At 54.0% G+C, this 114,549-nt stretch carries 108 protein-coding genes, 1 pseudogene and 1 riboswitch (1 of these 110 cut by a window edge); of the genes and pseudogenes, 63 read left to right on the top strand and 46 right to left on the bottom strand.

The features are described 5' to 3' along the window. The first annotated feature begins 158 nt into the window (after window positions 1–158). From HA50_RS28305 to HA50_RS28320, 4 genes are all read left to right on the top strand, one after another. Window positions 159–1,082: a substrate-binding domain-containing protein gene (locus tag HA50_RS28305; protein ID WP_084880460.1), complete on the top strand. Its 924-nt coding sequence runs from the start codon at window positions 159–161 to the stop codon at window positions 1,080–1,082. A gap of 53 nt (window positions 1,083–1,135) precedes the next feature. Then, complete coding sequence (locus HA50_RS28310) at window positions 1,136–2,314, top strand: Gfo/Idh/MocA family protein (RefSeq protein WP_084880462.1); 1,179 nt, start codon at window positions 1,136–1,138, stop codon at window positions 2,312–2,314. Between the two features lie 9 nt (window positions 2,315–2,323). Beyond that, window positions 2,324–3,265, top strand: coding sequence for a sugar phosphate isomerase/epimerase family protein (locus HA50_RS28315; RefSeq protein ID WP_084880465.1), 942 nt, complete (start codon window positions 2,324–2,326; stop codon window positions 3,263–3,265). 97 nt (window positions 3,266–3,362) lie between these two features. Beyond that, a complete protein-coding gene (locus HA50_RS28320) occupies window positions 3,363–3,701 on the top strand; it encodes an ArsR/SmtB family transcription factor (protein WP_084880468.1) in 339 nt (112 codons plus the stop codon). Here the strand turns inward: HA50_RS28320 and HA50_RS28325 are convergent. Continuing rightward, complete coding sequence (locus HA50_RS28325; RefSeq protein ID WP_139811087.1) at window positions 3,588–4,937, bottom strand: CynX/NimT family MFS transporter; 1,350 nt, start codon at window positions 4,935–4,937, stop codon at window positions 3,588–3,590. The genes HA50_RS28320 and HA50_RS28325 overlap by 114 nt on opposite strands. A 245-nt stretch (window positions 4,938–5,182) precedes the next feature. Between HA50_RS28325 and HA50_RS28330 the strand changes: the two genes are divergently transcribed. The 4 genes from HA50_RS28330 (at window position 5,183) to HA50_RS28345 (ending at window position 10,271) form a co-directional block, all read left to right on the top strand. Beyond that, on the top strand, window positions 5,183–6,181 hold the full coding sequence (locus HA50_RS28330; protein WP_084880470.1) for a type IV toxin-antitoxin system AbiEi family antitoxin: 999 nt from the start codon (window positions 5,183–5,185) through the stop codon (window positions 6,179–6,181). Next, the gene (locus tag HA50_RS28335) at window positions 6,135–6,950 is read left to right on the top strand and encodes a nucleotidyl transferase AbiEii/AbiGii toxin family protein (protein WP_084880473.1); all 816 of its coding nucleotides are present in this window, start codon (window positions 6,135–6,137) and stop codon (window positions 6,948–6,950) included. Before HA50_RS28330 ends, HA50_RS28335 begins: the two co-directional genes overlap by 47 nt. Before the next feature lie 292 nt (window positions 6,951–7,242). Next, entirely contained in the window at window positions 7,243–9,726 is a 2,484-nt protein-coding gene (locus HA50_RS28340; RefSeq protein ID WP_139811088.1) for a hypothetical protein, read from the top strand. 59 nt (window positions 9,727–9,785) lie between these two features. Continuing rightward, window positions 9,786–10,271, top strand: coding sequence for a sterol desaturase family protein (locus tag HA50_RS28345; RefSeq protein WP_084880478.1), 486 nt, complete (start codon window positions 9,786–9,788; stop codon window positions 10,269–10,271). Window positions 10,272–10,285: 14 nt separating this feature from the next. On the opposite strand, the gene crtB is transcribed toward HA50_RS28345, so the two are convergent. The 4 genes from crtB to HA50_RS28365 are packed head-to-tail and all read right to left on the bottom strand — an operon-like array spanning window position 10,286 to window position 14,761. Beyond that, on the bottom strand, window positions 10,286–11,215 hold the full coding sequence (gene crtB / locus HA50_RS28350) for a 15-cis-phytoene synthase CrtB (RefSeq protein WP_084880481.1): 930 nt from the start codon (window positions 11,213–11,215) through the stop codon (window positions 10,286–10,288). Beyond that, window positions 11,212–12,693: a phytoene desaturase gene (locus tag HA50_RS28355; RefSeq protein WP_084880484.1), complete on the bottom strand. Its 1,482-nt coding sequence runs from the start codon at window positions 12,691–12,693 to the stop codon at window positions 11,212–11,214. Before HA50_RS28355 ends, crtB begins: the two co-directional genes overlap by 4 nt. After that, window positions 12,690–13,859 (bottom strand): lycopene beta-cyclase CrtY, encoded by a 1,170-nt coding sequence (gene crtY, locus HA50_RS28360; protein WP_084880486.1) that lies wholly within the window; start codon window positions 13,857–13,859, stop codon window positions 12,690–12,692. The genes HA50_RS28355 and crtY overlap by 4 nt, the downstream gene beginning before the upstream one ends. Beyond that, window positions 13,856–14,761: a polyprenyl synthetase family protein gene (locus tag HA50_RS28365; RefSeq protein ID WP_084880489.1), complete on the bottom strand. Its 906-nt coding sequence runs from the start codon at window positions 14,759–14,761 to the stop codon at window positions 13,856–13,858. Before HA50_RS28365 ends, crtY begins: the two co-directional genes overlap by 4 nt. A gap of 227 nt (window positions 14,762–14,988) precedes the next feature. On the opposite strand from HA50_RS28365, the gene HA50_RS28370 reads away from it, so the two are divergent. From HA50_RS28370 to HA50_RS28380, 3 genes are all read left to right on the top strand, one after another. Further along, complete coding sequence (locus HA50_RS28370; protein WP_084880492.1) at window positions 14,989–15,930, top strand: 2-hydroxyacid dehydrogenase; 942 nt, start codon at window positions 14,989–14,991, stop codon at window positions 15,928–15,930. A 123-nt stretch (window positions 15,931–16,053) separates the two neighbouring features. Then, complete coding sequence (locus HA50_RS28375; RefSeq protein WP_084881207.1) at window positions 16,054–17,232, top strand: NAD(P)/FAD-dependent oxidoreductase; 1,179 nt, start codon at window positions 16,054–16,056, stop codon at window positions 17,230–17,232. A 111-nt stretch (window positions 17,233–17,343) separates the two neighbouring features. Next, a complete protein-coding gene (locus HA50_RS28380) occupies window positions 17,344–18,366 on the top strand; it encodes a Gfo/Idh/MocA family protein (RefSeq protein ID WP_084880495.1) in 1,023 nt (340 codons plus the stop codon). Between the two features lie 179 nt (window positions 18,367–18,545). Here the strand turns inward: HA50_RS28380 and HA50_RS28385 are convergent, their stop codons facing one another. From HA50_RS28385 to HA50_RS28415, 7 genes are read right to left on the bottom strand one after another with little or no spacing between them, the layout of a single operon-like run. After that, window positions 18,546–19,475: an oligopeptide/dipeptide ABC transporter ATP-binding protein gene (locus tag HA50_RS28385; protein ID WP_084880498.1), complete on the bottom strand. Its 930-nt coding sequence runs from the start codon at window positions 19,473–19,475 to the stop codon at window positions 18,546–18,548. After that, window positions 19,468–20,454 carry an ABC transporter ATP-binding protein gene (locus tag HA50_RS28390; protein ID WP_084880501.1) on the bottom strand — a complete coding sequence of 329 codons (987 nt, stop codon included), beginning with the start codon at window positions 20,452–20,454 and terminating at the stop codon, window positions 19,468–19,470. Before HA50_RS28390 ends, HA50_RS28385 begins: the two co-directional genes overlap by 8 nt. After that, entirely contained in the window at window positions 20,454–21,347 is an 894-nt protein-coding gene (ddpC, locus tag HA50_RS28395; protein ID WP_084880504.1) for a D,D-dipeptide ABC transporter permease, read from the bottom strand. Before ddpC ends, HA50_RS28390 begins: the two co-directional genes overlap by 1 nt. After that, window positions 21,344–22,366: an ABC transporter permease gene (locus HA50_RS28400; RefSeq protein WP_084880506.1), complete on the bottom strand. Its 1,023-nt coding sequence runs from the start codon at window positions 22,364–22,366 to the stop codon at window positions 21,344–21,346. Before HA50_RS28400 ends, ddpC begins: the two co-directional genes overlap by 4 nt. Before the next feature lie 46 nt (window positions 22,367–22,412). Then, entirely contained in the window at window positions 22,413–23,978 is a 1,566-nt protein-coding gene (locus tag HA50_RS28405; protein WP_084880509.1) for an ABC transporter substrate-binding protein, read from the bottom strand. 19 nt (window positions 23,979–23,997) lie between these two features. Next, complete coding sequence (gene ddpX, locus HA50_RS28410; RefSeq protein WP_084880512.1) at window positions 23,998–24,567, bottom strand: D-alanyl-D-alanine dipeptidase; 570 nt, start codon at window positions 24,565–24,567, stop codon at window positions 23,998–24,000. Between the two features lie 8 nt (window positions 24,568–24,575). Next, a complete protein-coding gene (locus tag HA50_RS28415) occupies window positions 24,576–25,442 on the bottom strand; it encodes a MurR/RpiR family transcriptional regulator (RefSeq protein ID WP_084880515.1) in 867 nt (288 codons plus the stop codon). A gap of 340 nt (window positions 25,443–25,782) precedes the next feature. Between HA50_RS28415 and HA50_RS28420 the strand changes: the two genes are divergently transcribed. The 4 genes from HA50_RS28420 (at window position 25,783) to HA50_RS28435 (ending at window position 29,366) form a co-directional block, all read left to right on the top strand. Next, window positions 25,783–26,001 (top strand): hypothetical protein, encoded by a 219-nt coding sequence (locus HA50_RS28420; RefSeq protein ID WP_409521751.1) that lies wholly within the window; start codon window positions 25,783–25,785, stop codon window positions 25,999–26,001. A gap of 253 nt (window positions 26,002–26,254) precedes the next feature. Further along, on the top strand, window positions 26,255–26,971 hold the full coding sequence (locus tag HA50_RS28425; protein WP_084880520.1) for a hypothetical protein: 717 nt from the start codon (window positions 26,255–26,257) through the stop codon (window positions 26,969–26,971). A 14-nt stretch (window positions 26,972–26,985) separates the two neighbouring features. Further along, window positions 26,986–28,185, top strand: a complete 1,200-nt coding sequence (locus HA50_RS28430; RefSeq protein WP_084881208.1) for a cysteine desulfurase family protein — start codon at window positions 26,986–26,988, stop codon at window positions 28,183–28,185. 2 nt (window positions 28,186–28,187) lie between these two features. After that, window positions 28,188–29,366 (top strand): MFS transporter, encoded by a 1,179-nt coding sequence (locus tag HA50_RS28435; RefSeq protein ID WP_084880522.1) that lies wholly within the window; start codon window positions 28,188–28,190, stop codon window positions 29,364–29,366. Here HA50_RS28435 and HA50_RS28440 read toward each other — a convergent pair. After that, window positions 29,349–30,206, bottom strand: a complete 858-nt coding sequence (locus HA50_RS28440; protein WP_084880525.1) for a helix-turn-helix transcriptional regulator — start codon at window positions 30,204–30,206, stop codon at window positions 29,349–29,351. The two genes, HA50_RS28435 and HA50_RS28440, sit on opposite strands and share 18 nt — an antisense overlap. A gap of 116 nt (window positions 30,207–30,322) precedes the next feature. On the opposite strand from HA50_RS28440, the gene HA50_RS28445 reads away from it, so the two are divergent. Together HA50_RS28445 and bamA are read left to right on the top strand one after the other, a co-directional pair. After that, window positions 30,323–31,729, top strand: a complete 1,407-nt coding sequence (locus HA50_RS28445; RefSeq protein WP_084880528.1) for an MFS transporter — start codon at window positions 30,323–30,325, stop codon at window positions 31,727–31,729. Window positions 31,730–31,960: 231 nt separating this feature from the next. After that, window positions 31,961–34,399 carry an outer membrane protein assembly factor BamA gene (gene bamA / locus HA50_RS28450; RefSeq protein ID WP_084880530.1) on the top strand — a complete coding sequence of 813 codons (2,439 nt, stop codon included), beginning with the start codon at window positions 31,961–31,963 and terminating at the stop codon, window positions 34,397–34,399. Window positions 34,400–34,715: 316 nt separating this feature from the next. Here the strand turns inward: bamA and HA50_RS28455 are convergent, their stop codons facing one another. The 5 genes from HA50_RS28455 to HA50_RS28475 are packed head-to-tail and all read right to left on the bottom strand — an operon-like array spanning window position 34,716 to window position 39,757. Continuing rightward, the gene (locus tag HA50_RS28455; protein WP_084880532.1) at window positions 34,716–35,810 is read right to left on the bottom strand and encodes an ABC transporter ATP-binding protein; all 1,095 of its coding nucleotides are present in this window, start codon (window positions 35,808–35,810) and stop codon (window positions 34,716–34,718) included. 2 nt (window positions 35,811–35,812) lie between these two features. After that, complete coding sequence (locus tag HA50_RS28460) at window positions 35,813–36,766, bottom strand: carbohydrate kinase family protein (RefSeq protein WP_084880534.1); 954 nt, start codon at window positions 36,764–36,766, stop codon at window positions 35,813–35,815. Further along, window positions 36,763–37,602, bottom strand: a complete 840-nt coding sequence (locus HA50_RS28465; protein WP_084880537.1) for a carbohydrate ABC transporter permease — start codon at window positions 37,600–37,602, stop codon at window positions 36,763–36,765. Before HA50_RS28465 ends, HA50_RS28460 begins: the two co-directional genes overlap by 4 nt. Further along, window positions 37,592–38,500: a carbohydrate ABC transporter permease gene (locus HA50_RS28470; protein ID WP_084880540.1), complete on the bottom strand. Its 909-nt coding sequence runs from the start codon at window positions 38,498–38,500 to the stop codon at window positions 37,592–37,594. The genes HA50_RS28465 and HA50_RS28470 overlap by 11 nt, the downstream gene beginning before the upstream one ends. Before the next feature lie 9 nt (window positions 38,501–38,509). After that, window positions 38,510–39,757, bottom strand: coding sequence for an extracellular solute-binding protein (locus HA50_RS28475; RefSeq protein ID WP_084880543.1), 1,248 nt, complete (start codon window positions 39,755–39,757; stop codon window positions 38,510–38,512). 254 nt (window positions 39,758–40,011) lie between these two features. On the opposite strand from HA50_RS28475, the gene HA50_RS28480 reads away from it, so the two are divergent. After that, on the top strand, window positions 40,012–41,181 hold the full coding sequence (locus tag HA50_RS28480; RefSeq protein WP_084880546.1) for an ROK family protein: 1,170 nt from the start codon (window positions 40,012–40,014) through the stop codon (window positions 41,179–41,181). A gap of 3 nt (window positions 41,182–41,184) precedes the next feature. On the opposite strand, the gene HA50_RS28485 is transcribed toward HA50_RS28480, so the two are convergent. Further along, complete coding sequence (locus tag HA50_RS28485; RefSeq protein WP_084880549.1) at window positions 41,185–41,904, bottom strand: dienelactone hydrolase family protein; 720 nt, start codon at window positions 41,902–41,904, stop codon at window positions 41,185–41,187. 271 nt (window positions 41,905–42,175) lie between these two features. Between HA50_RS28485 and HA50_RS28490 the strand changes: the two genes are divergently transcribed. Then, a complete protein-coding gene (locus HA50_RS28490; protein WP_013508023.1) occupies window positions 42,176–42,385 on the top strand; it encodes a YdgH/BhsA/McbA-like domain containing protein in 210 nt (69 codons plus the stop codon). Between the two features lie 84 nt (window positions 42,386–42,469). On the opposite strand, the gene HA50_RS28495 is transcribed toward HA50_RS28490, so the two are convergent. The 3 genes and pseudogenes from HA50_RS28495 to HA50_RS28505 all read right to left on the bottom strand — a co-directional run bounded on the left by HA50_RS28495 (window position 42,470) and on the right by HA50_RS28505 (window position 44,834). Further along, window positions 42,470–42,982, bottom strand: a complete 513-nt coding sequence (locus HA50_RS28495; protein ID WP_084880552.1) for a carbapenem self-resistance protein CarG family protein — start codon at window positions 42,980–42,982, stop codon at window positions 42,470–42,472. Continuing rightward, entirely contained in the window at window positions 42,972–43,865 is an 894-nt protein-coding gene (locus HA50_RS28500) for an SUMF1/EgtB/PvdO family nonheme iron enzyme (protein WP_084880554.1), read from the bottom strand. Before HA50_RS28500 ends, HA50_RS28495 begins: the two co-directional genes overlap by 11 nt. A gap of 200 nt (window positions 43,866–44,065) precedes the next feature. Further along, window positions 44,066–44,834: pseudogene (locus tag HA50_RS28505) on the bottom strand (malate:quinone oxidoreductase). Between the two features lie 293 nt (window positions 44,835–45,127). On the opposite strand from HA50_RS28505, the gene HA50_RS28510 reads away from it, so the two are divergent. The 3 genes from HA50_RS28510 (at window position 45,128) to HA50_RS28520 (ending at window position 46,595) form a co-directional block, all read left to right on the top strand. Then, the gene (locus tag HA50_RS28510) at window positions 45,128–45,556 is read left to right on the top strand and encodes a TOBE domain-containing protein (RefSeq protein ID WP_084880557.1); all 429 of its coding nucleotides are present in this window, start codon (window positions 45,128–45,130) and stop codon (window positions 45,554–45,556) included. A 292-nt stretch (window positions 45,557–45,848) separates the two neighbouring features. After that, window positions 45,849–46,037 (top strand): DUF2543 family protein, encoded by a 189-nt coding sequence (locus HA50_RS31945; RefSeq protein ID WP_084880560.1) that lies wholly within the window; start codon window positions 45,849–45,851, stop codon window positions 46,035–46,037. A gap of 18 nt (window positions 46,038–46,055) precedes the next feature. Beyond that, a complete protein-coding gene (locus HA50_RS28520; protein WP_084880563.1) occupies window positions 46,056–46,595 on the top strand; it encodes a DUF2058 domain-containing protein in 540 nt (179 codons plus the stop codon). 16 nt (window positions 46,596–46,611) lie between these two features. Here HA50_RS28520 and HA50_RS28525 read toward each other — a convergent pair whose 3' ends face one another. Continuing rightward, window positions 46,612–47,310: an RluA family pseudouridine synthase gene (locus HA50_RS28525; protein WP_084880566.1), complete on the bottom strand. Its 699-nt coding sequence runs from the start codon at window positions 47,308–47,310 to the stop codon at window positions 46,612–46,614. A gap of 245 nt (window positions 47,311–47,555) precedes the next feature. Here HA50_RS28525 and HA50_RS28530 point away from each other — a divergent pair, with 245 nt between their 5' ends. Next, window positions 47,556–48,023 (top strand): DUF1203 domain-containing protein, encoded by a 468-nt coding sequence (locus HA50_RS28530; protein WP_084880569.1) that lies wholly within the window; start codon window positions 47,556–47,558, stop codon window positions 48,021–48,023. Between the two features lie 41 nt (window positions 48,024–48,064). Here HA50_RS28530 and mqo read toward each other — a convergent pair whose 3' ends face one another. After that, a complete protein-coding gene (gene mqo, locus HA50_RS28535; RefSeq protein ID WP_084880571.1) occupies window positions 48,065–49,717 on the bottom strand; it encodes a malate dehydrogenase (quinone) in 1,653 nt (550 codons plus the stop codon). Between the two features lie 228 nt (window positions 49,718–49,945). Beyond that, entirely contained in the window at window positions 49,946–50,650 is a 705-nt protein-coding gene (locus tag HA50_RS28540) for a GNAT family N-acetyltransferase (protein WP_244193715.1), read from the bottom strand. A gap of 218 nt (window positions 50,651–50,868) precedes the next feature. Between HA50_RS28540 and HA50_RS28545 the strand changes: the two genes are divergently transcribed. After that, entirely contained in the window at window positions 50,869–51,327 is a 459-nt protein-coding gene (locus tag HA50_RS28545; protein ID WP_139811089.1) for an acyltransferase, read from the top strand. Between the two features lie 4 nt (window positions 51,328–51,331). Here HA50_RS28545 and HA50_RS28550 read toward each other — a convergent pair whose 3' ends face one another. From HA50_RS28550 to HA50_RS28560, 3 genes are read right to left on the bottom strand one after another with little or no spacing between them, the layout of a single operon-like run. Further along, window positions 51,332–53,113 carry an ABC transporter ATP-binding protein gene (locus tag HA50_RS28550; protein ID WP_084880577.1) on the bottom strand — a complete coding sequence of 594 codons (1,782 nt, stop codon included), beginning with the start codon at window positions 53,111–53,113 and terminating at the stop codon, window positions 51,332–51,334. After that, a complete protein-coding gene (locus HA50_RS28555; protein ID WP_084880580.1) occupies window positions 53,110–54,558 on the bottom strand; it encodes a M81 family metallopeptidase in 1,449 nt (482 codons plus the stop codon). The genes HA50_RS28550 and HA50_RS28555 overlap by 4 nt, the downstream gene beginning before the upstream one ends. A gap of 11 nt (window positions 54,559–54,569) precedes the next feature. After that, window positions 54,570–55,703 carry an ROK family transcriptional regulator gene (locus HA50_RS28560; RefSeq protein ID WP_084880583.1) on the bottom strand — a complete coding sequence of 378 codons (1,134 nt, stop codon included), beginning with the start codon at window positions 55,701–55,703 and terminating at the stop codon, window positions 54,570–54,572. Window positions 55,704–55,895: 192 nt separating this feature from the next. Between HA50_RS28560 and HA50_RS28565 the strand changes: the two genes are divergently transcribed. The 4 genes from HA50_RS28565 to HA50_RS28580 are packed head-to-tail and all read left to right on the top strand — an operon-like array spanning window position 55,896 to window position 60,213. Further along, a complete protein-coding gene (locus HA50_RS28565) occupies window positions 55,896–57,431 on the top strand; it encodes an ABC transporter substrate-binding protein (protein WP_084880586.1) in 1,536 nt (511 codons plus the stop codon). Between the two features lie 15 nt (window positions 57,432–57,446). Then, complete coding sequence (locus HA50_RS28570; RefSeq protein ID WP_084880589.1) at window positions 57,447–58,367, top strand: ABC transporter permease; 921 nt, start codon at window positions 57,447–57,449, stop codon at window positions 58,365–58,367. Further along, window positions 58,367–59,233 (top strand): ABC transporter permease, encoded by an 867-nt coding sequence (locus HA50_RS28575; RefSeq protein WP_084880592.1) that lies wholly within the window; start codon window positions 58,367–58,369, stop codon window positions 59,231–59,233. Before HA50_RS28570 ends, HA50_RS28575 begins: the two co-directional genes overlap by 1 nt. Continuing rightward, entirely contained in the window at window positions 59,230–60,213 is a 984-nt protein-coding gene (locus HA50_RS28580) for an ROK family protein (RefSeq protein WP_084880595.1), read from the top strand. The genes HA50_RS28575 and HA50_RS28580 overlap by 4 nt, the downstream gene beginning before the upstream one ends. Window positions 60,214–60,289: 76 nt before the next feature. Here HA50_RS28580 and HA50_RS28585 read toward each other — a convergent pair whose 3' ends face one another. Beyond that, window positions 60,290–60,553: a type II toxin-antitoxin system Phd/YefM family antitoxin gene (locus HA50_RS28585; RefSeq protein ID WP_084880598.1), complete on the bottom strand. Its 264-nt coding sequence runs from the start codon at window positions 60,551–60,553 to the stop codon at window positions 60,290–60,292. 69 nt (window positions 60,554–60,622) lie between these two features. Continuing rightward, entirely contained in the window at window positions 60,623–61,498 is an 876-nt protein-coding gene (locus HA50_RS28590; protein WP_084880603.1) for a LysR family transcriptional regulator, read from the bottom strand. A 123-nt stretch (window positions 61,499–61,621) separates the two neighbouring features. Between HA50_RS28590 and HA50_RS28595 the strand changes: the two genes are divergently transcribed. The 9 genes from HA50_RS28595 (at window position 61,622) to HA50_RS28635 (ending at window position 68,784) form a co-directional block, all read left to right on the top strand. Beyond that, window positions 61,622–62,347, top strand: a complete 726-nt coding sequence (locus HA50_RS28595; RefSeq protein WP_084880605.1) for a pirin family protein — start codon at window positions 61,622–61,624, stop codon at window positions 62,345–62,347. 317 nt (window positions 62,348–62,664) lie between these two features. Beyond that, window positions 62,665–62,784, top strand: a riboswitch (TPP riboswitch). A 127-nt stretch (window positions 62,785–62,911) separates the two neighbouring features. Further along, entirely contained in the window at window positions 62,912–63,856 is a 945-nt protein-coding gene (locus HA50_RS28600; protein WP_084880607.1) for an FAD-dependent oxidoreductase, read from the top strand. Further along, a complete protein-coding gene (gene thiS, locus HA50_RS28605; protein WP_084880610.1) occupies window positions 63,840–64,037 on the top strand; it encodes a sulfur carrier protein ThiS in 198 nt (65 codons plus the stop codon). The genes HA50_RS28600 and thiS overlap by 17 nt, the downstream gene beginning before the upstream one ends. Before the next feature lie 3 nt (window positions 64,038–64,040). Next, window positions 64,041–64,799: a thiazole synthase gene (locus HA50_RS28610; protein WP_084880613.1), complete on the top strand. Its 759-nt coding sequence runs from the start codon at window positions 64,041–64,043 to the stop codon at window positions 64,797–64,799. 11 nt (window positions 64,800–64,810) lie between these two features. After that, window positions 64,811–65,779 carry a HesA/MoeB/ThiF family protein gene (locus HA50_RS28615; RefSeq protein ID WP_084880616.1) on the top strand — a complete coding sequence of 323 codons (969 nt, stop codon included), beginning with the start codon at window positions 64,811–64,813 and terminating at the stop codon, window positions 65,777–65,779. Continuing rightward, the gene (locus HA50_RS28620) at window positions 65,776–66,495 is read left to right on the top strand and encodes an ABC transporter ATP-binding protein (protein ID WP_084880618.1); all 720 of its coding nucleotides are present in this window, start codon (window positions 65,776–65,778) and stop codon (window positions 66,493–66,495) included. The genes HA50_RS28615 and HA50_RS28620 overlap by 4 nt, the downstream gene beginning before the upstream one ends. Further along, on the top strand, window positions 66,476–67,213 hold the full coding sequence (locus tag HA50_RS28625) for an ABC transporter permease (protein WP_084880621.1): 738 nt from the start codon (window positions 66,476–66,478) through the stop codon (window positions 67,211–67,213). The genes HA50_RS28620 and HA50_RS28625 overlap by 20 nt, the downstream gene beginning before the upstream one ends. 9 nt (window positions 67,214–67,222) lie before the next feature. Next, complete coding sequence (locus HA50_RS28630) at window positions 67,223–68,158, top strand: ABC transporter substrate-binding protein (RefSeq protein ID WP_084880624.1); 936 nt, start codon at window positions 67,223–67,225, stop codon at window positions 68,156–68,158. Between the two features lie 173 nt (window positions 68,159–68,331). Continuing rightward, entirely contained in the window at window positions 68,332–68,784 is a 453-nt protein-coding gene (locus tag HA50_RS28635) for a hypothetical protein (protein WP_084880627.1), read from the top strand. 36 nt (window positions 68,785–68,820) lie between these two features. Here HA50_RS28635 and HA50_RS28640 read toward each other — a convergent pair whose 3' ends face one another. Beyond that, window positions 68,821–69,453, bottom strand: a complete 633-nt coding sequence (locus tag HA50_RS28640) for a LysE family translocator (RefSeq protein WP_084880630.1) — start codon at window positions 69,451–69,453, stop codon at window positions 68,821–68,823. Window positions 69,454–69,594: 141 nt separating this feature from the next. Between HA50_RS28640 and HA50_RS28645 the strand changes: the two genes are divergently transcribed. Next, on the top strand, window positions 69,595–71,451 hold the full coding sequence (locus tag HA50_RS28645; protein ID WP_084880632.1) for a sigma-54-dependent Fis family transcriptional regulator: 1,857 nt from the start codon (window positions 69,595–69,597) through the stop codon (window positions 71,449–71,451). Window positions 71,452–71,482: 31 nt separating this feature from the next. Here the strand turns inward: HA50_RS28645 and HA50_RS28650 are convergent, their stop codons facing one another. Beyond that, complete coding sequence (locus tag HA50_RS28650) at window positions 71,483–72,538, bottom strand: 2,3-butanediol dehydrogenase (RefSeq protein ID WP_084880635.1); 1,056 nt, start codon at window positions 72,536–72,538, stop codon at window positions 71,483–71,485. 252 nt (window positions 72,539–72,790) lie between these two features. Here HA50_RS28650 and HA50_RS28655 point away from each other — a divergent pair, with 252 nt between their 5' ends. Further along, window positions 72,791–73,150, top strand: a complete 360-nt coding sequence (locus HA50_RS28655) for an antiterminator Q family protein (RefSeq protein WP_167379276.1) — start codon at window positions 72,791–72,793, stop codon at window positions 73,148–73,150. 457 nt (window positions 73,151–73,607) lie between these two features. Here the strand turns inward: HA50_RS28655 and HA50_RS28665 are convergent, their stop codons facing one another. After that, a complete protein-coding gene (locus HA50_RS28665) occupies window positions 73,608–74,618 on the bottom strand; it encodes a hypothetical protein (protein ID WP_084880638.1) in 1,011 nt (336 codons plus the stop codon). 118 nt (window positions 74,619–74,736) lie between these two features. Beyond that, complete coding sequence (locus tag HA50_RS28670) at window positions 74,737–75,648, bottom strand: LysR family transcriptional regulator (RefSeq protein ID WP_084880641.1); 912 nt, start codon at window positions 75,646–75,648, stop codon at window positions 74,737–74,739. A gap of 134 nt (window positions 75,649–75,782) precedes the next feature. On the opposite strand from HA50_RS28670, the gene HA50_RS28675 reads away from it, so the two are divergent. Beyond that, window positions 75,783–76,784, top strand: coding sequence for a zinc-binding alcohol dehydrogenase family protein (locus HA50_RS28675; RefSeq protein WP_084880644.1), 1,002 nt, complete (start codon window positions 75,783–75,785; stop codon window positions 76,782–76,784). 86 nt (window positions 76,785–76,870) lie between these two features. After that, window positions 76,871–77,524, top strand: coding sequence for an oxygen-insensitive NAD(P)H nitroreductase (gene nfsB / locus HA50_RS28680; RefSeq protein ID WP_084880647.1), 654 nt, complete (start codon window positions 76,871–76,873; stop codon window positions 77,522–77,524). A 44-nt stretch (window positions 77,525–77,568) separates the two neighbouring features. Here nfsB and HA50_RS31330 read toward each other — a convergent pair whose 3' ends face one another. From HA50_RS31330 to HA50_RS28700, 3 genes are all read right to left on the bottom strand, one after another. Beyond that, a complete protein-coding gene (locus HA50_RS31330; RefSeq protein WP_139811090.1) occupies window positions 77,569–79,746 on the bottom strand; it encodes a hypothetical protein in 2,178 nt (725 codons plus the stop codon). 81 nt (window positions 79,747–79,827) lie between these two features. Continuing rightward, window positions 79,828–82,005, bottom strand: coding sequence for a pentapeptide repeat-containing protein (locus HA50_RS28695; protein ID WP_084880655.1), 2,178 nt, complete (start codon window positions 82,003–82,005; stop codon window positions 79,828–79,830). 42 nt (window positions 82,006–82,047) lie between these two features. Next, a complete protein-coding gene (locus tag HA50_RS28700) occupies window positions 82,048–84,219 on the bottom strand; it encodes a hypothetical protein (RefSeq protein WP_139811091.1) in 2,172 nt (723 codons plus the stop codon). Window positions 84,220–84,574: 355 nt separating this feature from the next. Here HA50_RS28700 and HA50_RS28705 point away from each other — a divergent pair, with 355 nt between their 5' ends. Then, window positions 84,575–85,345 carry an ABC transporter substrate-binding protein gene (locus HA50_RS28705; RefSeq protein ID WP_084881212.1) on the top strand — a complete coding sequence of 257 codons (771 nt, stop codon included), beginning with the start codon at window positions 84,575–84,577 and terminating at the stop codon, window positions 85,343–85,345. Window positions 85,346–85,382: 37 nt separating this feature from the next. Next, entirely contained in the window at window positions 85,383–86,456 is a 1,074-nt protein-coding gene (locus HA50_RS28710) for a DUF2817 domain-containing protein (protein WP_084880660.1), read from the top strand. Window positions 86,457–86,458: 2 nt separating this feature from the next. On the opposite strand, the gene HA50_RS28715 is transcribed toward HA50_RS28710, so the two are convergent. Then, the gene (locus HA50_RS28715; protein WP_084880663.1) at window positions 86,459–87,232 is read right to left on the bottom strand and encodes a HalD/BesD family halogenase; all 774 of its coding nucleotides are present in this window, start codon (window positions 87,230–87,232) and stop codon (window positions 86,459–86,461) included. Window positions 87,233–87,331: 99 nt separating this feature from the next. Between HA50_RS28715 and HA50_RS28720 the strand changes: the two genes are divergently transcribed. From HA50_RS28720 to HA50_RS28745, 6 genes are all read left to right on the top strand, one after another. Beyond that, window positions 87,332–88,240, top strand: a complete 909-nt coding sequence (locus tag HA50_RS28720) for a LysR substrate-binding domain-containing protein (RefSeq protein WP_084880666.1) — start codon at window positions 87,332–87,334, stop codon at window positions 88,238–88,240. 64 nt (window positions 88,241–88,304) lie between these two features. Next, window positions 88,305–89,180 (top strand): AraC family transcriptional regulator, encoded by an 876-nt coding sequence (locus tag HA50_RS28725; RefSeq protein ID WP_084880669.1) that lies wholly within the window; start codon window positions 88,305–88,307, stop codon window positions 89,178–89,180. A 33-nt stretch (window positions 89,181–89,213) separates the two neighbouring features. Continuing rightward, window positions 89,214–89,621, top strand: coding sequence for a DUF2000 family protein (locus tag HA50_RS28730; RefSeq protein ID WP_084880672.1), 408 nt, complete (start codon window positions 89,214–89,216; stop codon window positions 89,619–89,621). A gap of 610 nt (window positions 89,622–90,231) precedes the next feature. Continuing rightward, window positions 90,232–90,864 (top strand): hypothetical protein, encoded by a 633-nt coding sequence (locus tag HA50_RS28735; RefSeq protein ID WP_084880675.1) that lies wholly within the window; start codon window positions 90,232–90,234, stop codon window positions 90,862–90,864. A 116-nt stretch (window positions 90,865–90,980) separates the two neighbouring features. Then, window positions 90,981–91,649, top strand: a complete 669-nt coding sequence (locus tag HA50_RS28740) for a hypothetical protein (RefSeq protein WP_084880677.1) — start codon at window positions 90,981–90,983, stop codon at window positions 91,647–91,649. A 97-nt stretch (window positions 91,650–91,746) separates the two neighbouring features. Next, window positions 91,747–92,136, top strand: coding sequence for a hypothetical protein (locus HA50_RS28745; protein ID WP_084880680.1), 390 nt, complete (start codon window positions 91,747–91,749; stop codon window positions 92,134–92,136). A 55-nt stretch (window positions 92,137–92,191) separates the two neighbouring features. Here the strand turns inward: HA50_RS28745 and HA50_RS28750 are convergent, their stop codons facing one another. After that, window positions 92,192–93,547 (bottom strand): amidase, encoded by a 1,356-nt coding sequence (locus tag HA50_RS28750; protein ID WP_084880682.1) that lies wholly within the window; start codon window positions 93,545–93,547, stop codon window positions 92,192–92,194. Next, window positions 93,534–94,385 carry an MBL fold metallo-hydrolase gene (locus tag HA50_RS28755; RefSeq protein WP_084880685.1) on the bottom strand — a complete coding sequence of 284 codons (852 nt, stop codon included), beginning with the start codon at window positions 94,383–94,385 and terminating at the stop codon, window positions 93,534–93,536. Before HA50_RS28755 ends, HA50_RS28750 begins: the two co-directional genes overlap by 14 nt. Before the next feature lie 70 nt (window positions 94,386–94,455). On the opposite strand from HA50_RS28755, the gene HA50_RS28760 reads away from it, so the two are divergent. Beyond that, window positions 94,456–95,385 (top strand): LysR family transcriptional regulator, encoded by a 930-nt coding sequence (locus tag HA50_RS28760; RefSeq protein WP_084880688.1) that lies wholly within the window; start codon window positions 94,456–94,458, stop codon window positions 95,383–95,385. Between the two features lie 5 nt (window positions 95,386–95,390). On the opposite strand, the gene HA50_RS28765 is transcribed toward HA50_RS28760, so the two are convergent. Then, entirely contained in the window at window positions 95,391–96,092 is a 702-nt protein-coding gene (locus HA50_RS28765; RefSeq protein WP_084880690.1) for an SDR family NAD(P)-dependent oxidoreductase, read from the bottom strand. Between the two features lie 421 nt (window positions 96,093–96,513). On the opposite strand from HA50_RS28765, the gene HA50_RS28770 reads away from it, so the two are divergent. Then, a complete protein-coding gene (locus HA50_RS28770) occupies window positions 96,514–97,419 on the top strand; it encodes a LysR family transcriptional regulator (RefSeq protein WP_084880693.1) in 906 nt (301 codons plus the stop codon). Between the two features lie 208 nt (window positions 97,420–97,627). After that, entirely contained in the window at window positions 97,628–98,548 is a 921-nt protein-coding gene (locus tag HA50_RS28775; protein WP_021313392.1) for a LysR substrate-binding domain-containing protein, read from the top strand. A gap of 44 nt (window positions 98,549–98,592) precedes the next feature. On the opposite strand, the gene HA50_RS28780 is transcribed toward HA50_RS28775, so the two are convergent. Genes HA50_RS28780 through HA50_RS28790 form a run of 3 tightly spaced genes read right to left on the bottom strand, consistent with a single transcriptional unit; the run spans window position 98,593 to window position 103,140 of the window. After that, window positions 98,593–100,083 carry an aldehyde dehydrogenase gene (locus HA50_RS28780; RefSeq protein WP_084880697.1) on the bottom strand — a complete coding sequence of 497 codons (1,491 nt, stop codon included), beginning with the start codon at window positions 100,081–100,083 and terminating at the stop codon, window positions 98,593–98,595. After that, window positions 100,076–101,722 carry a GMC family oxidoreductase gene (locus HA50_RS28785; protein WP_084880700.1) on the bottom strand — a complete coding sequence of 549 codons (1,647 nt, stop codon included), beginning with the start codon at window positions 101,720–101,722 and terminating at the stop codon, window positions 100,076–100,078. Before HA50_RS28785 ends, HA50_RS28780 begins: the two co-directional genes overlap by 8 nt. A 14-nt stretch (window positions 101,723–101,736) precedes the next feature. After that, entirely contained in the window at window positions 101,737–103,140 is a 1,404-nt protein-coding gene (locus HA50_RS28790) for a purine-cytosine permease family protein (RefSeq protein ID WP_031285270.1), read from the bottom strand. Window positions 103,141–103,747: 607 nt separating this feature from the next. On the opposite strand from HA50_RS28790, the gene HA50_RS28795 reads away from it, so the two are divergent. The 5 genes from HA50_RS28795 (at window position 103,748) to HA50_RS28815 (ending at window position 108,145) form a co-directional block, all read left to right on the top strand. Beyond that, complete coding sequence (locus HA50_RS28795; RefSeq protein ID WP_084880703.1) at window positions 103,748–105,016, top strand: flavin-containing monooxygenase; 1,269 nt, start codon at window positions 103,748–103,750, stop codon at window positions 105,014–105,016. A 9-nt stretch (window positions 105,017–105,025) separates the two neighbouring features. Next, window positions 105,026–105,451, top strand: a complete 426-nt coding sequence (locus HA50_RS28800) for a RidA family protein (RefSeq protein ID WP_012541190.1) — start codon at window positions 105,026–105,028, stop codon at window positions 105,449–105,451. Then, window positions 105,448–106,122 carry a DUF1028 domain-containing protein gene (locus tag HA50_RS28805; RefSeq protein WP_084880706.1) on the top strand — a complete coding sequence of 225 codons (675 nt, stop codon included), beginning with the start codon at window positions 105,448–105,450 and terminating at the stop codon, window positions 106,120–106,122. The genes HA50_RS28800 and HA50_RS28805 overlap by 4 nt, the downstream gene beginning before the upstream one ends. Continuing rightward, on the top strand, window positions 106,115–107,269 hold the full coding sequence (gene argE, locus HA50_RS28810) for an acetylornithine deacetylase (protein WP_084880708.1): 1,155 nt from the start codon (window positions 106,115–106,117) through the stop codon (window positions 107,267–107,269). Before HA50_RS28805 ends, argE begins: the two co-directional genes overlap by 8 nt. Before the next feature lie 84 nt (window positions 107,270–107,353). After that, window positions 107,354–108,145, top strand: a complete 792-nt coding sequence (locus HA50_RS28815; RefSeq protein ID WP_084880711.1) for an AraC family transcriptional regulator — start codon at window positions 107,354–107,356, stop codon at window positions 108,143–108,145. Here HA50_RS28815 and HA50_RS28820 read toward each other — a convergent pair. Beyond that, window positions 108,121–108,759, bottom strand: a complete 639-nt coding sequence (locus HA50_RS28820) for a LysE family transporter (protein WP_084880714.1) — start codon at window positions 108,757–108,759, stop codon at window positions 108,121–108,123. The two genes, HA50_RS28815 and HA50_RS28820, sit on opposite strands and share 25 nt — an antisense overlap. Before the next feature lie 356 nt (window positions 108,760–109,115). Between HA50_RS28820 and HA50_RS28825 the strand changes: the two genes are divergently transcribed. The 6 genes from HA50_RS28825 to HA50_RS28850 all read left to right on the top strand — a co-directional run bounded on the left by HA50_RS28825 (window position 109,116) and on the right by HA50_RS28850 (window position 114,352). Further along, window positions 109,116–110,357, top strand: a complete 1,242-nt coding sequence (locus HA50_RS28825; RefSeq protein WP_084880717.1) for an urea ABC transporter substrate-binding protein — start codon at window positions 109,116–109,118, stop codon at window positions 110,355–110,357. 11 nt (window positions 110,358–110,368) lie between these two features. Continuing rightward, the gene (locus HA50_RS28830; RefSeq protein ID WP_084880719.1) at window positions 110,369–111,238 is read left to right on the top strand and encodes a branched-chain amino acid ABC transporter permease; all 870 of its coding nucleotides are present in this window, start codon (window positions 110,369–110,371) and stop codon (window positions 111,236–111,238) included. Next, window positions 111,238–112,269: a branched-chain amino acid ABC transporter permease gene (locus HA50_RS28835; protein ID WP_084880722.1), complete on the top strand. Its 1,032-nt coding sequence runs from the start codon at window positions 111,238–111,240 to the stop codon at window positions 112,267–112,269. The genes HA50_RS28830 and HA50_RS28835 overlap by 1 nt, the downstream gene beginning before the upstream one ends. After that, window positions 112,266–112,997 (top strand): ATP-binding cassette domain-containing protein, encoded by a 732-nt coding sequence (locus tag HA50_RS28840; RefSeq protein WP_084880725.1) that lies wholly within the window; start codon window positions 112,266–112,268, stop codon window positions 112,995–112,997. The genes HA50_RS28835 and HA50_RS28840 overlap by 4 nt, the downstream gene beginning before the upstream one ends. Further along, window positions 112,990–113,694, top strand: coding sequence for an ABC transporter ATP-binding protein (locus HA50_RS28845; RefSeq protein WP_084880727.1), 705 nt, complete (start codon window positions 112,990–112,992; stop codon window positions 113,692–113,694). Before HA50_RS28840 ends, HA50_RS28845 begins: the two co-directional genes overlap by 8 nt. 106 nt (window positions 113,695–113,800) lie before the next feature. Beyond that, complete coding sequence (locus tag HA50_RS28850) at window positions 113,801–114,352, top strand: ANTAR domain-containing response regulator (protein ID WP_084880730.1); 552 nt, start codon at window positions 113,801–113,803, stop codon at window positions 114,350–114,352. Here the strand turns inward: HA50_RS28850 and HA50_RS28855 are convergent, their stop codons facing one another. Beyond that, window positions 114,353–114,549, bottom strand: the final stretch of a protein-coding gene (locus tag HA50_RS28855; protein ID WP_084880733.1) for a helix-turn-helix domain-containing protein. It continues 739 nt past the right edge of the window; the window shows 197 of its 936 coding nt (coding positions 740–936); its start codon lies off the right edge, out of view — the gene reads right to left on this strand; the stop codon is at window positions 114,353–114,355.

Here is a 114,549-nt window from a genome sequence, read left to right on the forward strand (position 1 = left end):
ATTTGCACCCTGGACGACATTTCGCCAGTACCTTCCCTGAAGATATGACTGTCCGTCTCTTTTTTTTACTTATTTTGCACCCGGTTGCAAAACGGTGGAAATCAGCAGTGTCGCTCTTCCGGTCGGATCATAACACCATGACCCTACAGGAAATGACCATGAAGATTGTGAAAACGATAGTTCTGATTTTAGGTGTACTCGCCATCGCCAGTGTGCAGGCTAAAACCTGGCAGGTGGGCGTTGCACTGGCCAATTTCGATCTCAATTTCGTCTCGATTCTGCGTACCCAGATGGTGCATGAGCTGGATAGCTCCGGCATGAAAGGGCAGTTCTCCGATGCCAAAGGCGATGTGGCCCTCCAGGTTCAGCAGGTGGATGATTTCATTAATCAGGGTGTTGACGCCATTATCCTCAACCCGGTGGATACCCAGGGGGTAAGGCCGATGATGGAGGCAGCCAGACGCGCCAATATCCCGCTGATCTTTGTGAATCGTAAACCGGAGGTGAAGCTGGCAGGGCAGATGGCGTATGTCGGTTCCGATTCAGCCCTCAGCGGCAAGATGGAGATGGAAGCGCTGGCGCAACGCATGAACTACAAAGGCAATGTCGCCATCATCATGGGGGCGTTGTCGAACGAGGAAGCGCGTGAACGCACCCGCGCGGTGGAAGAGGTGATTGCTGCGCACAAGGATATGAAGGTGGTGGAAAAACAGACCGCCAAATGGCAGCGCAACGAGGCGGTGGATGTGGTGTCCAGCTGGTTGCTCAACGGTACGCCGATCGATGCCATTGCCGCCAACAATGATGAAATGGCGATTGGAGCCATTATGGCGCTGAAACAGGCAAAAAAGGAACACATACTGGTGGCGGGCATTGATGGCACGCCGGACGGCCTGCAATTTATTAAAAGCGGTGACATGGCGGTGACCATCTTCCAGGACGCGAAAGGACAGGCCACCGGTGCGGTGCAGGTCACCAAAGCGATGCTGGATAAACAGAAAACCGCCCCCTACAACTGGATCCCGTATGCCACGGTGACCCAGGACAATTACCAGCAGTTTGAACAGAAAAACCAGAAATGAACCCTTACCTCTGACCTCAATTGCACCCGAGTGCAAATCATTAAGGAATGGCTATGCAAAACGGTGAAAAGAAGATCCCTCGACCTTTACGCTGGGCAATGATTGGTGGCGGGCGTTTAAGCCAGGTGGGCTACAAACATCGCTCCGGCGCGCTGCGCGATAACACTGCTTATCAACTGGTGGCCAGCGCGTTCGATATTGATGCGCAACGTGGCCGTGATTTTGGCGTCAACCTCGGAATGAACGCCGAACGTTGCTACGACAACTATCAGCAGCTGCTGGCAGAAGAAGCGCAGCGTGATGATGGCGTTGAAGTGGTAACCATCGCCACCCCTAACGGCACCCATTATGAGATCACCAAAGCAGCACTTAATGCCGGGATTCACGTTATCTGCGAGAAACCGCTGTTTTTCACCACTGAGGAAGCGCAGGAAATTAAGGCGCTGGCGGCAGCGAAGGGGCTGATTGTCGGTGTCACTTATGGTTTCTCCGGCCATCCTTTGCTGATGCAGATGCGGGCGATGATCGCCAAAGGCGATATTGGCGACGTACGCATGGTCGAACTGCAATACACCCACGGCTTTAGTGCCAACGATAGCGCCGACAAATTCAGTGATGCGCAAAAATGGCGTGTTGACCCGAAAATCGCCGGGCCTTCTTTTGTACTGGGCGATATCTCTACCCATACCTTCTATATCTCGCAACTGGTGCTGCCACAGCTGCATATCCAATCGCTGTTGTGCGATCGCCAGAGCTTTATTCCGTCGCGCGCCCCGCTGGAAGATAACGCGCTGGTGCTGATGCATTACGACAACGGTGCCGTGGGGCGTATGTGGGCGTCATCGATCAACGCCGGTTCGATGGATAGCCAGAGCATTCGCGTGATTGGTTCGCGCGCCAGCCTGGAGTGGAGTGATTACAACCCTGGCGAGCTGAAATATGACGTGCAGGGACAGCCGAACCAGATACTTCATCACGGTATGCCGTATCTCGATGACAGCGCGCTGGCGGATGAACGCCTTGGTGCGCTGCATACCGAAGGGCTGGCGGAGTCATGGGCCAATATCTACCTCAAATTTGCCATTGCCATCAGCGCCACGCAGCGCGGCGATCAGCAGACCCTTGACAGCCTGATCTATCCCGATATTAACGCTGGTCTGGAAGGGGTGCGCTGGATCGAAAACTGTGTCCGTTCGGCGGATAACGGTGCCTGCTGGGTCAACTATCAATAAGGAACCCTCATGAGACTCGCTTTTTGTACTGATAGCCTCGGGCATCTGCCGTTTGCAGCGATGCTGGATAAATTGCTTGAGCTGGGCGTGTATGGCGTGGAAATGACCACCGGAGGCTGGTCATCGGCACCGCATCTGCGCACGGAAGAACTGCTCGCCAGCGCCAGTCAACGTCGGCAGCTGCTTCAGGCGCTGGAAAGCCGTGGTATGACGATCGCGGCGTTGAACGTATCGGGCAACCCACTGGATGTTGGCGAACTGGGGCAGTGCCATAAGCGCGACACCGAACAGGCGCTGGCGCTGGCCGGTGAGCTGGGCGTGGAGAAAATCGTGATGATGAGCGGCCTGCCGCCTGCCAGCCCTCACGACACCATCCCAAACTGGATCACTTACACGGTAAGCTGGCCGCCAACGCTGAAAAATTGCCTCGATTATCAGTGGAACGAAGTGGCGATTCCCTACTGGCAGGGGCTGGTGGCGCGGGCAAAAGCCAGCGGTGTGGCACGTTTCGCGCTGGAGAATTTCAGTTCGATGCTGGTGTGGAACCCGGAAACCTTGTTCCGTTTGCGCGATGCCGTCGGGCCGATGGTCGGTTTAAACCTCGATCCCAGCCATCTGTTATGGATGGGAGGTGACCCGATTGCAGCGGCGCGGGCGCTCGGCCCGGCGATTCACCATGTACACGGTAAAGATGTGCGACTGGAACGCGGGCTGGTGAATATCAACGGGCTGCTGGAAACCAAACCGGTGGAGGATGTTGCCAATCGGGCCTGGAACTACGTTGCGGTGGGCTGCGGCCAGGATCTGCAATGGTGGAAGGAGTTCTTCTCGGTGGTGCGCATGATGGGCTACAACGATTGGGTCTCGCTGGAGATGGAGGATCTCACCATGTCGGTGGAGGCGGGTGTCACCTCGTCAATCGCCGCTCTGCAACAATCCATCAGTCAGTAAATCCTTTAACACGGCGGGCGATAGCTCGCCGTGTTCTGTACATCCCGCCGCGTCTGCCCGATACTTCGTATTTATACGTACCATTGAGAGACAGCTTATGACCAGACATCCACCGCGCGCAGAGATTCGCCTGGAAAACGTGCTGGCGGCGCTCGGCAACCCGATGCGGATGACGGTGGTTAGCATCCTTGCCGATGGTGGTGAGCATACCTGCGGTTCGTTGTTGCAGGGCGTATCGAAATCCACGCTGACCCATCACTGGCGCGTATTGCGCGACAGTGGCGTGATCTGGCAGCGACCTTCCGGACGTGAAAACCTGTTGTCACTGCGGCGGGAAGATTTGAATGCGCGTTTTCCAGGCCTGGTGGAGGCTTTGCTGGCGGCAGCCGAACAGGATGCGCTCACGCGCGCCACCCTCGCTGATTTTCATCCCTGAAGCAGGTTGCATTTGCCACAGAGTGGCAACAGCGGTACTGGCCTGATCACAGATGGCGCGCCGGCCTGCCAGAGGTGCCATCACCATTTGTATCGCGGCAATCACCACCAGCAATGTCAGCGGCAGCAGCCAGTTGCCGCTGACGTCGTGCAACATACCAAAGCACAGCGGCCCCAGCGCTGCCAGACCATATCCCACGCATTGCGCCATGCCGGATAGCTTCGATGCCTGGCGATGATCCTGGGTACGGAGATTAAATAACGCGAGGCAAATCACCATTGATGCACCCGCCCCCAGACCTGCCAGCACCAGCCACAACAGCGCCAGTGCCGGAGCCAGCAGTAAGCCGGTTACCGCAATAAAAATCGCCAGCGAAGCTGCAAAGCCAATGGCACGTTGATCGCGGAATTTTTTCAGCGCGCTCATACAGGCCAGGTTGGCGACAATCGCCACAATTTGATAGACGAACAACATCCCACCGGCTTCCAGCTGGCTGATACCGTTGTCCTGCGCAAAGGGGGTAAACCAGCCAATCAGGGTGTAAAAGGTCAGCGACTGACAGGCCATAAATAACGACACCTGCCAGCCGATGGCGGAACGCCACGGCGAGCGTGCCAGGGATTGAGCTGATGCGGCATGAGGATGTGCTGCGGTTTTTTTCAGCAGTGGCAGCCAGGCCAGTAGCGCGACGATGGCGGGGACTAACCAGACGCCCAGCGCCAGATGCCAGCCCGCACCAGTGAGTTGCGCCAGCGGTACCGCCACGCCTGACGCGATGCTGGCGGTGATCGCCATGGTGGTGGCATAAAGGCCGATATAACGCGCAGTGTGAGCGGTGAAGTCGCGCTTGATGAGCGGTGGCAGTAAGACGTTGGCGGCGGCGATACCGGCGCTGAGCAACAGCGTACCGGCCCATAACGCGTTTTCACTACCGCTGATGCGCAGTAGCGAGCCCAGCGTAATCAACAGCAGCGCCCCCCATAAACTGCGCTCCAGTCCGAAACGGTTGCCCAGCCAGGCTGCGGGTGGGGCGAGAGTGGCAAACATCAGCAGCGGCAGGAAATTCAGCACGCCTGCGGCGCTGGCACTCAGGCCAAAGGTCAGGCGGATATTTTCCAGCACCGGCCCGGTGGCGGTGATCGGCGTGCGCAGGTTGGCCGCAGTCAGTAGCAGCAGGAACAGGAAAAAACCGGAACGGCGCAGGGCAGGCATTGCAGAGAGTACAGGCTGGGTCATTTTTCGCACCATAGAAAAAGGCAGAACAATTCTGCTCATGGTGCGTTGGTTGACGTTAACGCTTACGCAGCGGCAGGTTGCCGTTGGGAGTCGGTGATACTAACGAGGCCGGGAGGGGATGTAAAGGGGGAATGCTTGCCAACGGAACAGGCATAAGCCTTTAGGCGGCTAGAGTTGCAGAGTTGGCTTTTTGTTCATAGAATTACTTTGTTCATGAATCATGAACATTGATAAGGTGTGAACAAATGAACGAAGAACAGCTCTTATCAGATGCGATTGAAAACCTTGCTGATGGTTTTAGCCTGACTTATGTAAACAGTTCGGAAGGGGCGGGGCGTGATTACTGTGCAGAACTGATAGCCCCAAATGGCGAGCGGGTTCATTTGGCATTGGAAGTAAAATATATTCATCGTAAGCAGACACTTTTGACTGCAAAAGAGCGAATGACACATGATGCAGGCGGTCTTCCGTGGCTGCTGGTATGTAATCGACTTACGCCTGACTTAGCTGCATTTTGTGCCTCACAAAAAATTAATTATCTTGATAGCGCCGGAAATACCCGTATCCAGGTACCTGGGCTGTACCTGATGGTAGCAGGACGGTATGAGAAAAAAACTGTGCCTTCGGGTAGCAAAATGGCTGAAGGTGTGATGAAGTTGCTTTTTGTTTTGTTATCGGATCCCGATACGTTAAATAATACCTATCGTAGTCTGGCAGAGTTATCCGGCATTTCTCTCGGGATGGTTAGCAAGGCTTTTGGCTATCTTGAAAATCAACGTTATTACCGTAAAGCTCAAGGCGGCAGGCGTCTGATGAAAGAAGATGAGCTGGTAGCATTATGGATTAATGATTATGCAAACGCGTTACGCCCCAAATTAAAGCAGCTCTACGCAGACTTCCCCAAATCATGGGAGCAATTGGCACTTTTGCCGGATGAATATTCGGGTGGAGAAATTGTCGCAGCAGAATTGAGTGAGGGATACTTACTTCCCAGTACGGGAATAGTTTATACCCCGTATCCGTTATTGCAACGCCGTAAAGAACTGGGCTTAAAACCTGCACGCGATGGTCATTTTCAGTTAATAACATGTTTTTGGGGAAGTTTTAAACTAAATACCCGAGCTAAAACAATCTTGTGCCTGGCAGAACTACTGGGCAGTGGCGATGATAGAAATCGAGAAGTTGCGAGGATTATTAATGACAAATATCTTAACCTTAACGAATCCGCTCTCTTCAGTTATTGAAAAACTGTTGGCTACTGTAAGTCGTGTTTGTAGTTCACAGAGTATTTCATTTTTTATTGCTGGTGCCAGCGCCCGTGAAATATTAATTCATCACGTTTATGGGAGAAGTGCTGGACGCCAAACTCGCGATATTGATTTTGCTGTTTTCGTTAATGGTTGGGAGCAATTTGAAGATTTAAAACAAGCATTCATGAAAGAAGGGGCACGAGCTATAAAAGGAAACGCCCATCGAATGGTTGCGGAAGGTGTAGAACTCGACATTATTCCGTTTGGCGGTGTCGCTGAAGATAAACAAGTTGCATGGCCGCCTGACCGGGAAATCATCATGGCAGTGGATGGTTTTGAAGAAGCGTATTTGCACACCGTGCGGGTGAAACTAAACAGTGGAGAAGTTCTGCCATTTTGCTCATTACCTGGCCTGGCTTTACTAAAGCTTTTCGCATGGCGAGATCGCGGAGCGGCAAATGCCAAAGATGCTACCGATCTTTACAAGATCATCGCTGAATACGGACTCATTGAAGACCAACGCATCTATGAATTACCGATAGACAATGAAAAATTTGAATGGGATCCAGTCCGTATGGGGGCATTTTTGCTGGGCAGTGATGTTGCAATCATGAGCGCAGGTGAAACTCATATGGCACTTCTCAAATTGGACAAAGAGAAACTCATTGATGCAGTTGTACGCCAATCACGTGATGGAAGTGTGCAGGAAATTGATCAGCGCATTAATGATTTTTGGCAGGGTATCCATACCCTCGGCTATTGACGTTACTGACGGGCCTTAGTCCAATCTGGAGAACAGCAGCAAAGCGATGTGGTGATATTGCTGAAAACGATGCTGGGCAAGGGAGAACGAGGTTAATTATAAAATTCAGCATCGTTACCAATATGAAACGATTTTGTTTCTTCGGGTAATTTCGCGACCCCGTTCACTTTTTCAGATTTTAATACTTGCTGAAATGGCTATATCCAGGTGAAGGTTATTACAGGAATAAGAACCAGGCCCAATAAGGATGGCCTGAATAACTTTCATCTTCAGTCAGTAGAGCATTTATATTATGCCAGATAATAATACTATCGTGCCAGTGACCGGGCGCGGTGTTATTCAGCCTTTATCACAATTACGTCCACTACCAGTTTCCAGAATAGCCGGAGCAATTAATCATATTGCCCCGACGACTGCGGTAATATCCTCATCGCTACCACAACGAGAAAGAATATCTTTTAATAGAGCATGTCATGCTGCTGTTGTCAGGCAGGAAGCCAGAACAACCCGGCCATCAATATCGCAACAGCATGCTTTGGTAAGAGATAATATTCGCGCCTCTGCCGACGCTGAACCACTGACAGCCAGTTCTATTCTGGCTGCGAAATCACGAGGAAATCGACGAGTCGCGGGGAAAGTTAAATCAATCAGAATCAACACGCAGCATGATCAGGATCGGCTGAGTCGGCAGAAATGGACGGCGGAATTAACACAGTCACAACAAAAGTTATCACGCATAAACATCGATGATGAAAATGAGGCATTATCTCAGCCCAGCTCCACTGACGCATTGCAAATACAATATATGAATAGTGGAGCCAGTACATCGCAACAGCAACGATCCCCCGTCGCAGCGACACCACCGGCAAGTGTTGCCACAGCGAAATTTCCTTACCGGGGCGAGGGTGATCCGTGTGAAATTTATGCCCAACAACAACAGCGCATGGTGATTCTGACCCGTGGTGCGGGCGTGTACGCGCAATTGCCTAATCTGCGACCCGCGCTGGAATTAGTGAATAAAGTTGTGGGTGAGGTTTTCAGGAAAATAAAAAACCCGGAGTATGTTGGAGAAGTGATGGATACCATTGCATTCTGCACCGGTATTCGGCCAGAACGAGTGACTTTTACTATCTACTGCGACTTCTTAGCACAGATTCAGTCGTTGCTCCGTCAGGCGGGTACTTACCTGCCAGGTGAAATCAATGAAAACCAATTCGCCATCGTCGCACCCCCGGCAGGAAACATTATGGCGGCAGCGACTATACCTCAGGATCCCCATCATAGAGTCTGGTTTTCCCACAGTCAGTCGGCCGCCAGTCAGGCTGAATTTTTTAAGACGATGATCCATGAACTTGGCCATATGTTCACGACAGCCAATCCGGCGTTTGATTTTATCTATCTTATCCCACAAGGTTGTAATGAACAGGAAGTCTGTGACGTTGATGAATTGCATAAAGCCCTGATCAATGAAGTTGCAAATATTGGACATAATATTTATGTGCGTGAAGCCTATTTCAAAAATACGATGAAAATGCTCGGGAAAAGTTATCCCGGTGCTCCGTTGCATCATCTATTTAACGCCGCGACCTCCGCTGAGGCCGCCTATGCAATGGAGTATAATGATTGGCTGCGTTATGTACTCATCAGCAGAACATCTGACTTATTAAGTATGCTGGTGATGAAATTAGGTTATGACAAATTTCTCAAAGCTTTGCCGCCACAGGCACGTTCCACTGCCGATCCTGTCCTGGATATGGCTAAGATAGAGGCAATTAAAGATAGAACCTCGATTAACCTGCATCTTAATACCATCTGTAATGTTATGCGCGAGATTACAACGGATTTCAGAGCGGCCAATGGCATAATGAAAAAACTGGCCAGTATCGCCTTACCTTATCCCGCCGAAACAGCACAATGGTTGAAACTTATGGGAGGGGAGCTTCCCAATATGATGGCGCGCCTTTATCGCAATGAACCCAAAAATTCTGCGCATGTGTTGGGTACGATTAACTGCATTTTAACCTGGCTAATGGAGAGGGGTGATTTACCCGCGAGTTATGTGAAGGAATGTATTCTGCCAATCCCTTATACCTATGAATTTTATGACACTAAAAACAGCAAAGAGATATGGCAGGATAAACTGATTAATTGCTGGGCTGACTTATTGCGTAGCTTTCTCAGACGGTCTTCTCACCTCCCGCAACAAAGAGATATAGAAAACCTTGTCAGGATATTAATCCAAAAGTCGATGAGCTACAGAAATATACCTGGAACTGTACAGTTTTATAAAATGCTGGCGCTGGAGCTGGAACGACGGATGAACTGGTTTAATCATGTGACTAAAAATGAACAGCCCCAGAGTGATGAACCGAAAAGCAAAAAAGTGAAAACTTCCCCAGAACAGCCGGATAGCCGCCTGATGAATCTGGCAAAAAAACAGCGCTGGTATGTCGCGATTGAAGATGAAAATGGCGAGTTTTTGCGAGGCTTTAATCCGGCAGGAGAACGGATTACGGTCCGGGAACTTTTCACGGAACAATTCAGGAAACCAGGCGTAGCCGGAACTGCCAAAATAATCTGCACCCTGCGAGAATGGCAGGAAAACGGACAGGCTTATTATCATGGAACGACGCGTGATGGGGGGGATATCCACTGTGAAAACGATGAAAACAACCTCAGCCGGGCGGCAATGGCTGCTTATCGGGGGGAAAAGCCCACCGAAGAAGAAGTGATCATGCTGGGAAGAGATTTAGCGGCCGGGGAAGACAACCCTTAACGGAAATCTGGACTACTTTGAGTTAAAGATAACGACCCGTTAATGCAGAAGGACAGAGGATGCTTTGGTTATTGAATACGCTAATCCTGCTTTCCACCGTGGTGTTGATGGAGGTGGTTGCCGCGCTGGCACATAAATACATCATGCACGGCTGGGGATGGGGCTGGCATTTGTCGCATCATGAGCCGCACGACAACAAATTTGAACTCAACGATCTCTATGCACTGGCGTTTGCCCTGCTGGCGATAGTGCTGATCCTGTTTGGCGTGCAGGGGCTATGGCCGATGCAGTGGATTGGCGCGGGTATGACGGTATACGGTGCGCTGTATTTTATGGTGCATGATGGTCTGGTTCATCAACGCTGGCCGTTCCGCTATATTCCGCGCCGCGGCTATCTCAAACGTCTGTATATGGCGCACCGCATGCATCATGCGGTGCGTGGACGCGAAGGCTGTGTCTCCTTTGGCTTTTTATATGCGCCACCGTTACCCAGGCTACAGGCAGCGTTGCGTCAGCGACAGAGACGAGAAAACCACCTCAAATGATGGCAACGCTGCCGTTATTGTCCTGGTCGTTGCCATAGCCCCGCCGGGCGGGCCGCAGGCGAAACCAGCCGCGATCGGATTGCCAGCCCGGCCCCCCTGAGCAGTAACGCCAGTTTCTCGCCATTACTGGTGTGCTGGCGCGAATCCCACGCCTGCGCGCCTGCCTGCAACACTTTCATGCCAATTTCACGATACACGCCGTGAGCGGTGGCGATCGCCCAGGCTGAACGCAGCGGCAACCCCGCTAACCCGGCGTATGCTGACTGATAATAAGGCTCTGCTGCCGTCACCAGGCGTGCGGCGAGTGTGGCAATCGCCGCACGATGTTGCATATCGGCCAGATTATCGCTGCGCAAACCCAGCGGTTGCAGCCACTCCTCGGGCAGATAACAGCGGCCATTGCGTGCATCCTCGACGATATCGCGTGCGATATTGGTCAGCTGGAAAGCCAGCCCTAAATCGCAGGCGTGATCCAATACCTTTTCATCACGCACGCCCATGACCCGCGCCATCATTAAACCCACGACCCCTGCGACGTGATAGCAATAACGCAGGGTATCGTCGAAGCTCAGGTAGCGCTGGTGACGTGCATCCATCGCAAAACCTTCGAGGTGATCAAAGGCCAGTTGCGCTGGGATCCGGTGCATCAGTGCGACCTCCTGAAAGGCGGCAAACGCCGGTTCTGCCATGCTGGCACCGCTGTAGGCCCGCCGCGTTTCCAGTTGCAGATGCGCCATGCGTGCCAGCGCATCATCGATAGCATGCTGCGATCCAGGCGCTCCCAGCGTCTGACCATCAATAACGTCATCGCAATGACGACACCAGGCATACAGCATCAGCGTGCTGCGGCGCGTTGAGGCATCGAACAGTTTGGCGGCAGTCGCGAAGCTTTTTGAGCCAGCAGCCATGGTGTGGGTGGCGTGCGCCATTAACGGCATACTCATCCGGCAAGATCCTCCAGCATCAGTTGCGCAGTGGCTTTCGCCGAACCAATCACCCCGGGAACTCCGGCACCGGGATGGGTGCCTGCGCCAACCAGATATAAATTGTGAATCGCGGCATCGCGATTGTGTGGCCGAAACCAGGCGCTCTGCGTCAGGATCGGCTCCAGCGAGAACGCCGACCCCTGATGGGCGTGCAGCGTGTCGCGAAAATCAACAGGTGTGAACATGCGTTCGGTGACCAGCTGCGAACGTAAGCCCGGCATCTGGTGCTGCTCCAGGTAAGCAAAGATACGATCGCGCAAGCGTGGGCCTTCCTGTTGCCAGTCAATATCCGCTGTGCCCAAATGAGGCACGGGAGCCAGTACATAAAAACTGCCGCAACCCGGTGGCGCGAGGCGCGGATCGCTGGAGCAGGGAGCATGCAGATACAGCGAAAAATCCGGTGAAAGCTGGTTGCTGTGAAAAATGTCATCAATCAATCCGCGATAGCGTGGGCCGAAACACACCGTGTGATGTGCCAGCTGCGGATGTGGCTGATTCAGGCCAAAATACAGCACAAACAGCGAGTTACTCATCCGTTTGCGTTTCAGTGCCGCCGCGCGTTTTGCCGCTGCGGGGTGATGCGCCAGCAGGCTGGCATAGGTATGGACCACATCGGCGTTTGAAGCCACCGCAGCGGCGGCAAAATGTCGCCCATCAACCAGCTGCACGCCATGAATTCGATCGCCCTCAGTCTCAAGCCTGCGCACCTGGGCATTCAGCAGCAGCTCGCCACCCAGGTCCTGAAATAACTTCACCATGCCGTTGATCAGCGCGCCGGTGCCACCACGCGGAAACCACACCCCCCATTCACGCTCCAGCGCATGGATTAAGGTATAAATCGACGATGTGGCAAACGGATTACCACCCACCAGTAGCGAGTGAAAAGAAAAGGCCTGACGCAAATGATCATCCTGCACAAACTTCGCCACCATGCTGTAAACGCTGCGCCACGCCTGCAAACGACCAAGCTGCGGCGCGGCGCGCAGCATCGCGCGCAGCGATAAAAAGGGTACGGTGCCGAGTTTCAGATAACCCTCATTAAACACATCGCGTGAATAGGCAAGGAACTGACGATATCCGGCCACATCCTGCGGGTTAAAGCTGGCGATCTGCTGCTCCAGTCGGGTCTGGTTGTTGTCGTAATCCAGCGTGCGGCCATCTTCCCAGCACAGACGGTAAAAAGGCGTCACCGGCAGAAGCTCGACATAATCACACATGGATTTACCCGCCAGCGTGAACAGCGCTTCAATTGCGGTGGGATCGGTAATTACCGTGGGTCCGGCATCGAAGGTAAATCCCTGATCCTGCCAGACATAGGCACGTCCACCGGGCTTATCACGCTGCTCCAGCACCGTGGTCGGGATGCCAGCTGCCTGTAAACGGATCGCCAGCGCCAGGCCGCCAAAGCCCGCGCCCACCACATAAGTGCGTTTCATGGTTTCTTCCCTGTCTGCGGTTGTGTCGTCAGCAGCGCGCGCAACGCGGCACCGGGTGGGACCGGGGGTTTGCCACAAACAATGCGCGCCTTATCGATGAGGGTCAGCTGCCCGGCATAAAATCGGCCAATTAATCCGGCATTCAGCTGGTAAAAACGCTGCATCACCCGCCAGCGCTGATCGGGCTGACCAGCAAGAAACAGCATGCGATTCAGTAGACGGAAAAAGCGTTGTTCACGCCACTGCTGCCGGGCAAAGGTTTCGATATGCTGGCTCAGCGTAGCGGCATCGGTGGGCAGCAGGCTGGCAATATGTTCCGCCAGTGTCACCGCCGTGGGGAATGAATAGCCGGTGGTGGCGTGGAATAATCCGGCGCGCAGACCGCTACAGGGTTGTCCACGTTGCTGTTGCCAGAAAGCGTCAATATCGCCGTTCAGGGTGATAGGCAATGCACCGCGTTCCTCGCGTATCAGCAGGCTCAGGTGCCAGCGCTGCTGCCGGGCATAATCGGCGATATTTTGCCGGGCAACTTCCTGTGCCAGCAGGGGGGTGTCGATATAGTGGGTATCCTCAATCAACAGCCGGTCGCTGCTGAGGGGCAAGGTGTAGACAAACCGGTAACCCTGATGCTGTGGCACCGTGGCATCCATCAGTATTGGCTGGGTTAGCCCATGCGGCTGCGCCAGCTGCCATTCCTGACCAATAAACACCTGATAGCCGAGGGACAGATGCGGGGAATATTGCACGCCACGTCCGTCGATCACTACCGGAGACTGCCACTGACGACCATCTGCCAGAGTGACACTATTGGGGGTAATCTGTTGCACGGCACAGCCGGTGCATAAATCATCGCCGAATGTGGCACGCAGCTGGCGGGCAAAAGTGGCCGAAGAGATAGAGAAATAATCACCGGGCAGGTTGCGCTGCAACGCCGGGAAACGCACCTGATAACCCGACCAGCGTGAGGTGATGAGTGGCGCGATCCAGCGATGCTGATCGGCCTGTAAATCGTCCTGATGAAACGACCAGGTATGGTTGCCGCCCGCCTGTGGCTGGCTTTCCAGCAGCAGGCATTTCAGCATGGGGTGTTGCTGGCGCAACCGCAGGGCGATCAATCCATTTGCCAGCCCGGCGCCCACCAGAATCACATCATAGCGGCTGGTCAGTTGAACCTCGCCAGCTGTTGATTAAACAGGGCGTGCATATACTGACGGGTGGCCATACCGCGATGGCAGGCACAGGCCAGATGGGCATCGGCGCTGCGCAAATGGTCACGTAAGCGGCGCTCGGCACCTTCTGCGCCCAGCATCGCGACCAGCGTGGATTTGCCCTGGTCCTGGTGGCGATCTTTCCCGGTGTGCTGGCCGCCATCGGCGAGATCGTCAAGCAACTGAAAGGCCTGACCTAAATCCTGCGCAAAGAAACTCAACTTGAGTCGTACCGATGGCGAAGCGTTGGCGGCGATTGCCGCCATTTGCAGCGTGGCGCGAAATAACACGCTGGTTTTGAGTTCATTGGTGAGTTCGATATCTGCGGTGCTGCGCGCGTGTGCGCCATCATGCAGATCCTGAAATTGCCCCTGCACCAGTCCCTGCAAACCGACTGCCGATGAGAGCTCGGCAATGGCGGCGGATTTATGTTTTGCTGCCAGACCGGGTGCCAGTGCGATCACTTCGAAAGCGCGGCTGAGTAAGGCCACCGCTGCGAGGATCGCCACATTCTCGCCAAATTCGCGGTGCACGGTGGGGCGGCCCCGACGCATCTGGGCATTATCCATCGAGGGGATGTCATCAAGGATCAACGAGGCGGCATGTACCATCTCCACTGCGCAAGCCAGATCCAGCAGGCCGGGTTGTTGCGTATCACAACCCATATCATGCGCAGCCAGCAACAGCAGCAGGGGACGAATGCGTTTACCGGGAGCGAGCGTGCCTGCCCGCATGGCTGCCCGTACCCGATCGGCCTGCTGTCCGCCGGGCAGCAGCTGCTCAAGGTGTGACTGCAACCGCTGTTGCAGGCGGTGCAATTCGCTGTACGAGTTGGCAAGGGTATCGACACGGGCGGTCATAGCATGTTCCAAAGGTTGTTAAGTCTTTGTGGTTTTTTTAACCGTAGACCGCACAGGGAGAGTTCGCCAGATAAGCGAAGCGATTTGTATTGAGACTCTGCTTATGGCTGGCCCCAAATAGCACATTGGCTAACGTGATCGCTGCGACGAAATACGTAACCACTCGCCGTAACATAACGTTAATCCGTTAGTCTGAAGATCAACCCATTTTTATCGCGGAAAGAAAAATGCCAACCACACAACCTGAAATCCTTATTATTCAGCCGTTGATGCCGCAGCTGGATGAAAAGCTGACGCAACATTTTCACTGCCATCGTTTATATGAACATACTGACCCGGCGTTATTTTTGCAGCGTCAGGGACAATCAATCGAGGCAATTGTCACCAGGGGTGATGTTGGGGTGGAAAATGCGATTCTGACGGCATTACCGGCCTGCAAAGCGATTGCCGTTTTTGGTGTGGGTACCGATCGTATCGATCTCGCCAATGCCGCATCCCGCCAGATTCAGGTGAGTATCACCAAAGATATTCTGACTGAGGATGTGGCGGATCTGGCGCTGGGACTGACGCTGGCCTTTTCCCGTAAATTGCTGCATTACAATCAGTTTGCCCGTTCCGGGCAGTGGGAAGCGCAGGCTCCGGTGCTTTCCAGCAAAGTCAGCGGTAAAAAGTTAGGCATCGCCGGGCTGGGCGCGATTGGTCTGGCCATCGCCCGCCGCGCCGAAGCCTTTGGCATGGAGGTGGCTTACACCGCCCGCAGTGCCAAAGCGGTGAACTATCGCCGTTGCGACAATATTGAACAACTGGCGGCATTCAGTGACTTTCTGGTGCTGGCTTTGCCGGGCAGTGCGGAGAACCAACACATCGTCGATCAAACGGTGCTGAAAGCACTTGGCGCTGAGGGTGTGCTGATCAATGTGGCGCGTGGCAATGTGGTCAATGAAGCCGATCTGATTGCGGCGTTGCAGCAGGGAATAATTAAAGGCGCGGCACTGGATGTTTATCCGCAGGAGCCCGTTATTAACCCGGCACTTTGTGCGCTGGAGAATGTGATATTAATGCCGCATATTGCCAGTGCCACGTATGAAACGCGGGAACAAATGGCAAATAATGTGCTGGAGAATTTGTTGTCATATTTCGCCACCGGAAAAATCGTCACTCCGGTATAATTTTACTCTCTGACTTCAGAAGAAAAACTTATATCTATTGAATCAATGTTGCTGGCGGGAATTTCCTTTCCGCTGGCAGCGATTGATTATGATATGGTTGATTTTTTTTCCAGGGAGCCAGATATGACAGCACAAAAAATCGCAGTAATCGGTGGCGGCGTCATCGGCATGGCGGTGGCGCGCGCACTGGCCTTGCAGGGCACGCAGGTGACCATTTTCGAGCAGCAGCATATTGGCGCAGGCACCAGCAGCACCTCCTTTGCCTGGCTGAACTCCAATGGCAAACAGCCGGAGAGTTATCACCAGCTCAATGTGCTGTCGATGGAAGAACACGTGAAATTGCAGCTGTCGCACCCCTCTGCTTTGCGCTGGCTGGAAACCTGTGGCACCTGGGAATGGGCCTCAGAGGCCGGTCAGGCTGAACTCCAGCAGCGTGCCACACGGCTGCAATCCATCGGCTACCCGGCACGGGAAGTCACGCTGGGCGAATTGCAGCGCGAAATCCCGGAACTGCGCAGTACGGCGGTCAGCGGCAGCCTGTGGCATTTCCCTGCTGAATCACTGCTTTATCCCGCGATTTATCTGGCCCGGTTATGGGCGGATGCCCGTGCCGCCGGTGCGATCTTATACCAGCATTGCCAGGTGACGGATGTGCAGGAAAGTGCCAGTCAGGTCAGCTTACAGCTGGATAACGGCGAACGCTGGCAGGGCGATCGGCTGGTGGTGGCGACCGGGCGCTGGTCCGCTGAATTTCTGACACATCTCGGCCTGCAACTGGCGCTGACGGATGCCAGCCAGCCCAATAAAATCGGCTGTAGCTTCCTGGCGCGTACTGCGCCGCAGCCGTTATCGCTGGGCACCAACCTGATTTCGCCGCAGTTGAATGTGCGTCCCGATGGTGGCGGACGTCTGCTGTTGCAGGCGCTGGATCTGGATGACCAGGCCGATCCCGCCGCGCCTCCCGCGACCGATAGCGATGTTGCCCGCCAGATGCAGGCACGCTACCGCGAATTGTTTGATGACGCCGGTTCGCTGCAAATTGAGCAGATTGTAGTGGGGCAGCGTGCTCGTCCGGCCGATGGCTTACCGGCGCTGGGATTTGTCACACCGCATCAGCGGGTGTATCTCGCGGTGATGCACAGCGGGATGACGCTGTCGCCGCTGATTGGCCGCCTGGTGGCAGAGGAGCTAATCAGCGATAGCTCCAGCGCTTTGTTAACGGATTTCCGCCCACAGCGGTTACTGGGAAAAACGGCGGCTGACTTCCCGACACCGGTCCATTACTTCCCGGCTGCTCAGTAATAATGTTCCGAATATATCATTTGTGAAATTTTTGTGTTGTTTGCTGGTGTATTTTTGCTACCGTTGCTAATAACGCATCATCAACAACTTAACCTGTTTCACGGAGGGGATATGAAAGTCGGATTAGTGGGTTACGGCACCGGTGGTCAGAACTTCCATGCACCATTTATTTCAGCAGCTGAAGGATTGGAACTGGCAGGTATAGTGGCGCGCGCCCCTGCCACCATCGCTAAAGTCAGGGCTGATTTCCCGGATGTCGCTATTTACCCCAGCCTGACGGCGTTGCTGGCTGCGGGGGTGGATATTGTCACCATCACGACACCACCGCAAACGCGGCGTGAACTGGTGCTGGAAGCGATTGCAGCAGGGGTAGCAGTGATTGCCGATAAGCCCTTTGCTCCGGACGCGAAGACCGGACGCGAACTGGCCGCTGCCGCCCGCGCTAAAGGCGTGGTGCTTGGTGTCTATCACAACCGCCGTTTTGATGCGGATATGCAGACGCTGCGCCAGCTGATTGAACAGCAAAAGGTTGGCAAGTTATGGCGCTTGCATAACCGTATGGATCTCGACGAACCGCACACGCTGGAAGGCGGGGAAACGGGTGGATTGCTGCGCGATATGGGCAGCCATCTGGTGGACCAGGCGATGTGGCTGATGGGGCCGGTGACCTCGGTGCTGGCGCATCTGGATATCGTCGATCGCCCCGAAGGGCCGACGGATGCCAGCTTTGTGCTGACGTTAACCCATAGCAGCGGCGCGCATTCTTATATCTCCTCCAGTAAAATCAATCATCTGTCGATGCGTGAGCTACGTTTGTACGGTGACAAAGGCAGTTATGTCGCCCAGGGTTCAGATGTGCAGGCGCGTGAGATCTATGCCGGTAAGCGTCCGCTGGATGATCTGGCAGGTTGGGGATTCGAACCCCAACAGCACTGGGGCACGCTGCATACCGCGGCGGGTGCGGAGAAGATCCCGTCGGCGCAGGGGGCCTATCATGATTATTACGCCGCATTTGCGGCGGCGGTGCAAAACGGTAGCGCGCCGCCGGTGACGACGGAGCAGGCGATTAGCGTGCTGGAAGTGCTGGATGCGGCGTTTGTCAGCGCGCGTGAAGGGCGGATTGTTAATATTTAAATTCACGTAGCTACCGTCTTGAGCGTCAATCCCTGGTGCGAATAAATTCGCACCCTACGGCTGTAGGGGCGGCATTAATGCCGACCAGGTCAATAACAGCACGGAGCCGTAGCGGCGCGATTTATCGCGCGCCTTTTAAAACCCTGCGCGATAAATCGCGCCGCTACGGGCCCCTGCCGTTATCCAGCTTGCCAGCAGCGCACCGATCGTTCCCCCTCGATCACCCGCAGCATCTGCGGTTGCCCACAAGCTTCCTTCGCCTGTGGGCAGCGATCGCGGAAATAGCAGCCCGCAGGCAGAATACGGTTGCCGGGCAGGTCGGTTTTGCGTAACGCAATATGCTCCGCGAGGGGTTGGTGAATATCAGGCACCGAAGCCAGCAGCAGCTGGGTATAAGGATGTTGCGGCTCGGACAACACCTGTTCTGCTTTCCCCAGCTCGACAATCTGCCCGAGATACATCACCGCCACACGATCGCTCATATGCCGCACCACCGACACGTTATGCGAGATCAGCACATACGTCAGGTTGCGTTGTTGTTGTAGCGTGACCAGCAGATTGAGGATCTGCGCCTGTACCGAGATATCCAGCGCTGATGTCGGTTCATCCAGCACGATAATATCCGGGCTGGAAGAGAGGGCACGGGCGATGGCGATACGCTGACGTTGTCCGCCCGAAAAAGCGTGTGGCAGACGATCCAGATATTCCACACGAATCCCCACCAGCTGCGCCAGCTCTGCCGCCAGCTGTCGCCTGGCTGACTCTTTCAGACGCTGCTGAATCCATACCGGCTCGGTGATAATGCGCCACACCGGCAGGCGCGGGTCTAGCGAGGACAGCGGGTCCTGAAACACCATCTGCATAGTGCTCGCAGCCTGCCCGGTCCGCTGGCACTGCCCTTGCTGAGGTTGCAGCATCCCCATCAGCAACTGGGCGAGGGTGCTTTTGCCGCAGCCCGATTCGCCGACAATCCCCAGGGTTTCACCGCGTTTGAGTTGCAGATCGAGACCATTCAGCGCATGGGCCTGTTCCGTCACACGGCCCAGCCAGTTACGGCGTAACGGGAAATTGACGTGCACATCGCGCAGTTCCAGCAACATCTCAGACATAAGCGTTCTCCTGTTGCGGATACCAGCAGGCGGTAAACTGGCTGGCGTTGCCGTAGGGTTGCAGCGTAGGGATTTCAGCGCAACGCGGCCCGGCAGCGAAACAGCGATCGCGGAAGGCGCAACCGGTGGGTAAATGCGCCAGATTGGGTACGGTGCCGGGGATCGCGGGCAGGGTTGATCGTGGCGCGCGCTGTTCCGGGGCGCACTGCAATAATCCCTGGGTATAGGGATGAACCGGGTGCTGAATCAGATCCTGCGTTGCTCCGCGCTCAATCACGCTACCGGCATACATCACATACAAGCGATCGCATAACTGCGACACCACCGCCATATCATGGCTGATAAACAGCACCGAGGTGCCGCTGGTACGCGCTTTCTGCTTCAGCAGGCGCAGCACCTGAAGCTGCACCGTTACATCCAGCGCGGTGGTCGGTTCATCGGCGATGATCAACGTCGGGTCGCAGGAGAAAGCCAGCGCAATCATCACGCGCTGACGCATGCCGCCGGAGAGTTCAAACGGATAACGTTTCATCACCTGCGCGGCATCGGGGATTTGCATCTCCTCCAGCAGGCTGATGGCTTTTTCTTGTGCCGCTTTGCGCGTCAGTGCCTGGTGATGACGGATCACCTCAATGATTTGTCGACCAATGCGTCGGGTCGGGTTGAGTGCCGTCATCGGTTCCTGAAAAATCATCGCCACGCGTGAGCCGCGCCACTGACGCAGCTGTTTTTCGCTGGCGCGTAACACATCCTCCCCGAGTAAGGTGACCTCGCCCTGCGGCACACGATAACGTCCCTCAGGCAGCAGGCGCATGGCCAGCATTGCGGTAACTGATTTCCCGGAACCTGACTCGCCTACCACCCCGACAATCTCGCCACGCCCTACGTTGAGAGACACATGATTCAGCGCGTGAACTTCACCCTGATAGATCGGGAAACTTAACTGCACATCGCGCATTTCCAGTACCGAAGCCACCATCAGTGTTGTCCTCCCGTTTTCGGGTCGAGCAGGTCACGCAGGCCGTCACCAAACAGGTTAAAGCCAACCGCAGTGATCAGGATGGCCGCACCGGGGAAGGTGCAGTACCACCATTGATCCAATACGTAATTACGACCGACCGCCACCATCGCTCCCCATTCAGCGGTCGGTTGTTGCGCGCCAAGGCCGATAAAACCCAGCGTTGCTGCCATCAGAATCGCGCTGCCGATATCCAGCGATGCCTGCACGATCAACGGCGGCAGGGCGTTGCGCAGGATATGCCAGCTGATCAGATGCCAGCGTGAAGCACCAAAGGTGCGTGCGGCCTGCACATAGGTAAACTGGCGCACGATCAGCGTTTGTCCGCGTGCCAGTCGCACGTAAAACGGGATGCGCACGATGGCAATTGCCAGCATGGCATTCATCAGGCTCGGCCCCAGCGCTGCCGCCAGCGCCATGGTCAGTACCAGCGACGGAATCGATAACATGATATCCATCAGCCGCATGATCAGCGCATCACCGCGCCCGCCGAGCACGCCGGAAAAGCAACCCAGCAGCGAGCCAATTCCTCCGGCAATCACCACCACCATCAATCCCGCCACCATCGATTGCTGGCTACCGACCAGCACGCGGCTGAACAGATCGCGGCCCACTTCATCGGTGCCAAACCAATGCAGCGCGGAGGGGGCCTGCAACCTGGCGGTGAGGTCCAGCGCGTTGGGATCGTAGGGTGCCAGCCACGGCGACAGCACCAGCAGCAATAACATCAGCAGCATAATCAGCCCGCCCACTAAGGTCAGCGGACTTTGGCGCAGCAGCCAGAAGGTGCGTTTCAGGCTGGTCTGCCAGGCTTTATTGCTGCGGACGCGCGGTTCGACTTCCGTCATCATCATGCGTCACCTCCGCGACCGATGCGTGGGTCGATCCACAGGTAGATCAGATCCACCGCCAGATTGACCAGCACATAAACAAAAGACACCACCACGGCAAAACCCATCACTGCCGGGAAATCGAGTGCCTGGATGGAGGCCACCACCCACGCGCCCATGCCGGGCCAGGAAAATACCGTTTCGGTCAGCACGGCACCATACAACAGGTCACCCAACGCCAGACCCAGTACCGTGACTGAGGGGATCAGCGCGTTCGGCAATGCGTAACGCAGGATAATCACCCGGTTCGGTAAACCGCTGGCGCGCGCGGTGCGGATATAGTCTTCGCTGAGTTGTTCCAGCATCGCACCACGAATCTGGCGCGCGACAATGCCAAGATGAACAAAGGCCAGCGTCAGCGAGGGCAGAATCAGATGCTGCACCGCATTGAAAAACACCTCACTGTCGCCTGCCAGCAGGGCATCGATAGTGTAAAAGCCGGTGACACGCGCGGGCGGATCAAGCCAGTCATCCAGCCGTCCGCCCCCTGGCAACAGTTGCAGATGCCCGTAGAACAGCACAATCACCCCCAGCCCGAGCCAGAAGGCCGGGGTCGAGATGCCGGTGATAGCCAGCAGACGGACCAGATGGTCCAGCCAGCGATTGCGATACACCGCCGACAGCACGCCGAGCGGAATGCCAATCAGCAGTGCCAGCAACAACGCGCAGCAGGCCAGTTCCAGCGTGGCAGGAAAAAAGGTGCGCATCTCCTCCAGCACAGGACGACCGGTGCGGATCGAGGTGCCAAGATCGCCATGCAGTAAGGCCATCACATAGCGGCCGAACTGCACCCATAACGGTTGATCCAGCCCGAGTTGCTGGCGGATATGCTGCACAATCGCTTCACTGGCGCGATCTCCGGCCAGCAGGCGCGCCGGATCGCCCGGTATCAGGTGCGAGATAATAAAGGTGATCACGCAGACCCCAGCGACCACCAGGACAAGTCCCCAGCAGCGCTGGCGCAAAATTTGCCAGAGTGTCATCGGCGCTCCCTGACGGCGTCGTTACCGACGCCGTGTGTTAAGTTGCTTACTTACTCATGCTGGCGATGTTGAACACCTGTTCCAGCATCGGGTTAAAGACATAACCTTTGACCTGCTTGTTCATCGCCAGCTGGTAGTTCTTCTGGAACAGATAAACGTAGGCGGCTTCGTCGATGACGATCTTCTCGGCTTGCTGATAATCTTTGGTGCGGGCTTTTTGGTCGGTGGTTGCCAGCGCGCTTTTCATCAGCTTGTCCACTTCAGCGTTTTCATAGAAGGAACGGTTGCCCGGCAGGCCTTTCTTATCCGACTCGAACCAGTAGTTCATAAACATATAGGGGTCGGCGAAGTCCGGGCTCCAGTTACCGATGGCGATGTCGTAATCCCCTTTGCCAACGCGCTCGCGCATGGTGGCGTTCGCCAGTTTTTCCAGCTTCACGTTGACGCCAATCTTACTCAGGCTGGCCTGGGTCGAGAGGGCAATCGGCTCCCAGTTAGGATCGTTATCCGAATAGAGGAAAGTCAGGCTGGTGGGTTTCTGCGGTACTTTGTCCAGCGCGGCTTTGGCTTTCGCTTCATCCATGCTGTATTGCATGGCGGAGGCATCGTAACCCCACATCCCTTCGGGGATCGGGCCGCGCATCTGTTTACCGTAGCCGCTGAGAATGCCTTTTACCATGCCCTGATAATCAGTCGCCCAGGAGACGGCACGACGCAGATCGACCTGACTCATCGGCCCCTTACCGTTGTTGAGGTAGAGGTAAGTCACGCGCAGCGACGGATATTCCGCTACCTCGACTTTGCCTTCCTGTTTCAGGGCGGTGAGTTGATCGACCGGCAGTGAATCGGCGATATCGATATCGCCACGTGACAGTTGCAGACGGCGCGAGGCGCTTTCACCAATAATTTTTACCGAAACGCGTTTAAACGCCGGTTTGGCTCCGGCGTAATGCGGGTTCGGCACCAGCACCAGCTGCTGGCCTTTCTGCCAGCTTTTCAGCATAAATGGGCCAGAACCGGCGGTATGCTCCGCCAGATAAGCACGGGCATCATCATCAGCGTGCGCTTTCAACACCGCCGGGTTAATGATCGAGGCACCATCATTCGCCAGGGTATACAGGAACGGGGCGAAAGGCTGGCTGAGGGTAAACGTCACTGTATGCGGATCGACCACGTCAATTTTCAGGTCAGCCGGGTAAGCCTCTGCCGGGCCTTGTTTGATTTTTAGCAGACGTTCAAACGACGCTTTCACCGCATCGGCGGTGACGGCGCTGCCATCATCAAATTTGGCGTTATCTTTGAGTTTGAAAGTCCAGATTTTCTGGTCTGCTGAGGCCTGCCAGCTGGCGGCCAGATCACCTTCTACTTCGGTAGACCCTTTGCCATCCACCGTTTTGTAGCGCACCAGACGCTGATAGGCCGGGTAGGTCACGGTCCAGTCGTTATTATCGATGGTGACCGCCGGATCGAGGGTTTGCGGATCGGCGGCTTTGCCGATCACCAGCATGTCTTTAGGCACAGCGGCCTGCACGGCAGCAGGTAAAGCCAGTGCCAGCGCGCTGGTCAAAAGGGCCGGGCGTAACAGCGAACGGAACAGGTGTGTCGTCTTCATCGCAAAGCTCCAGTTAACATTAAAGAAAGGTGTTGTCGTAACAGGAAAAACGATCGTCCAGCAGCGGGTAACGCAGCGCATCAGGTAGTTCGAAATGCCACCATTCGCTGCTCATGCCAACAAAGCCGCCGCCAAACATAATCGCGTTGAGTAACAAACGATTACGCTGTGCGGCAACCGGCACGGAAGGATGGTACTGATGAGAACGTTCATGCATCTCATCAAAACCCGCACCCATATCGAGGATCTGCCCCTGTGGGTCCATCAGCGTGAGGTCGATGGCGACGCCACGACTGTGATTGGAACCGAGGGTGAGATCGGCGACATATTGCGGGTCGGGACAGGCTTGCCACAGCAACGCCTGCGCCTGGCGCGGACGATAAGCGTCATAGATGCGCAGTTGCAGACCGGCCAGCGCGGCAATGGCGAGGCTTTTTTCCAGCGCGGCAACGGCGTCGGGATGCAGCAGGCAGCGCGCTTCGCGGTAGATGGGGCGTCCGGTGATGTTATCGTCCGTGGCGTATTTCAGATCGATCAGCAACTCAGGAAAATGCTGCGCGAGATCGACCAGTTCACAATTGTCAGACATAGCAATCCTTAACGTTCAAATTGACCAAATTCCTGCTGCAACTGGCGATTGGTCGCCAGGCGGGTGGCAAGGCCATCGCCCAGTTGATCGACCACACCCGAGAGCAGCAGATTAAACAGGCAGGAGATCGGTGCCAGCGAATCCCAGAAGTGGCCGGTATCGGTTTTCACCTGCAATAAATCCAGCGGATAGTCCCGCGCCCACGGGCACCAGATATCGGTGATCAACGCCAGCCCAACCTGTTGTTCGCTGGCGACGCGACAATACTGGCGTGCGATGGCGGAGTAAGCGCGCGTATCGGTAATCACCACATAGGGGCGCTCAAAACCTGAATTGAGTGATTCCACCCAGCTGCCAGACAGCCCCTCGGCGTAGCTGACGCGTGGACGCAAATATTCCAGATGGCTGAAAAAGGCGTTGGCGATACCACGCGTGGACTGAATGCCGAGAACAAACACCGCATCGGCGTGGGTGAGTTGCTGCACCACGCGCTGGAAGACTTCGCTCTGCGCCAGTTGATAAACGTGCTGGATGGCATCCAGCTCCAGATCCAGCGACTGTTGCGAACGACGCGGTAAATGATTTTGCTGCTGCCAGGCGTCAAGGCGCTCGTTCATGCCCCAGGCCTGATAGGGGATGGCAGGCAGGTCGCGCAGGCTTTTTTTCACATCGTCGAGGTTGCGATAACCGAGTTTGCGCAGATAGCGGCCCACGGTGATGCCGGTGGTGCCGGTGGCGTGCGCGATGCTGTCCGCCGTTTCAAACGGAATCTGTGCGCTGTGCGTCAGTAACCAGCTGGCAATGCGCCGGGCGCTGGGCGTCTGCTGGTTGAAACTGGCTTCAATGCGGGCGATCAATTCGGGTTTTGCAGTCATCGCGGCCTCCGTGTTAGCGGGCTGTCATCGGCTGACATCCTGTTAGTTGAATAACAATGCAGAACGCGTGCCAATGCCGCAGGGCGCAGAAAACCTGCGAAATGACGGCGGAGTGAATTAACAACAGATCAACATTTGTGCAGCGTAGTTCACTTTTGGTGCAACACGGCAGGAGGTGAAGACGATTCTGTGCGGCGGGTCAGACATTTTTTACATCGCTCACCGCAAAGCGCGTATTGGTTATTTTTTGTTCCGAATTAAATTCTATTCTGACGCAAATCAATAAAACTTATATCTGATGGCTCAACCATGGAGATCAAATCACAGATGAGAGGAGGTTATGATGCGTAACTCAGTCATGACGTTGCCGGAAATGGCACGCTATCTGGGGGTTCCGCCAGCGACCTTAGCGCGGGCGATTTGCAATCGCGGTACGCTGGAGAGACTCCCGCTACCAGAAGCGGTAGACGAAGATGTGCCCCTGTCGCGCCGTTGCTGGTTCCCGCATGACGTAAGGCAATTCCGCCATGCGCTGCAACGGGCAAAACATGGGGGCTAGTCACGCGCAAACATACTCCCGAGTGTTGGGAGAGGGGTGAGGTAATGGTTGATGTGGCCTCACCCTGAAAGCGCCTGAATCCCCGCCGATGACGAATATCTGAGAACTTCCCTGCCTGATTTTTTCCTGACTATTTCCCGGACACCTGGACTTTCATCCATAGCACTGACAAAACATTGAGTCGGTCAGGGACGGGTCTGCCGACAGACCCGACGGTGGTATGACGCCATAAACGCACAAGGAAATCGATCATATGGATTTGAAACAGCCAGGTCTCTGTATCCTCGCGGGAAATTCGCGTGCTAGCCGGGATACTCATGGGAATATCGTCGTCGAAGCACAACTGCGGGCATTCGACGCGGCCTTACACCTGGCAAGGCAGGTGTTGGATAGCGGCAAACCGCTGCCAGGTCTTTCTGTTGCCTTCGATCACCAGGGTATTTTTCGTCTCCAGTTCCTGGCAGAAAATCTCACCAACAGCCAAAAACGGCATCCCCGGTTAAGCCATCTGCATCCATCAATCCAGCACATTTTTTTGCCCGTGGCGGAAAAACACCGCATCGCGCTCAGTGATATTCACGCGATACATGAGGATTCCGCCCGGCAGCATCTGACGCATACCCTCAACACCCAGGAATTACCGGAAAGGCTTGTCCGCAGGATGCGCAGTGGGTCAGTTGACGCGCCCGAATCAAGCCAAAAACTCACCTGCGCCGCTATTACCACAGAATATTTTGCGCGGGCTGCTGATAACGGTTACGGCCAGGATTCTCGTTTGGAAGTGTTCTTTGAGCCGTGTGCCTGGTCCGAAAGCCTGGCGTATGTGCGTGGACTCCAGCTCAGCCATCTGCTGGGCGTATCCGCCAGCATTCGCCTTAATCTGGTGGATGTGTCAGGTCTCATTAGTCAGGGAGAGTGGATCACTCCCCGACCGCTGGTACAGGAAATGCCATCAGTCCCTCATGCATGAGCAAGGAGATCATCATGTATAGCGCTTCCCACCCCATTTATCTGGATAACAACGCCACTACGGCACTCGACCCTCAGGTTTTGCAGGCCATGATGCCCTGGCTAACCCACAAGTATGGCAATGCGGCCAGCACCAGCCATTGCTTCGGCTGGGAAGCCCGCCAGGCCGTGGAACAGGCCAGGGCGGTTATCGCCAGCATGCTAAATGCCGCCAGCCCGGCCGATATCATTTTCACCTCTGGAGCAACGGAAGCGATCAATCTGGCGCTGACCGGACTGCAATTTCAGCCAGGCAAAGGGCACATCATTACCTCGCTGATAGAGCATAAAGCGGTGCTGGATTGCTGTGAACGTCTCGCTGCTCGCGGCATGACGGTGACTTATCTTCAGCCGCAACCTGACGGCATCATCAGCCCCGACGCCCTGATGGAGGCGATCAGACCCGATACCGCGCTGGTTTCGATCATGGCGGCGAATAATGAAATCGGCACGCTGCAAAATATCACGGCAATCGGCGCATTGTGTCATGAACGGGGCATTCTGTTTCACACCGACACGACCCAGGCGTTTGGCAAAATTGCGCTTGATGTGCAGCGTATGCACATCAGTCTGGCCGCTGTTTCTGCCCACAAAATATACGGGCCGAAAGGTATCGGTGCACTCTACATCAATACAGCAGATGCGCGTTTGCAACTCTCGCCGTTGATTGTCGGCGGTGGGCATGAATGGGGATTGCGTTCCGGCACGCTGAATGTGCCGGGAATCGTCGGTTTTGGCTATGCAGCAAAGCTGGCAATGGATTATTTACCCGCAGAGTCGGAACGACTACGCAATTTACGCAACCAGCTGAAACACAGCCTTGTAGAAACGATCCCGGATACGCAGGTCAATGGTCATCCCGATGCCTGTTTACCTGGTTTGCTCAACATTGCTTTCTCTGGCGTTGATGCCAGCTCGCTGCTGCTCGAACTGCCAGACATTGCCCTGTCTTCCGGATCAGCCTGCACATCCGCCCGCCAGGCCCCGTCTCATGTACTTGAGGCTATCGGGACCAGCAATGCGCAGATACAGGCCAGTGTGCGTATCGGGATCGGGCGATTTAATAACGAAGATGAAATGGTTTATGTCGGCCAGCGCCTGGCGCAGGCGGTGAAAACGCTGAGGTCAATGTCTCCACTGCTATCCGCTATCGCCGCCACTCAGGGAGGGGAATAAACATGCGTAGCACCTCTCTGCCATTTATCCTGCTGGGAACGTTGTTTACCGCTGGAGGATACGGCGGCACTTTCCTGATTTCTGCCTGGTTCCATGCCCAGGGTGGCAGTGATATTGATACCGGAAATGCCCTCAGCGTGGCATTGGTTGGCACGCTGATGGGCGTCCCGCTGGTCGGCTGGTGTGCCGGGAGAATTGATGCGGCCAGGCTGGCCGCAGTGGCTGCACTGGTGCTGGCCGGAGGATATGTGCTGCTGGGCAACCTGCCCGGTCTGAATCCGAATTATCTGCCCCGAGTGGCAACGCTGCTGATGGGGCTGGGGTGGGGCATGTTTTACCTTGCCGCACCGCTGGCGTTATCGGAGCGTCTGACTGATGCTGAGCGCGGGTCCGGCTTTACGCTGTTTAGCGCCTTTCAGATGACCGGGATTTGCGGCAGCCCGGTGTTGCTGGGGGCGGGGATGGTGTACGCGGGATTATCGTTGCAAACGACGTTTCTTTGTGTCGCCGCGATGGGGGGTGTGGCTTGCCTGCTGCTGCTGATCTTTGGCTCCAGGGAACCGCGACCAGGCGTTGAACGGGCTTTGCGCCCCTGGGTGCGGAAGTTGCCTGCGCTGGTGACGGGAGCCGCGTTGCGCCCGGTGATGATGGTCGGTCTCGGTGGGGCGGTGTTCTCCGGCATGATGGCGTTTCAGGTGTCTCTGACGGCAGGAACCCACGCCAGCGCAGGCACTTTTTTCACCGTCCACGCGGTGACTGCCGTGGTCGCCCGCCTGTTGCTGGTGCGGCGTTTACCTGGCTGGCCACGCTTGCCACTGATGGTGGGGTTGCTGGGGTGCCTGATTGCGGGGTTGATTTGTCTGCTGGGGCTGGCAATCCATCCGGCATTCCAGATTGCGGCCGGGATGTTGACCGGTGCCGGTTATGGTCTGCTCTATCCGGTGATTCAGACCTGGGCGGTTAACGACTCACCGCCGCCGGATCGCCACGCCGCCCTGACATGGTTTGTGGTGTCATATTTTGTCGGCATATTTGGTTTTCCGGTTTTCGGCGGTTGGCTGCTGGTGACCGCAGGCAAAAACGCGTTTGTCTGGTCGCTGGTGCTGCTGGCGCTGCTGGAACTTGTGGTCGCAGTGGTAAGAAAACCACGACCAGGGCGCATGCTAACCCTGAGCGATTAACTGCTGCAATGACGCCGCACTGGCGGCATCGTCAGGCACATAAACCAGCAAACGGTCACCGTTGCGTGAGGCCGACCACCAGTTGTTCTGGCGCAACGTCATTTCACCCACGCTGGCGCGGTGAAAACGCTTCACGCGATTTTCCACTTTACCCAATTCATAACGCTGCCAGGTCCGGCCAAACTCATCGGAACTGGCGAGCAGGCGGGCCAGAAAACTTTCCCAGTGAGGATCGCCGAGATGCTCGCCCATTTGTCCGCGAAACATTGCTACCATTTGCGGCATCACTTCTTCCCAGTCCGCCATCGCTGCACGCCAGCCGGGATGATTGAACGCCAGCCAGATGCAGTTGCGATCCTCCAGTGAGATCTCCGCCATATTCACCCCCATCAACTGACACCAGGCGGCGTTATAACCCAGGATATCGAAACGCGGTGTTTCGATGATCGCCGGTAACTGGATAGCATCCAGCATTTGCTGATTGTGCTCGGCAATTTTGCAGCAGGCGGCAACCTCGCGCACCGAGGGCAGAATATGCCCGGCAAGGGAGAACAAATGCTGAGTCTCCACATCGTTGCATTGCAACGCCGTGGCGATGGCGGTGAGGGTTTTCGGCGAGGCCTTGATATCGCGCCCCTGTTCCAGCCAGGTGTACCAGGTAACACCCACATCGGCCAGCTGGGCCACTTCTTCCCGACGTAAACCCGGCGTGCGACGGTGGCGCATGCGCGGCAGTCCCAGCCGGTTCGGATCGAGGCTTTCCCGGCGTGTGCGCAGAAAAGTGCCGAGTAATTTACGGTTGTGATTGGCGGTGTTGCTGGCCAGTTGCGCGGTAATCATCAGCGGAACTCCTGACAAGACGGGTAGTATTTATACCATGATAAACAAGCACTGGTACCCGTTTAATGGTTGGGTAATGCTATGCTCCACTGCACACAAAAACAAGGGCAAAACCGATGCATACATCGCAACTTCAACGGGCAGGATTGGTGGTCCTGCTTTCCGGGCAGCTTCTGCCTATGATCGACTTTTCCATCGTCAACGTTGCGCTTGACGCCATGGCGCATAGCCTGCGCGCCACGCCAATTGAACTGGCGCTGATTGTGGCAGTTTACGGCATTGCCTTCGCCATCTGTCTGGCGATGGGGGGCCGTCTGGGGGATAACTATGGCCGCCGCCGGGTGTTCCTGGCAGGCGTCTGGACCTTTGGCATTGCCTCACTGCTGTGTGGTATCGCCAACAATGTCGGCATGCTGATGTTCGCCCGCGCGTTACAAGGGGTGGGTGCTGCATTTATCGTGCCGCAAATCCTCGCCACCTTACATGTCACCCTGAAGGGGCGGGCACATGCGCGTGCCATTGGTCTGTATGGGGGTATTGGCGGGCTGGCGTTTATTGTCGGCCAGGTGCTGGGGGGCTTTCTGATCAAGGCGGACATCGGCGGTTATGGCTGGCGCAGCGTGTTTCTGATCAACCTGCCGATTTGCCTGTTTGTGCTGCTGACCGCGCGACGTTTTGTGCCGGAAACGCACAATAACCAGCGCGTTGCCATTGACGTCAATGGCACGCTGCTGCTGGCAGGTGCGGTAGGGTGCCTGATGCTGGCTCTGGCGCTGGGGCCGGTGCTGCACTGGTCATGGCCGTGCATTTTGCTGCTGGCGTTGTTCCCGCTGTTTCTGCATCGCCTGCGTCAAAGTTCTTTGCGCCTCGAAGCCGCACAGGGTGCGCCGTTGTTGCCGCCTTCGCTGATGCGTCTGCCGGGGGTGCGTTTTGGCTTAACCATGGCGGTGCTGTTCTTCTCCTGCTGGAGTGGTTTTATGTTTGCGGTGGCGCTGACGCTGCAATCCGGTCTGGGGCTGAGCGCTTTCCAGTCAGGCAACGCCTTTATCGCGCTGGGGATCGCCTATTTTATCGGCTCGTTGCAAAGCACGCGCATGGTCGAAAGGCGCGGGAAACGTGTCACATTATTGACCGGTTGCACCATTCAGATGCTGGGGATACTGGCGCTGATCGCTACCCTGCAATATGCCTGGCCCAATGTGGGCGTGATGACGTTGATCCCTTCCACCGTACTGATCGGCTTTGGACAATCGTTTATTGTCAGCACCTTTTATCGTATTGGCATGACCGGCGTGCCGCATCATCAGGCTGGCGCGGGGAGCGCGATGCTGTCAACGGTGCAACAGTCGGCGCTGGGTTTAGGGCCGATGTTACTGGGTAGCGTGTTTACCCAGCTCTATCTGCATGGCAATCATCTGTCGGCGATTACCGGCACCCTGATTGTCGAGTGGGGATTAATGGCCGTGCTGGTGGTGTTAACCAGCATCAACCGTCGCTCCTTCCAGACGGCGGCGGAAAGTTAATTGTTTGCCTGGCGTAATTCTTCTGATGTGATTTAAGCAGTGGATTTTCAGCTTATTGTAAAATAACCGAAAATCGGCCTGTTGCGATGAATTTACCTTTGGCTACGCGGTCTTTTTTCCGGAACATAACGCCACTACCGATGGGCTGAACCATGTGTTCAGCCCATTTTTTGTGGTGCGGGAATCAAGGCATTCGCAACAGGCACAGGAATAGCGGCAGGCTCATAGCAGATGAAAAAGATGTTAACCGGGTTACTTTTCATGGTAACCACCACTGCCTTTGGTGCAGATGATTTCACCCTCAGGGATATTCATTTTGATGGATTACAGCGTGTCGCACCGGGTGCGGCGATGCTGAGCATGCCGCTGCGCGTCGGCGACCGTGTCAATGATGACGACATCAAAAATACCATTCGTGCCCTGTTTGCTACCGGCAACTTTGAAGATGTACAGGTGTTGCGTGATGGCGACACGCTGCTGATTAAGGTGAAAGAACGTCCGGCGATTGCCAGCATCTCATTCTCCGGCAACAAAGCGATTAAAGAAGAACAGCTAAAACAGAACCTGGATGCAACCGGTGTCCGCGTGGGTGAAGCGCTGGACCGCACCATGCTCTCGTCGATTGAAAAGGGGCTGGAAGATTTTTACTACAGCGTCGGCAAATATACCGCCAGCGTTAAAGCAGTGGTTACACCGCTGCCGCGCAACCGAGTCGATCTGAAATTTATCTTTACCGAAGGTGTCTCGGCGAAAATTCAGCAGATTAACATCGTTGGTAATCACGCCTTTTCCGATGATGAACTGATATCACGTTTCCAGCTGCGTGATGACGTCCCGTGGTGGAATTTCATTGCCGACCAGAAATATCAGAAAGAAAAACTTTCCGGCGACCTCGAATCGCTGCGCAGTTTTTATCTCGATCGTGGTTATGCGCGTTTTAATATTGATTCCACTCAGGTCAGTTTAACGCCCGATCGCAAAGGGATTTATATCACCGTTAATATTAACGAAGGCGATGTCTATCATGTCAGCGGCGTGACCGTGACCGGCGATTTAGCCGGACATTCTGCTGAGATCGAAAAACTGGCGCAAATCCCGAAAGGGGGTTTGTACAGCGGTGCGCAGATCACTCAGAATGAAAATGCTATCAAGGACCTGCTCGGCCGTTATGGTTACGCATTCCCGCAGGTCAGCACCCAGCCAGAAATTAACGACGCCGACAAGACGGTAAAATTGCACGTCAACGTGGACGCGGGTCGTCGTTTCTATGTGCGCAAAGTACGCTTTGAAGGTAATGACACCTCGAAAGATTCGGTGCTGCGCCGCGAAATGCGCCAGATGGAAGGTTCATGGCTGGCCAATAATCTGGTGGATCAGGGCAAAGCACGCCTCAACCGTACCGGCTATTTCGAAACGGTGGATGTCGATACCCAGCGCGTGCCAGGCACTCCGGATCAGGTTGACGTGGTGTACAAGGTCAAAGAGCGCAATACCGGCACCTTCAACATTGGTGTCGGTTATGGTACCGACAGCGGCGTGAGCTTCCAGCTGGGCGTCAGCCAGGATAACTGGATGGGCACCGGGAATACCGTTGGCTTTAGCGGCACCAAAAACGATTACCAGACCTATGTTGAAGTTTCAGCCACCAACCCGTACTTCACCGTGGACGGCGTCAGTCTTGGCGGCAAATTGTTCTATAACGATTATAAAGCCGACGATGATGATCTCTCAGCATATACGCTGAAAAGTTTAGGGGCGGGTACCACTTTAAGTTTCCCGATCAGCGAAAATAACAGTATTAATACCGGGCTGGATTACGTTTATAACCGCGTCAGCAATATGGCTCCGCAGGTATCGATGTGGCGTTATCTGGGTTCTGTGGGTATCCATCCTAAAGTTATCGAAACTGACGAAGATGATGACGATGATTACTCAACCAGCTCCGAATCCCTCACCGCCAATGATGTTTTCTGGAATGTGGGCTGGAGTTATAACTCCCTTGACCGTGGCTTCTTCCCGACGTCAGGTGTGACGGCGGGCTTTAACACCAAAGTGACTGTTCCCGGTTCGACAAACAGTTATTACAAAAGCACAGTCAGTGCCAACGCCTATCTGCCGCTGAGTAGCGATCATCGCTGGGTGTTGATGGGACGTACCAAGGCGGGATACGCCGATGGTCTGGGTGGCAAAGATGTGCCGTTCTACGACAACTTCTACGCCGGTGGTTCCAGCTCAGTGCGTGGTTTCTCTTCCAACACCATTGGTCCGAAAGCCGCGTATTACAGCTGTACGGGTAGTGAAAGCAGCTACAGCGATTGTGCAGTTAAGAAGTCAGACGATGCAGTGGGCGGTAACGCCATGGCGATCGCCAGTGCTGAACTGATTGTGCCGACCCCGTTTGTTAGCGAGCGCTATGAAAGTTCGCTGCGTACTTCGTTATTTGTCGATGCCGGTACGGTGTGGGACACCAAATGGGAAAATACCGCAGCAACACGCGCAGCGGGTATTCCTGATTATGGCGATCCGAGTGAGATCCGCGTTTCCAGCGGTCTGGCATTACAATGGCAATCGCCGCTGGGTCCACTGGTGTTCTCTTATGCGTTGCCGATCAAGAAATATGAAGGCGATAAGTCTGAGCAGTTCCAGTTTAATATTGGTAAGACATGGTAACTGTCGTCAGTCTGTTAAATAGTGAAAAGGCTTTTACATTTTCTTTAAACAGAGAAGACAGACGAAAGCTGATGAAAAGGTAAAATAGTAAATCGTGCAATGCTTAAGGAAAGAGGATTCACGAAATCATCGTTGTTATGCATATACCCGTCATACTTCGGGTTGCAGATGCGTTGGCTGCGCTTACTCACCCCAGTCACTTACTAATGTAAGCTCCTGGGGATTCATTCGCTTGCCGCCTTCCTGCAACCCGAATTATTTAGGGTATATAAAATTAGAATTTTATTTCGCCACCCTCATTTTGAGGGTGGCTTTTTTATTTTAAGCTATTGGATTCGTTTAAACGATAGCCGGTTTCACTATCAAAAAGATGTATTTTCTCGCTATTAAAACCAAGCATCAGCGCATCACCGCTGCTGGCGGCATGGCGTCCGGCAATCTGCATATGCAGTGCGTGACCATGCCAGTCGAGGTGCAGCAGGGTAGATTCTCCGGTGATCTCCACCACGTTAACCTGTGCCGGTGCGCCATTACTGACTTCGCGCAGGTCATGCGGGCGTACACCAATGGTGACAATGTCACCGTCGCGTTCACGGGCCACACCATGCCAGCGCTCGGGTAACGGCTGCCATAAATCCTGACATTGCACACCCGGCACGCCGTCGTGCGCAATCAGCTGCGCCGGTAACAGGTTCATCGGTGGCGAACCAATAAAACGCGCCACGAAGGTATTGGCCGGGCGATCGTAAATCGCCAGCGGGGCACCTTGTTGCACAATATGGCCCGCCTGCATCACCACAATCTGATCCGCCAGCGTCATCGCTTCCACCTGATCGTGCGTGACATACACCATGGTGGTTTTGAAACGCTGATGCAGCGATTTAATCTCGGCGCGCAGCTCCATACGCAATTGGGCATCAAGGTTTGACAGCGGCTCATCGAACAAAAATACCTGTGGATTGCGCACCATCGCCCGACCCATCGCCACACGTTGCCGCTGCCCACCTGACAGCGCCCGCGGGTAGCGTTGTAATAGCTGGTCGATGCCAAGAATCGCCGCAATACGCTGGATTTTGCTCTGCTGCTCCTCACGTTTGACCTTTTTCACCTGCATATGAAAGGCGAGGTTTTCAGCCACCGTCAGATGCGGATAAAGCGCGTAGCTTTGAAACACCATGGCGATATCCCGGTCAGCAGGATCGCGATCGTTGATCTGCACCTGGTCCATCAGAATAGCCCCTTCGGACAGGCTCTCCAGCCCGGCCAGCAGACGCAACAGCGTCGATTTGCCACAACCGGAAGGCCCTACCAGCACGGTAAAACTGCCATCAGGAATGGTCAGATCGAGCGGATGCAGCACCGACTGCTTGCCGTAGCGTTTGGCGACTTTGATCAGTTCAACACTGGCCATAATTACTGTTCCTTTGCCGAAAATTGGAGTTTTTGCCAGGTGGGGTAACGTCGTGGGGCGGTGCTGATTGCCAGCGCGGCCACCGCGATCCCCCACCGTAGTGCCTGGGCGGTATCCTGCTGATGCAGCAGCGCGGTAAGAAAACCGGCGTTAAAACTGTCGCCAGCACCAATGGTATCGACCACGGTGACCGGCTGAGCTGGCTGGTTCAGGCTGCGATCGTGTAACCAGCAGCGTGCGCCCTGTTCACCGCATTTCACCACGCAGCCGCCGCGTCCGCTGAGTTGCTGCGTGAGCTGCATCGCACTGGCGTCTAACGATTCCGCCGCCCCCAGCCCGAGGGTTTCCACCTCGTTCAGCAGCAGCCAGTCGCACTGCGGCAACCAGCGCGTGATGTCCTGCTTGACCTGAATCGTCCAGCCTTGTGGCGGCCAGCCGGTATCCACGGCGATCAGGTATCCGCGCTGACGGAGTTCACACAGCAGGGCAGGATATTCATCGTAAAGATGCAGGCAGAGAAAGGTGCCGCACAGCAGCACGATATCACCCTCTGCCGCCTGCTCCGGCAGCTGTTCCAGCACCTGCTGCGCCGTCAGTTGCACAATATGGCCGTGATTACTGATAAACGAACGTTCATGATCGGAATGTGTGACGCCGACGGTGAGCGAGGTTTCACACTGGCTACGTGGCCAGTACGCGGCGCTGTGCGGGAAATAACCGGCCAGCCATTGGCTGAGGCCATCGTCACCCTGGTTGGCGATGGCACGGTGGCGCACCTGCATTGCTTCCAGCGCCAGCGCGCAGTTGCCCGCCGAACCGCCTGGGCGCAGCTCGCTGTTTTTGACCATCACTTCGGTCCCGCGCTGCGGCCACTGATCCAGATTGCCCATAATTAAATCGACGTTAATGTTGCCCACCACATACAGCGTGGCGGTGGTAGCCGTTGTGCTGATCATCCCTTACTCCCGCCGCTGGCAAGTCCACTGACCAGGGTTTTCTGTAGCCAGATAGCAATAAACAGCGGCGGCACCGAAGCCAGAATGCCGACTGCCGCGACCAAACCATCATCGGTGGCACGCCCGGCGGTAAATCCGGCAATGGTCACCGGCAGGGTCTGCGCCGCGATATTGCTGGTGAACAACAGGGCATAGAAAAATTCGTCCCACGCCAGTAACCAGCCAAACAGCGCTGCGGCACCCAGCACCGGTTTCGCCAGCGGTAGCGTGATACGCAGCAGCACCTGCCAGACACGCAGACCATCAAGGCGTGCCGCCTGTTCGATATCCTGCGGCAGGGCATCGAACTGGTTTTTTAGCATCCAGGTGAGGAAAGGTAAGATCAGCGAACAATAAACGATGATCAAACCGGGGCGGGTGTTGAGCAGGTCGAAATGTTGCAACAGGAAATAAAGCGGTAAAACAAAGGCGACCGGCGGCACCATGTAAATGGCGAGGGAAGCAAACAGCCAGCCGTCACGGCCCGGATAGCGAGAGAAGCTGAACGCTGCCGGAATCGCCAGCAGCAGACAAATCACCGTCGCCCCGGTGGCGACAATCAGGCTGTTGCCGAGGGCGTGCAGGAACAGGGTGCCAGGCTGATCGGCTGCCAGCGACAGCAACCTGCCGTAGCGGGTGAAGTCCCACTGGCGTGGCAGCCATTCCAGCGGTATGCGCGTCAGGTCGCTGGTGGCACTGACGCTCATCAGAAACAGCCAACCCATCGGTGCCAGTACCGAAATGGCGACCACCAGCGCGGCAACGTATTTCGCCACCGCGCGTAATTTAGCCTTCATAGGCACTCCCACGACGACGTTGACGCCACAATAGCGACATGTAAATGATGATCAGCACCGCACACAGCAGGGTCATCAGGATGGCGTAAGCCGCACCACTCCCGGCGCGCAGATAACTGAAGGACTCCTGGTAGACATAAAAGCTGAGGGTTTTGGTGCTATCGACCGGGCCACCACGCGTCATCACGTAAATGATGTCGAAGATTTTAAAGGCATCGATAGTACGCAACACCAGCGCCACGCTGAGAGGGCCGACGATGGCCGGAAAGGTAATCGCCCGGAAACGTCGCCAGGCCGATGCGCCATCGAGTCGGGCCGCCTCATACAAATCTTCAGGGATGGATTGCAGTGCAGCCAGCACCAGCAGCGTGACCAGCGGATAGTTTTTCCAGATATCCGCTAACATCACAGCGTTAAGAGCGGAATCCGGCGAACCGAGCCAGCTGCGATAGCCATCAATAATCCCCAGCTGCGTCAGCAGCGCATTGATGCTGCCATAATCCGGGTTGAAGTTGAGTCGCCACATCATGGCGTTAACGATGGTGGGCAGCGCCCACGGCAAAATGACCAGCACGCGTAAGAAATTACGACCGATGAATTTCTGATTAAGCAGCAGGGCAACCAGTACGCCAATCACCCCTTCAATCGCGACTGACACTACGGTGAAGTAGAGCGTGCGCCAGAGCGAAGACTGAAAATCAGCATCGGTGAGAGCAAAAAGATAGTTATCCAGTCCCACCCAGGCAGGTGCCTCACCGCTGCCGATCAAGGCGGCATCGGTGAAACTGAGCCAGATGGTGCGCAGCAGAGGCCAGGCGGTGAGCAGCAGCATCACCAGTAACATGGGTGCCAGCAGCACCCATGCCTGCCGCTGTTCGCGTTGACGCAAACTCAGCATACTGACTCCTTAATGCAGATGCGCCGCGCTTTTATCCACCGCCTGCATCGCCGCTTCCGGCGTCGCACTGCCCAGCAGTACCTGCTGTAATTGCTGTTGCAGCGTATTAGACAGGCGGGAATAATCGGCGGTTTCCGGGCGAGACAACATCACGTTCAGCGATTTATCTGCGGCAGCAATCAGGCTTTCCTGGTTTTTCAACACGGCGGGATCCTGATACGAGCTTTTCCAGATCGGCAGACTCAGGGTGGCGTATTTATTCTGTACCGGCTGGGACGTCATATAGCTGATGTATTGCCAGGCCTGTTCCGCATGGCTGCTGCCTTTGGCGATACCCAGACCCATCGAGCCGTTAACGGCACCCACTTTGCCTGGCGCATCACCCGGCGCTGGCATAATGCCCACCTGGCCGGCAACCTTGCTCTGCTTCGGATCGTTCGCCATGTTGTACATGTAAGTCCAGTTCAGTGCGAAAGCCGCATCGCCGTTGGAGAAGGATTTACGCACGTCTTCTTCCAGATATTCGCGTGATGCCGGATTGCTCAGGCCCTCATCCAGTGAGCTTTTCATCAGCTTCACCGCCTGTAACGAGGCCGGGCTGGAGAAATCGAGTTTGCCATTCTGATAGAACTTGCCGCCAAAACCGGACACCAGCGTGGTGTAATCACACACCAGCGCTTCCGCCTGTGACCAGCTCCATACCAGCGGATATTTAACAATATTTTTCTGCTTGATGGTGCGGGCATCATCCATCACCTGTTGCCAGGTTTGCGGCAGGGTGGTGATACCGGCTTTTTCCAGCATGGCTTTGTTGTAGTAGAGATATTTGGTATCGAGGATCCACGGCATGCCGAGGGTTTTGCCTTTGAACACCACTGTGTTCATCGCGCCAGGGAAGATTTGTGATTTTTCTTCCGGGGTGATGCGGCTGCTTACGTCTTGCAGTAAATCAAAGCGGGTAAACTCGGCAGGCCAGATGGCATCAAACAACACCACGTCATAGCCGTTACCACCGGCACCGCGCGCTGCGACGATTTTGTCGTGCAACGCTTCGTAAGGAACAAACTCCAGATTAACCTGCACATCCGGGTGCGCTTTTTCAAATTCCTGGGTCATGGCGCGAATGTCGTTTTCACTGTAAGCGGCCTGAGTCATAAACAGCGCATTGAGCGTGGTGGCCGCTGAGGCGCTTCCCGCGCTCGCTAACAGCAGGGCTGCAAAACATCCTTTCAGCGTGGGGGTGAATCGGGTTTTCATGGTTTTCTCCGCCTTAATGCAAAAAGAGGGTGTTTAATTAAATCAATTTGATTGATTTAATAACGCGCACAGGTTGTCAGATTGCTGCGGCTGACATCGATTAGCTATAGCAAGTGACGTGCCAGGGTAGAAATCCCGGCGACTACTGCGCTTAACTCTGCACAGATTTTTGCATCTGTCAGGTGAACAGCATGGAAAATGTGTGGCCGATCATAGATATTGATGCCGATGCGCTTAAGAGCTAAGGGAGTACGATGAGAACCTCGGGAACCAATCTGGAACATGCGCGTGCGCACAACCGCCGCGTGATCATCGAAGCCATTCGCCTGCATGGCGAACTGACGCGTGCCGAGCTGGCACGGCTGACCGCGCTAACGCCGCAAACGGTGTCAAACATCGTGGCGGAACTGGAAGAGGCAGAGCTGCTCGCCAGCCGCCAGCCACGCAAGCAGGGACGGGGGCAACCGGCCATTCCGGTGACGCTGAACCCGGCCAGCGCCTGGTCGATCGGCATTCATCTCGATCATCAGACGTTATTGATTGTGCTGGTGGATTTGACCGGTGAGATTCATTTTCGTCGCCTTATTCTGGTGCAAAAGCCCCAACCCGGTGCCACTTTAGCGCGCATTGCTGAGGTGCTGGCGGAGATCAAAACCCAATTGGGTGAGCGCTGGCATAAGGTGCTGGGCATTGGTGTGGTGATGCCTGGCCCTTTTGGTGTCGAAGGCATTTCATCGGTCGGACCCACCACACTGAACGGTTGGGAAAAGGTGGATATCGAGGCTGAACTGGCGGCCATGAGCGGCTTGCCGGTGACGCTGGAGAATGATGCGACGGTGGCCGCCATCGGCGAGCGTTTCCACGGCGTCGCGCGGCAGCTCAACTCCTTTATTTACCTGTATATCGGTACCGGGCTCGGGGCGGGTATTTTCACCGATGGCCATATTTATACCGGCCATGCGCACAACGCCGGGGAAGTGGGGCATATCGTGATCGAACCGGGGGGACGTCCATGCTATTGCGGCAACCAGGGCTGTCTGGAGCGTTATGTCTCGTTGCAGGCGGCCTATGAGTTTTGCGGGCTGGATCCGATGAGCGCGCTGCCTGACGATCTGTTGGAGGTGGACCCGGCATTGTTTGATCGCTGGATCGACAACGCGCTGGGGCCGTTGCGGCAGGCGATTAATATGCTGGAGTGCGTTTTCGATGCTGAGAGCGTGATTATTGGCGGCATGATGCCCGCCACGCTGCTGGATAAAATCATCCAGCGCTTGCCGCCGTTATATCAATCGGTGCGCGGACGCTATCTGACGGGTTCACGGCTGAAAACCGGGATGACAGGCAGCGATACCGCAGCATTGGGTGCTGCGGCATTGCCCATCTTCGATGAATTTAATCCACAGTTTCAGGTACTGATGAAATAAGGATTAGAAGGTTTCGGCGAACAGCGCGAACATGCGTTTAAATGCACGTTCAGCCACCTGCGGGTGGTATTGCGCGACACCCGGATTGCTTGCCGACGGATCGGTGAAAGAGTGCACTGCTCCGGCATAGCTGACCAGCTGCCAGTCAACCTGCTTCGCACTCATCTCACGGGCGAATTCGCTCAGTTGTTCACGCGGTACCAGCGGATCGGCGGCACCGTCGAGCACCAGTACGCTGCCTTTGATGCCATCAATGGCATAGTCGCCTTTGCTATCCAGCGTGCCGTGGAAGGAAACTGCCGCTTTGATATCAGCACCGCTGCGTGCCAGCTCCAGCGCGCAGTGGCCACCAAAACAGAAACCAATCGCTGCCAGTTTATCTGCCGCCACTGGTGCCAGCTCTTGATGCTGAAGCGCCGTCAGGGCTGCCTGCATACGCGCCACTTCTGCCGGGGTGTCTTTCACCGCCATCATCATGCTACCGGCTTCCTCGCCGTTGGTCGGGCGTTGGCCTTCACCATAGAGATCCGCCACCAGTACCACAAAACCCTGTGCGGCGATCTTTGCTGCCACTTCTTCGGCCATCGTGGTGACACCCATCCAGTTCGGGGCCATCACCACACCAGGGCGTGGATGATTGATGCCATCCTGATAAACCAGAGAACCGACTAATGTTGCGCCGTTTGATGAATAAGTAACTGGAGAGGTGACGATAGAATTCATAAATAATTCCCTGATAAATAAATAGGTTAAAACCAGATACCGTGCAGGGAAATGGTGATCAATGCAATGGTTTCTGCAGGTGATAGCAGGAAATGTTAAGGGTGTAGCGCGTGACGTCAGAATGGTGAAACTGATCACACAAAGGATAATCAGTTTTTTTGAATGTTTTCAGCAAAACCCTCAGCTTTTACTCTCCGCTTCACAGGTCTATTCTTTCTCACATCGGGGCAAAACGCCTCACAACTTAAAAATTATCTCTGAGGAATTGACCATGAAATCTATCAAAACTTTCGTTGCAGTTGCAGCCCTGTCACTGGTTTCTTTCGGCAGCTTCGCGCAAAGCATCACCGCTTCCGCTTCAACCCTGGATGGTGCAGAAGCTAAAATCGCAGCTCAGGCTAAACAGGCCGGTGCCTCTTATAAAATCACCGGTGCACGCGTAGATAATGGTGCTTACCTGTCAGCTGAACTGACCAAATAAGCGTAGTCACATAAGCCAGTATCAGATGAGGTCGCCACAAGGCGGCCTTTTTTGTTTCTGTGGTTAGTGCTCATTAAATACCTCCTAATCCACTTCCTGCCAGGCCTCAGAGGCCGACTGATACGCATTCTTTGTCAGCTGCGTTTTATGTAATACCCAGTCATAGAGAGGAACGCCGGGATCATCTCGTGACTCCGTAAAGCGATAAGTACGTAGTTCGGTTTTGCCCGGTTCAAAAGCGTTCTCACCTTTTTTGGTGGCGGTCATAAGGAAGTAACGGTTCCGGAACTTATAAAGCCGATTATCCTGGACGAGAAATTCAGCATCCGCTGACAAGCGGTAATCAAACCAGGTGAAAAGATTGCTGTTCGCCACTGGCATGATGCAATACCCGCCGTTTGGACAGCTCACGATAAAGGTCAGCCCGAGGTTGGGATGTGAGGTGTTATTGTCAAACTGCGCCATCACCACCATATCTTTTATTCCGTCGTGGTTGAGATCCATATAATTGATACCGGGTTTTAACGTCACTGGGGAGGCCACGGCAATGCAGCTGGTTAGCCATAACATAAGCCCGGTCAGAAGATTACGATTCATGTAATTTCCTTATCAGCCTAAAACCGATATCTGGTGTAAGGAAGCCCGGTGTATGTACATCGCAGGCTGCAAGCGTGGCGGTTCGTTCCAGATAACTACCGCCGCAGAAATAATACATCCGGTTGCCCCCTTCAATTTCAATCGATTCGTCAAGCCATTCTGCTACGTTGCCACTCATGTCATATAACCCGGCTGAGTTGGGGAGCAGTGAAGCCACGGGGGCCGTGGCAAACCGCTTGCCAGAGTTTTGCGGAAAAATGGCGACTTCATCCGCCCGCGTGCTGCCAGAAAAAGACGCGCCGTATGTGCCGTCTTTCATTCCCCTGACACCTCCCCTGGCTGCAATCTGCCATTCAGCGATATCTGGCAGTCGATAACCCGTGTTGGAAGGATTTTTATGCAGTATTGGGGGGGCTGTATCTGCAGCAACCAACCGCAGCGGTTGGTTGTCTGAGCTCAGATAAACGGGCGACAGGTTACGCATTTCACTTAGGGCATTGGCAAATAGAATTGCATCCCACCAGGTTAAATTGGTTACTGGATGCAGACCGCCATCCTTTTCGCCTGGCTGGCAATCTTCGTATTCCGCACCATTGCATCCGTCATTCAATTGGTAACCATGCTCATTCGCCCAGCTCACCACAGACTGATAAAAGTGATAAGTCACTTCGGTTTTCATTATTGCGAAAGCTGAACGCTGTGTGTTGGCGTGGGCCATATAGTGGTGGTGACCAAATACTGGCCCAACGTAGTAGGCTCCGCCCGGTATAATAACTTCGTCATCTTCCAGAATATGGAGTGCTACCGCTGACGTTGCGGGTGATAGCACCATTCCCAACAGAATAGAAAAAGCTAAACAACATCCATGTATAAGATTACCCATTTGTTTCGATCTCAATGTTTCCGGAGGGAACGAATAAATCCCTTATTCGATTTTTGTCAGCATCACGTATAACTCAGAGACAGCATAGCTGCCTGGTTTCGCTGAATATACCTGATTTTACCGTAGGGCGTTTTGAGAGATGTACGATTGATGAGGGCAGACAAAGAAAAACCCCGCACCAGGCGGCACGGGGTTGAGACTTACAGCGCCATATCGTGTTGCGGCGAGGAAGTCGCTTTAGCCGGAGTTGTTGCCTGCGGCTGAGCGGCAGCGGCTGGCATATTGATCACCGGGGGTTTGGTCAGTTGCAGCGTTGCGGCTGTGTCATCCCAAACCTGCTGCGCCAGTGCCGGGTCATCGTTCAGTTTCTGGCCATAGGCCGGAACGATTTGATGGATCTTCTGCTGCCATTCCGGGCTGGCGAATTCAGTCGGGAACAGCTGCTTGATCACGTTAATAGCGATCGGCGCGGCGGTTGAGGCTCCCGGTGACGCACCCAGCAGGGCGCTGCTGATCGGTCACGATTTCCGTACCCAGCTTCAGCACACCCCCTTTCTCGGCATCTTTCTTGATGATCTGTACACGCTGACCCGCCTGAATCAGTTTCCAGTCTTCTTTCTTCGCTTCCGGGAAGTATTCTTTCAGCGCGGCGAAGCGATCATCGTCGTTCAGCATCACCTGACCAATCAGATATTTCACCAGGTCGAAGTTATCAATGCCTACGTGGGTCATCGGCATAAAGTTGCTGGTGGTGGTGCCTAACAGATCAAACAGCGAACCATTTTTCAGGAACTTGGTTGAGAAGGTGGCGAATGGTCCAAACAGCACCACGCGCTTGTCATCAAGGAAACGGGCATCAAGATGCGGTACGGACATCGGTGGTGCACCCACGGAAGCCTGACCATACACTTTTTCCAGATGACGGCTGGTAATCGCCGGGTTTTCGGTAACGAGGAAAGAACCGCCCACCGGGAAGCCCGCGTAGTTTTCACCTTCAGGGATACCGGGATAGCAGGAAATGTTAACGGAGTCGATGTGCTGAAAATTTGGCTGGAGCGCGACGATTTCGCGGCCAACTTCATAAGCTCACGCCTTTTTTCTGGATAGATACAGTCGTGAAAAACACCCCGACTTGTAAACAAGCTAAATCTCATAACAGCAGTCAAAAAATGGCTTATTGAACTTAAACGGAAACAGCGCTAAATAGACGGATATCAGACTATAAATCCGATAATCACTCAATCGCGAGATAAGGAGTTTCTATGCAGGTATCAGCACGTAATCAACTGGTTGGCACGGTCAGCGCAGTCACCATCGGCGCGGTCAATGATGAAGTCGAATTGACGCTCGCTGGTGGTGTCAGACTGGTGGCGATTGTCACCCACAGCAGTAAAGAAGCCTTAGGCCTGGCGGTTGGTAAAGAGGCCATCGCGCTCATTAAAGCGCCATGGGTCACCCTTGCCACTGAAGAGTGTGGCCTTAAGTTCTCCGCGCGTAACCAGTATGCCGGTAGCGTCACCCGCGTGACTGAAGGCGCAGTTAACGCGACAGTGCATATTGCAACTGACGCCGGGTTTGAAATCATCGCCGTCGTTACCAACGAAAGCCAGGAAGAGATGAAGCTGAATCAGAGCAGTCGCGTGCTGGCTCTGATCAAAGCATCAGCCATTCTGATTGCAACCCGTGCCTGACGCGCAGTTTCCTTTTATGTCAGGTAATCAGCGTTCTAACGCAGCTTGCGTTCATCGTCATTACCATGAGTAAGTGAACGCGAGTTGCTGATCAAACCCTGGCTGCCATGCTCTAAATACCCTTTCCGAACGTGATATCAGTGAACAATACCCATCGTCCTGGCAATAGCTACAGCCGCAGCGAAAAAGCTAATATTCCGCTTAATCATTTGGTGGGTTTATATAACCTTATGAAAGCACACAGGTAAAGAAAATTCACAGCAGGCACGGCATAGACTTTAACCCCCAACTGATGAACAATGGCGTAGCGCTTAAATTTTATGGCATCGTGGATAAGTACAAGGCGGAAGTGACAAAGCCGGTAAGCGAGTCAGAACCTGATGCACTGGCGCGTTATTTTCAGTTGATGAGTTCGCCACTTTTCTCAATCACTGGGGCAATGAATAGACGTGAGAGTTGGGGCTGCCCCCAAAATTTTTAAGATGGTTTAGAAGCGAAGATGACAAAACTTACCTTACAAGAGCAAATACTGAAGGCTGGATTAGTGACCAGCAAGAAAATGGCCAAAGTCCAAAAGACGGCTAAAAAATCACGCGTTCAGGCTCGTGAGGCCAGAGAGGCGGTGGAAGAGAATAAAAAAGCGCAACTTGAGCGAGATAAGCAGCTAAGCGAACAACAAAAACAAGCGGCTTTAGCAAAAGAATATAAAGCTCAGGTGAAGCAACTTATTGAGATGAACAGAATCGTCGTTGCAAAAGGTGATATTGAATTTAATTTCACCGATAACAATTTAATTAAAAAAATCAGTGTTGATAAGTTGACCCAAACGCAACTGGTGAATGGGCGTCTTGCTATCGCCCGCCTGGTAGTTGATAGCAATGGTAAGAGTGAATACGCGATTATCCCCGCAGTGGTCGCTGATAAAATCGCCCAGCGAGATGCGAGCCATATTGTATTAAACAGCCCCCTGAGCCAGGAACAGCATGATGAAGATGATCCCTATGCTGATTTTAAAGTGCCTGATGATTTGATGTGGTAATCAGAGCGTTGCCCGTTCAAAACGGGCTATTATGGCGCGCATTGATCCACTCTTCGCTGACAGGATGCACAAAATCCAGCGCACTGGCGTGCAGCATTAGCCGTGGGGCTTTTTCCGTGCCAGGCAGCAGGCGACCGCCATACAGGTCGCAACCTAAAATAGGGTGGCCCAGCAGCTGGCAATGAATACGTAGTTGGTGGGTGCGACCGGTCTCCGGAATTAGCTGCACCCGCGTTAACGGCAGTAACGTCCCATCTTCCAGCTCATGATTGAAACGTTCAACCACCTGATAGCGAGAACGGGCGGGTTTGCCGTGGATTGCACAAATTGACATCAGTGGAAAGCGCGCCGGATCTTTGGCAATCGCCGCGTCTATCACCCCTTCATGGTTTTCAAGATGTCCGCACAACAGTGCGCTGTAAACCTTGGTCACGCTGCGCTGACTGAATTGCTGGCACAGGGCGGAGTTGATCACCTTATTGCGCGCAATCACCATCAAGCCGGAAGTGCCGAAATCAAGACGGTGAACCAGGGTGCAGCCCGGAAAAATCTTGACCAGCCGGTGATGTACGGAATCGAGATTTTGCGGATTTTTGCCCGAGAGACTGAGCAGGCCGGCGGGTTTATTGATCAGCACCAGGTGTTCGTCCTGATAGAGCGTTTCTATCTGGTCATGACACGGTGGGGCAATAAAGGTATCAAAAATAACAGACATCAGGTCGCCAGGGGGGAGTGTGGGGGCGGATAATAACCAATTTTTAGCCAACAGGCGAATTTCCTTCCTCGGTGAAATCGCAGCCCAATCCTTTCTGCTGCATCTGCAAAATGCGGTGCTGGAAATGATGTTTGCCAGAGCATAAGTCTTAAGCCTCATCATCGAAAACTCCATGACCGTTAACAGCGAGCACGCCGTCGTGTTCAGGTGCTTAATACCTCCACGCTTAACGTCTGGAGGATAATATGGCTTATACCATTCGCGGTTTGGACAGCAGAGAGTTTACACATTTATTTGGTCAGGATGAGCGCTATCTGGCGTTACATCTGGCGATACGTAAGCGGGCTGATAGATCCTTGAGTTTTCCGGATCGCATTGCATTGCGTGATGTGCCGGAGGGGGAGTATGCGATTCTGGTCAATCACGCCTACCAACCAGCGGCAACGCCTTATTCAGGCAGGCACGCCATCTATATCCATGAGGGATGTACCACACAAGGTGTTTATCAAGATGAAGTCCCAGCGTATCTGACAACCCGGTTACTCTCGCTACGAGCCTTTAATACAGCACATATGATTATTGCGGCGGAGGTCACGCAAGGCGGTGAGGCGGAGCCGTTAATTTTGCAGATGTTGCGTCAACCTGAAACCGCTTATATCCATGTGCATAGCGCCCGGTTTGGCTGTTATCTGTGTGTCATTGAACGCAGTTGATATAAAGAATAACCCCGAGCCAGGTGGCACGGGGTTGAGACTTACAGCGCCATATCGTGTTGCGGCGAGGAAGTCGTTTTTGCCGGAGTCGTTGCCTGCGGCTGAGCGGCAGCGGCTGGCATATTGATCACCGGGGGTTTGGTCAGTTGCAGCGTTGCGGCTGTGTCATCCCAAACCTGCTGGGCCAGTGCCGGGTCATCGTTCAGTTTCTGGCCATAGGCCGGAACGATTTGATGGATTTTCTGCTGCCATTCCGGGCTGGCGAATTCGGTCGGGAACAGCTGCTTGATCACGTTAATCGCGATCGGCGCTGCGGTTGAGGCTCCCGGTGATGCACCCAGCAGGGCGGCAACGGTTTTCTGCTGATCGGTCACGATTTCCGTACCCAGTTTCAGCACACCCCCTTTCTCGGCATCTTTCTTAATGATCTGTACACGCTGACCCGCCTGAATCAGTTTCCAGTCTTCTTTCTTCGCTTCCGGGAAGTATTCTTTCAGCGCGGCGAAGCGATCATCGTCGTTCAGCATCACCTGACCAATCAGATATTTCACCAGATCGAAGTTATCAATGCCTACGTGGGTCATCGGCATAAAGTTGCTGGTGGTGGTGGTGCCCAACAGGTCAAACAAAGAACCATTTTTCAGGAACTTGGTTGAGAAGGTGGCGAATGGTCCAAACAGCACCACGCGCTTGCCATCAAGGAAACGGGCATCAAGATGCGGTACGGACATCGGTGGTGCACCCACGGAAGCCTGACCATAAACTTTTTCCAGATGACGGCTGGTAATCGCCGGGTTTTCGGTAACGAGGAAAGAACCGCCCACCGGGAAGCCCGCGTAGTTTTCACCTTCAGGAATACCGGTTTTCTGCAACAGTTTCAGCGCGCCGCCGCCCGCACCGATAAACACGTAACGTGCATCGATGGTGCGGTTTTCACCACTTTTCACATCTTTAATGGTGACGTGCCAGCTGTTATCGCTGTTACGTTTGAAATCGGTTACTTCTGATGAGGTTTCCAGCGAGAAGTTATCGTTCTTTTTCAGGCTGCCAATCAGCTGACGGGTAATTTCGCCGTAGTTAACATCGGTGCCAACCGGGGTCCAGGTCGCTGCCACTTTCTGCTGCGGATCGCGGCCTTCCATAATCAACGGCGCCCACTGCTGAATTTGCGCGTGATCGGTGGAGAATTTCATTCCCTGGAACAGCACAGTTTTTTGCAGCGCTTCATAACGTTTCGTCAGGTACTCAACGTTTTTATCGCCCCAGACAAAACTCATGTGCGGAGTAGAATTAATAAAGTTATGCGGGGTATTTAATACGCCACGTTTAACCTGCGAGGTCCAGAATTGACGGGAAATCATAAAGGCTTCGTTGATTTCCAGCGCTTTGCTGACATCAATACTTCCGTCCGGACGTTCTGGCGTATAATTCAACTCCATATTGGCGGAGTGGCCGGTACCAGCGTTATTCCAGCCATTCGACGATTCCAGTGCCACGCCGTCCAGCTTTTCGACCATAACCTGTTTCCAGCTGGGTTGTAATTCTTCCAGCCAGGTTCCCAGAGAAGCGCTCATGATGCCCCCGCCAATCAGCAGCACATCAGTCTTTTCCGGTGTGTCGGCGGCATGAACAGCAGAGCTGACAAGCAGTGCAGTGAGCGAAAGCGAGGTGAGTAATGTAGTTGATTTTTTCATTGCGATAACAACGTTTCTTAGCGATGAGTAAAAAGTTCGCAACAAATTTAAAACATTGTTATTGAAATTTTAAAATTTATTTAGTTTAAAAACTATTGAAGCAAAATGGCGGATTTATTTGGTTACAAATGTATTGGGTTATTTCCATGCGAAACAGGCGGTTATTTTGCTGGATGGTACATGATTTATAACCGCTATTTCAGCAAGGGGAATCCCGAGTGAGCGAAATTAATTTCGCTTAAGGAATCGATGTAATGGCAAAATTTGCCGCCCTGAATTATCGATATTTTCCTCGTCTATCCAACGCGTTATCGCCTGATAAATGGCAGGCCATTCGGTATCAATAATCGACAGCCAGTCAGTATCACGGTTGCGTTGTTTGCGTGTCATTGCCTGGCGAAAACGGCCTTCAAAGGTGAAGCCGATACGTTCCGCTGCGCGACGCGATGCATGGTTCAGTGAGTCGCAGCGCCACGCCACACGACGATAGCCCAGCGTAAAGGCCTGGGCCAGCAGCAGAAACAATGCCTCCGTGCCCAGCACATTACGCTGCATCAGCGGTGACCAGGTCACATGACCAATCTCCAGCGCGCCATTTTGCGGGTCAATATTGGCGAAACACACCACACCCACCGCCTGTTGGCTGGCATGGCTGATGACGGCATAAGGTATCAGCAAGGCATCAGCAATTTTGTGTGCGACCCAGCGCTGCATCTCTTCCAGCGAGTGGGGTTGTTCGGCACCCAGCCATGTCCAGTCGCGATCGTCTTCAGCCTGAGAAAATGCCGCAAACAGCGATGCGCAGTGTCCGGTCTGTAAAGGTTGCAGCGTACAAAACCGCCCCACCAGAGGCGTGACGGCGGGACGCGCGACGGGCTGCCAGTCCGGCAGAGCAAACCCTACGGGTTGACCATATTGATTAAAATGAGACACACAACATTCCTTGATAAAGTAGCGGGTAGCAATCCTTATAACGTAACGCATTTTCCCGGCACGGCGTACGGATTGCGCGATAAATCGCGCCGCTACGGCTCGGTGCGGTTATTGGCATGGTCGGCATAAATGCCGCCCCTACATCTGTGGGGTGCGAATTTATTCGCACCAGGGATTGACGTTCAAGACGGTAGCTACGGCCAGTACATGGAGTCACTATGGCAATGAATTTACGCGAAATCGGTGTGAAAGATGTTATCAGCGGCAACAACGTCACCGTCTGGCAGCCGGTGAACCTTTATGGTTGCACCCTTGAAGATGAGGTGTTTATCGGCCCGTTTGTTGAAATTCAGGCAAACACGGTAATTGGCCGTGGTAGCAAAGTTCAGTCGCACAGTTTTATCTGTGAATACGTCACCGTCGGTGAAAACTGCTTTATCGGGCACGGTGTGATGTTTGCCAATGACCTGTTTCGTGAGGGCAAACCCGATCCGGACCGCACCCATTGGGGAAGAATTGTGATTGGCAATGAAGTGGCGATTGGCAGCGGTGCGACCATTCTGGCTGTCAGCATCTGTGATGGTGCGGTGATCGGTGCGGGCAGTGTGGTAACCAAAGATATTACGCAGAAGGGTGTTTACGCCGGTAACCCGGCGCGTTTGCTGCGTCCGTTGTGAATGGTTACTCCATCACCCAATGCCCGGTGCTGACTTCGCGATAGCGACGTGTTTCCGGCACATAACCCAGTGGCCGGACCGGGCTTTTCAACTCGTTGACCTCCATATGTCGTCTGAGCTGACGGCGTGCCGGATCCGGTACCGGCACCGAGGAGAGCAGCTTACGGGTGTAATCATGCTGCGGGTTTTCAAAAATTGCCGCGCGCGGGCCAATCTCGACAATCTCACCCAGCAGCATCACCGCTACCCGATGGCTGATGCGTTCCACCACCGCCATATCGTGAGAAATAAACAGATACGACAAGCCGAGGTTTTGCTGTAAATCGAGCAGCAGGTTAATGATTTGCGCTTTCACCGTCACATCCAGCGCGGAAACCGATTCGTCGGCAATGATCATTTTCGGATCGAGCATTAACGCACGCGCTATGCAGATACGTTGCCGCTGGCCGCCGGAAAATTCGTGCGGATATCTTTTCAGCATCGTTGCCGACAATCCCACACGCTCCATCAGTTCAGCGGCTTTTTGTCTGGCCTGAGCTTTGCTGCCCAACCGATGCTGCAAAAACGGCTCGGTCAGCGCTTCCTGCACTGACATGCGCGGGTTCAGGCTGGCGAAGGGATCCTGAAAAATCATCTGCATTGCGCAACGCAGTTTGCGTAATTCCTCTGGGCCGAGACTGAGCACATCATAACCGTCAAACTCGACCTGACCGGATGCGGCGCGGGTCAGACGGGTGAGGGAGCGGCCGGTGGTGGATTTACCACAGCCTGATTCACCCACCAGCGACAGGGTTTCGCCCGGCATCAGGTCGAAAGAGATATTTTCCACCGCGTGGACCGCACCGGTTTTGCGACTCAACAGCCCCTCATGAATACTGAAGCGGGTAGTGAGATTTTTCACCGACAGCAACGGTTGCGCCGACAAGCGCGGCATCGCACAAGGCGAGTGAGGATCCGAAAACTTACGTGGCCCTTCGATACCGCGCATCGCCCCGAGCTGAGGGACAGTGGCAAGCAGCGTGCGCGTATATTCCGCCGACGGGGCGGAGAAGATGGCGGCGGTGGTGCCGGTCTCCACCACATCACCCTGATACATCACCAGCGTGCGGTCTGAGACTTCGGCCACCACGCCCATATCGTGCGTGATAAACAGCACCGCCGTGCCTTCTTCTTCCTGCAAGGTTTTAATCAGATCAAGAATTTGCCCCTGGATGGTGACATCCAGCGCTGTGGTTGGCTCATCGGCAATCAGCAATTTTGGCCGCAACGCCAGCGCCATCGCGATCATCACCCGCTGACGCATCCCACCCGAAAAATGATGGGGGTAGTCATCAAAGCGTTTTGCGGCGTTGGGGATGCGTACCTTTTCCAGCAAACGAATCGTTTCTTCTCTGGCGGCTCGCGACGAAATTTTCCGGTGCGTGGTCAGCACCTCGGCAATCTGATGACCGATGGTGAACGAAGGATTCAGGCTGGTCATCGGCTCCTGAAAAATCATCGCCACGGCATTGCCACGAATATCGCGCATGGCGGCTTCGCTCAGCAGCAGCAAATCGCTGCCGTTGAGCAGCACCTTGCCGGTGATGCGCGCGTGACGGGCATTCAGCAGGCGCATGATCGCCATTGATGTGACGCTTTTACCGGAGCCGGATTCACCGACAATCGCCAGCGTTTCGCCAGCGTGAATGTCAAATGAGACGTTATTCACCACCTCGCGCCAGTGATCCTCGTGGCGAAACGCCACTGACAGATTTTCTATGCGCAACACCGGTTCCTGCGTCTTCATCGCTGCGGATCTGCCATAAAGCGTGCGGACAGGGTGCTTACCGGCAGGAAATCAAAATCGGTATCAAAAGGATAAGCAGGCTGAGTCTTACGCTTGCGGACCAGGCGTTCCACGTACTGATCGACCACGCCTTCGGATAGCGCCATCAGGTTAGGATTGGCCAGTGGCGCCAGTTCGGGGGACAGATAACCGGATTTTACTACCACAATATTGGCGGTGGCCGGATCCAGCCCCAGCAGCGCAAAATCCGCCAGATTATGGTAGGGACGGCGTCTGTCAGCGACTACCACGGTGATGCCACCCGTTTGCAGCAGCGCCTGTTTCGCGACGGACCGCGCGTCATCCACCAGGTTAGTCACCACAAATTGCGCGCTGGCTTTGCCACCCGCAGGATCGAGCGTTGCGCCAAGGGTCAATGGCAGGGTTGCGCCGACTCCGGCGGCAAAAGCTGCATCGGTCGCCGGTTTGTCGGTAATCCCTGCGACGATCACCCCTTGTGCACCCTGGCGAATCAACTCGGCCAGCATATCGCCGCGATCGCCGACACCGCCTCCGGTGGGATTATCACCGGAATCCGCCAGAATCACCGGATGGGTAGGGCTGGCAATCGCCATCCGTACGCACTCCTCAGTGCTGCCGGTGACACAACCAAAACTGAATTGTTCTCTGGCCTGCCAGTACGCCAGCGCCAGTTTTGCCGCCTGTTCAGCCAGCACATCGGCATCGGTACCGGTCATGATGGCTGCCGCCGTCGCGCGGGGTTCATCGGCCCAGACGTAACCCACCATCAGTGAGGCATCCCAGATATGATCGATCGCGTTAATGGCGGGCAGGCGGGCATACAGGCTTTTCGCCGGTTCATCCTCGGTACTGGTGCGTTCACCGGGCAACACCACCGGAATCGGTGCCCAGACAACGCCAGGTTTCACGCCGCTGTGCAGGCTTTTCACCAGCATCGCGACCGAGCGACGCATGGTTTCTTCCACATCGATATGCGGCGCGGTGCGGTAGGTGGAGAACATATCGATCGCATCGATGATGCGTTGCGTGACGTTACCGTGCAGATCATAGCTGACGCTGATCGGGCAATCGTCACCAACCAACTCACGGGTAGCGGCAATCCAGTCGCCCTCGGCGTCTTCCATTCCTTCAACGTAGACCGCGCCGTGCATCGCCAGGTACACGCCGTCTACGGGTAACAACGTCGCCAGTCGGCTTAAGAAATCTTGTTTAAAATCTTCGTAAGTGACGCGTGCGACCGGGCCACCGGCGATGGCGCGGGCATGAAAGGTCGGCAGGAAGAGGGCATCGTAATCGGCAAGAAAAGCAAAATAAGGACTCGCCGTGAGTTCATCACCGCGCAGAATACGGAAGTCGTCAGCATAATTCAGCACCGGGTTATAGGTACTGCACTCAGTATGAATACCACCAAAAGCAATGCGCATTGCCGCCTCCGTTACTCGGGTAGATGAATTAAAAAACGATAGGCCGCCACACTGGCAGCGGCTCTGGCCCAGCTTTCGTCGCTGAGGACGATGGTCGAAATCGGCGTCTTACCCATGATGGAAGGTAAGACATTGGCATCAATGGCCTGCATCACCACGGTTTTCAGCAAGCCATCAAACGCGCCGGGATGATGGGCAATCACGATCAATTCCGGATCGTTCATCTGAATGATATTGGCAATGGCAAGGCCGAGCGCATTACCCGCGCGGTGCAGAATGGCAATCGCCGCACTGCTGCCTTTCACCGCCAGATTTTCCAGCTCCGCCAGGGTTGCGGCATCAAGAGTCTTCTCGCGCATGTTTTCGCGGATGGCGGTTAAGGATGCCAGAGTGTCGAGACAACCGCGTTTACCACAGCGGCAGGGATGGCCGCCGGGCTCAATGGTGCAATGGGCAATTTCTCCGGCACCGCCGTGGGCGCCGCGATGCAGTTGCCCCTGAAAAAAGTGCGCTGAACCGATGCCATCGCTGTGCGAAATCAGGGTGAAGTTACGAACTTTCTTCGCCAGCCCGAAGATTTTCTCGCTCACCGCCAGGGCTTTGGCGTCATTTTCCAGCGACACCTCCAGCCCGGTTGCCTGTTTCAGCATCTCCGCCAGTGCGACATTTTTCCAGCCGAGCAGGGCCGATTGTACACAGACTGCCTGGTGTTCATCGACAAAGCCAGAAAGCGTAACGCCAAGGCCAATCAGTTGATCCGGTGAGATCCCCTTGCTCTGTACCAGCGGGGGGATGGCTGCGGCAATGGCCTGGGTGAGTTGTTGTGAGTCGAGGCTCAGGGGCAGCGCGCTGCTTGCCAGTACGTGCCCATGCATATCGATCAACACCAGGGTGATTTGCTCACCCAGCAACGAAGCACCAAGAAAATAAGCGCTATCGGCACGCATTTTTAATAAAACCGAAGGGCGGCCCTGGCCGCTGGCTTCAGCAATACTTTCTTCCAGTAAACCGGCATTAAGCATCTCTTTAATCAGGGTGCTAATGGCCGCTTTACTCATTTTCATCTTCTGCGCAATAGCCGTACGGCTCATGCCATGTGAAGCGATAAGCAAACGAATAATTTGTTGCTGATGGGCATTGAGCATCAAGAGTCCCGCGATCAAAGCACTGTTTCACTGACAATAATAAGCCATAAGGACAAATACAATGGCATTTAGTTAATTTTCTGAACCTGGATCGAGATATAAGTAAAATATATGAACTAACCTATTGGCTTTTGTTTGGCAGTTGTGCCTTATATGGCCTGGATAATTCACCAATCGTATCTGAGGGCCTTCATGGAAAGCACACTTAAGCGTTTCAGGGTTATTACTCTCGCGGGCTGCATGATGTCGCTATTTGCCAGCGCCTCTGCGTTTGCCAGCCAACTGGTCATTATGCAGAACGAACCGCCACGCAGCATGGATCCGGGTAATCAGACCGCCACCTTTACCGGCACGGTACTGGACCCGATGTACGAAGGCCTGACGCGACTGGGTGATGATGGCAAGGCGGTTCCGGCGCTGGCGCTCTCCTGGAGCAGCGATGCCAGCGGACTGAACTGGACTTTTAAACTGCGTCCCAACGTAAAATTCCATGATGGCACGCCCTTTAACGCCGATGCAGTGGTGGAAAACTTTCAGCGCCATCTCGATACCAAACGCGGTCTTGCCGCCAGCGGTAAAATTCGCACCTTTGTTCAGGACGTGAAGAAAAAAGACGATCTGATCGTGGAATTTCAACTGAAGAAAATAAATCCGGCGTTTTTGACGGTGCTGGCGTCCGGCCCGGGATTAATGGTTAGCCCGAAGGCGGATAAAGACGGCAGCATCAATAATAAAGCGGATGGCACCGGGCCTTATAAGCTGGTGCAATATAAATCCGGTGAATACGTGCTGGAACAAAAGAACGCAGATTACTGGGGTAAATCATCCGGGCCGGACGAAATAAAATGGACGTGGAGCAGCGAACCTTCGGTGATGAATATGGCGCTGCAATCCGGCCAGGTCGATATTATTAACCCGGTGCCACCTCAATTTGCTGGCATGTTAAAAAACAATCCTAACATCAACCTGAAACAATCGCCGGGTGCGGCGGTTTTCTGGGTTGATCTTAATACGCAAAGTAAAGCGTTGAGCGATGTCCGCGTGCGTCAGGCGCTGAACTTCGCCACCGATCAGCAGGCGCTGAGTAAGGCGGTAATGTTTGGTTATGCCCAGCCTGCCAACTCCGCACTGGCACCGGTTGATGTGAACTACGATAAAAGCCTGCATGACTATCCTTACGATCTCCAGAAAGCCAAAGACCTGCTGAAAGCGGCGGGTTATGCCGATGGCTTTGCCATGTCGATTGCGGTACAGGCACCGGATGCGCGCACGGCGCAGGTGTTGCAGGGCATGTGGAGCAAAATTGGCGTGAAGCTGAATGTGCGCCAGATGGAAAGTGGTGTCTGGACCAAAGCGGCCTTCGCCGATGCAAAAGAGAAAGCCTCGCAGGGCACTGATGCGGTGCTGGCCTCGTGGTCATCAGGTTTATATGGCTCGGACCTGCAACTGCGCCCGCTTTACCACACCAGCAGCTTCGCTCCGGGTGGCGCCAACCTTGGTTTCTTTAGCGATAAGCAAACCGATGATCTGATCGATACCGCCGCTTCCACCATGGATGATGCCAAACGTAAAGCACTCTACTTCGAGGCGCAGAAACGCATCAGCGCACTGGCACCGCAGGTGCTGCTGTTTTACCAGGATGACCTGTATGCAGCGCGGAAAAATATCAGCGGCGTCACCATGCAGCCGGGTGGCCAGTTAGTGGTGCGGGATGCCGTTAAAAAATAACCCAGGCGAGTTGCTATGAAAGCGTATGTCGCGAAAAAGGTGCTTTCACTGCCGTTGATTATATTCGGGGTGTCCATCATCGTTTTTATCGCCATCCGTGCGCTGCCGGGCGATCCGGCACGCCTGATGGCGGGGCCGGAAGCACCGCAGGAAGCGGTGGATAACATGCGCATCCGCCTGGGTCTTGATCAGCCACTGCCGCTGCAATATGTGAAGTTTGCGGCGGAAGCGCTGCACGGCAATCTGGGGATGTCGTTGCAGTCGCAGCGTCCGGTGATCAGCGAAATCAGTGAACGGCTGCCCTATACCTTATCGCTGGCGGCACTGGCTTATCTGCTGGCGATTGCCATCGGCGTACCCGCGGGGATGACCGGGGCGATTTATCGCCAGCGTATCCCGGACCAGGTGGTGATGGTGCTGACCATTGCCGGAGCGTCGATTGCCAACTTCTGGCTGGCGCTGCTGGCGATGAACTATTTTGCGGTACAGCTCGGCTGGCTACCGTTGCTGGGGGCTGATTCGTGGCGTAATTACATCATGCCCACCGTGACGCTGGCGATTTTGCCGATGGCGATGATCGCCCGCATGACGCGTTCCAGCATGCTCGATGTATTGAGCCAGGACTACATTCGCACCGCCAAAGCTAAGGGGTTGTCGGCGCGCAGCATCCACTGGAAACACGCGTTACGCAACGCCCTGATCCCCATCGTGACCATTGTGGCGCTGAATTTCGGCAGCCTGATTGGCGGCGCGGTGGTGACGGAATCGGTGTTCAACTGGCCGGGCATTGGTCGTTTGCTGGTGGATTCGGTGCGCTATCGTGACTACCCGGTGATTCAGGGCGTCACCCTGGTGGCCGTGACTGGCGTGGTGCTGATGAATTTGGTGGGGGAAATCCTTATCGGCTTGCTGAATCCAAAAATAAGGTTCGACTGATGAACAGCATCGAAACTTCCCTGGTGTCACGCCGATCGCGCAGCAGGCAGCTGCTGCGTTTCCTGGCGGCATATCCGTCGATTGCCATTGGCGGTGGATTGGTGCTGCTGGTGGTGCTGGCGGCACTGCTGGCCCCGCTGATTACCCATTGGGATCCGATTGAACAGGATTTGCTGAATACCCTTCAGGCCCCTTCCGCCGCGCACTGGTTTGGCACTGACGATTATGGCCGCGATATCTTCGCGCGCGTGATTTATGGGGCGCGTATCTCGTTATTTGAAGTGTGCTTGAGCGTGGCGATTTCGATGGTGATTGGTATCCCGCTCGGCATTATTTCGGGTCTGGCGGGGCGTAAAATCGATGCGGCGATCATGTGGGTGATGGACGTGATTTTTGCCTTTCCGGGTATCGTACTGGCGATTCTGATTGTCAGTGTACTCGGCGAAGGGCTGACCAATATGCTGATCGCCATCTCGCTGTTCTCCATTCCGGTCTATGCCCGTCTCAGCCGTAACCTGACGCTGGGGCTGAAAAATATGGAGTACATCGAAGCGGCGCATATGCTGGGGGTGCGTTATCCGCGCATCATCACCCACTATATTTTGCGCAACGCGATCGGTCCGCTGATTGTGCAATCCACCCTGACGGCCGGAGCGGTGGTGTTATCTGCCGCCAGCCTGTCGTTTCTCGGGCTGGGGGCGCAGCCCCCGATGCCGGAGTGGGGCACCATGATGAGTGATGGACGCAATTTCCTTGGACTCAACATTTACGTCTCCCTTTTCCCTGGCCTGGCCATTCTGATTACCGTACTTGGCTTTAACGTGCTGGGTGACGGCTTACGCGATGTGATGGATAAGCGTTTATGAATACACAGCAACCTGCGGTGATCTGTTTCGATTTAGGTGGTTCATTTATCAAATTGGCGATGGCGACGGGCAACGGTGAATTGTCTCTGCTCGGGCAGGAAAACATGCCAACCACGTCCTGGCCTGAGTTCACGCGGTTAATCCGAACGATGATCGACCAGCATCAGCAGCATTTTAGCGCCAGCAGCCCGGTAGCGATTTCCACCGCCGGGATTGTGGCACCAGATAGCGGTGAGATCTTTGCCAGCAATATTCCGGCCTTCCATCAGCGCAACCTGGCACGAGAACTGGCTGACGAACTGCAACGTGACGTGATCGTGCATAACGATGCGGACTGCTTTACTTATGCCGAAGCGCTGGCCGGGGCGGGGCGGGGCCACAGGGTAGTGTTTGGCGCGATCCTCGGTTCTGGCGTCGGCGGCGGCCTGGTGGCGGATGGCCGCATTATCATCGGACAAAATGGGTTAACCGGTGAGTGGGGGCATGGCCCGATCACACTGACGGAAGTTGAGATTGACGGTGAATGGCGACGCCTGCCGCGCCAGCTCTGTCCGTGTGGACAACGGGGCTGCCTCGACAGCTACGGTGGCGCGCGTGGCATGGAAAATCTGCATCGCACTTTGCATAACGAATCCGCCAGCAGCCTCGACATTATTGCGCGCTGGCAAGGTCAGGAGGCACTGGCCGGACAAACCATCAGCGCCTGGCTACAGTTGGTCAGCCAGCCGCTGGCGTACTGCATCAATCTCACCGGGGCTTCAGTGGTGGTGGTGGGCGGCGGCCTGGCTTCGGTGACACCCCTGATCGCAGCGCTGGATGCGGCGGTGCAAGGTTATGTGTTACGCCGCAGTGCTCAGCCATTGGTGGTACCGGGAGCCTTTGCCCATCATGGCGGTATGCTCGGAGCGGCGTTGCTGGCTGGAGAAGCGGTGTCTAAAGATATCTCTTTGGATCCTGAAGCTGGCTCAGCACCGCGGTGATTGCAATACCATTTGTTAACTGTGTCGCGAAGAATGTCGCTCTTATCCTGTCTCGCTTCCTGCGATAGGGTCAGCGTCATTCATCGCTAATCTCTTTAATCAGTTTGTTAAGGAACTGATCACCCTCCATTGAGCGACCATCCGCAATATCGGCTTCAGCGCGAGCCAGTTTTTCGCGTAGCACCTGTAGCTTCAATGTCTCTATCTGGTCGTATTCCTCAGCGGACATAACGACAGCTACACGCTTGCCATGTTTACTGATCTCAACAGGTTCACGTTGTGCTTTCATAAGCAACTCGCCAAATTGAGTTTTAGCTACCTGAGCGGTAATGGTTTCCATAACGCACCTTTTAATCACAATGGTCAGCGAAGATAAATCTCCAGCCTAAGCTGGCGATAAAATGTGCCGCTACGCCAGCTTCTGCTGCAAAAACGCCATAAACACCCGGTTGACCTCGCTGCGCTGGCGATGTTGCGGATAGAGCGCATTCAGGCTGAGCGAAGAGGGGTGCCAGTCATCCAGCACGGTGATCAGATCACCACTGGCGAGGGCGGGGGCAACGATAAATTCCGGTAGCAGGATCAACCCCAGCCCGGCAATTGCCGCATCGCGCAGCATTTCACCGTTATTGCTGACCATCGGCCCCTGTACGTTAATCACCTCACGCTTTTCCCCCTGAAACAGTTCCCAGCCGGTCTGACTTTCGCGACCGTAGCGCAGGCAGGCATGATCCAGCAAATCTTCCGGACGACGCGGCGCATCGGCTCCTTGCAGGTAGCTGGGGCTGGCGCAGATCACCCGGCGGAACTCCCCCAGCTTTTTGGCGATCAGCGTGGAGTCGGGCAATGTGCCGATACGAATCGCCATATCGAAGCCTTCGCCAATCATATCCACATAACGGTCCGCCAGTTCGACCTGGAATTGCAGCGCCGGATGCATACTGAGAAATTCAGCGATAAACGGCGACAGATGGCTGATGCCGAACGACATCGGCACGCTGAGACGAAAACTGCCCTGTAAAACCTGGCGGCGTCCTGACACCGCCAGCTCCGCCTCCTGCACATCATCAAGAATGCGCTGTGCATGGCGGGCAAACAGCTGGCCGTTATCCGTCACTGACAACTTACGCGTGTTGCGATTGAGCAGGCGTGCGCCGAGCGTTTCTTCCAGCGCGGCGATGCGGCGGCTGACATATTGTTTGGAAAGCAGCAGCTGTTCTGCGGCGGCGGTAAAGTTGCCGGCTTTAATCACGGCGACATAAATGCGGAGGTCGTCTATCTGCATATTGTCCACTTATTGGTGACGGTCATTGTCAATGCAACACATTGTTGGGCGATTCAGTTTACGTATACTGAGTCACATCAGGAAGCAATATCGTCTTCCGCCAACAAATTTGAGGAGCAGACCATGATTGAACAAAGACTGTCAGCCCAGCGCGGCCTCGGTGACCACGGCTGGTTGAACTCACGCCACACGTTTTCTTTTGCCAACTACTGGGATCCGAAACAAACCGGTTTCTCCGATTTGCTGGTGATTAACGATGACCGTGTTGCGCCGGGACGGGGTTTTGGTGCCCACCCGCACAGCAACATGGAAATCATCTCCTATGTGCTGGAAGGGGCGCTGGAGCATAAAGATTCCATGGGCACCGGTTCGGTGATTGTCCCCGGTGATGTGCAGCTGATGAGTGCCGGTAGCGGCGTAACGCACAGCGAGTTTAACCACTCGAAAGCGGACAACGTCCATTTCCTGCAAATCTGGATCGTTCCGGCAGAACGCGGCACGCAGCCAGGTTACCAGCAGGTATCGGTGGCGGAAAACGACAAACGTGGTCAGCTGCGCCTGATTGTTTCCCCGCAGGGTGATGAAGGTTCACTGAGCGTGCGTCAGGACATCCGCATCTATGCCGGGTTGTTTAACGGTGCAGAACAGCAGACCTTCACGCTGGATGCCGATCGCTACGCCTACATTCATGTGGCACGCGGCAGCATTGAAGTGAATGGTGTGGTGTTCAACGAAGGTGACGGTGCGCGTGTACGTAACGAAACCGCGCTGCAATTCGCCAACGGTAAAGACGCGGAAGTGCTGTTGTTTGACCTGCGTCCGCTGGAAGTGAATCACCCGCAGCGTTAAGCAGAGAAGGGGAGGCCTGAGTGCCTCCCTTTAGTTGTGCCAGCAAATCCTCATTGCCACCCCCGTACCTTCCTGCCCTTTTACGGGCGTAAGACACACCATAAAATAATCACGCCAAATACGCACACCAGGATGGCGGAAATCACTGAATCAGCACACATAATTTTCCTGCCAGACGTTGTTTCTATTAATCCAGATCTTGAGAGCATACCAGGCAATCGTGGAGAAAAGCGCATGATGCTGAAACAGGAGATTTTGAAAGGTTAGGCTTTGTTGCGGAGCTGATGCTTGACGAAGTCAGACGACTGCAATACAAATAGACGCGTCGGGGGAGTCTCGCCAGAGAGACTGAGAGGCTAAAAGCGCATTGCGCGGCTTAGCGACCCTTTGAACCTGACCCAGTTGATACTGGCGTAGGAAGACTGACAACCTGCAACGCAGGCTGTCTGGCAGCGGGGCGTTTCCGTGCAACGTATGCTATTTCCCTTCTCCTGTATCCGGGTCTCAGTACAACTACTGAGAGGCCGATATGCAATCTCCTGTTTCTTTTCTGGTATGTCCGTTATGAGTCGCTGGTCGGTTATTGGCGGCGGTGTGACGGGCCTGTGCGTGGCGACCCTGTTAGCGGAACGCGGTGAGCAGATCGAAGTGATTGTCGATGCGAACCGCACGCCGGCATCCTGGTTCGCGGGCGGTATGCTGGCGCCCTGGTGTGAAGCCGAAAGTGCGCCGCGTGCGGTGATTGATCTTGGTCAGCACGCCGCCGCGTGGTGGCAGCAACGGGTCAGCAGCGTCGAACATCAGGGGACGCTGGTGGTGGCACCCGTGCGTGATAGCCAGGAGTTGAACCGCTTTGCCCGCATGACGGAACAGCATCAATGGGTGGACCCCGCCGAAGTGGAACCGGCACTGGCCGGTCGTTTCGCGCGGGGTTTATTTTTCTCGCAGGAAGCCCATCTTGATCCGCGTTTGGCGCTGGCTGAGATGCGGGAAAAATTACAGCAGCGTGGCGTGATGTTTCACAGCGGCAAAGCCTCCGGGCAAGTGATTGATTGCCGTGGCATTCATGCGGCTTCTGAGCTGCCGCGACTGCGCGCGGTGCGCGGCGAAATGCTGATTTTGCACAGCGATGAGGTGCAGTTTTCACGACCGATTCGTCTGCTGCATCCGCGTTTTCCCTGCTATCTGGTGCCACGCCGTGGCGGCCACTTTATGCTCGGGGCCACCATGGTAGAAAGCCATGATGCCAGTCCCATCAGCGCGCGTGCCATGATGGAGCTGCTCAGCGCGGCTTATACCCTCCATCCCGCACTTGCCGAATCCCGCATTATCGAAAACGCCAGCGGCCTGCGTCCGGCGTATCCGGCCAATTTGCCGGAAATCCACTATCAAAATGACACTTTTTATCTGAACGGCATGTATCGCCATGGCTTCCTGCTGGCACCGCTGATGGCGGAACAGCTGATGCAACGCCTGTCTGAGGAAAACTTTTATGAACATTCAGCTTAATGGTCGCCAGGTGCTGACTGCCGCCAGCACCCTGAGCGAGTTGCTACGCGAGCAGCAAATTGATGCTGCCTGCGTTGCCACCGCATTTAACGGCATGTTTGTGCCCAGAACACAGTACGACAGCCAGCGGCTGGAAGAAGGCTGTCAGCTGGAAGTGTTATCACCGATGCAGGGAGGCTAAATCATGTTTTACGGCTTTGAACCACAATCACGGTTTTTACTGGGCACAGCGGGTTATCCCTCCCCGGCGATTCTGCAACAGGCGATTGTCGCCTCGGGCAGTGAAATCATCACCGTCAGCCTGCGACGTGAAGGCGTCGCCGGTGCGGCGTTTCGCGAGTTGCTGGCGCAGCTGGATAGGCGCGTGCTGCCGAACACCGCCGGTTGTCATACGGTGCAGGAAGCGGTGACCACTGCGCATATGGCGCGCGAATTATTCAACACGCCATGGATCAAGCTGGAGGTGATCGGCCATGCCGATACGCTGCAACCGGATCCGTTCGCGCTGGTGGAAGCGGCGCGCATTCTGTGCGCCGATGGCTTCCAGGTTTTCCCTTACACCACGGAAGACCTGATCGTGGGTGAAAAATTGCTGGAGGCAGGTTGCGAAGTGCTGATGCCGTGGGGCGCGCCTATTGGTTCCGGCCAGGGGCTGCGCAATATCGATGGTTTGCGCGCGATGCGTGCCTGGTTCAAAGATATCCCGCTGATCATAGATGCGGGAATCGGTGCGCCCTCACAGGCAGCACAGGCGATGGAGCTGGGCTTTGATGCGGTATTGCTGAATACCGCGGTGGCAAAAGCAGGGGATCCGGTGCTGATGGCGACGGCGTTCCGTCAGGCCATTGAGGCCGGGAAAGCGGCGCGCGACGGCGGGTTGATGGAAAAACGCGATATGGCGGTGCCTTCGACCCCGGTTTTTGGTCTGGCGAATCTTTGCTGAGGAGAATCCCGATGGATCGCTATCAACGTCAGACGATGTTGCCGGAGATTGGTGAGCAGGGTCAGCTGCGGCTGGCCGGGGCGCGGGTGCTGGTGGTGGGGGCAGGTGGACTGGGTTCGACGCTGCTACCGCTGCTGGTGGGAGCGGGCGTGGGTTTTATCCGCCTGTACGACGACGATACGGTGGCGCTGCATAATCTGCATCGCCAAACGCTGTTTGACATGGAGGATGTGCAGCAATCGAAAGTCGCCAGCGCGCAACGTGCGCTGTTACGGCGAAATCCACAGGTGCAGGTGGAACCAGTACCGCAGCCGCTGATTGCCAGCAATGTGCAGCAGGCACTCAGCAACATCGATCTGGTTATCGATGCGGCAGATAACTTTGCCGTCACTTATCAGCTATCGGATGCCTGCCACCCCGCAGGGATACCGTTGATCAGTGCCTCGGTGTTAGGGCGTCAGGGCTACGTGGGCGGATTTTGTGGCGCGGCCCCCAGCTATCGCGCGGTGTTCCCGCAGCTACCCACTTCTGCGGCGAACTGCAACACCGCCGGGGTGATGGGACCCGCAGTGGCGACACTCGGCGCGATGCAGGCGCAAATGGCGCTGAGCGTATTGCTGGGCCTGGAGCCTTCACCGCTCGGTTGCCTGGTGAACTGTGACTTTGTGCACTGGCACTTTCGCCAGTTCCGCTTCGATCGGGCGGCGGAGCCGGATCAACCCTGGGTGCCGTTTATTGATACCCAGCTACTCACCGCGGAGGACTGCATTGTGGAACTGCGCAGCCGCGAAGAAGCACCGGTCAGTGTGGCAGCATCGGCACAGCGCATCCTGCCGCAACAGCTTGACGCATGGCAACCCCCGCAAGGCCAGCGCATTGTACTGGTCTGCGCCAGTGGCATTCGCGCGGCGCAGGCCGCCACCGCGCTGGCGCAGCGCGGTTGTGCGCAGCTGGCCATTCTGGCAGCGAATCGCCCATGAACCAGGATATTACGCTGCACGATCTCGGCTTTAGCTGGGGATCACAACCGCTGTGCCAGCAGCTGAATTTGCGGCTGCGTGGCGGCAAAACCACGGTGATGCTGGGGCGCAGTGGCATCGGCAAAAGTACGCTGCTGCGGCTGGTGGCGGGCCTGCTCCAGCCACAGCAGGGGCGCATCACTGGTGTTGCGGCCAGCGTGGCCTGGATGGGGCAACAGGATTTGCTCTATCCGTGGCTTTCGGTGCTGGATAACGTGATGCTGGCGGCGCGTTTGAATCGTGACAAACCCGATCCTGAACGCGCACGACATCTGCTGGAGCAGGTCAAATTGGAGCAAGTTGCTCATGCCCGGCCTGATACCCTGTCGGGAGGTATGCGTCAGCGTGTGGCGCTGGCTCGCACCCTTTACGCGCAACGGGATGTGGTGCTGATGGACGAACCCTTCGCCACGCTTGATGTGATGACCAAACTCAGCCTGCAAACCCTGACGGCGACCCTGTTACAAGGCAAAACGGTGCTGCTGGTGACACACGATCCGCTGGAAGCCTGCCGCATGGCCGATGACATTCTGCTGCTCAGTGGTCAGCCGTTGCGCGTTGAACACTGGCCGGTGCCAGATGGGATGGCACCTCGCCCGCTCGACGATCCCGACCTGTTGCTGGCGCAGGGCCATCTCTTTACCCGATTGAATCAAGATGAAAAAGAATCTGTTTAGCGCCGTCTATCTGCTGGCGGTGTTGCTGTGCGGCTGGCTGCTGGCGCTGCGCAGTGGCGTGCCGAAATTTCTGCTGCCTTCACCTGAGGCGGTGCTGGAAGCCTTGTGGGTACACCGTCAGCTGTTGTGGCATCACATGCTGTACACGCTGGCGGAGATTGTGCTGGCGTTGCTGCTGGGTGTCGGTGCGGGCGTGATATTGGCGGTGTTGATGGCCGCCAGCATCACATTGCGGCGTTTGTTATTTCCGCTGGTTACTGCCAGCCAGGCGATTCCGGTGTTTGCGCTGGCTCCGCTGCTGGTGCTGTGGCTGGGGTTTGGCATCGCGTCCAAAGTGGTGGTGGCGGCGTTGATCCTGTTCTTCCCGCTGTGCCTGTCGTTGTTTGACGGCCTGTGCCGTACCCCGCCGGGCTGGCTGGAACTGGCACAAACCCTGAATTCTTCACGTTTTCATATTTTCTGGCAGGTACGCTGGCCAGCCGCGTTGCCGCAGTTCTTCTCCGGTTTGCAGATGGCGGTGGTGCTGGCCCCGATTGGTGTGGTGATTGGCGAATGGGTTGGTGCCAGCGAAGGACTGGGCTACCTGATGATGCAGTCTAATGCCCGGCTGGAAACCGCCACCAGCTTTGCCGCGTTGTTGTTGTTACTGATTCTGGCGTTGTTGCTGTCCGGTAGCGTCGCCCTGATGCGCAAGAAAACTCTCTGGCACTTAACCTAAGGATGCACTTTGAACACCCTACGTACCGCGATCACCGCCTTGCTGCTGCTGGCTACCACCAGCGTCGCCCAGGCCAATGAAAAGGTTCGTCTGCTGCTCGATTGGTTTGTGAACCCTAACCATGCGGCCATTTTTGCCGCGCAATACAGCGGCGCATTTAAAAAAGAAGGGCTGGATGTGGAGATGATCGCCCCCGCCGATTCGGCCTCCGTCCCCTTGCTGCTGGCGGCAGGCAAGGCTGATCTTGCTATCAGCTATCAACCGCAGCTGTACACGCTGGTGGATAAAGATGTGCCGGTCATCCGCGTGGGTACGCTGATCAATCAACCGCTGAATACCCTGACCACGGTCTCCCCGGACATTCACTCGCTGAAGGATTTTGCCGGGAAATCGCTCGGTTATGCCATTCCGGGGTTTGAGGATGTGGCGATTCGCAACATGCTGAAATCCCAGGGTGTTGATGCCGACTCGGTCAAACTGATCAACCTGAATATGGATGCGGAGTCTGCGCTGCTGACACATAAAATTGACGGAGCAATGACGGTGTATCGCAACTATGAGTTGTTGGATCTGAAAAATAAGGGCGCGAACCCGGTGGTATTTAAGCCGGAAGATTTCGGTGTCCCGGCTTACGACGAATTGATCATCCTGGCAAACCAGAAAACGGCGGCGCAGGACAAACGCATCCCGGCCTTTTTACGCGGTCTGGATGCCGGTGTCGCCTGGCTGCGTGCCCATCCGCAACAGGCCTGGCAGGCATTCATTAAGCAATATCCTGAGCTGAACACACCGCTGAATCATCAGGCGTGGCAGGCAACGTTGCCGTATTTCGCCAGCCATAGCGCAACGCTGGATACGCAACGCTACCAGGCTTTTGCTGAATATATGAAAGCTAATGGCTTAATCCAGCAGGTGGCACCAATGGCAAGGTATTCGTTGCCATAACCTGTTGCTGACTCCCCAGGCGGCGGTAAAATCGCCGCCTTTTTTGCATTGCGTGCGGCGCAGGGGCTGAACGGGGGCTGAATTCGGATAATACTGGAATTGTGTGACTGTCATCACTGATAGCCGCGCGCTAAAATACGCCTTTATCTTTCAGAAAAAGGTTTTTCGTCACGATGCTCTCACGTTACACGCTGGCTGGCCTGATGGCCGCAACATTGCTTACCGGTTGTGCCCGTCATGCTGCTGATACTACGGCTGCGGTCACCGCTGCCACCCCGGCTCCGATTGAGAACGACAACATGGCATCGCCGTTTGATCAAGGTCCGACGGTGATCAATATCACTCATGAAGTCACGCGTACCGATGACGGCTCTGCCATCTATGTAACGGTGGATGGCCAGGATGCGGGTCTGCTGACGAAAGGTGAAGAGAAGCAGGTTCATGTTGCGGCGGGTAAACATAAGGTGGGTGGCTACGTTCAGACGCTGTTTGGCTTTGGCCGTGTGACCATTCAGTCAGTGGACGTGACGACGGACCCGAACAGCGCGAAAAACGTGGTTTATTCTGTCAGCAAACAGAAACCGTCGTTTAGCGAAACAGCAGCGAGCAAACCTGATAATTCCTGATTTGCAGGGGCGGTATTGCTGCCGCCCCTGCCAGCTCTAGTTCCGACTGAAGACCAGCTTCAGTCCGGCAACGGCGAAGCAACAGGCCAGCAACGCATCCAGGCCGCGTCGGATTTTGCGATAGAATGTTGCCATCGGCGCAGTGGAAAATAGCAGCGCATATCCACAAAACACCAACACACAGATCCCGGCACAACCCACGATGATCATCGGCAGCGTTGACGCAGCTGCCTCTGGTTTCAGCGCCACTGACATGATCGCTACCCAGGTGAGAATCGCTTTGGGATTGCCCACATGCATCAGCAAACCCTGACGAAACATCCTGCCGTACTGCGCGGGTTCGCCACTGCGCTGTGCAAACTCCAGCGCATCCGGTTTACGCAAAGCCGATCTCCCGGCTTTACTCGCCAGCCATAGCAGATACAGGCCGCCACCGATTTTTAATACCATCAGCAGTTGAGCAAAGGTCGCCAGCACCGTAAGGACGCCACAGGCCGCCAGCAACGCCCATAGCATCGAACCGCCGATCACCCCACCTGCCAGTGCCAGCGCAGAAGCGCGCCCCCGTTTCATTGCCGTACCCATAATCGCCATGTTGCTCGGGCCGGGGCTGGCCGTGGCAACAAAATAGGTGGTGTAGATCAAAATCAGTTCGTGAGAAAGCGCCATAATTTCCTCTGTGGCCGAATAAGTCCCGATTAAGAGTTATATTCTCTGATGAGACATTTTTCCATGCCGGATCTGTTAATTAGGTGTTAATTCGCTATGCTGTGATTCCACTTAACCAGGGTGCCAGGAAGGAGAGGGAATGTGAATCTGAGCCAGCGCGAGCATATCGCCAACGTGGTCACCAGCGTCGAACAGGCGGTGGCCGCAAATGTGCTGAATCCGCAGGATAATGCGGTGCATGCCTCCTGGTTACGCTGCGTCACCCGGTACGGTCTCGATCCCAGCCGTATGCAGGAGGCGCGTATTTTACCCGCCCATCAGCTGCGTGAGCATTGCCAGCAACTGGAAGAACTGCGTTATGTGGCGCAGCAAGGCTTACAACGACTGTATCAACAGATTGCCCCTGCCGGTTATATCCTGCTGCTGGCCGATGCGCAGGGTGTGGCGGTGGATTATCTCGGCGATACCCACGCAGAAATCAGCCTGCGCCGCGCCGGATTGTTCCTCGGGGCGCAGTGGTCAGAAGCGCTGTCCGGCACCTGCGCCGTCGGCACCGCCCTCGCGACGGGGGAAGCCATCACCATCCATCAAACCGAACATTTTGACGCCACCCATATCCCCCTGACCTGTAGCGCAGTGCCGCTGTTTGATTCACAGGGCGATTTGCAAGCGGTGCTGGATATTTCTGCGCTCACTTCCCCCCAGCCACGTACCAGCCAGCATCTGGTGATGCAGCTGGCACGGCAACAGGCACAGCAAATCGAGAACGCCTGGTTGTTGCATCGTCACCGTCACGATTGGGTGCTGAAACTCAGCCGTAATCCGGCATGGGCGGATGTGCAGCCAGAATTCTTACTGGCGTTTGACGGCAACGGCCAACTGGTGGGGTTGAATCCAGCGGCGCGACGCTGGCTGGGAGTCGGGCAACTGCCCTCTGGATTATCGGTATCAACGTTATTTGATCGTTCGCTGGAGCAGCTATTGCAGACGCAGCAACTGGAGGATATCCACGGGCAGCAACGTTTCTATGCGCAAACTTTATCTCCGGCACGGGTAACGGCATCCTCCCCGGCAGTGAAGAGTGTGACGATAGCGCCTGAACTGGCGGCGTTAACCGGTGGCGATGCGCAACTAACGCAGCAATTACGTCGCGCAACGCGTCTGGTGGACGCCCCGCTGCATCTGCTGGTGCAGGGGGAGACCGGCAGCGGGAAAGAGTATTTCGCCCGCGCCTTTCATCAGGCCAGCGCCCGCCGCCACGGCCCCTTTATTGCGGTGAACTGCGCGGCAATTCCGGCCAGCCTGATTGAAAGCGAGCTGTTTGGTCATCTGCCAGGAAGTTTTTCCGGTGCGGGTAGCAAAGCGCGCAGCGGGCTGATTCAGGCGGCGCAGGGCGGCACGCTGTTCCTCGATGAAATCGGTGATATGCCGCTGGAGATGCAGACGCGGCTGCTGCGGGTGCTGGCCGAGCAGGAAGTGCTGCCGATTGGGGCACGTCAGCCGCAGAAGGTGGATATCCGCGTGATCTCCGCTTCGCACCATGCGCTGACACAGCGTGTGGCCCAGGGGTTGTTCCGTGAAGATTTGCTCTATCGTCTCCAGGGGGCCTGCATTATGTTGCCGCCGCTGCGGGAACGTACGGATATTAACTGGGTAATTGATAAGCTGCTGGCGGGGCGGGCACAACTCAGCGATCGCGCGCGTCATCATCTGGTCAATCATCGCTGGCTGGGCAACCTGCGCGAGTTAAATCATGCGTTGCAGTATGCACTGGCGATGTGTGAGGCAGGGAACATTCAGCCGGACGATTTGCCCGATACCCTTCAGGCGGTGGCACAGCAACCCGATCAGACGCAAGGCGAGGCGGGGCAACTGATCCAGCAGCTCCGTGCAGTGCATTGGAATATGAGTGAAGCCGCACGCCAGCTGGGTATCAGCCGCATGACGTTGTACCGACGTTTGCAAAGATACGCGATTCAGCTGCCGGAGCGGCATTAAAGGCGGGCCAGCCTGGCTGGCCCGATTAATATCACTGCGGTGGACGTACCAGAATTTTGACCTGCTGCTTTTCTTTCACCAGCGCTTCAAAACCCTGCTCGACCAGATCGGCCAGCTCGATGCGTTTGGTCACCAGCTTGTCCGCCTGGAAATAACCCTGCACCATTAATTCCATCACTGCCGGGAAAATATGGCGGTAGGCGATGATGCCTTTGATGCTGCGCTCACTCAGTACCACTTTGTTCGGGTGGAACGCCGCTTCACCTTCCCAGATGGATACGATGACGGTTTCGCCTTCGTAGTTAGTGCTGTCGATACACTGCTTCAGCACCACCGGTACGCCGGTCACTTCATAGGCCACATCAACGCCGCCTTCGCTCAGCTCACGGATCTTCGCCACGGCATCTTCTTTGCTCGGATCGATGACCACTTTTGCGCCCAGTTCGCGTGCTTTCTCCGCACGTTGCGGGGAGAGTTCCACCACATAGATTTCAGCGGCACCGGCGGCGCGCAGCGCTTCGATGACCAGCAAACCAATCGGGCCAGCACCAAACACCGCCGCTTTGTCGCCTGCTTTCAGTTTGCTCATGCGCACCGCATGTAAAGCCACCGCAGCAGGTTCCACCAGCGCACCTTGCTCATAGGAGAGAGCGTCCGGCATACGGTGCACCATATGCTCCGCCACCGTGGTATAGCTGGCAAAACCACCGCCACCACCGGACAGACCGTGGAAACCGAGGTCGCCACACAGGTTATATTTGCCTTCACGGCAAGCCGGGCATTCGCCACAGGAGAGAATCGGCTCAACCACGACGCGATCGCCGACTTTGACTTTAGTGACACCGGTACCAACCTCAACCACCTGACCCGAAAACTCATGACCGAGAACAATCGGCGCAATGTCATGGCTGATTTTGTGCGGTTTTTCCACCGGGACAAAGATCGGTCCCGCGATGTATTCATGCAGATCGCTGCCGCAGATGCCGGTCCATGCGACTTTGATTTTGACTTTTCCGGCTGTGACCTGGGGTTCTTCAATGTCATCGACGCGAATGTCGCGTGCTTTATACCAACGTGCCGCTTTCATTATGTTCTCCTTGAGGCTGGCATTATTTCTGTCCATTGCCACTTAAGATGGCCGGTGCAGAAGCTCAGCGTGGCTATAGCGAAAACTGTGCCAGCCGGAAGGTGATGGTAACTGTATGAATTTAAAGGATGCATGGTTTGGATGAAGTGTCACGGTGTTACAGCTGTAACAGGTGCACCTGTTACAGCTGTAACACATTGAATTTGCTTTACTTAAATTCTTCCCCAAACTTCCCTAATAAAAATCCTCAAAATGAATTGTAAATTCCGGTGTTTGGGGGATGGACCGTATGCTATTGAAAATGAAATCGGTCATTCACGTATTGCCGCCGGATTTAAAGGGCTGCTCCCTGAGGAGGCAAGCGTCATAAGCTGTTCAGAAAATGATGCTCTGATAATTGATGTATGCGTAGGCAGACTTAAGAAAAAGCGAGAGGATGAATACCCACTTATTTTTAACCACTATGTGAAAGATATTTCGAAAAGTTCCCCTGGGAGGAAACTGAGGGGCGCTGAAGGAATGATCAGGATAAAGCTCATGATGGCAGAAGGTTTTGTGGAAGGCTGTCTGTCGATGCTTGATATAAGGCTGGAAATGGACAACCAGCTTTAGAATGGGTATATCACAGCCCGCTTAGTGGGCTGTTTGTCCCGAAGATAAGGCATGCAGACTATGGGAAAAATCTGTTCTTTGCCTCAAGAAAGACTGCAAGAATCATGAGGAAGGAATAGCAAACCGTACAGATTATTAATAAACCTTTGAAGACCAGCAACCATGACATTAATTTGATAGTGTCATTATCCGGGAAGGTGTATACATCGCTGGTTTTCTCAACAAACAGAATGTTCTTCCTGTTCTTTAGTCGAAGGAAGAAGTAAGTCATAAGTGGTGCGCCAAAAAAACCTACCATACTGCTAAAAGAGTATGGAGCAGGAAAAGTATATTTTCTTTGGAAGCGATTCAACAATTCATAGTACTTGGGTCTGTTGATTGCATACCAGATGATTGAGGCGATAAAAGTCAGACTGGCAACAATGATAATAGCGATTACAAAAATTTTCATTTGCTGTTAGATGTCCAGGTATTTGTATATTGAATCCATAAATAAGTCAGCGGCGGAACCTCCAGCCAAACCTCCTGCAACAGAACCAACTGCAGCACAGGCGACACCACCGACACCGGCTGTTGCAATACCGATTCCGGTACATATTCCTATACCAACAATAGAACCCAGGACACCACCACCAACGCCACCGGCTGTTGAAGCAGTAAACGAAGTGTATTTTTTGAATGCCACTCTTTCGCATTCATTCTCACGGCCTGTAGTGCAGCTATTGACCACCTCATTTGTTGTGTTAGCAAAAGAAAAGCCAATCCCAATGAATCCACCGTATTTCAGGAAACGTGCTGCTTTGGCAGCATTACCAACAAAAGTCGAGTATCCCGGTATTCCACCGATACCAACAGTTGACCACTCATGAACGATCGAGCGGCTTGAAAGGTTTAGTGCTCTGCGCATATCTTCGTAAGGCTGAAGTTTAAGGGCATAACGGTTTAGAGACTTGAGAAGGGGTTTATTTACCAGTTCTTTCAGTTGGTTCAATAGCTGATTACGCTCCACAAAAAATTGCTGACTTATAAGGGTGCCTTGTGTGCGGAATTGATTTTTATAGCTGCTCTCGATTTTCTTCAGGGTCTGTTCTATAGAGGAATAGTATTTTTCGCCTGCATCTCCTACAGTACCGAAAACCTTGTCTCCGGCATTTGTCAGGCCCGCGATAATTCCGTAATACTTCTGCAAGAAACTAGCCTCTTCTGTGCTAACTCCATTCAGGGCAAGGTTTGTTTTTGTCTTAGCTTGCCTGAGTGCTGACAGTGCCTGCATAGTCATTGGTGCTGGCGTATCAGGATCGGCGACAATCAATATCTGTCCAGGCTTCAGCCAGGGTGTGTCAGCATTCATTTTCATGAACATCTGAGCTGCTGGAGTGCGGGTATCTCTGAACAGTTCTCTGGCCTGATAATCAAGTGAACCGGGTCGCTCAACAATACAATAGCCGGGGGCAATATTACGTGCCATGCATCCATTCTCCGTCGGTTGTCGTATGTATGGCAGCACTACACCCACTGCCAAACTCAAAAATTTCTAATTAATAGTAAATAATTCTACTGCGTTACGCAAAACAGGCGCGCGATAATTATGCTGACAGCTGCGCAGTCAGCGCCCGCAGATGGGTGCGCAGCAGTTGATGCAATGCCCGAATGGCCGGAGAAAACTGTTTGCGATGCGGGCAGATAAGATGCAGCGGGGTGCTTTCGCCAGGTAAGTGTGGCAGCACCACTTCCAGCCGTCCCTCCCTGACGTCATCACACACATCAAGCCAGGATTTATAAGCGATACCCATCCCGGCCACCGCCCAGCGTCGGGCGACATCCGCGTCGTCACATAGCAGGCGGCTTTTAACCGTAATCTGGCGGCGCATCCCTTCCTGAGGAAAGGTCCATTTATCATAGACATGGCCGTTCATGACAAACAGCAGACAATCATGCCGCGCGATCTCCTCCAGCGTCTCCGGGCGGCCATGCTGATCGAGCCAGCTCGGAGACGCCACCAGCACCCGACGATTATCTTCGGCCAGCGGCAGAGCGACATAACTGCTGTCATCCAGTTTGCCGTAACGAATGGCAATATCCACCGGGTCACGAAATACATCGCTGATTTGATCAGACAGTGAGAGACGCACCGACAAAGCCGGGTGCTGACGGCAAAATTCGGTAATCAACGGCAGCACGATATTGCGTCCGATATCGGAAGGCAGGGCGATTTTTAGTTCGCCGGATAACGCATCTTCATGGCTTTGCAGGCTGTCGGCACCAGCCTGCATCAGTGCCAGCATTTCCTGGGCATAGGGCAGGTATTTTTCCCCTTCAGCGGTGAGACGCAGGCTGCGGGTGGATCGGGCAAACAAGCGTTTATCCAGCTCACGTTCCAGACGCTGAATCGCAGCACTGACCTGGCCTGGCAGCAGGTCTGCCTCGCGCGCGGCACGAGAAAAGCTGCCAAGCGCAGCGGAGCGCACAAATAACGTCACATCTTCCAGTCGAATCATTTCATTTCCCCAGCGACAGCGGATTTTCACTCTAAGAGTGAAAGTGTTCCCCTGCAAGTGACGTTTTTCGCAAGCCTGGGGCAGCGTAGGCTAAGCGTCATTCACTAAAACCCTTGAGATATAAGGATTGCCCAATGAAAGCCATTGTTTACAGCCAGAATGGTTTACCGATTTCTGATGAAAATGCCCTGTACGATCTCGATGTTGCCAAACCGCAACCAGGCGCGCGCGATCTGCTGGTCAAAATCAATGCCATCGCCGTTAACCCGGTAGACACCAAGGTTCGTGCTGGTGCGCCCACCGATACACCGCGCATTCTGGGTTGGGATGCAGTGGGCGTAGTGGAAGCAGTGGGCGAGGCGGTAACGCTGTTTCAGCCAGGGGATAAGGTTTATTACGCCGGTGATATCACCCGTCCTGGCAGCTATGCCGAGTATGGGCTGGTGGATGAGCGTATCGCCGCACATCAGCCGCAATCATTGAACGACGCGGATGCTGCCGCGCTGCCCCTCACCGCGTTAACCGCCTGGGAATTGCTGTTTGACCGCCTTGAAATCAAAGCCGATGACAATTCCGCACTGCTGATTATTGGCGCAGGTGGTGGTGTCGGTTCGATGCTGACCCAGCTTGCCAGCAAACTCACCAATCTGACAGTGATTGGCACGGCATCCCGTGCGGAAACGGCGGAGTGGGTGCGTTCGCTGGGGGCTGATCATGTGATCGACCATCAGCGCCCGCTGGGTGAACAACTGACGGCGCTGGGCATCAGTAACGTGCGTTATGTCGCCAGCCTGACGCATACCGACAGCTATTATCCGCAACTGATTGATGTGCTGGCCCCGCAGGGCAAACTGGCGCTGATCGATGATCCCGAAACGCTGGATGCGGTGCCGTTGAAGCGAAAGGCGATTTCGTTGCACTGGGAGCTGATGTTTACCCGTTCGCTGTTCCACACCGCAGATATGCAACGTCAGCATGACATCCTGCAACAGGTGAGCGCGCTGATTGATGATGGCACCCTGCAAACCACCGCTGGTGAACACCATGGCACCATCAATGCGGCCAATCTGCGTAAAGCTCATGCCTTGATCGAAAGCGGTCGCGCGCGGGGCAAAATCGTGCTGAGCGGCTTTTAACGTATTGAAACACAAATCGTTAACCCATGGGTTAGCGAGGCGGATATCGTATTGTCATATTACCCGTTACTGTTCTGGAGAAAAAAATGACGCTGAATGATGCTGTGGTCCGTCGCCACACGGTGAAAGCCTTTGCTTCCGGTAAAAGCCTGCCGGATGCCGAAATCGAAACTCTGCTGAATGTGCTGCGCAATAGCCCTTCATCAGTGAACTCGCAACCGTGGCACTTTGTGGTGGCGTCTACCGCCGCTGGCCGTGAGCTGATCGCGCAATCAACGCAGGGGCCCTTTGTTTACAACGGCCCTAAAGTGCTCAATGCCTCGCACGTTATCGCGCTGTGTATGCGTACCGACCTCGACGAAGCTCATCTGCAAAACGTCCTGGCGCAGGAAGAGAAAGACGGTCGTTTTCTGAAACCGGAAGGGAAAGCCGGTCAGGATAAGAGCCGCCGCGGCTATGTCGATATTCACCGTTACGAACAGCGCGATGTTCCGCAATGGATGGAAAAACAGGTATACCTGGCATTGGGTGGCCTGCTGCTGGGTGCCGCGATGCTGGGTATTGATGCCACGCCGATGGAAGGTTTTGACCAACGCTCGCTCGATCAGGCGCTGGGCCTGCGTGAAAAAGGGCTGACCAGCGTGGTACTGGTTTCGCTCGGCTATCGCAGCGAAGAAGATTTCAACGCGGCGTTGCCGAAATCACGTTTGCCGCGTGAAGAGATTTTTACCTTTATTTAAGAGGTAAACGCGGATGCCGTTACGGCATCCGTATTAAACGTTTATTACTTCAGCGGGTAATGGTGTTTGATGGCTTTATTCAGTTCCGCACCGCGTTCGCCAGGGAATTGGTAGCTGGCGACCATAGCCGCGACGATGGCGGAACAGGGATAAGTCTTATCGACTGATTTCGGTATCAGACGTTCTTTCCATTCTTCCGCATCAGCTGGATTAATCATACCGGGCCGGAACGCCTGAAGGTCATCAATCAAAAGTTTGGCAAGCTGGCGTGGCGCATTGGCTGAATCTTCTTCCTCAGCATAAAAACGGGTGGAAAACAGGTCAGCCAGCATGCGTATGATGATCATCCCGGCGATAATTTTTTGCTCAGCATCAGAGAAATCTTTGAGACTCAGCGCCAACCGATGCTGGCCCACTTCAATCAGTTTCCAGCGCAGCGCTTTGGCGTTATCACGGTCCTCATCAGTCTGCGTGCGATAAAAAGGTTCCAGTAAGTCGCACATCAATGACTCATCAGCCGGTTCTATGAGTTTGGTTGATGCATCAACCCTGCGCATCAGCAGGGAGACCATATGCTTTTCAATCTCTGCGGCCCGTTTTTTTTGCAGGCTATCAAGGCCGGCAACATGGGAAAACAGAAAACGGATCACCGGTGTGAAAATGCCGCCGGACCGGCTCCAGAGGGAGTGCAGCATCGGGAACACTTCCAGTACGCTACTGAGGTTCGTTAATGCCGCAGGGATATCCGTAACTTTACTTTCCTTACCCGGCTCTGCCTGGTACTGCAATAAGGCATAGCCTTCGGGGGTCTCACTGGCGTGGAGCAGCTCACTGAAATCTTTTGCCGGGAGATAGAGGGCGGTCTTATTCTTCGGATTATAGAAAATCTGATGCGGGGCATCGGCATCTTCCATCATCATTACTTTTTCGATATAACTGACAAAATCTTTAATCGGTGTCTGTTGATAAAATTTAGCGCGCAACTCCGGATGTTCAGCGATTAATTGGTTGATGGGGAATTGATAATCGAGTAATTCCTGCTCAGGTAAAGCCATAAATAACTCAGGGAGATCGCTATCCACCATATCCGAAAGGAGAGCGTCTTTGCTGTTTTTTAATAGCTCACGACTGATAAAGTTTCTGATGACTGTTGAATTTGCGTAGCATGAACTCGTCAACTCCCCTAATATTGATATCTGAAGTGAAGGGATCTCGTTATACACTCCCGATAAATAAGTGTCACTCTCAAGCATCGCAACCAGTTGTTCAGCAAAGGCGCAGCGGACAGCATTATTATTAATGGAGGCGAGGGTTTTGAAAAATAACGCACCGGTTCGATTATTATTGATCCTGTCCAGGTGTCGGTCTATCTCGGTGTAGTTTCTGAACATGTCAGGGTCGAGTTTTATTAACTCAGGTGCATTATCGCTAAACATCGCGACAGATAATTGAGTGCCGTTCATCGGGGAGAATTTATCGATTTTTGCATTGGTAAAATCAACATTCTCCAGACAATTAACATTATCAAGAACGAACTTCCCTGCCTGAACACCGTTGAAACTCACGTTTTTAAATTGATACTGGTCCTTCAGACCACTGGAAAATATGATGTTATCAAATTCACAATTTGAAAAATTAGCCTGTTCTATCTGGGGTGAAGTATTGTTTACAATACGAAGATTTTTTAGTTTGCAACCGGACATATCGGTCTGTGATAACACACAATCATTCATGCTACCTTGACGTCCCCTGACGGAACCATTAATTGATGTGTTCTTCCAGCAGGAGTTCTTAAAATCTGAAGAATGCCATATTAAATTATCTGTTTCTGCTGTGATTACAGCGTTCTTCATTTCTATGGGATAGCGAGTTGAGTATCCCCGAAAGTTTAAATCGTAAAAAGTATCACTATTAAAGATCAGCGGTTCGTTAAAGGCACCCGGTTTACAGTCGAGTTTATCGCTAAAATTTAATCCGCGAAAGGTTCTGGGGCGCTGATCATGTGGTCGAATATTATGCATATAATCGATAAAGGTTTCCCCGGTAATCTCTTCCGCTTCTGTAATTTTTACATCACTCAGGGTATTTATTGCTGATGGGGTATTTGACGAGGGTGCTGCCAGGGTGTTGTTGATTGCAGGGCGAGAAAGAGCTCCTGGCTGAGGGTTTTCATCTGAAGTGACTACGGGTGGAATTAAGGTATTTATTGAAAGATCGGACATGATAAATTTTCCTGATTAGCTTTGGGTGTATGGCCGGTGAAAATCATCACCTGCCATAAGAAAATAAATTGTGAACAGTGATTAAGTTAGCGGGTAATGGAGTTTGATGGCCTTATTCATCTCTGCACCCTGTTCGCCAGGAAATTGGTAGCTGGCGACCATGGCCGCGACGATGGAGGAACAGGTATAAGTCTTAACGACTGATTTCGGTATGAGACGTTCTTTCCATTCTTCCGCGTCATCAGGATTAATCATACCGGGCCGGAACGCCTGAAGGTCATTAATCAATAGCTTGGCAAGCTGGCGTGGCGCATTGGCTGAATCTTCCTCCTCAGCATAAAAGCGGGTGGAAAACAGGTCAGCCAGCATGCGTATGATGATCATCCCGGCGATAATTTTTTGCTCAGCATCCGAGAATGTTTTGCTACCCAGTGCCAGCCGATGCTGAGCTATTTCAATCATCTTCCAGCGCAGCGCTTTGGCGTTATCACGGTCCTCATCAGTCTGAGTGCGATAAAAAGGTTCCAGTATCTCGCATAATAGCGACTCATCACCCGGTTCTATCAGTTTGCTTGATGCATCAACCTTGCGCATCAGCAGGGCGATCATATGCTTTTCAATCTTTGCGGCCTTGTTTTTTTGTTCGCTTTCAAGGTCGGGAGCATGTGAAAACAGAAAACGGATCACCGGTGTGAAAATGCCGCCGGAGCGGCTCCAGAGGGAGTGCAGCATCGGGAAAACCTCCAGTACGCTGCCAAGAAACTTAAAACCGGCGGGGATATCCGTAACGATTTCTTCCTTACCCGGCTCTGCCTTGTAGTGCAACAATGCGTAGCGCTCCGGTGTCTGGCTGTCGCGGAGCAAGCCCCGGAAATCCTGTGCCGGAAGATAGAGGGCGATCTTATTATCCGGGTTATAGAAAATCTGATGTGGCGCATCGGCATCTTCCATCATAATTTGCTCTTCTATATAACTGACAAAATCTTTAATCGGTGTCTGGCGATAAAACGTATCCCTTAACTCGCTGTCAGCCTTAATAAGTTGGTTAATCGGGAACTGATAATCAAGCAGTTCTTCTTCCTGCAATTTCAGCAGTAGCTCAGAGAGATCGGCATGTGGGGTGTCCGAAAGCAATGCATTTTTACTGTGATTCAGTAGTGCACGATCGAAAAAATCTTTGATGATTTCCGAGCCAGAATAACAACTATTAGACAGTTCTTTCATGAATGATAGTTTTAACGTTGTGATGTTTCTATATGCTTCGGCTAATACACCCTCTCCATCGAGCATCGCGATCAGTTGTTCCGCAAAAGCGCAGCGGACCGCATTATTGTTAATCGATGCGAGCGTTTTGAAAAACAATGCACCAGTAACAGGGTTATTGATACTGTCCAGGTGTCGGTCTATCACGGTGATGTTGTTAAACATATCGGGATCGAGTTTGATGAGATCAGGTGCATCATCGCTTAATTTCACGCCGGTTAATGTCGTCCCTTCCAGCAGCGAGAGTTTGTCAATCTTTGCATGAGTAAGGTCAACGTTTTCCAGACAATTGACATTATTCAGAGAAAATTTCCCTGCCTGAAGGTCTCTGAAGCTAACGTTCATGAATTTATACTGTTGTGTTCTATTGCTGTAGAAAGTCAGGTCTTCAAATACACAGTTGGAAAAATTAGTCTGTTGCATTAGACATTGGGCTTTGTCTACAATATGGAGGTTTTTTAGTATGCAACCAGACATATCCACCTGTGATAACGAACAGTCGGTAATGGTGCTTTTCTGTCCTTGATACAAACCGTCAATGGTGCTGCCCTGCCAGCAGGAATCTCTAAAATTAGACGCAAACCAGATTAAATTATCTTCTTCTGTTGTGATTAGGCAGTTCCTCATTTCTATGCCGTGGTTAGTGTAGTACCCCCTGAAGTTTAAATCGTAAAAGGTGTCTTTATTAAATGGCAACGGTTCTTTAAAGTCGCCCGGTTTATAGTCAAGTCCACGGCCAAAACTAACCCCGCGAAAGGTTCTGGGGCGTTGATCATAGGGTCGGATATCGTGCATATAATCAATAAAGGTTTCTCCCGTGATATCTTCCAGCGCAATTATGTTGTCAGCGTCCGGATCATTGAGTGCTAACGGTGTATTTGAGGCGAGGGTAGCCGTACTATTCTTTATCGCCAGGGGGGGTAATGCGCCCGTCTGAAGATCTTCTGCTGCCGTTGTTGTGGGCGAGGTTAAGGCATTAACTGAAATATCGGACATAATATTATACCCTATAAGATTTGTTTATCATCGAAAGATGAATTAATTAAGGGGGTAATAAAGCTTAATGGCTTGATTCATCTTCTGACCGCGCTCGCCGGGTATGTGATAGTTACCCATTCGGGTTGCCAGGGCAGCAGAACAGGTAAACTCATTGTTGTTGCTCGTCACCAGTCGATTCCGCCACAGAGTTGCCTCAATGGTATCAACGATCTCAGGGGCATAGGCGACAAGATCATCAATCAGTTTTTTCGCCAGCTGTCGAGGTGCATAGGGTGACATATTTTCTATTGAATAATAATGCGTAGAGAAGATATCAGGTAGCATCCTAATGATGATCATAAGCGCAATAATCTTTTGTTCGCGATCAGAGAATTTCTTTCTGCTCATTCCTAATTGTTGTTGAATCAGATCGATCAGTTGCCAGCGCAACTTCCCGGCCTCATCCCCATCAATATAAAAAGGTGCCAGGATCTCACTTAACAAACACGCATCTTTCTCGTCAGTTAATCTTACAGTTTTATCAGCCTGGCGTTTAAGAATTAAAATGAGATGATTTTTGATCTCAGCTGCCTTCGCCGTTTGCGTTAGATCCAGTTTGTCGCTGTGCTCAAACAGGAAGTGAATGACCGGGGTTAAAAGCCCGGCGGCACGGGTCCACAGACTATGTAAAGCCGGAAATCCAGCCAGAACGCGGCTTTGGCGTTTAACCGTGGCTGCCTTGTCGGTAACAATATTTTGCTCAACAGTCTGAAATTGCATGAATGAATAATGTTGTGGAGCCTGATTGGATTCTAATAAATCTTTATAGTCTGCTGCGGGAAGATATAATGCTGTTTTCCGCTTATCTGGGTGATAAAAGATGTAGTACAGTGAATCTTCATCAGGCATCATGATTTCTTCTATAATGTGTGCAATGAATTCTTTTATCGGTGTGAGTTGATAGAACTTCTGCCTTAAGGATGGATATTCGGCGATTAATTGATTGACCATAAATTGATGATTAAGTAATTCACTATCCTCCAGTGAGTTTAGCAAACGAAACATTAATGGCCGAACATTCACTGGGATGATCATATCATTACCTTCTTTTAAAAATTCATCTCTGATAAATGTCTGGATCTTAGGCGATGCCGCATAGCAGGATTGCGCTAAATGGCTGGTAATGGACTGTCGCAAGGTTATCGAATGGGCAAAGGCTTCTGACAATATCGGTTTATTTTTGATCATATCAATTAACTGCTCAGCAAAGACTTGCTTCACGATATCATCGGTGATGGAATCCAGCGTATTAAGAAACAGAGCACCGGTTTCAGGGTTATTAATGCTATCTAAATGCGTATCAATTTTATCGTCCGTATCAAACATGGCAGGGTCTATGGTAATCTGGAGTTTTTGAGGGTCGCCCCATATCACTCCAGTTAACTTCGTTCCGCTAGTCGGCGAGAATTTTGTTATTTTCGCATTGGTGAGATCAACATTTTTAACGCAATCGACCACGTACCAGGCAAGTTTATCTGCTTTCATATTACGGAAGTTGGTATCTTCGAATTTATAGTAACTCACTCCCTGGCCTCGAAAACCCTCAAACTGCATATTTTCCATAATACTATCCTGAAAGTTTGCGTCTGCAATCAGGCGTGTGTCGCTGTCGTAAATTTTAAAGTTTCTCAATGTGCAATTTTGCATTTCTACATCAGAAAAGTCGCATGATGTTATTCTTGAGCGCGAGCCTCTAAATAATCCGTCTATTATGGTTCCTTGCCAGTTGCTGTTTTTTAAATAAACTTTCTGCCAGTTAAGTTTACGAATCCCTGTTTCAAATCTACAGTTATTAAATACAACGCGTTTCTCGCCAGTAATGTTAAAGAAAGAGAATTGTGCATCAATAAATTTATCACCATTGAAATGGATTGGACCTTTATAAGCTTTGGTGCTGTCATGACTATAGAGCGGGAATTTAATATTACGGAATGTCGCCGGAGTAGGTGTGGTGGTGTTTCGCTTATTCATAAAAGCAATAAATGTTTCAGGGGTAACGTCCTCCTGTACGGGAACACTTTCTACCTCCATAGCTTCACTTGGCTTAACAGCCATTGAGGCAGGAAGTGTATTGACATTATTAATCTCCATAGGGACGGCGGGAGACGGGTTATTTTCTGCCGAAGACGAAGGTGTTAACGGAGAAAGAGAATGAACTGAATTATTAAACATAATATTCCCGGATTGATGATGTGTTTGCCCACCTGGCTTGAGCAGTGGTCGATGATATAAACCAGTGTATTATCTCCAAACAGTAAAACTGCATTCTGAAATATGACTGAAGAGGTAATGATAAAACCGTGATCCAGCTGATGCGTTCACCGACAAACATCTCTGGCGCATTCCCTATAGGCTGAAATCTGCGGTATTAAGGAAAAATTAACGCCGTATGAAGAATTTTCTAACCCTTTAAATAATATAAGATTTTACTCTGGATGAATGTTGTTTATTCGCTGGTGGGAAGGCAGGGCACATGTTATTTAATCTGAGTGTCGTGCTTAAACTCACCTGCATTCCGGAGATAAAAATGAAAAAGAGCTTATCCCTCGCGTTACTGCTTTCGCTTACTGCCTTTACCCAGGTAGCACTGGCGCAGCAAACCCTGCGTTTTGGTGTCGATCCCACTTTCCCGCCGTTTGAATCCAAGGCGGCTGATGGTTCGTTGCAGGGTTTTGATATCGATCTGGGTAACGCTATCTGTGCCCAGGCAAAAGTGAAATGCCAGTGGGTGGAAATGGGTTTTGACAGCAGCATTCCCGCCCTGCAGGCGAAGAAGTTTGATGCCATCCTGTCCGCCATGTCGATGACCGATAAGCGCCGTCAGCAGGTGGCTTTTAGCGATATGCTTTATAACACCCCAAGTGCGTTGCTGGCCCCCTCAGCCAGCAAGCTGACGACCGACATTGCCTCCCTGCGCGGGAAAACTATCGGCGTAGCACAGGGCACCATCCAGGAAACCTACGCCAAAACCAAATGGGCACCGGAAGGGGTCAACGTGGTCTCTTATCCCAATCAGATGGAGGTTTATCCTGATCTGCTGGCCGGTCGTCTTGATGGCAGCCTGAGCAATGCCGTCTCAGCCGAACAGGGTTTCCTGACCAAACCGGAAGGCAAGGACTACGCCATTAAAGGCACGCTGGTCGATAAAAAGATTTTTGGCGATGGTGTGGGTATCGCGTTGCGTAAAGGGGATGAGGAAAACCTGAAGATGATTAACGCGGCGCTGGCGGAGATGCATAACAACGGCACCTATGATCAACTGACGAAAAAATACTTTAAATTTAAGGTTTATCCCTGATCACCCCGGCGTGATGATTGGCAGGAGTCTGAATAATATGTCATTACCCCAATACAGCGTTCAGCGTGCGCGCTTTCTGGCGACTGCGGAGAGCAAAGGTGCGGTGATTACGTCTTACCCACATCCTCTGCCTGGCCCGCAGGGGGAAAAGCTTTATACGGATGTGGCGCGGTTAGGGCCGGTTGCCGCATCACGTCTGATGCTGGTGGTTTCCGGCACTCACGGTGTTGAAGGCTACTATGGCTCGGATTGCCAGATTGCCTGGCTCGATATGCTGGATGAAAAGGCGTTGCCTGCTGACACCGCAGTGCTGCTGATTCATCTGCTCAATCCCTGGGGAGCGGCCCATCTGCGGCGCGTCAACGAAGACAATATCGACCTCAACCGTAATTTTATCGATTTCAGCCAGCCGGTCCCTGCCAACCCGGATTATGCAAACTGGCACGGTATTTATCATGGTGACCGTAACAGCGCCGATCGGCAATTGGCTGAAGCGCTCGGGAACGTTGGCTGGCAGGCGCTAAAACGCGTGGTGGAAGCAGGGCAGTACGCTGCTGACGAAGGCTTTTTCTTTGGTGGTCACCAGCCGTCCTGGTCCTATCACACCATGGCGGCGATCATCGACCAGCATCTGCGGACGGCGAAAATCATCATCAGCTTTGACCTGCATACCGGTGCCGGGGCGTGGGGGCATCCGATGCTGTTGTCGATTGCGCAGCAGCGTTATGCCGCGCATGACTGGGGTAAGGCAATTTACGGTGAATGGCTGACGTTGTTGTTTACCGGGGCCGGACGTGACAGCGCAACGGGCGTCACCGCCACGGCGACGGGGTATCTGTCGCAATACCTGCTGACTGCGCTCGCCGACACGCGGATTTTGCCGCTGGTGGTGGAATGCGGGACATACCCGGGGGAAGAAATGCATCAACGGGTACGGGAAGATCACTGGTTGCATCTCTATGGCGAACCCGCCAGTGCGGCAGGCCAGGCGATCAAGCAACAACTGGTGGAGGGATTCTGGCCCAGCGATGCGGACTGGCGTGCGTTAGTGGCTTTCCGCACGCAGCAAATCTTTCTGCGCGGCTGGCGTGCCCTGGCGGACACGCCCTGATTTCACAGCCTGCCGTAGAATGTCATACGCGCTGTTTCTGATAACGCAATGCCGGGCTGAGTATTGTAAGCCAGCACCGCCAGCATCCGGGTGACTTCCCCTTCGGTCGGGGTCACGCGGTGCAGGGAGTTACGCCCACGGAACAGCACCAAATCACCGGCATCAATCGCCAGCGCTTCCACCGGCTGGCGTTCATCCAGCACCGCCTCGACACCCGCAAAGTTCATCTCACCGGCGTCGGCATCCCGCAGATCCGTCACGTACTGAAACACGCCGCCCGCCAGCGGTTTTTGTACCAATAAGGTGATGGCAAAAGAGGAGTTGTCGAAGTGCCAGCCCAGCTCCTGGCCGTGAGGCGCGTAATGCAGGTTAATGGAGGAAAGGGGGTCAGCGTAGGGGTAGAGCGCTTCTTCACCCAGTACCTCGCACAGGAAACTTTTGAACAGGGCATCGTTATAAAGCTGACGCAGCGGTGATTCGGCAGCGATGGCATCATCGGTGATACAACCTTTGGTACTGATCACATCACGATTACGCGGGTGTTCAGGACTGAACGCTTCATCAGGCTTCATCAGATAAACATTATGTTTGCTGAGGGTGTGATACGCCAGATGGCGTTGCGCATGGCCTTCTTCGATGATTGCCTGTAAGGCTGCGGGTTGTAAAAATTGACGCAGTACCAGTGCGCCAGATTGGTTTAATTGCTCACGACAGCGTTGACGCCAGTCATGATCGGCCAGCGGATGCAGATCGAGACGAACAAGGGAGCCAGACATAGCAACAATTCTCATGATTAGCAGGTGTGATGTTACTCTAACTGTCACCTGCAAAGCTGTGTAACGATAAATACTTAATACCCTGATAAGGAAGACTTAATGCCTGCCCAATCACCGCGCTTGCCAAAAATCAGTGTTATCCAGTCATTTAAAGTGGCCGCTGAACTGGGCAGCCTGGCAAAAGCGGCTGCCCAGCTGGCGTTAACTCCGGCTGCGGTCAGCCAGCAAATTCGCCAGCTGGAAGAGCAACTGGGTAGCGCCCTGTTTTTGCGCACGCAAACCGGTGTGATGCTGACCGAAACCGGGAAGGAATATCTGCGCTATGTCACCGAAGCCTTTGATATTTTGCACCTCGGTCAGCAAAACATTCGCCATGCGGCCAGCGCCCCCAGGTTAACGGTGTATGCACTACCGGCGCTGGCGTCGAAATGGCTGTTGCCACAGCTGGCGAGCTGGCGCGCCCATTGCCCGGATATCGATCTGTCGTTACATGGCACCCATGCCCAGGTGGATTTCACCGCCATGCCGGCCGATTTTGTTATCTGCTTTGGCGAGGATCGTTATCCGCAGCTTGATAAGCAGTGGCTGTTTCATGATGAGGTGCTGCCGGTCGCCAGCCCGGCGTTATTACAGCGCTTTGCACCCGAAGAAATCTTCAGCCATGCGCCTTTAATCCATCTCGACTGGGGTAACGAAGGGCGTTTCCTGCCTGACTGGCGCAGCTGGTTTCAGGCCAAAGGCATGGACGAACCGCTGCCGCAACCCGCATTCAGTTTCAATCTGACCTCACTGGCGATTGATGCCGCAGTGGCCGGAGCCGGATTGCTGTTGGGGCAGCGGCGGCTGATCGCGCCGGAGCTGGCGCGTGGCGAGCTGGTGGTAATTGACGAACTCTGCCTGCCCCTCAGCAAACCTTATTTTCTGGCCTGGCCACAGCGCACCCTGAGCCAGCCAGGCAGTGAAGCGATGATTCACTGGCTACGTGAGTTGGGAGCGGGCTGCCAATAGTTGGTGGCTGTTATCTGGCCTGATATAGTTTGTTTCTTTTCTGTTGCGTCAGCCAGGAGCCGTTATGCCAGCCAAAATCGCCAATGCCAGCAGCCAGGACTGGGTCGATTTTCGCCGCGATGACGAAACTGGCATCGAAAGCGTCAATGCCCATTTTTGCGGGCATGCTTACGATCCCCACGATCATGATGAGTTGCTGGTGGGGGTGACGCAGCAGGGTTTGCAGCGCTTTAATTGCCACCGTGCGCTGCATACCAGCACGCCGGGGCGGTCGATTCTGATTGAACCGGGTGCGGTGCATGATGGTCATGCCCCGGATACCGAAGGCTTCACTTATGTGATGCTTTACCTGCCACAAACGTGGGTGGCACAGATGATGCAGCGGCGTGGTCTGGGTGATATCGCCAACATCGAAGCGGCTTTTCGCTCGACCCTTAACGACGACGCGCTGCTCGCCAGTGCGATTCAGCAGGCATGGTACGCGGTGCATCATGGCGAAGGGCGGCTGGCGCGAGACCAGAGCCTTGATCATCTGCTGACCATGTTGTCACGTCATCTTGATCCCCGTCCGGGGATGCAGCGAACTGAGACATTGGCACCGATGCAGTTGCTGCGTGATTATCTGCATGATTTTATGGCGGAAGATATCGGCCTCGAGGAGCTGTCGCGGTTATCGGGCATCGATCGTTTCCGCCTGACGCGTCAGTTCAAAAAAGCCTTTGGACAGTCTCCCCATGCCTATCTGGTGCGCTTACGGCTGCGTAGCGCACGTAATTTGCTGGCGCAGGGCATTGAACCTGCCCAGGTTGCCTCGCAGGTGGGTTTTTCTGACCAGAGCCACCTTGGCCGCTGGTTCCAGCGTGCTTATCGCATGACACCCGCTTCTTATCAGCGTCAGTGCACAAACGTTCCAGACCGCCTGCCACTCTCTTGCTTATGATAGGGTTTTGACCCGAACGGAGAGTTGTTGCAGATGTTTGATACTAAAATCGCCCTGATCGTACGTGATGATTTGGCTACCTGGCAGCGGCTGAATGTAGTGGCCTTTCTTGCCACCGGCATTGCCTCGGCAGCGCCAGAAATGATGGGCGAACCTTATATTGATGCTCGCGGACATCATTACGGCAATATGGCCGGACAACCGATGTTGGTATTTTCCGGGGATCTGCCGGGCCTGCAACGTGCCCATCGTCAGGGACTGGAGCGCGAACTGACCATCATCCCCTATGTTCACGCTATGTTTTCCACGGGTCATGATGCGGCGAATCGCGAAGTCTTCCTCGCGGAGGATGCCGATAACCTGAATCTGGTGGGCATCGCGCTACGTGGTCCGAAGAAAGCGGTTGATAAAGCCATCAAGGGCTTGTCATTGCATGGTTAATATTTCTATTTTTTGAAAAATTATATTAAGTAATAGATATGTTGCGCTGCCCAAATAATGGGCAGCGTTCTATCAGTTTATTGACAGTTTTTTAAGTCAGCATTTTGCTGCCTGCAACATAACAGTATGATTTAACTACATCGGCTCAGCATACGTTTTCTCTCCATAAGGGCATTACATCGAATTCTCTTACCAGTTTATCGCTTGAATCATTATGAAAAATGATAATTCAGGGCCTATGGAAATCAATATGAAAAAGTAAAAATATTTTTTTAGCTTAAAAATCATGACATTAAATTTTTACTCTTAACTCAAATTCATAAGATTTTTTACATTATTTTCTGTTAAAAAATATATCCACAATATGGGTTTTAAATAGCTCGCCCTATGAAATAATAGAAATTATTCGTAATCCTTCCTTGCTGAAATTTCCAGAAAAAATCTGAATACCACATGCTAATCATTTAAATATTCCCTTGCGCAAGTCTGGTAAGGGTATTTGCACAATAAAAAAATACGATGATAATAAGTTCGTTCCGCTTCGGAACATCGTTGTAAATTGGCTTTAAATACAGATGTCATTATTAACTCATCCTGAAAGGAACAACTTATGTCTTCCTATTCTCTCTCTGTATTAAATTCCAGCGGCGGTGCTGCGAATGTTGCAATTTACCAAACTTATCCAAATCTCATTTCCGGCTTGCCATTAGTCTGGCTGCTGCAAACCATCAATGATGGCAATACGAATACCTACAACTGGACCATTGACTGGGCGTTAAACTGGGGTACTTCGGCACAGCCTATAGCGCCTGGCGTGCAATGGAGTTCTGGTGGGCCAATGCAAAATATGAATCCGACTGCCTCGGGTGGAAATAATGCCATGGGTGTGACGTATTCAAATGGGCAATTCCAGACTCAGCCCCCGGCATTCAACAATGCCAGCGTGGCCAGCGGCAGTATGCTGGTGACAACCGATGCAACATTTACCGTTGCACAATCAAAAGCCATGAGCCTGGCCGTATATATGAATTCTCTGCCGGCCTTTGCAATGCAGGGTAAACCCAACGGCAATTTCCTGTTTGATACGCATCCAACCTATTGGATCTGCACCACGGATTCCAAACAAGGTGTTGCCGTATCAGGAACTTATGTCAGCAGTCCGACGCAGTTTTCCTTCGCTGATGGCGTGACGTCGTTGAAATTTGAACTTAATGAAACCTTGCAGTTTGTTCCTGTTTCCTGATATCGCCTTTTTTGTGGTAAAGAGTTTTTGCACAGCTAAAGATTAAGAAAGCCAATCTGCTGCTTTTTGGCAGATTGGCTTTTCAGGTGAGTTTTATTTTAGAAGGATATCCAATCGTGGCTTATTCTGTGCAGGTGATGAATAACAGCGGTGCAGCGCAATATATAGCGATATTCCTTGCCGATGCATCGGGAGGAAATGAGTCCTCACTGGTCTGGATGGTGAATGGAGCAAATAATGGTGGGGGAGTATCTTTCAGCTGGGACCCAACTGATTTTAGATTAGGTTGGGGGAGTACACCTCAGCCGCTGGATACCAATGTTCTTTTTACTACCGGGCAATCCCCTGTGGCGGTTTTTCCCTCCACCGTGGGTGGATATAATGTCCTTCCGGTACAGCATAACCAGTATGGATTTTCCTCCGGCAATCCTTATAACAAAAATAGTATTTATAATAAGCTGGAAATTATCACTGACAGCAGCTTCACCGTCTCGGATGCGAATAATATGGCGGTCGCACTTTATGTTGAACAATATCCAGCCTTAGCCATGCAAGGTGCGCCAAATACGATTTATTATTTTGATGTTTCGCAAATATCATACTATCTAACGGTCACCGATTTCGCGCTGGGGGTAGCGCTGCCTCAGATGAGTAATTCATTAAATAATCGTCGCTTTTCCGTTTCAGGTTCCAGCATGAGCACACCAGTTAAGATTGCCTTCGGACCGGGTAGTACCGACCTGAAATATATATTGAATGGAAATTTAAATTTCCAGCCAGTCTGATCATCCATCACCAGGTCGTACCGAATCAAACGTTGTGATGTTGCAACAAACCGCTGCATTTATTGCAGATTTCTATCGATGAAAAAGGACGTATCTCATGCAAACAAAACGTATCTGCTACTACCTGACGACTGGCGTGATTCTGAGTGCATTTTCTGCTATATCGCTGCCAGCATTCGCCGTTGATCTGCCGTTCAGTGCCAATTGTACCAACTATTCGCAGATTCAGGTTACGGCACCTAATACCGGAATTACTTTCCGGAAAAACCCGAACAGTGCAGCCACCCGCGCGGCCACCGCCACAATTTTCGCTATTCACGGACTGCACAACATCACTATTCCGGCGAATGGCGTATCCTGTTTCTTTGCGGTGCAAGCACCAAACACGGATAGCTATTGTTTCCAGGCGTCTAATAACGCGGCAGCCTTTACCAATATCAATGCGGTGGCTAACACCAATGTGGCTGGCGCGCCAAACTGCCAGTAGTCCGCAAAACATTGACCATTGCCGCCGTTGTGGCAATGGTCGATACACGACAATCTTACCTGCCGAACTCCGCCATCTGCGCTGCTGCATACAGCAACAGATCTTCCCGTCCGCGTAATGCCAGCAGCTCCATACCAATTGGTAATCCCTGGGCAGTAAAGCCCACCGGGATGCTGATAGCGGGTGCCCCGGTTACCGCCGCCAGCAGGGCGTTGCTGCCGGGTTGCAACTCGCCATGTTTCACCGGGGGATGTTTGACCACCGGATAGGCCAGCAGGTTAATCCTGCGCTGGGCAAACAGCTGGCTGAGGGTTTGATAAAGCGTGCGCTGACGTACCTGCTGGACGGCATAGCTTTCGCTGGTTTTGCCTGGATGGCTGGCGCGTGCGGTAAATACCGCTGCCAGTTGAGGATGATGACGCCCCGATGCCACCACCTCGCTGAGCGTGCTCACTTCGGCCTGCGGTTTGTCGGCCAGCCAGTCTGCCAGCGCTTCGGCAAATTCCCAGGGAATGATACTGGCATCCGTTGCGAGCGCGTCAAGTTGCGGGAAGGCAATCTCCTGTTGGGTGCCATCTTCTCCCGTCAGTGCTGCAACCGCTGCGCGTACCGCCTGGTTGATCGCCGGTTCCTCTGCGGCAAATCCTTCCAGCCACAGACCGATGCGCAGGGGTTCTTCACCATCTGCAAACTGCTGCCCGCTCAGGATCTCACTGGCAAGGCGCAGATCGGCGGCATGACGCACCAGCGCGCCGGGAATATCCTGAGTCGGTGACAGCGGCACAATGCCGTCAATACTGATGGCACCGTGCGTCATGCGCAGGCCATACAGATGATTAAACGCGGCCGGAATGCGCACCGAGCCTGCGGTATCGGTTCCGATCGCCAGCGGCACATAACCGGCGGCGACAGCCACCGCCGAACCGCTGCTGGAGCCGCCGGGTGAATGGCCCGCCAGCCAGGCGTTGTCAGTAAAACCACTGAGGGAGGATGCGCCGGTAATCCCTGCCGCCAGCTCATGCATCGCGGTTTTGCCCAGCAACACCGCACCTGCGGTGCGCAATGCCGTCACTAACGGGGCGTCCTGTTCGGCAATGACGGCACGTAACAAGACTGAACCGGCGCTGGTCGGCCAGCCTTGTACCTCGATGTTATCTTTGATTAATACCGGGATCCCTTCGAGGCGACCCGGTGATTCACCCTGACGGCGGCGCGTATCGCTGGCATCAGCCGCAGCCAGTGCCTGGTCGGCAAACAGCCAGGTCATGGCGTTATAACGCGGGCCGCTTTGATCGGCTTCCGCAATGCGTTGCAGGGCGAATTCTGTTAACTGGCGAGAGGTGGTGGTGCCTTGATTAAGCGCCTGAGTCAGGTCACTTAATGACGCACGAAGATAATCAGCATATTGCATCCGGTTCAGCCTCCAGCGGCATCCAGTGAAGCTGCCCATCGTCAGCAGGTAAAACCCTGCCGCATGAGCTGGCAGAAAAATGGGAACTGAACCAGATTGCCTGATTTTGCAGGCACCAGTCTATCGCCCGTTGCCGCGAACGCACCGCCAGCGCTTTATCTTCACAAAATACTGAGTTCCAGTGCGGGAACTGAAACTGAATCGGATGATGCATCACGTCGCCGGAAAAGAGCGCATGCTGGTGCTGGCTGCTGAGCATAAGTGACGCATGATCGCTGCTGTGGCCGGGAGTAGGCAGATAGCGTAGTACACCGGCAAACAGGGGTGAATTATCGACATCAACCGTCTCCAGCTGACCACTGTTAATCAGCGGCAGAATGCTATCGAGATACAACGCCTGCATCGATGGGGTGTTTTGGCATCGCTCCAGCTCCTGTGCAGAACAGATGTAACGCGCATGCGGAAACATCGGCTGCCAGCGTCCTTCCTGCCAGTGGGTATTCCAGCCGACATGATCGGTGTGGATATGCGTCATCAGCACCAACGTGACATCCTGCGGCTGCACACCGGCTTGTTCCAGGCGTACGGCATAATCGGTTTGCAGCTGATGAAACAATGGCTTCTTGTCACGTTCACGTTGGTTACCTGTGGCGGTATCAATAATGATGATGTCGTTACCGGTGCGCACCACCCAGCTGTGGATCGACAATTCAGCGGTTTGTTGCGCCAGCGCGCCAGACATTTCATCGCGATGATCTGGATAAAGCGAGCCAAAGGGGATTGCTGCGGTTTGTTCAGTCACTTTCTCGATCAGGCAGTCGCCTACACGGATTGGCATAATTTGCTCCCGGTTAATTAATGACGTCACTATACTGAGGCCATGGCAATTATTTAAATCGATTAAAATCATGAAAGTCATCAATGAAAATGATTTAGGTCGTGTCGATCTTAATCTGCTGGTGGTGCTACTGGTGATGTACGAAACACGCAGCGTAACGGCCGCAGCGCAGCGCTTGTATCTTGGACAGCCTGCCGTCAGTGCGGCACTGAAACGTTTACGTGAGATGTTTGACGACCCATTGTTTGTGCGTGCCTCGCAGGGCATGACGCCGACGCCGCGCGCGGAACAGCTGGTGCAGCAGATTGCGCCACTATTGCAGGGTGTACAGCAGGCAATTTTTAGTACGCCAGCGTTTAACCCGCTGGAGGATCGTTACAGCTTTCGCCTCGGCATGAGTGACTGGGTCGAGCAATGGCTGATGCCGGATTTACTGGCGGACCTGATGACAGAAGCGCCGCAGGTGGATGTTACGGTGCTGGCCGCCGATCCCTGGCAGGCCATTCCGCTGCTGGAGAAGCAGCAAGCGGATATGGCGGTAATGGTCGGCAATGAAAGCAGCCGTGATTTGTTACGTGAAGATCTCGCCAGCGCGGGCTTTTGCACCTTGTGGGATAACCGGCAGATCCGGCTGGCTCCACCGCTGACGCTGGCTGATTTCGTTCAGCACGATCATGTGCTGGTGTCCTATCGCGGCGTCAGCGAAAGTGCGCTCGATGAGCAACTGAGACAACAGGGGGTTGCCCGCCGGGTAAGGTTTGCCACGCCGCACTTCTCCACATTGCCGATGATGCTGAACCGCATGCCGCTTTTCGCCACTGTGCCACAGGGGCTGGTCAGCAGCTGGTGCAAACGTTATGAACTGTGCGCGGCACCGGTGCCGGTAGCGATGCCTGATTACAGGTTATCGCTGCTGTGGCATAAGGCGGGCAGCGGGGATGCGGCCCATTGCTGGATGCGCGACAAACTCCGTCAGCTGGTGCTGCACAAACTGGGTTAAGGGTGTCACCACGGCACCTCGCGGCCAAGATAATCGAGATAATGTAACCCAGTGCGACCGCGCCATGTTTCCATGGTATTCAGCAGGTTGGGAATGCTCTCTTCAATGCTAAGTCGTGCTTCGGGACCACCCATATCGGTACGTACCCAGCCTGGCGCCATCAGCAGCAGGGTACGTCCATCATCCTGATGACGGGCGGCAAAACTGCGCATCAGCATATTCAGAGCGGCTTTGCTGCCGCGATAGACTTCGTAGTTGCCATTGGTGTTATTGGTGATGCTACCCTGGCCGGATGACATGACCGCGATGGTGCCGTCAGCGCTGACATTGTCTTTGAAGGTTTCAATCACGCGCAGCGGACTGAGCGCGTTGGTGACCATCACGCGAATAAATTCGTCAGTGGAGACATCGGCAATGGTTTCACCATCCTTATTTTTCACACCGGCATTGACGAATAACATATCGAACTGACGATCGCCCAGGCGTTGCTTCAGGGCGCTAACCTGTTCTGGTTCGGTGATATCGACGCTTTCGACTCTCAGGGTGTTTGGATAGCGTTGGTTGAGAGACTCAAGTGATGCGGTGGAATGCTGGCGTCCGGTCGCCACCACATGGTAACCGCGCTGTAGCATGGTCTCAGTCAGGGCAAAGCCCAGCCCGCGTGAGGCGCCAATCAGTAAAACGCCTGGGGTTGCTGAAGGGGTCATAAGGTTCTCTCCTGTAATGAACGTTACAGAAAGAGTGTAGCGCCGCTGGATAGCAGGCGGAACGCGCATCATGTGCATTGATAACCTGCAGCAAACGCCTGTAGTGTCGGCATTGATGCCGACCGGGCCAATAACTGCAAGGATCGGTAGCGGCGCGATTTATCGCGCAGATTTTAGGTTGTGGCGAAATATCTGGAAAAATCGCGATAAATCGCGCCGCAACAAGTCCATGCCAACATGTTCAATCAGGAGTGAGCCAACTCAATGCGCACATAATTACAACCAACGGCAGTTGTAGCGAAATCCAGCATGGGGCACACCTGATAATTTCCTGAAGAATCACCGATGGCTTCCTCACATTAACCCTTCTCACCTGCGGCAAACGCCTTGTTTCCGCAGCACTAATCAGAGAGGATGAAGTATGACTGAACCCGATCTGAATCTTCTTTTCGCGCTTGATGCGCTGCTGACTGAAGGCAGCGTGACGGGGGCTGCGCGCCGTCTTGGCCTGAGTGAATCTGCCATGAGTCGTACGCTGGGGCGGCTACGCGCCACCACGGGCGATGCGCTGCTGGTAAGGGCCGGGCGCAATATGGTGCTGACGCCGTACGCCGAAGAAATTCGGCAGCGCACCCAGCATAGCGTCAGTGAGGCGCGCGCGGTGCTGCAACCGGCAGCCGCGGCACTGGATCTGGCGACGCTGGATCGGGTGTTTAACCTGCGCACCAATGAGGGTTTTGTTGAAGCCTTCGGTGGCACCTTAATCAATGCGGTGGCGCAGGTTGCGCCGCGTGTGCGGCTGAACTTTGTGGCGAAGCCGGAAAAAAGTTCACGCGATTTACGTGAAGGGCGGGTGGATCTGGAGATCGGCGTGCTCGGCAATATGGGGCCGGAAATCCGCATGCAGGCGCTGTTTCGCGATCGGTTTGTTGGTGTGGTGCGCCAGGGGCATCCACTGGCGCAGCAGGTGACGTTGCGCGAACTGGCTGCCTGGGGGCATATCGTGGCTTCACGCCGTGGTGAACTGGGCGGACCGATTCATGATGCCCTGGCGGCCGCGGGCTACACCCGGCAGATAGCCGCCGTGGTGCCCGCGTTTTCCACCGCGGTGGCGATTGCGCAAGGCTCTGATCTGGTGGCGCTGGTGCCTCGTTCGCTGTTTCTCTATCACCCGTTGATTAAAGCCAACCCGGCGCTGGTGAGTTTTGAGCTACCGTTCAGTACCCCGGAGATGACCATTTCGCAGTTCTGGCATCCGCGGCTGGAAAATGATACGGCGCATCGCTGGTTGCGTGGTCTGGTGCGTGATCAGATCCCTCTGCCCTGATAAGGTGCAACCCGGGTGGCAGGGCTGGGTTGCTGATGATGCATAGTGCAGTGAAAATCCGCTATCTCCCTCACGAATATCAAACTTTTACCGTTTAAGAATGCTGTCGCGATCGCGAATACATGGCATGGCACTTGCTTGATCTACATTGATTAGCCTAAAGCTATGTAGACCCTTCACCTGACAATATTTCTATAATGGTTTTCACATGACACATTTCACGCTCAAGCAACTTAAATATTTCGTCACCGTGGTTGAGACCGAAAGCATCGCCGAAGCGTCACGCCAGCTGCACATCGCCCAGCCCTCGATTTCGGTTGCAATCAAAAACCTTGAGGACGCTTTTGAACAGCAGCTGTTCATTCGCCATCATGCGCAGGGCGTATCGCTCACCTCCAGCGGGAGACGGTTCTACGAAAAAGCAAAAGAGTTGCTGCGGCTGTCCTATGAGTTTGAGCAAAGTTCACGCGCAGAAAATGAGCTGGTTTGCGGCACCATCGCCGTGGGTTGTTTTGAATCGGCGGCTCCGCTGTATATGCCCAAGCTGATTGCAGGTTTCAAAAAACTCTACCCGGAAATCAATATTCAGCTGTACGACGGTGAACAGCATGAGCTGATGCACGGTTTACATCGTGGCCGTTTTGACATGGCATTTCTCTACGATCTCGATCTGGACAACGCGATTCAGAAAGAACCGCTGAATGCGCCGCATAAACCCTATGCGCTGCTACCGGCGGCGCATCCGCTGGCGAAAAAAAGTGCGGTAACGTTACAGGAGCTGGCAAGCGAACCGATGATCCTGTTGGATGCGGTACCCAGCAAAAATTACTTTATCAGCATTTTCAAAGAGAATGGTTATTACCCTGAAGTGGCCTATAGCTCACCGTCAATTGAAATGGTGCGGTGTATGGTCGGGCAGGGGCTGGGCTTTTCGGTGCTGGTGACCCGGCCCTGTTCGGATATGACATACGATGGGCAGCGCCTGGTGCAACTGGATATTGTCGATGAAATGGCGGCATCGACGCTGATTATGGCTTATCTGCAAAATAATGAACCGACGCGGCCGACGCGGTTATTTATGGATTATTGCCGCAGCGTTGAATTAACTCCGGCCGTCAGCAGCCATTAAATGGTGGCTCTACCCGTTGCGGGGAGAGCCAACGTCAGTGGTACTTAACGTAATTCAATCCAGGTGGTTTTTAATTTGGTGAATTTATCAAAGGCATGTAAAGACAGGTCGCGGCCAAAACCTGATTGCTGATTGCCACCAAAAGGAACGGTCACATCCAGCGCATCAACGGTGTTGACCGACACCGTCCCGGCGTTCAGTTTGCGCGCCACACGATGCGCCTGATTCAGGTCGTCCGACCATACTGACGCGGCAAGGGCGTAAATATGATTATTCGCCAGTTCGATGGCTTCCGACTCATCATCAAAGGCTTTTACCGCGAGCACCGGACCGAACACTTCATCACGCCATAAATTAACGTTCTCACTTTCAATCTCAATCACCGTCGGCAGGATGTAGTTAGCGACTGTCTCGATTTCGCGTTGCTCGCCACCCGCGCGCACAATACCGCCCTGAGCCACTGCGGTCTGAATAAAATCCATCACCTTATCTTTATGCGCTGTCGAAACCATCGCGCCCATCTTCGCATTCGGGTTAAGCGGATGGTCAGGTTGCCAGTCGTGCAACCTGGTGATCAACTTCGCCATAAAGTCGGGATAGATCTTACGTTCAACTAATAATCTGGAGTTGGCTGAACAAACTTCACCCTGATTGAAACAGATACCGAAGGCGGCTTTTTCGGCGGCTAAATCGAGATCCTGGCAATTGGCAAAAATAATGTTGGCGCTTTTGCCACCACATTCCAGCCACACCTGTTTTAAATTGGATTGGCCGGAATAGGCCATAAAGGCTTTGCCCACCGCGGTCGAACCGGTAAAGGTCAGCACATCAACATCGTTATGCAGGCCCAGTGCGGCACCGGCTTCGATCCCCAGCCCGGTAACAACGTTTAACACCCCGGCGGGTAATCCGGCTTCCAGCGCCAGTTCTGCCAGTTTCAGTGCGGTGAAAGGCGAATTCTCCGAGGGTTTCAGGATCACACTATTTCCGGCGGCCAGGGCAGGTCCGATTTTCCAGGCAGCAATATCGAGGGGGAAATTCCACGGTACAATGGCGGCCACAACGCCGACAGGCTCACGGGTGATGGTTGCCAGCGTTCCTGGACGGGTCGGGGCCACTTCGTCATAAATCTTATCGATACTTTCTGCGTACCAGGCAATCACATGGGCAGCCCCCGGCACATCAACGTTATACGCATCGAGCACCGGTTTCCCCATGCTGACGCTTTCCAGCAGCGCCAGTTCTTCCCGGTGCTCCAGCATCAGCTCCGCCAGCCTGCGCAGCACCGCTTTGCGTTGCGCTAACGGGCACCCGGACCAGATGCCAGAGGTAAACGCCTGGCGGGCGGAATCCACCGCTGCGTCAATATCCTCAGCCTGGCAAGCGGTGACTTCCGCTAACACCGCATTGGTGGCGGGATTCACCACCGCCCAGGTTTTCTCCGCTTTGGCGAAGTAGGGTTTCCCCCCGATAAGGGCATGGGTGCTAAAGCGTTGTTGGTTCAGCAGACTTTGCCAGTAATCACGATTATGCATACGCCTTCTCCTTATTCGTCTCGGTGTCAGCTACCGGCGTTCCTTGCAGGATCATGCTTGCCGCACGTTCGCCAATCATAATTGAAGGGGCATTGGTGTTGCCGCTGATAAGCGATGGCATGATTGATGCGTCAGCCACGCGCAAATTTTCCACGCCATACACTTTGAGGGTATCCGGTGCGACAACGCTCATTTCATCCTGGCCCATCTTGCAGGTGCCCACCGGATGGAAAACGGTGGCGCAATATTCTTTGACGTATTGATGCAGCTGTTCGTCAGTCTGAATATGTTTGCCCGGCAGCATCTCTTCACCCCGCAATGCGGCGAATTCCGGCTGAGCAAGAATGTTCCTTGCCACTTTTATCCCCTCAACCAGCACGCTGGCGTCATAAGGGTCGGCGAGGAAATTAAAATCAATTGCGATTTGCCCATCGCGCGTTAACTGCAACGCGCCGATCGATTTCGGGCGCAACACGCAGGTGTGAATCGCGTAGCCGTGGCCCCATTCAAATAAGCGCCCCCGGTGGCTGCGATAACCCGGCACAAAATGGAACTGAATATCGGGTTCATCGCTACTGAGTTTTGTCGCGGCAAAACCACCCGCTTCGACATAATTGGTGGTTAACCAACCTTTGCGGCGAAACAGATAATTGAAGGGTGAGGTCAGGATCGGTTTCCAGGCAGCGAGGGAAAAACCCAGCGTTAGCGGGTTGCCGGAACGTACGGTGACCAGACCATCCAGATGATCCTGAAGATTTTTCCCCACGCCGGGAAGAGAATGCATCAGCGGGATACCTGCGGCTTCAAGTTCGGCGGCAGGCCCGATGCCTGACTTCAACAGAATATGCGGCGAGCCAATGGAGCCTGCTGACAGGATGACTTCGCGGCGGCACAAAATTGACGTGGGTTGATCGCGGCCATGCTCAGTAATACGCACGCCTTTGACCACTTTGTCTTCAATGATCAACGTTTGCACGGTGCAGTCGGTCATGACCGTCAAATTGCTTTGACCAATATGGGGATGCAAAAATGCGCGATAGCTCGATAACCGTTTGCCCTCTTTTTGCGTAACGTTATAAATGCCGACACCCGCCAGCGATTTACCGTTAAAGTCGGTGTTCTCCGCTAATCCAACCCGCTTGCCCGCCGCGACAAACAGCGCTGATACCGGATTGGGATCGCGCGGTTTGTCGACCAGTAATTCGCCGTTAAAACCATGATATGCCGGGTCCTGAGACAGCAGATTCTTTTCCGACCGTTTGAACCAGGGCAGGACATTATTCCAGCCCCAGCCCTCACAACCTTGCTGTTCCCAGCGGTCATAATCAGAAGGTAATCCGCGAATATAAATCATGCTGTTCATGGATGAGGAACCACCCAGCGCCTTGCCGCGCGGGACGTGGAGTTGCCGTCCCCCTAAGCTTTTTTGTGGCGTTGAATAAAAGTTCCAGCTGAACTTTTTGCTTTTATACAGAGTAATAGTTCCCGCAGGTGTCTGGATGCGAGGAGTCTCATCGCGACTGCCAGCCTCAATCAGGCAGATCTTCAGATCTGCCTGCTCCGCCAGCCGGGCGGCCAGCACGGAACCTGCGGAACCCCCACCAATAATGATGTAGTCGTAGGTATTGCTATTATTCATAGTCATTCCGGTAATTATTTAGCAACAGAGGTTTGCGCCACTGCCTGAGTACGGCAGAGGAAATAATAAACAGGCGAGACGATGGCTAAACCAATAATCCAGGAGATGTCGGCACCACCTAACATATTCGCTGCCGGACCGGTGTAAATGGCGGTGGACATAAAAGGAATCTCGACCACGATACCCAGCAGATAACAGAAAATGGCTTTTGAATTGAAGTAACCGTATATGCCACCATCGCGACGGAAGAATGAAGCGACATCATAATTACCGTGGGCCACCAGATAGTAATCAACCAGGTTAATTGCCGTCCACGGCACCAACACATACAGCAGCATCAGAATAAAGTTGGTGTAATTCACCAGGAAGTTTTCCTGACCATAAATGGCAATCAGCACTTCGATAAGGATGGTGACAATCGAAACCACAATGCGGGCGCCAGAAAGCGGCGACCATTTAGGCAGGAATGTCTGGCCGAGCGTCAGGGTGCAGAGCACGCCGCAATAGAGGTTCATTGCATTGGTCGCGGCAATGCCTAAGGCAAACACAATAATTACGGTGGAGGATAATCCGCCGGTCATATTCACAATGCCGGTGATTAAATCACCATCCACGATGCAAATAGAAACCAGAATGCCAAGAATCATCGGGAACAATGAACCCAGTACGCATCCCAGGTAACTACACCAGAAGACACTTTTTTCGCTGATATCTTTTGGCATGTAGCGGGAATAATCGGATACATAAGGCGCATAGGCCAGCTGCCATAACGCGGCGATGGAAATGGCACCGAGGAATCCGCTGAGATTAAAACCATTACGCGCGAGAAAATCAGTCGGCAGACCATGCACGAAAACAATCCACGCAAAGGCCGCGAGCAAAATAATACCGGATACCCACGACATCACCTTGGTGTAGGCATGAATCAGGTTATAACCGAAGGCACAGGCTACCAGGCTGAGTACCGCAGAAACCAGGATGCCGGTATCCGTAGAAACCGGTGCGTAGATGGCGTGCAGTGACTGACCGCCCAGCACCAGATTCGATGCCAGAAAGCCGATATACATGATGACGACTAACGCCACCACCAGCACGGAACCATAAGAACCAAACTGGCCGCGGGTTTGCACCATCTGCGGCACACCTAATTGTGGCCCCTGCGCGGAATGCAATGCCATAAACAGCCCACCGGCAAGGTTACCAATCAATACGGCGATGGTGGCCCACATAAAAGATAAGTGGAAAATACTCACCGCCAGCGCACCGGTAATCACGGTAAGCAACATGATGTTTGAACCAAACCAGATGGTAAAAAGATCCCGTGGCTTGCCATGACGTTCATGCGCGGGAATAGGCTGGATGGTGCTCAACTCTATTGTGGTTGCAACAGCATTATCTTTTGGGTTGTTTGTCATCATAGTTATCTCAACAAAGTCATTTGCAGGCTTGCCGCATGGCTGCGGTTATAACCACCCAAAAAATTGGGAGGGTGAAAATAACGTTGATGGGATGTTGCAACAGTTGGCTATAGAGAGAAATGAAGAAAAATATAGCCAACTAATATAAAAAAAAGATGCAATCTCGCTTATGGATTGGCCGCCCCAAATTGGAACGTTAAAGAATGACAGGTGAGATCTTTTTGAATCTAATTAACCTTATGATTATTAACATCTAAAATGCCCGCCTCTGGCTGGGTGCCTTATTTTGGTGCGCAGCTGCACGTCACTGAAGCATCGTTGGCAATATAAAATATCGTCAATTTTGCAAAATTAATAAGTAAAAATGTTGCCTGTGAATCGCGTGAATTTGATTTATCTCAGCACCTTTTTATCTTGCCTGTGCAGTGCGGATGCGGCTTTCACAGGGCTTTGTATTTTATTTCGGCGATGAAGGTTGCCAGCAGGTTAAATATTTTCTATCCAGACGCTCACTTTATAATATTTTACCGTCTGCATGCGCTCCAATAGTCTTGGGTCCTTCTTAAGTGGTTAATCCCCTGCGTGATGCGGGATGAAGGACGTTGAAATGACATCATTAAAAACTGAAACAGATACGCTGATTATTGGCGCGGGTCAGGCGGGGGTTGCCATGAGCGAACACCTGACGCGTCTGGGCATTCCGCATCTGGTACTGGAGAAAAATCGTATTGCCGAATCCTGGCGTAGTCGTCGCTGGGATTCACTGGTTGCCAACGGTCCGGCCTGGCATGACCGCTTTCCGGGGATGGAATTTCCCGGCTGCTCACCAGACAGCTTCGTGGCGAAAGAACAGGTAGCCGATTATTTTGTCAGCTACGCCGCCATGAACCAGTCACCGATTCATACTGGCGTCGAAGTGTTAAGCGCTGAACGCAATCAGGGGCGTAGTGGTTTCACCGTCACCACCTCCGCAGGCGTGATCAATGTGCAGCGTATCGTGGCCGCAACCGGTCCTTTCCAGCGTCCGGTTATTCCGGCGATTGCCCCTCAACATAGCCAGGTACAACAGCTGCACTCGGCAGACTATAAAAATCCGCAGCAGCTGCCACAGGGTGGCGTACTGGTGATTGGTGCCGGTTCTTCCGGCGTGCAGATTGCCGATGAGCTGCAACGTGCCGGTAAGTCCGTATGGTTGTCGGTGGGACCGCACGATCGTCCACCACGTTCCTATCGTGGCCGGGACTTCTGCTGGTGGCTTGGGGTGCTCGGCCTGTGGGATGCGGCAGCCAGCCAGCCGGGCAAAGAGCATGTCACCATCGCCGTCAGTGGCGCTCGCGGTGGGCATACCGTCGATTTCCGTCGTCTGGCGGCGCAGGGCGTTAACCTCGTTGGCCTGACTGAAAGTTTCACCGCTAACACCGTACGTTTTCAGGATGACCTGGCGCTGAATATTGCGCGCGGCGATGCTAATTATCTCGCATTGCTGGATGCCGCAGATGCGTATATCGACCGTAACGGCCTTGATTTACCGCCGGAACCGCAGGCGCGTGAGTTCCTGCCAGACCCCGCCTGCGTAACCCATCCGCAACTGTCACTGAATCTGGCCGAAGCTGGCATCACCAGCATTATCTGGGCGACGGGCTACGTGGCCGATTACAGCTGGCTGAAGGTCAACGCCTTTAATGACCAGGGCAGACCGCAGCATCATCGTGGTGTTTCCAGCGAGCCTGGCGTCTATTTCCTCGGCTTGCCGTGGTTGTCACGCCGTGGTTCCACCTTTATCTGGGGCGTCTGGCACGATGCCAAATTTATTGCTGACCAGATCGCTATCCAGCGCCAGTACCAGCAGTACCGCGCTCCCTCTGACTCGCTTTAAGGAACTGTTATGCCTACTCATCAACGTATTCGTATGTTCAACACCAAAGAAACCTATCCGAATCAGACGCTGGACAACGATCTCTGCCAGGCGGTACGCGCCGGTAATACCGTCTACGTGCGCGGCCAGGTCGGTACCGATTTTGCAGGGAATCTGGTAGGGCTGGGCGATCCACGCGCTCAAACCGAACAGGCGATGAAAAACCTCAAACAGCTGCTGGAAGAAGCCGGTAGCGACCTGAGCCATATCGTGAAAACCACCACCTATCTTACCGATCCACGCTATCGTGAGCCGGTTTACCAGGAAGTGGGCAAATGGCTGAAAGGGGTGTTTCCGATTTCAACTGGCTTGGTGGTTTCGGCGCTGGCACAGCCGCAGTGGCTGATGGAAATTGATGTGATTGCGGTGATCCCGGATGACTGGGAGGCGAAATGACGCTTTCGATTGCTGCACGCTGTGCGGAGTCCGGTCAGCTCGGTATCGCCATTAGCTCGTCGAGCATTGCCGTCGGCGCGCGATGCCCGTGGCTGGTGGCCGGAGTGGGTGCGGTATCCAGCCAGAACATCACATTACCGGCACTGGGGCAGCAGATTCTGGCGCGGCTGGAAGAGGGCTTAACGCCGGAACAGGCGCTGAAAAGCGCGCTGGCGGAAGATCGCTTTAGCGAGTATCGCCAGGTGATCGTAATTGACGCCAGCGGTCGCAGCGCCGCCTTTAGCGGTGACAAGACGCTGGGTATTTATCATGTGGTGCAGGGCAAAGAGTGCGTGGCGGCAGGCAATATGCTGGCGGAGCAAGCGGTGATCGCCGCGATGGTGACGGCTTTTGAAGCCACCACCGGTGAACTCACCAGTCGTCTGATTACGGCGTTGCAGGCGGGGATCGACGCCGGTGGTGAGGCGGGGCCGGTGCATTCTGCTGCCGTGAAGGTGGTGGATGATTACACCTGGCCGCTGGTGGACCTGCGCGTCGATTGGGCAGAAGAAAACCCATTGGCAGAGCTGCACAAGTTGTGGCTGGCGTATGAACCGCAGATGCAGGCTTACGTAACACGGGCACTGGATCCACGCGATGCCCCGAGCTATGGCGTACCCGGCGATGAGTAACGCGGTGCGCGACATCCTCGCGGCACTGCTGGCGTTTGATACCACCAGCCGCGAATCCAATCTGGCGCTGATTGCCTGGATTGAAGATTTTCTGGCGCAACGGGGTATCGCGTCGCAACGCATCATGGATGACAGCGGGCGCAAAGCCAATCTGTATGCCCGGCTCGGGCCGGGCGGTGACGGCGGGGTGATGTTGTCCGGTCATACCGATGTGGTGCCGGTCGATGGTCAGCAATGGACGCTACCGCCGTTTGCCCTGACGCTACAGGAAGGGCGCTACTATGGCCGTGGCAGTGCCGACATGAAAGGCTTTCTGGCCTGCGTGCTGGCATCGCTGGATAACTTTCTGGCCCAGCCGTTGCGCCTGCCGCTGCATCTGGCTTTTTCCTATGATGAGGAAGTGGGCTGCCTCGGGGTGCGCAGCATGGTGGATTATCTGCGCGCGTCTGCGGAAAAACCCGCCATGTGCATCATCGGCGAGCCGACAGAAATGCGCCCGGTGTATGGACACAAAGGCAAGGTGGCGATGCGTTGTCAGGTGCATGGCCGCGCCTGTCACTCGGCCTATGCACCCTCTGGCGTCAATGCCATCGAATATGCGGCAAAGCTGATCAACCAGCTGGGCGCAGCGGCGCAGCAACTGAAGCAGATCGAGGATGCGCGTTTTGATCCTCCTTATAGCACGCTTCAGACCGGTGTGATTCAGGGTGGTAGCGCACTGAACATCGTGCCGCAGGATTGTCAGTTTGATTTCGAAATCCGCTATCTGCCGGAGGCGAATGTCCAGGGAGTCATTACCCAGGTTGAGCAGTTCGCACAGCAGCAGCTATTGCCGCAAATGCAGGCGGTGGCGGGCGAAAGTACGATTCATTTTCAGTCACTCAGCCACTACCCAGGCCTGCTCACCGATCCGCAATCACAATTTGCCCAATGGCTGGCGCAATGGAGCGGAAGCAACGATTTCTCTACCGTGGCGTTTGGCACCGAAGGGGGATTGTTTGATGAAGCGGGGATTGCCACGTTGATTTGCGGGCCGGGCAGTATGGAGCAGGGGCACAAACCGGACGAGTTTATCGCCATAGAACAAGTCGATCGCTGTCTGGCGATGCTGGATAATTTGTGTCAGTGGATGCGTGTGACATCTTAAAAACCGTGTGGCAGGAATGCAGCATTGCATTCCCGTGGCGACGATGCTGATATAAGGCTCTCTTCATGTAATGGGTCCGGATTTGTGTCGCTGAACGCTTCTGAGTGGTTAAACCGTAATGGTATTGAATGTTCCCGCGTCACCGCCAGTGACAGCGGTTTTCCGCGCCATTTGCATGATGAATATGTGATTTGCGCCAATCTGAGCGGTCGTGAAGCGATCTGGCTGGATGGTAAAGAACATGAGGTGATGGCCGGACAGGTAACGGTTTACAATCCGGCATCGATTCAGGCGTCAGCATTCAGCCTGGAACCGGTGAGTTTTATTAGCGTGCATCTGCCGCAGTCGGTGCTGCGCAACGTGGTGGCGCAGCAGGGGTTGCGCAGCACCAGTGAGGCACCGGTATTGCGTGAGGGGGCGTATGACGATGCGCGGGTGTTTGCCGCCATTTGTCGCTATGCAGATACGGCGCAGCAGGATGATGAACAGCTGCTGATGTGGTTATGTGGCGAGTTGCTGGATGATCAAGCCAGCTGCCAGCAGGGCGATGCACAGCTTATCGCTCAGGTGAAAGATCTGCTGCGTGCTGAGCTAAGCGTGAAACCGCAGTTGGATACGCTGGCGCAGCAGGTCGGTCTCAGTAAATACCATCTGGTGCGGCGTTTTACTCAACTTACCGGTATGCCACCGCTGCAATATCATATGCAGCTGCGTTTGCATCATGCGCGTGATTTGTTGCGGCGGGGTGTGCATCCCCAGGAGGCGGCGCTGCAACTTGGCTTTTACGATCAAAGCCATTTTATCAACGCATTCCGCAAGGTGATGGGCACCACGCCGCATCATTACTCCCATCAACTAAGGATAAATTCCCGATAGCCAGAGCTGAGCACATAGACAGCGAAGTAACAGAAAATCAGCGCTGAGGCGAGATAGGAATACTTCAGCAGGCGTTGTCCCAGCAGTTTCCCACCCATACTGCCCACCAGACATAACACGCAGGTCCAGAACACTCCGGCGATAAAGAAACCGCTCAGGAACCATGAGGTAGAACCGGAATTTCCGTGCCCCATGCGTGAAATCAGTGCACCACCGACGCTGGCAAACCACAGAATGGCGGTGGGGGATGACAGTGCCAGCATCACGCCACGGCTGAATTCACGTATCAGTGAACGTTTTGGTTGTTGCTCAGACATATTGATCGCCGTGACCGAACGCCAGGCCGCCAGCAGCATTTTGACCGCGAACCAAATCAACAACAGTCCACCACCAATCCACAATACCCAGCGTACCGCCGCAAACTGCAACACCACCGCCATGCCCGCCAGTGCCAGCAGCGCATAAATCAAATCGCCAATGCAGGTGCCAATCCCCAGCCAGAAACCGTGGAAATAACCGCGCTGCATCGCCAGGGTGATCATGGCGATATTCGCCAGACCGATATCGAGGCACAACGACAAACTCAACAGAAAACCATTGGAAAACTGCAACATAGTTAAACACGCATCCCGCGCTGCTAAGAGTGGCGCTATTTAACCACGTTGTCGTTTGCGGGTATTGGAAAGAATTGCGCATGCACCGTTGTGGTGCCAAATGCCGCGTAAATGTGCAGCAGCCATAAAATAATCATTCTGTCTGGTATCACAACTCGCGAATATTCTTAGCGGGTCGGGAAATGTAAACACTGGCCTGGTTATTGCTTCCTGAAATTATTGCCCCAGCGTTGTGGCAATCTCATCTTTTTAATGCAGACAGCGTTGTCTGCCAGCTGCTGGTTTCACCCTGTCCGGTTCTCCCGGAAACCCATTCTGTTGTTCTTACTGACTCATAACTTCTTTCAGAGGGTGCTATGGCTATTAGTCGTCGTTCATTTCTTCAGGGATCTGCATTATCGGCATTAGGTGTGGCTGCGGGCGTTGCACCGAAAATCAGTTTTGCGGCGGACAATAAAGACGCCATCAAAGTGGCGACCATTCTCGATCTTTCCGGTGGTCTGGATATCTACGGTAAACCGATGTCCAACGCCATCAATCTGGCGGCCGATGAAATCAATGCTGCCGGGGGCTTACTGGGTCGTCCGTTACAGATGATCAATTATGATGCCCAATCCAATATGCAGCTGTATGCGCAATACGCGCAGCAGGCGGCGTTAAAAGACAAGGTCTCCGTGGTGCACGGTGGAATTACCTCGGCCTCGCGCGAAGTTATTCGTCCGGTACTGGACCGCTTCCGCACGCTCTATGTCTATCCGACGCAATATGAAGGCGGCGTGTGTGACCGCAACTATTTCTCAACGGGGTCTACACCGGCGCAAACCGTGGAAAAACTGGTGCCCTACGCGATGAAGAAATGGGGCAAAAAAGTCTATGTGCTGGCGGCTGATTATAACTATGGCCAGATCGTCTCCGCCTGGGTGAAAAAGTCGGTGCACGATAACGGCGGCGAACTGATGGCGGTGGAGTTCTTCCCGCTCGATGTCACCGACTTTGGCGCTGCCATCTCAAAAATCCAGAGTGCGAAACCGGATATGGTGTGGTCGGCATTGGTGGGTGGCGCGCATATCTCCTTCTATCGCCAGTGGCATGCGGCGGGTATGAGCGGCAAAATCCCGATCGCATCAACGGTATTCGGTGGGGGTAACGAACACATCATCCTGTCACCGGAAGAGAGCAACGGCATCCTGGTGGCGGCCAACTATATGCAGGAGATCGCCACCCCGGAGAACCAGGCCTTTGTGCAGAAATTTCATGCCAAATATGGTGCCAATACGCCCAATATCAGCGACCTGGCAATGGGGGCTTATCAGGGGATGCTTGTCTGGGCGGAAGGGGTGCGCAAAGCCGGTGATGTTGACCGCATGAAGGTGATTGAAGCGCTGGAATCGGGTATTAGCGTGACCTCGCCAAGCGGCAAAGTCACGGTCGATCCGGCCACGCATCACTGCACGCTGGATGTGCACATTGCCGAAGTCGAAAACCATCAGATGAAAATCCTCGAAACCTTCACCGATCAGCCACCGAGCGATACCGCGATGGTGTGCGATCTGAAGAAAAACCCGCGCGATACCAAACAGTATCAAATCGAGCTGTAACAGGAGCCACTATGGATCTGTTAATTATCTACGGCATTGAGGTGCTCAATGCTATCGCGGTGCTGATTATCATGAGCCTTGGTCTGGCGGTGGTGTTTGGCATGATGAAAATCGTCAATATGGCGCATGGCGAATTTATGATGCTCGGTGGCTATAGCGCGATTCTCGCCACCAACCGCCTCGGCCTGCCCATCTGGGTAGCCATGCTGGTGATTGCCCCGCTGGTGGTGGGGCTGTTTGGCATCGTGATTGAGCGTGTCATTATTCGCCACCTCTATGGCCGGATGATTGACACCATGCTGGCAACCTGGGGATTGAGTCTGGCACTGATCGGTGCCGCGACCATGGTATTTGGCAACACCACGCTGGGTATCAGTTCACCGTTACCCAGCGTTAGCATCGGTAGCTACAGCACCAGTGGCTATTCGCTGTTTACCATCGTGTTTGCCTTGTGTCTGGTCGGTGGGTTGTGGCTGTTGCTGCGCTTTACCACTCTCGGCCTCTGCGCCCGCGCCACCATGCAGAACGCGCGCATGGCGGCGGCGCTGGGCACCAATCCCGGCAAAATATATAGCCTGACCTTCGGCCTCGGCGCGGCGCTCTCCGGGCTGGGCGGTGCGCTGCTGGCCCCGATCACCGGGGTGATTCCCACCATTGGCATCAGTTTTATCGCGAAGGCGTTTATCACCGTGATTGGCGGCGGCAGCGCCATCATCGCCGGGACGCTCTCCTCATCCACCCTGTTTGGCACCATCTCCCAGCTGGCAACCTACGCCTGGACGCCGGTATTTGGCGCAGTGGCGTTGTTGCTTAGCGCGATTGTGCTGCTGCGTCTGCTGCCGCAGGGCATCACCGGACGCTTCTTCAGGAGGTCGCTGTAATGAAACTGATTGCTGAACGGGTGCAAATCATCGTGGTCGCGCTGGTGGTGATGCTGGCGGCGTTTTGGCTGTCGGGCGCGCTGGAGCTGTATACGCTGCTGTCGGTGACAGTTTTTCTGGTGATGGGACTGCTGGCGCTCAGCCTGGCGTTTATCTGGGGGTATGGCGGCATTCTGTGTTTTGGTCAGGCGGCGTTTTTCGGTCTGGGTGCTTATACCTACGCGATATGCGTCATCAACTGGGGCGACTCCACCTGGGCGGTGGTGATGGCAGTTCTGCTGCCGACGCTGTTTTCGCTGCTGCTTGGGTATGTGATTTTTTATGGCGGCGTGAGCGATGTGTATCTTGGCGCGATTACCCTGGCTGTCAGCCTAGTGCTGTTTAACTGGGTAAACTCCACGGCGGGCAGTGAATACCATATTGGTCAGGCGCTGCTGGGTGGCTTCAATGGTATTCCGTCGGTGCCCACCCTTAATCTGCCATTCCAGCCTGATGCGATTTTGTCACCGGAAGCGATCTTTATGGTGACAGCGGGTTGCCTGGCGCTGTGCTATGCGCTGCTGAAATTCATCCTGCTGAGCCGCTTTGGCAAAACGGTGGTGGCGATCCGGGAGAACGAACAGCGTGCAGGTCTGCTTGGTTATAACGTTCCGGCCCACAAGCTGGCGACCTTTGCCATCGGTGCGGCCATCGCCGGGCTGGCGGGCTGTCTGTACGTTAACTGGGGCGCATTTGTCAGCCCTGGCGTGTTCAGCATCAGCCAGTCAGCGCAGATCATCATTTGGGTGATTGTCGGCGGGCGCGGCACGCTGATCGGTCCGGTGATCAGCTGCATTCTGTTGCAGTGGATGGTCACACGACTCGGTGCGCAGCAGACGGTAGACGTCAACCTGGTGCTGGGGGTGATTCTGGCAGTCTTTGTGCTGCTGATCCCCGGAGGCATGTTGCCAACGTTACAACGGCTGGGGCGGCGTAAGCGGCAAGCCGCAGCGCAGACAAACCCACCGCAGGTCAGCGAGGTGAAACAATGAACGCGCCGGTATTGTTACAAACCCGCAAGATGGGCGTCAGTTTTGGCGGGGTCCATGCGGTGAAAGAAGTGGATTTCACCCTGCACGAGGGCGAATTACGTTGCCTGATTGGGCCGAACGGCGCGGGTAAAAGCACCTTCTTCAAGATGCTGAGCGGGCAGGTGACGCCGAGCCGGGGTGAATGCCGCTATCGCAATCAGGTGATCTCCGGTCTGCGTCCGTGGGCCATTGCGCGTCTGGGTATTGGTATCAAGACCCAGGTCCCCAGCGTGTTCGAAGGGTTGAGCGTGCGCGAAAATCTGTGGCAGGCTGCGGCGAATAAACTGGCTAAAGCGGAGGTGCCTGCCGCCATTGATCGTGTGTTGCAGGATATCGGACTGGCGCATCTGGCAGACGCCACCTTAGCGGAGCTGGCACACGGCCAGCGGCAATGGGTCGAATTGGGGATGATCCTGATCTCCCGCCCGCAGCTGGTGTTGCTGGATGAGCCAGCCGCCGGGATGACGCACCACGAGGTGCGTAAAACTGCCGAACTGATTAAAGCCATCAATCAACAAAGTACCGTGGTGGTGGTGGAACACGATATGGAGTTCATCAGCATGATCGCGCAGAAAGTGACGGTGTTTAATCAGGGGGCGGTGCTGGCGGAAGGGAGTTTCCGCGAGGTAACCCGTAACCCGCTGGTCAAAGAGGCGTATCTCGGCAACGTGGAGATTAAACATGCTTGAAATTAAAGAGATGGTCTCGGGTTATAACAAGATTCCGGTGCTGCATTTGGCTGATCTGTTTGTCGGCGCAAAATCGTTTACTGGCGTGCTGGGGCGCAACGGTATGGGGAAAACCACACTGCTGCGTACCATCATGGGAGAATTGCCCGCCTGGCAGGGGCGTATTGCGCTGAACGGTATCGATATCACCGCTTATCAGGCGCATCAGCGGGCTGCGGCGGGGATTGGGTTTGTGCCGCAGGGGCGACAAATCTTTCCCTTGCTGACGGTTGAAGAAAACCTGCGCATGGGGTGCGTGAAGCATTTCTCGCGCGCCGGGCAGATTATCGAGCAGATGCTGGAGATTTTCCCGCGTCTCAAGCGGCTGCTGGCCCAGCCGGGAGGGGCCTTGTCTGGCGGTGAACAGCAACTGCTGGCGCTGGCGCGTTGTTTATGCGGCCAGCCGCAGTTGGTGTTGCTGGATGAGCCAACTGAGGGGATTCAGCCGAATATTTGCGAGGAGATTATTGAGACGTTGCAACGGCTGCGCCATGAGATGGATATCTCAATTATCCTGGTGGAGCAGGATATTGAGTTTCTGTATGCGCTGGCGGATCAGATCCATGTGATTGAGAAGGGAGAGATTATTCACCACATCGATCCGCGAACTACCTCAAGCGCCAGTATTGCGGAGCAGTTTTTAGGGTTTCATGCCTGATGGGCGAACCGGGCTGTCCCATCTGACACAATCTCCGACCGCCACAACAAAGCAGCCACCGTACGGGTTGCTTACTGTAATGCTTTCCACTCCATGAGGGTGAAGCATGACTGAGCAATCTTTAATGGCGACGCTGGCGGGCGTGCGGCTGCATCTTTTCCATCCTGATGCCCAGAGTGTCCGCGCGTTCTGTGCTTCGCTGACGCAGCTGGGTTGTCAGGCACAGCACAGCTGGCCGCTGCCGACCCACGCACCTGATGATGTGCAGCTGGTGATTGTCGCGGTGGAGCCTCATTACCGACAATTGCTCCAGCCGCTGATGCGTGCCTGGCGGCAGGCAAATATCCCGGTGATCGCCCTCGCTGATTGCCACAATGCCCGGCTATTTCCCTTGTTAATCGAGCTGCAACCGACCGCTATCGCCGAACGTACCCTCAATCCGTTTGCGTTAATTGTGCAGATGATCGGCACGCTACAGGCTGTCAGACGGCAGGTAAAAGGGAAAAGTGAACGTCTGACCCAGGCGAAAGGCATTCTGATGCGCGAATACGGGCTGGATGAATCAGGTGCCTACCGTTTTATGCGCAGCGAAGCGATGAACACCCGCAGCAGCATGGAATATACCGCCGAGCGGGTGATCAACAGCCTGCAAAAGTAATCAGCTCTGTGGCTGACGGATCAAACTGCTGGGGGTGTAACCAAAGGCTTTACGAAACGCCAGGCTGAAGTGCGACATATCGCTAAAACCGTGATCCATCGCTACCTGGGTGATATTGCGTGCTTTGCCCTCGGCCAGCGCTTTGTGGCTGGCCTGCAAGCGCTCCTGCCAGACAAAATTCATTGGCGTGGTGCCAT

It is taken from the genome of Pantoea cypripedii (assembly GCF_002095535.1).
Classification (GTDB): Bacteria; Pseudomonadota; Gammaproteobacteria; order Enterobacterales; family Enterobacteriaceae; genus Pantoea; species Pantoea cypripedii.

What these genes read in the sequence shown, in the direction of transcription:
- HA50_RS28420 (WP_409521751.1), top strand. Translation starts at nt 25,783, where the DNA reads ATGATGCGTAACTCAGTCATGACGTTGCCGGAAATGGCACGCTATCTG.
- HA50_RS28365 (WP_084880489.1), bottom strand. Translation starts at nt 14,761, where the DNA reads ATGACCGCCCGTGTCGATACCCTTGCCAACTCGTACAGCGAATTGCAC.
- HA50_RS28780 (WP_084880697.1), bottom strand. Translation starts at nt 100,083, where the DNA reads ATGCATAATCGTGATTACTGGCAAAGTCTGCTGAACCAACAACGCTTT.
- HA50_RS28610 (WP_084880613.1), top strand. Translation starts at nt 64,041, where the DNA reads ATGTTTTACGGCTTTGAACCACAATCACGGTTTTTACTGGGCACAGCG.
- HA50_RS28760 (WP_084880688.1), top strand. Translation starts at nt 94,456, where the DNA reads ATGAAAGTCATCAATGAAAATGATTTAGGTCGTGTCGATCTTAATCTG.
- HA50_RS28380 (WP_084880495.1), top strand. Translation starts at nt 17,344, where the DNA reads ATGAAAGTCGGATTAGTGGGTTACGGCACCGGTGGTCAGAACTTCCAT.
- HA50_RS28390 (WP_084880501.1), bottom strand. Translation starts at nt 20,454, where the DNA reads ATGGTGGCTTCGGTACTGGAAATGCGCGATGTGCAGTTAAGTTTCCCG.
- HA50_RS28725 (WP_084880669.1), top strand. Translation starts at nt 88,305, where the DNA reads ATGCCAGCCAAAATCGCCAATGCCAGCAGCCAGGACTGGGTCGATTTT.
- HA50_RS28665 (WP_084880638.1), bottom strand. Translation starts at nt 74,618, where the DNA reads ATGGCACGTAATATTGCCCCCGGCTATTGTATTGTTGAGCGACCCGGT.
- ddpC (WP_084880504.1), bottom strand. Translation starts at nt 21,347, where the DNA reads ATGATGATGACGGAAGTCGAACCGCGCGTCCGCAGCAATAAAGCCTGG.
- HA50_RS28425 (WP_084880520.1), top strand. Translation starts at nt 26,255, where the DNA reads ATGGATTTGAAACAGCCAGGTCTCTGTATCCTCGCGGGAAATTCGCGT.
- HA50_RS28495 (WP_084880552.1), bottom strand. Translation starts at nt 42,982, where the DNA reads ATGAATCGTAATCTTCTGACCGGGCTTATGTTATGGCTAACCAGCTGC.
- HA50_RS28330 (WP_084880470.1), top strand. Translation starts at nt 5,183, where the DNA reads ATGAACGAAGAACAGCTCTTATCAGATGCGATTGAAAACCTTGCTGAT.
- HA50_RS28730 (WP_084880672.1), top strand. Translation starts at nt 89,214, where the DNA reads ATGTTTGATACTAAAATCGCCCTGATCGTACGTGATGATTTGGCTACC.
- nfsB (WP_084880647.1), top strand. Translation starts at nt 76,871, where the DNA reads ATGACGCTGAATGATGCTGTGGTCCGTCGCCACACGGTGAAAGCCTTT.
- HA50_RS28320 (WP_084880468.1), top strand. Translation starts at nt 3,363, where the DNA reads ATGACCAGACATCCACCGCGCGCAGAGATTCGCCTGGAAAACGTGCTG.
- HA50_RS28525 (WP_084880566.1), bottom strand. Translation starts at nt 47,310, where the DNA reads ATGTCTGTTATTTTTGATACCTTTATTGCCCCACCGTGTCATGACCAG.
- bamA (WP_084880530.1), top strand. Translation starts at nt 31,961, where the DNA reads ATGAAAAAGATGTTAACCGGGTTACTTTTCATGGTAACCACCACTGCC.
- HA50_RS28590 (WP_084880603.1), bottom strand. Translation starts at nt 61,498, where the DNA reads ATGCAGATAGACGACCTCCGCATTTATGTCGCCGTGATTAAAGCCGGC.
- HA50_RS28580 (WP_084880595.1), top strand. Translation starts at nt 59,230, where the DNA reads ATGAATACACAGCAACCTGCGGTGATCTGTTTCGATTTAGGTGGTTCA.
- HA50_RS28735 (WP_084880675.1), top strand. Translation starts at nt 90,232, where the DNA reads ATGTCTTCCTATTCTCTCTCTGTATTAAATTCCAGCGGCGGTGCTGCG.
- HA50_RS28670 (WP_084880641.1), bottom strand. Translation starts at nt 75,648, where the DNA reads ATGATTCGACTGGAAGATGTGACGTTATTTGTGCGCTCCGCTGCGCTT.
- HA50_RS28850 (WP_084880730.1), top strand. Translation starts at nt 113,801, where the DNA reads ATGACTGAGCAATCTTTAATGGCGACGCTGGCGGGCGTGCGGCTGCAT.
- HA50_RS28765 (WP_084880690.1), bottom strand. Translation starts at nt 96,092, where the DNA reads ATGACCCCTTCAGCAACCCCAGGCGTTTTACTGATTGGCGCCTCACGC.
- HA50_RS28715 (WP_084880663.1), bottom strand. Translation starts at nt 87,232, where the DNA reads ATGTCTGGCTCCCTTGTTCGTCTCGATCTGCATCCGCTGGCCGATCAT.
- HA50_RS28695 (WP_084880655.1), bottom strand. Translation starts at nt 82,005, where the DNA reads ATGTCCGATATTTCAGTTAATGCCTTAACCTCGCCCACAACAACGGCA.
- HA50_RS28480 (WP_084880546.1), top strand. Translation starts at nt 40,012, where the DNA reads ATGAGAACCTCGGGAACCAATCTGGAACATGCGCGTGCGCACAACCGC.
- HA50_RS28750 (WP_084880682.1), bottom strand. Translation starts at nt 93,547, where the DNA reads ATGCAATATGCTGATTATCTTCGTGCGTCATTAAGTGACCTGACTCAG.
- HA50_RS28470 (WP_084880540.1), bottom strand. Translation starts at nt 38,500, where the DNA reads ATGCTGAGTTTGCGTCAACGCGAACAGCGGCAGGCATGGGTGCTGCTG.
- HA50_RS28640 (WP_084880630.1), bottom strand. Translation starts at nt 69,453, where the DNA reads ATGGCGCTTTCTCACGAACTGATTTTGATCTACACCACCTATTTTGTT.
- HA50_RS28385 (WP_084880498.1), bottom strand. Translation starts at nt 19,475, where the DNA reads ATGTCTGAGATGTTGCTGGAACTGCGCGATGTGCACGTCAATTTCCCG.
- HA50_RS28655 (WP_167379276.1), top strand. Translation starts at nt 72,791, where the DNA reads ATGAATTGTAAATTCCGGTGTTTGGGGGATGGACCGTATGCTATTGAA.
- HA50_RS28805 (WP_084880706.1), top strand. Translation starts at nt 105,448, where the DNA reads ATGACGCTTTCGATTGCTGCACGCTGTGCGGAGTCCGGTCAGCTCGGT.
- HA50_RS28650 (WP_084880635.1), bottom strand. Translation starts at nt 72,538, where the DNA reads ATGAAAGCGGCACGTTGGTATAAAGCACGCGACATTCGCGTCGATGAC.
- HA50_RS28440 (WP_084880525.1), bottom strand. Translation starts at nt 30,206, where the DNA reads ATGATTACCGCGCAACTGGCCAGCAACACCGCCAATCACAACCGTAAA.
- HA50_RS28415 (WP_084880515.1), bottom strand. Translation starts at nt 25,442, where the DNA reads ATGACTGCAAAACCCGAATTGATCGCCCGCATTGAAGCCAGTTTCAAC.
- HA50_RS28745 (WP_084880680.1), top strand. Translation starts at nt 91,747, where the DNA reads ATGCAAACAAAACGTATCTGCTACTACCTGACGACTGGCGTGATTCTG.
- HA50_RS28400 (WP_084880506.1), bottom strand. Translation starts at nt 22,366, where the DNA reads ATGACACTCTGGCAAATTTTGCGCCAGCGCTGCTGGGGACTTGTCCTG.
- HA50_RS28570 (WP_084880589.1), top strand. Translation starts at nt 57,447, where the DNA reads ATGAAAGCGTATGTCGCGAAAAAGGTGCTTTCACTGCCGTTGATTATA.
- HA50_RS28530 (WP_084880569.1), top strand. Translation starts at nt 47,556, where the DNA reads ATGGCTTATACCATTCGCGGTTTGGACAGCAGAGAGTTTACACATTTA.
- HA50_RS28315 (WP_084880465.1), top strand. Translation starts at nt 2,324, where the DNA reads ATGAGACTCGCTTTTTGTACTGATAGCCTCGGGCATCTGCCGTTTGCA.
- HA50_RS28710 (WP_084880660.1), top strand. Translation starts at nt 85,383, where the DNA reads ATGTCATTACCCCAATACAGCGTTCAGCGTGCGCGCTTTCTGGCGACT.
- HA50_RS28830 (WP_084880719.1), top strand. Translation starts at nt 110,369, where the DNA reads ATGGATCTGTTAATTATCTACGGCATTGAGGTGCTCAATGCTATCGCG.
- HA50_RS28335 (WP_084880473.1), top strand. Translation starts at nt 6,135, where the DNA reads ATGACAAATATCTTAACCTTAACGAATCCGCTCTCTTCAGTTATTGAA.
- HA50_RS28770 (WP_084880693.1), top strand. Translation starts at nt 96,514, where the DNA reads ATGACTGAACCCGATCTGAATCTTCTTTTCGCGCTTGATGCGCTGCTG.
- HA50_RS28775 (WP_021313392.1), top strand. Translation starts at nt 97,628, where the DNA reads ATGACACATTTCACGCTCAAGCAACTTAAATATTTCGTCACCGTGGTT.
- HA50_RS28490 (WP_013508023.1), top strand. Translation starts at nt 42,176, where the DNA reads ATGAAATCTATCAAAACTTTCGTTGCAGTTGCAGCCCTGTCACTGGTT.
- HA50_RS28705 (WP_084881212.1), top strand. Translation starts at nt 84,575, where the DNA reads ATGAAAAAGAGCTTATCCCTCGCGTTACTGCTTTCGCTTACTGCCTTT.
- mqo (WP_084880571.1), bottom strand. Translation starts at nt 49,717, where the DNA reads ATGAAAAAATCAACTACATTACTCACCTCGCTTTCGCTCACTGCACTG.
- HA50_RS28790 (WP_031285270.1), bottom strand. Translation starts at nt 103,140, where the DNA reads ATGATGACAAACAACCCAAAAGATAATGCTGTTGCAACCACAATAGAG.
- HA50_RS28575 (WP_084880592.1), top strand. Translation starts at nt 58,367, where the DNA reads ATGAACAGCATCGAAACTTCCCTGGTGTCACGCCGATCGCGCAGCAGG.
- HA50_RS28405 (WP_084880509.1), bottom strand. Translation starts at nt 23,978, where the DNA reads ATGAAGACGACACACCTGTTCCGTTCGCTGTTACGCCCGGCCCTTTTG.
- HA50_RS28345 (WP_084880478.1), top strand. Translation starts at nt 9,786, where the DNA reads ATGCTTTGGTTATTGAATACGCTAATCCTGCTTTCCACCGTGGTGTTG.
- HA50_RS28305 (WP_084880460.1), top strand. Translation starts at nt 159, where the DNA reads ATGAAGATTGTGAAAACGATAGTTCTGATTTTAGGTGTACTCGCCATC.
- argE (WP_084880708.1), top strand. Translation starts at nt 106,115, where the DNA reads ATGAGTAACGCGGTGCGCGACATCCTCGCGGCACTGCTGGCGTTTGAT.
- HA50_RS28825 (WP_084880717.1), top strand. Translation starts at nt 109,116, where the DNA reads ATGGCTATTAGTCGTCGTTCATTTCTTCAGGGATCTGCATTATCGGCA.
- HA50_RS28485 (WP_084880549.1), bottom strand. Translation starts at nt 41,904, where the DNA reads ATGAATTCTATCGTCACCTCTCCAGTTACTTATTCATCAAACGGCGCA.
- HA50_RS28720 (WP_084880666.1), top strand. Translation starts at nt 87,332, where the DNA reads ATGCCTGCCCAATCACCGCGCTTGCCAAAAATCAGTGTTATCCAGTCA.
- HA50_RS28565 (WP_084880586.1), top strand. Translation starts at nt 55,896, where the DNA reads ATGGAAAGCACACTTAAGCGTTTCAGGGTTATTACTCTCGCGGGCTGC.
- HA50_RS28355 (WP_084880484.1), bottom strand. Translation starts at nt 12,693, where the DNA reads ATGAAACGCACTTATGTGGTGGGCGCGGGCTTTGGCGGCCTGGCGCTG.
- HA50_RS28370 (WP_084880492.1), top strand. Translation starts at nt 14,989, where the DNA reads ATGCCAACCACACAACCTGAAATCCTTATTATTCAGCCGTTGATGCCG.
- HA50_RS28820 (WP_084880714.1), bottom strand. Translation starts at nt 108,759, where the DNA reads ATGTTGCAGTTTTCCAATGGTTTTCTGTTGAGTTTGTCGTTGTGCCTC.
- HA50_RS28545 (WP_139811089.1), top strand. Translation starts at nt 50,869, where the DNA reads ATGGCAATGAATTTACGCGAAATCGGTGTGAAAGATGTTATCAGCGGC.
- HA50_RS28460 (WP_084880534.1), bottom strand. Translation starts at nt 36,766, where the DNA reads ATGATCAGCACAACGGCTACCACCGCCACGCTGTATGTGGTGGGCAAC.
- HA50_RS28445 (WP_084880528.1), top strand. Translation starts at nt 30,323, where the DNA reads ATGCATACATCGCAACTTCAACGGGCAGGATTGGTGGTCCTGCTTTCC.
- HA50_RS28500 (WP_084880554.1), bottom strand. Translation starts at nt 43,865, where the DNA reads ATGGGTAATCTTATACATGGATGTTGTTTAGCTTTTTCTATTCTGTTG.
- HA50_RS28325 (WP_139811087.1), bottom strand. Translation starts at nt 4,937, where the DNA reads ATGACCCAGCCTGTACTCTCTGCAATGCCTGCCCTGCGCCGTTCCGGT.
- HA50_RS28755 (WP_084880685.1), bottom strand. Translation starts at nt 94,385, where the DNA reads ATGCCAATCCGTGTAGGCGACTGCCTGATCGAGAAAGTGACTGAACAA.
- HA50_RS28615 (WP_084880616.1), top strand. Translation starts at nt 64,811, where the DNA reads ATGGATCGCTATCAACGTCAGACGATGTTGCCGGAGATTGGTGAGCAG.
- HA50_RS28595 (WP_084880605.1), top strand. Translation starts at nt 61,622, where the DNA reads ATGATTGAACAAAGACTGTCAGCCCAGCGCGGCCTCGGTGACCACGGC.
- HA50_RS28835 (WP_084880722.1), top strand. Translation starts at nt 111,238, where the DNA reads ATGAAACTGATTGCTGAACGGGTGCAAATCATCGTGGTCGCGCTGGTG.
- thiS (WP_084880610.1), top strand. Translation starts at nt 63,840, where the DNA reads ATGAACATTCAGCTTAATGGTCGCCAGGTGCTGACTGCCGCCAGCACC.
- HA50_RS28455 (WP_084880532.1), bottom strand. Translation starts at nt 35,810, where the DNA reads ATGGCCAGTGTTGAACTGATCAAAGTCGCCAAACGCTACGGCAAGCAG.
- HA50_RS28465 (WP_084880537.1), bottom strand. Translation starts at nt 37,602, where the DNA reads ATGAAGGCTAAATTACGCGCGGTGGCGAAATACGTTGCCGCGCTGGTG.
- HA50_RS28560 (WP_084880583.1), bottom strand. Translation starts at nt 55,703, where the DNA reads ATGCTCAATGCCCATCAGCAACAAATTATTCGTTTGCTTATCGCTTCA.
- HA50_RS28600 (WP_084880607.1), top strand. Translation starts at nt 62,912, where the DNA reads ATGAGTCGCTGGTCGGTTATTGGCGGCGGTGTGACGGGCCTGTGCGTG.
- crtB (WP_084880481.1), bottom strand. Translation starts at nt 11,215, where the DNA reads ATGAGTATGCCGTTAATGGCGCACGCCACCCACACCATGGCTGCTGGC.
- HA50_RS28795 (WP_084880703.1), top strand. Translation starts at nt 103,748, where the DNA reads ATGACATCATTAAAAACTGAAACAGATACGCTGATTATTGGCGCGGGT.
- HA50_RS28435 (WP_084880522.1), top strand. Translation starts at nt 28,188, where the DNA reads ATGCGTAGCACCTCTCTGCCATTTATCCTGCTGGGAACGTTGTTTACC.
- HA50_RS28625 (WP_084880621.1), top strand. Translation starts at nt 66,476, where the DNA reads ATGAAAAAGAATCTGTTTAGCGCCGTCTATCTGCTGGCGGTGTTGCTG.
- HA50_RS28800 (WP_012541190.1), top strand. Translation starts at nt 105,026, where the DNA reads ATGCCTACTCATCAACGTATTCGTATGTTCAACACCAAAGAAACCTAT.
- HA50_RS28475 (WP_084880543.1), bottom strand. Translation starts at nt 39,757, where the DNA reads ATGAAAACCCGATTCACCCCCACGCTGAAAGGATGTTTTGCAGCCCTG.
- HA50_RS28840 (WP_084880725.1), top strand. Translation starts at nt 112,266, where the DNA reads ATGAACGCGCCGGTATTGTTACAAACCCGCAAGATGGGCGTCAGTTTT.
- HA50_RS28785 (WP_084880700.1), bottom strand. Translation starts at nt 101,722, where the DNA reads ATGAATAATAGCAATACCTACGACTACATCATTATTGGTGGGGGTTCC.
- HA50_RS28550 (WP_084880577.1), bottom strand. Translation starts at nt 53,113, where the DNA reads ATGAAGACGCAGGAACCGGTGTTGCGCATAGAAAATCTGTCAGTGGCG.
- HA50_RS31330 (WP_139811090.1), bottom strand. Translation starts at nt 79,746, where the DNA reads ATGTCCGATCTTTCAATAAATACCTTAATTCCACCCGTAGTCACTTCA.
- ddpX (WP_084880512.1), bottom strand. Translation starts at nt 24,567, where the DNA reads ATGTCTGACAATTGTGAACTGGTCGATCTCGCGCAGCATTTTCCTGAG.
- HA50_RS28585 (WP_084880598.1), bottom strand. Translation starts at nt 60,553, where the DNA reads ATGGAAACCATTACCGCTCAGGTAGCTAAAACTCAATTTGGCGAGTTG.
- HA50_RS31945 (WP_084880560.1), top strand. Translation starts at nt 45,849, where the DNA reads ATGAACAATGGCGTAGCGCTTAAATTTTATGGCATCGTGGATAAGTAC.
- HA50_RS28555 (WP_084880580.1), bottom strand. Translation starts at nt 54,558, where the DNA reads ATGCGCATTGCTTTTGGTGGTATTCATACTGAGTGCAGTACCTATAAC.
- HA50_RS28635 (WP_084880627.1), top strand. Translation starts at nt 68,332, where the DNA reads ATGCTCTCACGTTACACGCTGGCTGGCCTGATGGCCGCAACATTGCTT.
- HA50_RS28675 (WP_084880644.1), top strand. Translation starts at nt 75,783, where the DNA reads ATGAAAGCCATTGTTTACAGCCAGAATGGTTTACCGATTTCTGATGAA.
- HA50_RS28510 (WP_084880557.1), top strand. Translation starts at nt 45,128, where the DNA reads ATGCAGGTATCAGCACGTAATCAACTGGTTGGCACGGTCAGCGCAGTC.
- HA50_RS28430 (WP_084881208.1), top strand. Translation starts at nt 26,986, where the DNA reads ATGTATAGCGCTTCCCACCCCATTTATCTGGATAACAACGCCACTACG.
- HA50_RS28620 (WP_084880618.1), top strand. Translation starts at nt 65,776, where the DNA reads ATGAACCAGGATATTACGCTGCACGATCTCGGCTTTAGCTGGGGATCA.
- HA50_RS28520 (WP_084880563.1), top strand. Translation starts at nt 46,056, where the DNA reads ATGACAAAACTTACCTTACAAGAGCAAATACTGAAGGCTGGATTAGTG.
- HA50_RS28310 (WP_084880462.1), top strand. Translation starts at nt 1,136, where the DNA reads ATGCAAAACGGTGAAAAGAAGATCCCTCGACCTTTACGCTGGGCAATG.
- HA50_RS28375 (WP_084881207.1), top strand. Translation starts at nt 16,054, where the DNA reads ATGACAGCACAAAAAATCGCAGTAATCGGTGGCGGCGTCATCGGCATG.
- HA50_RS28340 (WP_139811088.1), top strand. Translation starts at nt 7,243, where the DNA reads ATGCCAGATAATAATACTATCGTGCCAGTGACCGGGCGCGGTGTTATT.
- HA50_RS28845 (WP_084880727.1), top strand. Translation starts at nt 112,990, where the DNA reads ATGCTTGAAATTAAAGAGATGGTCTCGGGTTATAACAAGATTCCGGTG.
- HA50_RS28700 (WP_139811091.1), bottom strand. Translation starts at nt 84,219, where the DNA reads ATGTTTAATAATTCAGTTCATTCTCTTTCTCCGTTAACACCTTCGTCT.